The sequence below is a fragment of the Aeromicrobium panaciterrae genome, assembly GCF_031457275.1.
Classification (GTDB): Bacteria; Actinomycetota; Actinomycetes; order Propionibacteriales; family Nocardioidaceae; genus Aeromicrobium; species Aeromicrobium panaciterrae_A.
This window is the reverse complement of the sequence record NZ_JAVDWH010000001.1, coordinates 1,633,071-1,745,847: the sequence shown is the minus strand read 5'-3', so window position 1 is coordinate 1,745,847 and position 112,777 is coordinate 1,633,071. Positions and strand designations below refer to the sequence as shown.

113 protein-coding genes, 1 tRNA gene, 1 pseudogene and 1 riboswitch (2 of these 116 only partly in view) are annotated in these 112,777 nt (G+C 61.8%); of the genes and pseudogenes, 38 read left to right on the top strand and 77 right to left on the bottom strand.

The features are described from left to right. The 3 genes in view from J2X11_RS09025 to tatC are tightly spaced (at most 41 nt apart) and all read left to right on the top strand, a layout consistent with a single transcriptional unit that may run on beyond the window. A protein-coding gene (locus tag J2X11_RS09025) for a helix-turn-helix transcriptional regulator (RefSeq protein WP_309969696.1) crosses the window boundary here: on the top strand, positions 1-437 show its end. 523 nt of this gene lie to the left of the window's left edge; 437 of the gene's 960 nt are visible here — the last part of the coding sequence; its start codon lies off the left edge, out of view; the stop codon is at positions 435-437. Between the two features lie 18 nt (positions 438-455). Then, entirely contained in the window at positions 456-677 is a 222-nt protein-coding gene (gene tatA, locus J2X11_RS09020) for a twin-arginine translocase TatA/TatE family subunit (RefSeq protein ID WP_309969693.1), read from the top strand. Between the two features lie 41 nt (positions 678-718). Beyond that, positions 719-1,498 carry a twin-arginine translocase subunit TatC gene (gene tatC / locus J2X11_RS09015; RefSeq protein WP_309969691.1) on the top strand — a complete coding sequence of 260 codons (780 nt, stop codon included), beginning with the start codon at positions 719-721 and terminating at the stop codon, positions 1,496-1,498. On the opposite strand, the gene J2X11_RS09010 is transcribed toward tatC, so the two are convergent. Then, positions 1,495-2,682: a dipeptidase gene (locus J2X11_RS09010; protein WP_309969689.1), complete on the bottom strand. Its 1,188-nt coding sequence runs from the start codon at positions 2,680-2,682 to the stop codon at positions 1,495-1,497. The two genes, tatC and J2X11_RS09010, sit on opposite strands and share 4 nt — an antisense overlap. A gap of 70 nt (positions 2,683-2,752) precedes the next feature. Between J2X11_RS09010 and J2X11_RS09005 the strand changes: the two genes are divergently transcribed. Beyond that, positions 2,753-3,634, top strand: coding sequence for a diacylglycerol kinase (locus tag J2X11_RS09005; RefSeq protein WP_309969687.1), 882 nt, complete (start codon positions 2,753-2,755; stop codon positions 3,632-3,634). A 9-nt stretch (positions 3,635-3,643) separates the two neighbouring features. Beyond that, the gene (locus tag J2X11_RS09000; protein ID WP_309969686.1) at positions 3,644-6,361 is read left to right on the top strand and encodes a DEAD/DEAH box helicase; all 2,718 of its coding nucleotides are present in this window, start codon (positions 3,644-3,646) and stop codon (positions 6,359-6,361) included. Here the strand turns inward: J2X11_RS09000 and J2X11_RS08995 are convergent. The 3 genes from J2X11_RS08995 to J2X11_RS08985 form a co-directional block, all read right to left on the bottom strand. Next, positions 6,351-7,274, bottom strand: coding sequence for a 5'-3' exonuclease (locus J2X11_RS08995; RefSeq protein WP_309969682.1), 924 nt, complete (start codon positions 7,272-7,274; stop codon positions 6,351-6,353). The two genes, J2X11_RS09000 and J2X11_RS08995, sit on opposite strands and share 11 nt — an antisense overlap. A 13-nt stretch (positions 7,275-7,287) precedes the next feature. Further along, complete coding sequence (locus tag J2X11_RS08990) at positions 7,288-7,671, bottom strand: PLD nuclease N-terminal domain-containing protein (protein ID WP_309969679.1); 384 nt, start codon at positions 7,669-7,671, stop codon at positions 7,288-7,290. A gap of 116 nt (positions 7,672-7,787) precedes the next feature. Then, complete coding sequence (locus J2X11_RS08985; protein WP_309969675.1) at positions 7,788-9,341, bottom strand: M20/M25/M40 family metallo-hydrolase; 1,554 nt, start codon at positions 9,339-9,341, stop codon at positions 7,788-7,790. A 118-nt stretch (positions 9,342-9,459) separates the two neighbouring features. Here J2X11_RS08985 and J2X11_RS08980 point away from each other — a divergent pair, with 118 nt between their 5' ends. Genes J2X11_RS08980 through J2X11_RS08970 form a run of 3 tightly spaced genes read left to right on the top strand, consistent with a single transcriptional unit; the run spans position 9,460 to position 12,764 of the window. Beyond that, positions 9,460-10,539 (top strand): M24 family metallopeptidase, encoded by a 1,080-nt coding sequence (locus tag J2X11_RS08980; RefSeq protein WP_309969672.1) that lies wholly within the window; start codon positions 9,460-9,462, stop codon positions 10,537-10,539. A gap of 32 nt (positions 10,540-10,571) precedes the next feature. Further along, positions 10,572-12,032: an apolipoprotein N-acyltransferase gene (gene lnt, locus J2X11_RS08975; RefSeq protein WP_309969669.1), complete on the top strand. Its 1,461-nt coding sequence runs from the start codon at positions 10,572-10,574 to the stop codon at positions 12,030-12,032. 6 nt (positions 12,033-12,038) lie between these two features. Next, positions 12,039-12,764 carry a polyprenol monophosphomannose synthase gene (locus J2X11_RS08970; RefSeq protein WP_309969664.1) on the top strand — a complete coding sequence of 242 codons (726 nt, stop codon included), beginning with the start codon at positions 12,039-12,041 and terminating at the stop codon, positions 12,762-12,764. Positions 12,765-12,809: 45 nt separating this feature from the next. Here J2X11_RS08970 and J2X11_RS08965 read toward each other — a convergent pair whose 3' ends face one another. The 6 genes from J2X11_RS08965 to J2X11_RS08940 all read right to left on the bottom strand — a co-directional run bounded on the left by J2X11_RS08965 (position 12,810) and on the right by J2X11_RS08940 (position 18,929). Further along, positions 12,810-13,211 carry an RNA polymerase-binding protein RbpA gene (locus J2X11_RS08965; protein ID WP_309969662.1) on the bottom strand — a complete coding sequence of 134 codons (402 nt, stop codon included), beginning with the start codon at positions 13,209-13,211 and terminating at the stop codon, positions 12,810-12,812. An 89-nt stretch (positions 13,212-13,300) separates the two neighbouring features. After that, entirely contained in the window at positions 13,301-14,662 is a 1,362-nt protein-coding gene (locus J2X11_RS08960) for an MFS transporter (RefSeq protein WP_309969659.1), read from the bottom strand. After that, entirely contained in the window at positions 14,659-15,426 is a 768-nt protein-coding gene (locus J2X11_RS08955) for a glycerophosphodiester phosphodiesterase (protein WP_309969656.1), read from the bottom strand. The genes J2X11_RS08960 and J2X11_RS08955 overlap by 4 nt, the downstream gene beginning before the upstream one ends. Positions 15,427-15,464: 38 nt before the next feature. Further along, positions 15,465-17,000, bottom strand: a complete 1,536-nt coding sequence (locus J2X11_RS08950; RefSeq protein ID WP_309969653.1) for a UDP-N-acetylglucosamine 1-carboxyvinyltransferase — start codon at positions 16,998-17,000, stop codon at positions 15,465-15,467. Positions 17,001-17,035: 35 nt separating this feature from the next. Next, positions 17,036-17,689: an MBL fold metallo-hydrolase gene (locus J2X11_RS08945; RefSeq protein ID WP_309969650.1), complete on the bottom strand. Its 654-nt coding sequence runs from the start codon at positions 17,687-17,689 to the stop codon at positions 17,036-17,038. Positions 17,690-17,711: 22 nt separating this feature from the next. Beyond that, positions 17,712-18,929 carry an oxygenase MpaB family protein gene (locus J2X11_RS08940; protein ID WP_309969647.1) on the bottom strand — a complete coding sequence of 406 codons (1,218 nt, stop codon included), beginning with the start codon at positions 18,927-18,929 and terminating at the stop codon, positions 17,712-17,714. A gap of 43 nt (positions 18,930-18,972) precedes the next feature. Between J2X11_RS08940 and J2X11_RS08935 the strand changes: the two genes are divergently transcribed. Beyond that, entirely contained in the window at positions 18,973-19,596 is a 624-nt protein-coding gene (locus J2X11_RS08935; protein WP_309969644.1) for a TetR/AcrR family transcriptional regulator, read from the top strand. On the opposite strand, the gene J2X11_RS08930 is transcribed toward J2X11_RS08935, so the two are convergent. After that, positions 19,593-20,021 (bottom strand): hypothetical protein, encoded by a 429-nt coding sequence (locus tag J2X11_RS08930; RefSeq protein WP_309969642.1) that lies wholly within the window; start codon positions 20,019-20,021, stop codon positions 19,593-19,595. The two genes, J2X11_RS08935 and J2X11_RS08930, sit on opposite strands and share 4 nt — an antisense overlap. Positions 20,022-20,087: 66 nt before the next feature. Between J2X11_RS08930 and J2X11_RS08925 the strand changes: the two genes are divergently transcribed. After that, positions 20,088-20,687 (top strand): rhomboid family intramembrane serine protease, encoded by a 600-nt coding sequence (locus J2X11_RS08925; RefSeq protein ID WP_309969639.1) that lies wholly within the window; start codon positions 20,088-20,090, stop codon positions 20,685-20,687. Continuing rightward, the gene (locus J2X11_RS08920) at positions 20,684-21,112 is read left to right on the top strand and encodes an iron chaperone (protein WP_309969636.1); all 429 of its coding nucleotides are present in this window, start codon (positions 20,684-20,686) and stop codon (positions 21,110-21,112) included. The genes J2X11_RS08925 and J2X11_RS08920 overlap by 4 nt, the downstream gene beginning before the upstream one ends. Positions 21,113-21,221: 109 nt before the next feature. Here J2X11_RS08920 and J2X11_RS08915 read toward each other — a convergent pair whose 3' ends face one another. The 8 genes from J2X11_RS08915 to J2X11_RS08880 all read right to left on the bottom strand — a co-directional run bounded on the left by J2X11_RS08915 (position 21,222) and on the right by J2X11_RS08880 (position 28,136). Then, positions 21,222-22,460 carry an RNA polymerase sigma factor gene (locus J2X11_RS08915; protein WP_309969633.1) on the bottom strand — a complete coding sequence of 413 codons (1,239 nt, stop codon included), beginning with the start codon at positions 22,458-22,460 and terminating at the stop codon, positions 21,222-21,224. Continuing rightward, entirely contained in the window at positions 22,457-22,807 is a 351-nt protein-coding gene (locus J2X11_RS08910; RefSeq protein WP_309969629.1) for a YciI family protein, read from the bottom strand. The genes J2X11_RS08915 and J2X11_RS08910 overlap by 4 nt, the downstream gene beginning before the upstream one ends. A 103-nt stretch (positions 22,808-22,910) precedes the next feature. Further along, on the bottom strand, positions 22,911-23,282 hold the full coding sequence (locus tag J2X11_RS08905) for a VOC family protein (RefSeq protein WP_309969628.1): 372 nt from the start codon (positions 23,280-23,282) through the stop codon (positions 22,911-22,913). 17 nt (positions 23,283-23,299) lie between these two features. After that, the gene (locus J2X11_RS08900) at positions 23,300-23,971 is read right to left on the bottom strand and encodes an alpha/beta fold hydrolase (protein WP_309969625.1); all 672 of its coding nucleotides are present in this window, start codon (positions 23,969-23,971) and stop codon (positions 23,300-23,302) included. Continuing rightward, entirely contained in the window at positions 23,968-24,558 is a 591-nt protein-coding gene (locus J2X11_RS08895) for a TIGR03086 family metal-binding protein (protein ID WP_309969622.1), read from the bottom strand. Before J2X11_RS08895 ends, J2X11_RS08900 begins: the two co-directional genes overlap by 4 nt. Before the next feature lie 38 nt (positions 24,559-24,596). Further along, positions 24,597-25,214 (bottom strand): L-threonylcarbamoyladenylate synthase, encoded by a 618-nt coding sequence (locus J2X11_RS08890; RefSeq protein WP_309969619.1) that lies wholly within the window; start codon positions 25,212-25,214, stop codon positions 24,597-24,599. 51 nt (positions 25,215-25,265) lie between these two features. After that, positions 25,266-27,758, bottom strand: a complete 2,493-nt coding sequence (locus tag J2X11_RS08885) for a penicillin acylase family protein (RefSeq protein WP_309969614.1) — start codon at positions 27,756-27,758, stop codon at positions 25,266-25,268. Between the two features lie 150 nt (positions 27,759-27,908). After that, on the bottom strand, positions 27,909-28,136 hold the full coding sequence (locus J2X11_RS08880; protein ID WP_309969612.1) for a GPGG-motif small membrane protein: 228 nt from the start codon (positions 28,134-28,136) through the stop codon (positions 27,909-27,911). A 149-nt stretch (positions 28,137-28,285) separates the two neighbouring features. Here J2X11_RS08880 and J2X11_RS08875 point away from each other — a divergent pair, with 149 nt between their 5' ends. Genes J2X11_RS08875 through J2X11_RS08855 form a run of 5 tightly spaced genes read left to right on the top strand, consistent with a single transcriptional unit; the run spans position 28,286 to position 33,369 of the window. Further along, positions 28,286-29,083, top strand: coding sequence for a phosphoadenylyl-sulfate reductase (locus J2X11_RS08875; RefSeq protein WP_309969609.1), 798 nt, complete (start codon positions 28,286-28,288; stop codon positions 29,081-29,083). 27 nt (positions 29,084-29,110) lie between these two features. Beyond that, positions 29,111-30,019, top strand: coding sequence for a sulfate adenylyltransferase subunit CysD (gene cysD / locus J2X11_RS08870; RefSeq protein ID WP_309969607.1), 909 nt, complete (start codon positions 29,111-29,113; stop codon positions 30,017-30,019). Continuing rightward, positions 30,019-31,329: a sulfate adenylyltransferase subunit 1 gene (locus J2X11_RS08865; protein ID WP_309969605.1), complete on the top strand. Its 1,311-nt coding sequence runs from the start codon at positions 30,019-30,021 to the stop codon at positions 31,327-31,329. The genes cysD and J2X11_RS08865 overlap by 1 nt, the downstream gene beginning before the upstream one ends. Before the next feature lie 13 nt (positions 31,330-31,342). Continuing rightward, a complete protein-coding gene (cobA, locus tag J2X11_RS08860) occupies positions 31,343-32,539 on the top strand; it encodes a uroporphyrinogen-III C-methyltransferase (RefSeq protein WP_309969601.1) in 1,197 nt (398 codons plus the stop codon). Next, complete coding sequence (locus J2X11_RS08855; protein WP_309969598.1) at positions 32,536-33,369, top strand: hypothetical protein; 834 nt, start codon at positions 32,536-32,538, stop codon at positions 33,367-33,369. Before cobA ends, J2X11_RS08855 begins: the two co-directional genes overlap by 4 nt. Here the strand turns inward: J2X11_RS08855 and J2X11_RS08850 are convergent. From J2X11_RS08850 to J2X11_RS08830, 5 genes are all read right to left on the bottom strand, one after another. Then, positions 33,366-33,818: an SRPBCC family protein gene (locus J2X11_RS08850; protein WP_309969595.1), complete on the bottom strand. Its 453-nt coding sequence runs from the start codon at positions 33,816-33,818 to the stop codon at positions 33,366-33,368. The genes J2X11_RS08855 and J2X11_RS08850 overlap by 4 nt on opposite strands. A gap of 96 nt (positions 33,819-33,914) precedes the next feature. After that, entirely contained in the window at positions 33,915-34,301 is a 387-nt protein-coding gene (locus tag J2X11_RS08845) for a hypothetical protein (protein ID WP_309969592.1), read from the bottom strand. Then, entirely contained in the window at positions 34,294-34,659 is a 366-nt protein-coding gene (locus J2X11_RS08840) for a hypothetical protein (protein WP_309969589.1), read from the bottom strand. The genes J2X11_RS08845 and J2X11_RS08840 overlap by 8 nt, the downstream gene beginning before the upstream one ends. Positions 34,660-34,671: 12 nt before the next feature. Beyond that, positions 34,672-35,328: an alpha/beta fold hydrolase gene (locus tag J2X11_RS08835; protein WP_309969586.1), complete on the bottom strand. Its 657-nt coding sequence runs from the start codon at positions 35,326-35,328 to the stop codon at positions 34,672-34,674. A gap of 43 nt (positions 35,329-35,371) precedes the next feature. Beyond that, positions 35,372-36,556 (bottom strand): acyl-CoA dehydrogenase family protein, encoded by a 1,185-nt coding sequence (locus J2X11_RS08830; protein ID WP_309969583.1) that lies wholly within the window; start codon positions 36,554-36,556, stop codon positions 35,372-35,374. Positions 36,557-36,686: 130 nt separating this feature from the next. Here J2X11_RS08830 and sigK point away from each other — a divergent pair, with 130 nt between their 5' ends. Genes sigK through J2X11_RS08815 form a run of 3 tightly spaced genes read left to right on the top strand, consistent with a single transcriptional unit; the run spans position 36,687 to position 38,751 of the window. Beyond that, complete coding sequence (sigK, locus tag J2X11_RS08825) at positions 36,687-37,283, top strand: ECF RNA polymerase sigma factor SigK (RefSeq protein WP_309969580.1); 597 nt, start codon at positions 36,687-36,689, stop codon at positions 37,281-37,283. After that, positions 37,280-37,978, top strand: coding sequence for an anti-sigma factor (locus J2X11_RS08820; RefSeq protein WP_309969578.1), 699 nt, complete (start codon positions 37,280-37,282; stop codon positions 37,976-37,978). The genes sigK and J2X11_RS08820 overlap by 4 nt, the downstream gene beginning before the upstream one ends. 29 nt (positions 37,979-38,007) lie before the next feature. Beyond that, positions 38,008-38,751, top strand: coding sequence for an alpha/beta fold hydrolase (locus tag J2X11_RS08815; protein WP_309969574.1), 744 nt, complete (start codon positions 38,008-38,010; stop codon positions 38,749-38,751). Here J2X11_RS08815 and gcvP read toward each other — a convergent pair. The 10 genes from gcvP to J2X11_RS08765 form a co-directional block, all read right to left on the bottom strand. Continuing rightward, positions 38,748-41,600: an aminomethyl-transferring glycine dehydrogenase gene (gene gcvP, locus J2X11_RS08810; protein ID WP_309969572.1), complete on the bottom strand. Its 2,853-nt coding sequence runs from the start codon at positions 41,598-41,600 to the stop codon at positions 38,748-38,750. The genes J2X11_RS08815 and gcvP overlap by 4 nt on opposite strands. 40 nt (positions 41,601-41,640) lie before the next feature. Next, a riboswitch (glycine riboswitch) is annotated at positions 41,641-41,729 on the bottom strand. 32 nt (positions 41,730-41,761) lie between these two features. Continuing rightward, positions 41,762-42,340 (bottom strand): MerR family transcriptional regulator, encoded by a 579-nt coding sequence (locus J2X11_RS08805; protein ID WP_309969567.1) that lies wholly within the window; start codon positions 42,338-42,340, stop codon positions 41,762-41,764. Positions 42,341-42,500: 160 nt separating this feature from the next. Next, the gene (locus tag J2X11_RS08800; RefSeq protein WP_309969564.1) at positions 42,501-42,974 is read right to left on the bottom strand and encodes a bifunctional nuclease family protein; all 474 of its coding nucleotides are present in this window, start codon (positions 42,972-42,974) and stop codon (positions 42,501-42,503) included. Positions 42,975-42,976: 2 nt separating this feature from the next. Continuing rightward, complete coding sequence (gene ftsR, locus J2X11_RS08795; protein ID WP_309969562.1) at positions 42,977-43,693, bottom strand: transcriptional regulator FtsR; 717 nt, start codon at positions 43,691-43,693, stop codon at positions 42,977-42,979. A 76-nt stretch (positions 43,694-43,769) separates the two neighbouring features. After that, positions 43,770-44,234, bottom strand: a complete 465-nt coding sequence (locus J2X11_RS08790) for an FHA domain-containing protein (protein WP_396127852.1) — start codon at positions 44,232-44,234, stop codon at positions 43,770-43,772. A 91-nt stretch (positions 44,235-44,325) separates the two neighbouring features. Then, positions 44,326-44,703 (bottom strand): glycine cleavage system protein GcvH, encoded by a 378-nt coding sequence (gcvH, locus tag J2X11_RS08785; protein ID WP_309969559.1) that lies wholly within the window; start codon positions 44,701-44,703, stop codon positions 44,326-44,328. 18 nt (positions 44,704-44,721) lie between these two features. Then, entirely contained in the window at positions 44,722-45,438 is a 717-nt protein-coding gene (locus tag J2X11_RS08780) for a DUF881 domain-containing protein (protein WP_309969556.1), read from the bottom strand. Further along, complete coding sequence (locus J2X11_RS08775) at positions 45,431-45,763, bottom strand: small basic family protein (RefSeq protein ID WP_309969553.1); 333 nt, start codon at positions 45,761-45,763, stop codon at positions 45,431-45,433. The genes J2X11_RS08780 and J2X11_RS08775 overlap by 8 nt, the downstream gene beginning before the upstream one ends. Then, positions 45,760-46,557 (bottom strand): DUF881 domain-containing protein, encoded by a 798-nt coding sequence (locus J2X11_RS08770; RefSeq protein ID WP_309969550.1) that lies wholly within the window; start codon positions 46,555-46,557, stop codon positions 45,760-45,762. The genes J2X11_RS08775 and J2X11_RS08770 overlap by 4 nt, the downstream gene beginning before the upstream one ends. A gap of 2 nt (positions 46,558-46,559) precedes the next feature. Beyond that, positions 46,560-47,177, bottom strand: coding sequence for a CDP-alcohol phosphatidyltransferase family protein (locus J2X11_RS08765; RefSeq protein ID WP_309969546.1), 618 nt, complete (start codon positions 47,175-47,177; stop codon positions 46,560-46,562). A 164-nt stretch (positions 47,178-47,341) separates the two neighbouring features. Here J2X11_RS08765 and J2X11_RS08760 point away from each other — a divergent pair, with 164 nt between their 5' ends. Further along, positions 47,342-47,959: a superoxide dismutase gene (locus tag J2X11_RS08760; RefSeq protein ID WP_309969543.1), complete on the top strand. Its 618-nt coding sequence runs from the start codon at positions 47,342-47,344 to the stop codon at positions 47,957-47,959. 27 nt (positions 47,960-47,986) lie between these two features. Here J2X11_RS08760 and J2X11_RS08755 read toward each other — a convergent pair whose 3' ends face one another. Genes J2X11_RS08755 through J2X11_RS08735 form a run of 5 tightly spaced genes read right to left on the bottom strand, consistent with a single transcriptional unit; the run spans position 47,987 to position 52,195 of the window. Further along, positions 47,987-49,945: a bifunctional copper resistance protein CopD/cytochrome c oxidase assembly protein gene (locus J2X11_RS08755; protein WP_309969540.1), complete on the bottom strand. Its 1,959-nt coding sequence runs from the start codon at positions 49,943-49,945 to the stop codon at positions 47,987-47,989. Then, positions 49,926-50,471 carry a copper resistance CopC family protein gene (locus J2X11_RS08750; protein ID WP_309969537.1) on the bottom strand — a complete coding sequence of 182 codons (546 nt, stop codon included), beginning with the start codon at positions 50,469-50,471 and terminating at the stop codon, positions 49,926-49,928. Before J2X11_RS08750 ends, J2X11_RS08755 begins: the two co-directional genes overlap by 20 nt. Further along, positions 50,452-50,964, bottom strand: a complete 513-nt coding sequence (locus J2X11_RS08745; RefSeq protein ID WP_309969534.1) for a copper resistance CopC family protein — start codon at positions 50,962-50,964, stop codon at positions 50,452-50,454. Before J2X11_RS08745 ends, J2X11_RS08750 begins: the two co-directional genes overlap by 20 nt. Next, entirely contained in the window at positions 50,957-51,628 is a 672-nt protein-coding gene (locus J2X11_RS08740) for a YcnI family copper-binding membrane protein (protein WP_309969531.1), read from the bottom strand. The genes J2X11_RS08745 and J2X11_RS08740 overlap by 8 nt, the downstream gene beginning before the upstream one ends. Before the next feature lie 36 nt (positions 51,629-51,664). Then, on the bottom strand, positions 51,665-52,195 hold the full coding sequence (locus J2X11_RS08735) for a hypothetical protein (RefSeq protein WP_309969529.1): 531 nt from the start codon (positions 52,193-52,195) through the stop codon (positions 51,665-51,667). Between the two features lie 64 nt (positions 52,196-52,259). On the opposite strand from J2X11_RS08735, the gene rocD reads away from it, so the two are divergent. Both rocD and J2X11_RS08725 read left to right on the top strand, forming a co-directional pair. Continuing rightward, entirely contained in the window at positions 52,260-53,474 is a 1,215-nt protein-coding gene (rocD, locus tag J2X11_RS08730; RefSeq protein ID WP_309969525.1) for an ornithine--oxo-acid transaminase, read from the top strand. 2 nt (positions 53,475-53,476) lie between these two features. After that, positions 53,477-53,920, top strand: coding sequence for a hypothetical protein (locus J2X11_RS08725; RefSeq protein ID WP_309969522.1), 444 nt, complete (start codon positions 53,477-53,479; stop codon positions 53,918-53,920). Here the strand turns inward: J2X11_RS08725 and J2X11_RS08720 are convergent. Beyond that, positions 53,913-54,728 carry a spermidine synthase gene (locus J2X11_RS08720; protein WP_309969519.1) on the bottom strand — a complete coding sequence of 272 codons (816 nt, stop codon included), beginning with the start codon at positions 54,726-54,728 and terminating at the stop codon, positions 53,913-53,915. The two genes, J2X11_RS08725 and J2X11_RS08720, sit on opposite strands and share 8 nt — an antisense overlap. Before the next feature lie 4 nt (positions 54,729-54,732). Next, positions 54,733-54,966, bottom strand: coding sequence for an RNA-binding S4 domain-containing protein (locus tag J2X11_RS08715; protein ID WP_309969516.1), 234 nt, complete (start codon positions 54,964-54,966; stop codon positions 54,733-54,735). A 22-nt stretch (positions 54,967-54,988) separates the two neighbouring features. Here J2X11_RS08715 and J2X11_RS08710 point away from each other — a divergent pair, with 22 nt between their 5' ends. Then, entirely contained in the window at positions 54,989-55,354 is a 366-nt protein-coding gene (locus J2X11_RS08710) for an RNA-binding S4 domain-containing protein (protein ID WP_309969513.1), read from the top strand. On the opposite strand, the gene J2X11_RS08705 is transcribed toward J2X11_RS08710, so the two are convergent. Then, entirely contained in the window at positions 55,351-55,866 is a 516-nt protein-coding gene (locus J2X11_RS08705) for a nitroreductase family deazaflavin-dependent oxidoreductase (protein WP_309969510.1), read from the bottom strand. The two genes, J2X11_RS08710 and J2X11_RS08705, sit on opposite strands and share 4 nt — an antisense overlap. 1,275 nt (positions 55,867-57,141) lie before the next feature. Between J2X11_RS08705 and J2X11_RS08700 the strand changes: the two genes are divergently transcribed. Then, positions 57,142-58,389: a hypothetical protein gene (locus tag J2X11_RS08700; RefSeq protein ID WP_309969507.1), complete on the top strand. Its 1,248-nt coding sequence runs from the start codon at positions 57,142-57,144 to the stop codon at positions 58,387-58,389. A 171-nt stretch (positions 58,390-58,560) separates the two neighbouring features. Here J2X11_RS08700 and J2X11_RS08695 read toward each other — a convergent pair whose 3' ends face one another. The 6 genes from J2X11_RS08695 to J2X11_RS08670 form a co-directional block, all read right to left on the bottom strand. Beyond that, positions 58,561-59,316, bottom strand: coding sequence for a hypothetical protein (locus tag J2X11_RS08695; protein ID WP_309969504.1), 756 nt, complete (start codon positions 59,314-59,316; stop codon positions 58,561-58,563). Between the two features lie 285 nt (positions 59,317-59,601). After that, positions 59,602-61,518: an HNH endonuclease gene (locus J2X11_RS08690; protein WP_309969501.1), complete on the bottom strand. Its 1,917-nt coding sequence runs from the start codon at positions 61,516-61,518 to the stop codon at positions 59,602-59,604. Positions 61,519-62,273: 755 nt separating this feature from the next. Next, a complete protein-coding gene (locus tag J2X11_RS08685; protein ID WP_309969499.1) occupies positions 62,274-62,891 on the bottom strand; it encodes a hypothetical protein in 618 nt (205 codons plus the stop codon). Between the two features lie 268 nt (positions 62,892-63,159). Then, positions 63,160-64,692: a TM0106 family RecB-like putative nuclease gene (locus J2X11_RS08680; protein ID WP_309969496.1), complete on the bottom strand. Its 1,533-nt coding sequence runs from the start codon at positions 64,690-64,692 to the stop codon at positions 63,160-63,162. Positions 64,693-64,820: 128 nt separating this feature from the next. Continuing rightward, positions 64,821-65,744: an HNH endonuclease gene (locus J2X11_RS08675; protein ID WP_309969494.1), complete on the bottom strand. Its 924-nt coding sequence runs from the start codon at positions 65,742-65,744 to the stop codon at positions 64,821-64,823. Positions 65,745-65,898: 154 nt separating this feature from the next. After that, the gene (locus tag J2X11_RS08670) at positions 65,899-66,447 is read right to left on the bottom strand and encodes an RNA polymerase sigma factor (protein WP_309969491.1); all 549 of its coding nucleotides are present in this window, start codon (positions 66,445-66,447) and stop codon (positions 65,899-65,901) included. A 131-nt stretch (positions 66,448-66,578) separates the two neighbouring features. Between J2X11_RS08670 and J2X11_RS08665 the strand changes: the two genes are divergently transcribed. Continuing rightward, positions 66,579-67,214: a hypothetical protein gene (locus tag J2X11_RS08665; RefSeq protein WP_309969488.1), complete on the top strand. Its 636-nt coding sequence runs from the start codon at positions 66,579-66,581 to the stop codon at positions 67,212-67,214. Positions 67,215-67,244: 30 nt separating this feature from the next. Here the strand turns inward: J2X11_RS08665 and J2X11_RS08660 are convergent, their stop codons facing one another. From J2X11_RS08660 to J2X11_RS08650, 3 genes are all read right to left on the bottom strand, one after another. Beyond that, positions 67,245-67,937, bottom strand: coding sequence for a hypothetical protein (locus J2X11_RS08660; RefSeq protein ID WP_309969485.1), 693 nt, complete (start codon positions 67,935-67,937; stop codon positions 67,245-67,247). 61 nt (positions 67,938-67,998) lie between these two features. After that, on the bottom strand, positions 67,999-68,538 hold the full coding sequence (locus J2X11_RS08655) for a hypothetical protein (protein WP_309969482.1): 540 nt from the start codon (positions 68,536-68,538) through the stop codon (positions 67,999-68,001). A 161-nt stretch (positions 68,539-68,699) separates the two neighbouring features. Next, on the bottom strand, positions 68,700-69,566 hold the full coding sequence (locus J2X11_RS08650; RefSeq protein ID WP_309969480.1) for a PHP domain-containing protein: 867 nt from the start codon (positions 69,564-69,566) through the stop codon (positions 68,700-68,702). Between the two features lie 168 nt (positions 69,567-69,734). Between J2X11_RS08650 and J2X11_RS08645 the strand changes: the two genes are divergently transcribed. The 3 genes from J2X11_RS08645 (at position 69,735) to J2X11_RS08635 (ending at position 70,923) form a co-directional block, all read left to right on the top strand. Then, entirely contained in the window at positions 69,735-70,121 is a 387-nt protein-coding gene (locus tag J2X11_RS08645; RefSeq protein ID WP_309969477.1) for a hypothetical protein, read from the top strand. After that, a complete protein-coding gene (locus J2X11_RS08640; protein ID WP_309969474.1) occupies positions 70,118-70,393 on the top strand; it encodes a hypothetical protein in 276 nt (91 codons plus the stop codon). The genes J2X11_RS08645 and J2X11_RS08640 overlap by 4 nt, the downstream gene beginning before the upstream one ends. Before the next feature lie 107 nt (positions 70,394-70,500). After that, positions 70,501-70,923 (top strand): hypothetical protein, encoded by a 423-nt coding sequence (locus tag J2X11_RS08635; RefSeq protein ID WP_309969472.1) that lies wholly within the window; start codon positions 70,501-70,503, stop codon positions 70,921-70,923. Here J2X11_RS08635 and J2X11_RS14450 read toward each other — a convergent pair. From J2X11_RS14450 to J2X11_RS08620, 4 genes are all read right to left on the bottom strand, one after another. Continuing rightward, complete coding sequence (locus tag J2X11_RS14450) at positions 70,920-71,432, bottom strand: DUF6998 domain-containing protein (protein WP_396127851.1); 513 nt, start codon at positions 71,430-71,432, stop codon at positions 70,920-70,922. The two genes, J2X11_RS08635 and J2X11_RS14450, sit on opposite strands and share 4 nt — an antisense overlap. Before the next feature lie 71 nt (positions 71,433-71,503). Beyond that, positions 71,504-74,254, bottom strand: coding sequence for a helicase-related protein (locus tag J2X11_RS08630; RefSeq protein WP_309969467.1), 2,751 nt, complete (start codon positions 74,252-74,254; stop codon positions 71,504-71,506). Beyond that, positions 74,239-76,215 carry a phospholipase D-like domain-containing protein gene (locus tag J2X11_RS08625; RefSeq protein WP_309969463.1) on the bottom strand — a complete coding sequence of 659 codons (1,977 nt, stop codon included), beginning with the start codon at positions 76,213-76,215 and terminating at the stop codon, positions 74,239-74,241. The genes J2X11_RS08630 and J2X11_RS08625 overlap by 16 nt, the downstream gene beginning before the upstream one ends. Then, on the bottom strand, positions 76,212-77,534 hold the full coding sequence (locus J2X11_RS08620) for a hypothetical protein (RefSeq protein ID WP_309969460.1): 1,323 nt from the start codon (positions 77,532-77,534) through the stop codon (positions 76,212-76,214). The genes J2X11_RS08625 and J2X11_RS08620 overlap by 4 nt, the downstream gene beginning before the upstream one ends. A 511-nt stretch (positions 77,535-78,045) precedes the next feature. Between J2X11_RS08620 and J2X11_RS08615 the strand changes: the two genes are divergently transcribed. The 3 genes from J2X11_RS08615 to J2X11_RS08605 all read left to right on the top strand — a co-directional run bounded on the left by J2X11_RS08615 (position 78,046) and on the right by J2X11_RS08605 (position 80,391). Continuing rightward, the gene (locus tag J2X11_RS08615; protein WP_309969457.1) at positions 78,046-78,768 is read left to right on the top strand and encodes a hypothetical protein; all 723 of its coding nucleotides are present in this window, start codon (positions 78,046-78,048) and stop codon (positions 78,766-78,768) included. A 264-nt stretch (positions 78,769-79,032) separates the two neighbouring features. Further along, positions 79,033-79,353 (top strand): hypothetical protein, encoded by a 321-nt coding sequence (locus J2X11_RS08610; RefSeq protein ID WP_309969454.1) that lies wholly within the window; start codon positions 79,033-79,035, stop codon positions 79,351-79,353. 255 nt (positions 79,354-79,608) lie between these two features. Further along, positions 79,609-80,391, top strand: coding sequence for a hypothetical protein (locus J2X11_RS08605; RefSeq protein ID WP_309969451.1), 783 nt, complete (start codon positions 79,609-79,611; stop codon positions 80,389-80,391). A gap of 93 nt (positions 80,392-80,484) precedes the next feature. Here J2X11_RS08605 and J2X11_RS08600 read toward each other — a convergent pair whose 3' ends face one another. From J2X11_RS08600 to J2X11_RS08570, 7 genes are all read right to left on the bottom strand, one after another. After that, positions 80,485-80,673, bottom strand: coding sequence for a GIY-YIG nuclease family protein (locus J2X11_RS08600; protein WP_309969447.1), 189 nt, complete (start codon positions 80,671-80,673; stop codon positions 80,485-80,487). Further along, positions 80,670-83,882, bottom strand: coding sequence for a sacsin N-terminal ATP-binding-like domain-containing protein (locus J2X11_RS08595; RefSeq protein ID WP_309969444.1), 3,213 nt, complete (start codon positions 83,880-83,882; stop codon positions 80,670-80,672). Before J2X11_RS08595 ends, J2X11_RS08600 begins: the two co-directional genes overlap by 4 nt. After that, positions 83,875-87,369, bottom strand: coding sequence for a DEAD/DEAH box helicase (locus J2X11_RS08590; RefSeq protein ID WP_309969441.1), 3,495 nt, complete (start codon positions 87,367-87,369; stop codon positions 83,875-83,877). Before J2X11_RS08590 ends, J2X11_RS08595 begins: the two co-directional genes overlap by 8 nt. Before the next feature lie 139 nt (positions 87,370-87,508). Continuing rightward, positions 87,509-90,064 carry a GIY-YIG nuclease family protein gene (locus tag J2X11_RS08585; protein ID WP_309969439.1) on the bottom strand — a complete coding sequence of 852 codons (2,556 nt, stop codon included), beginning with the start codon at positions 90,062-90,064 and terminating at the stop codon, positions 87,509-87,511. Continuing rightward, a complete protein-coding gene (locus J2X11_RS08580) occupies positions 90,057-91,748 on the bottom strand; it encodes an Eco57I restriction-modification methylase domain-containing protein (protein WP_309969436.1) in 1,692 nt (563 codons plus the stop codon). Before J2X11_RS08580 ends, J2X11_RS08585 begins: the two co-directional genes overlap by 8 nt. After that, positions 91,745-92,404: an N-6 DNA methylase gene (locus tag J2X11_RS08575; RefSeq protein ID WP_309969432.1), complete on the bottom strand. Its 660-nt coding sequence runs from the start codon at positions 92,402-92,404 to the stop codon at positions 91,745-91,747. Before J2X11_RS08575 ends, J2X11_RS08580 begins: the two co-directional genes overlap by 4 nt. Beyond that, entirely contained in the window at positions 92,401-92,994 is a 594-nt protein-coding gene (locus tag J2X11_RS08570) for a recombinase family protein (protein WP_309969429.1), read from the bottom strand. Before J2X11_RS08570 ends, J2X11_RS08575 begins: the two co-directional genes overlap by 4 nt. Positions 92,995-93,322: 328 nt before the next feature. On the opposite strand from J2X11_RS08570, the gene J2X11_RS08565 reads away from it, so the two are divergent. Next, positions 93,323-94,528: a hypothetical protein gene (locus J2X11_RS08565; protein ID WP_309969426.1), complete on the top strand. Its 1,206-nt coding sequence runs from the start codon at positions 93,323-93,325 to the stop codon at positions 94,526-94,528. Positions 94,529-94,714: 186 nt separating this feature from the next. Here the strand turns inward: J2X11_RS08565 and J2X11_RS08560 are convergent, their stop codons facing one another. Next, complete coding sequence (locus J2X11_RS08560; protein WP_309969424.1) at positions 94,715-95,350, bottom strand: hypothetical protein; 636 nt, start codon at positions 95,348-95,350, stop codon at positions 94,715-94,717. Between the two features lie 178 nt (positions 95,351-95,528). Between J2X11_RS08560 and J2X11_RS08555 the strand changes: the two genes are divergently transcribed. Then, positions 95,529-97,049: a hypothetical protein gene (locus tag J2X11_RS08555; RefSeq protein WP_309969421.1), complete on the top strand. Its 1,521-nt coding sequence runs from the start codon at positions 95,529-95,531 to the stop codon at positions 97,047-97,049. A gap of 63 nt (positions 97,050-97,112) precedes the next feature. Here the strand turns inward: J2X11_RS08555 and J2X11_RS08550 are convergent, their stop codons facing one another. From J2X11_RS08550 to J2X11_RS08545, 3 genes and pseudogenes are all read right to left on the bottom strand, one after another. Next, positions 97,113-98,855 carry a hypothetical protein gene (locus tag J2X11_RS08550; RefSeq protein WP_309969418.1) on the bottom strand — a complete coding sequence of 581 codons (1,743 nt, stop codon included), beginning with the start codon at positions 98,853-98,855 and terminating at the stop codon, positions 97,113-97,115. A gap of 427 nt (positions 98,856-99,282) precedes the next feature. Beyond that, a pseudogene (locus J2X11_RS14445) lies at positions 99,283-99,858 on the bottom strand (DNA-processing protein DprA); the annotation flags it as partial. Positions 99,859-101,180: 1,322 nt separating this feature from the next. Further along, positions 101,181-101,819, bottom strand: coding sequence for a hypothetical protein (locus J2X11_RS08545; RefSeq protein WP_309969416.1), 639 nt, complete (start codon positions 101,817-101,819; stop codon positions 101,181-101,183). 63 nt (positions 101,820-101,882) lie between these two features. Here J2X11_RS08545 and J2X11_RS08540 point away from each other — a divergent pair, with 63 nt between their 5' ends. The 5 genes from J2X11_RS08540 (at position 101,883) to J2X11_RS08520 (ending at position 105,082) form a co-directional block, all read left to right on the top strand. Next, positions 101,883-102,608 (top strand): hypothetical protein, encoded by a 726-nt coding sequence (locus J2X11_RS08540; protein WP_309969414.1) that lies wholly within the window; start codon positions 101,883-101,885, stop codon positions 102,606-102,608. Between the two features lie 80 nt (positions 102,609-102,688). Beyond that, positions 102,689-102,937, top strand: a complete 249-nt coding sequence (locus J2X11_RS08535) for a helix-turn-helix transcriptional regulator (protein WP_309969411.1) — start codon at positions 102,689-102,691, stop codon at positions 102,935-102,937. A 61-nt stretch (positions 102,938-102,998) separates the two neighbouring features. Continuing rightward, complete coding sequence (locus J2X11_RS08530) at positions 102,999-103,814, top strand: tyrosine-type recombinase/integrase (RefSeq protein WP_309969408.1); 816 nt, start codon at positions 102,999-103,001, stop codon at positions 103,812-103,814. Next, positions 103,798-104,109 (top strand): tyrosine-type recombinase/integrase, encoded by a 312-nt coding sequence (locus J2X11_RS08525; protein ID WP_309969405.1) that lies wholly within the window; start codon positions 103,798-103,800, stop codon positions 104,107-104,109. The genes J2X11_RS08530 and J2X11_RS08525 overlap by 17 nt, the downstream gene beginning before the upstream one ends. Positions 104,110-104,245: 136 nt before the next feature. Continuing rightward, positions 104,246-105,082 (top strand): CFI-box-CTERM domain-containing protein, encoded by an 837-nt coding sequence (locus J2X11_RS08520; RefSeq protein ID WP_309969402.1) that lies wholly within the window; start codon positions 104,246-104,248, stop codon positions 105,080-105,082. A 216-nt stretch (positions 105,083-105,298) separates the two neighbouring features. On the opposite strand, the gene J2X11_RS08515 is transcribed toward J2X11_RS08520, so the two are convergent. The 11 genes from J2X11_RS08515 to xerD form a co-directional block, all read right to left on the bottom strand. Then, positions 105,299-105,372 (bottom strand) — tRNA-Pro (locus J2X11_RS08515). A 55-nt stretch (positions 105,373-105,427) separates the two neighbouring features. After that, a complete protein-coding gene (der, locus tag J2X11_RS08510; RefSeq protein ID WP_309969400.1) occupies positions 105,428-106,753 on the bottom strand; it encodes a ribosome biogenesis GTPase Der in 1,326 nt (441 codons plus the stop codon). Beyond that, positions 106,746-107,447: a lysophospholipid acyltransferase family protein gene (locus tag J2X11_RS08505; protein WP_309969398.1), complete on the bottom strand. Its 702-nt coding sequence runs from the start codon at positions 107,445-107,447 to the stop codon at positions 106,746-106,748. The genes der and J2X11_RS08505 overlap by 8 nt, the downstream gene beginning before the upstream one ends. Then, entirely contained in the window at positions 107,444-108,106 is a 663-nt protein-coding gene (cmk, locus tag J2X11_RS08500) for a (d)CMP kinase (protein ID WP_309969394.1), read from the bottom strand. Before cmk ends, J2X11_RS08505 begins: the two co-directional genes overlap by 4 nt. Positions 108,107-108,117: 11 nt before the next feature. Next, a complete protein-coding gene (locus J2X11_RS08495; protein WP_309969388.1) occupies positions 108,118-109,170 on the bottom strand; it encodes a prephenate dehydrogenase in 1,053 nt (350 codons plus the stop codon). Continuing rightward, positions 109,167-109,892, bottom strand: a complete 726-nt coding sequence (locus J2X11_RS08490) for a pseudouridine synthase (RefSeq protein WP_309969385.1) — start codon at positions 109,890-109,892, stop codon at positions 109,167-109,169. Before J2X11_RS08490 ends, J2X11_RS08495 begins: the two co-directional genes overlap by 4 nt. Further along, positions 109,885-110,526 carry an SMC-Scp complex subunit ScpB gene (gene scpB, locus J2X11_RS08485; RefSeq protein WP_309969382.1) on the bottom strand — a complete coding sequence of 214 codons (642 nt, stop codon included), beginning with the start codon at positions 110,524-110,526 and terminating at the stop codon, positions 109,885-109,887. The genes J2X11_RS08490 and scpB overlap by 8 nt, the downstream gene beginning before the upstream one ends. Continuing rightward, positions 110,519-111,412, bottom strand: a complete 894-nt coding sequence (locus tag J2X11_RS08480; RefSeq protein ID WP_396127874.1) for a segregation and condensation protein A — start codon at positions 111,410-111,412, stop codon at positions 110,519-110,521. The genes scpB and J2X11_RS08480 overlap by 8 nt, the downstream gene beginning before the upstream one ends. Positions 111,413-111,414: 2 nt before the next feature. Beyond that, the gene (locus J2X11_RS08475) at positions 111,415-111,705 is read right to left on the bottom strand and encodes a hypothetical protein (protein WP_309969375.1); all 291 of its coding nucleotides are present in this window, start codon (positions 111,703-111,705) and stop codon (positions 111,415-111,417) included. A 35-nt stretch (positions 111,706-111,740) separates the two neighbouring features. Further along, the gene (locus J2X11_RS08470) at positions 111,741-112,589 is read right to left on the bottom strand and encodes a ParA family protein (protein ID WP_309969372.1); all 849 of its coding nucleotides are present in this window, start codon (positions 112,587-112,589) and stop codon (positions 111,741-111,743) included. A 56-nt stretch (positions 112,590-112,645) separates the two neighbouring features. Next, on the bottom strand, positions 112,646-112,777 hold the end of the coding sequence (xerD, locus tag J2X11_RS08465; RefSeq protein ID WP_309969369.1) for a site-specific tyrosine recombinase XerD. It continues 789 nt past the right edge of the window; only the last 132 of its 921 coding nucleotides appear in the window; its start codon lies beyond the right edge, outside the window; it ends in the stop codon at positions 112,646-112,648.

Genomic DNA, 112,777 nt, shown 5'->3' with positions numbered 1-112,777 from the left:
TCGACCCGCGCCGGTTGTTCACCGAGCAGGGCAAGCTCTACCTCGAGGCTTGGTGCCTCAAGGCGGAGGACCTGCGGTTCTTCCGGCTCGATCGCATCGTTGCAGCTGAGGTGACGGCATTTGATGCCGAAGAGCACGACGTCACGCCTCGCGACCTCTCCGATGGGTTCTTCACCGTGGGGGAGGAGACCCCGTACGCGCTGGTCGACCTTCACCCGCGGGCCCACTGGCTGACCGAGTATTACCAGGTTGATCTCCTCGAGCAGGCCGACGACGGTACGTGGCGTGCACGGCTCTACGGCGCAGACTGGAGCTGGCTGCGAAGGCTGGTGCTCCGCAATGCCGGATCGGTCGCGGTCATCGAGCCCGCGGAACTCGCCGCAGACGTGGCCCGTCAGGCCGCTCTTGCGCTTCGCGCGTACGATGAAGTTGAGTAATCCACCGAAGGAGTAACCATGTTCAGCGGAATTGGCCCACCAGAGATCCTCTTGGTTCTTGGCGTTGTGCTGCTCCTCTTCGGCGGCAAGAAGCTTCCCGAGTTGGCGCGTGGATCCGGTCGTGCTCTGCGGATCTTCAAGTCCGAGGTCAAGGACCTCGGAGACGACACGAAGGACGAGTCGGCGAAGCCTGAGGCACTGGGATCAGCCGAGGCGGACAAGAAGCCCGAACAGAGCTGAAGTTGGCGCCTCGCCGCGGCACGCCTCCGCCCGGGGGCGCGATGCCGCTCGTCGAGCATCTTCGTGAGCTCCGACGCCGCCTCATCATCGCCGTCCTGGCGATCCTCATCGGAACGATCGTCGGCTGGATTCTCTATCCGTCGGCATTCGACTTCCTGAAACAGCCGTATGTCGACGGCATCGCGCCGCTCCTCGAGCGCAAGGGATTCGACGCAAAGCTCGTGCTCAGCGGCGGCGTTGGTAGTGCCTTCAGTTTCCGTCTGAAGTTTGCGCTCGTCATCGGCCTGGTGATCTCTGCACCTGTGTGGATCGGCCAGATTTGGGCATTCGTGCTTCCTGCCCTGCACCACAACGAGCGACGATGGGCCTACTTGCTCACGGCCATCGGGGCTCCACTGTTTGCAGGCGGCGTGGTCGTCGGGTACTTGGTTCTTCCAAAGGGCATCGAGGTGCTCATCGGCTTCGCACCCGAATCAATCGATTTGCTGCTGACGCTGGGGGACTACCTCAACTTTGTCGTACGAACAGTTCTGGTCTTTGGAATCGCGGCACAGATCCCCCTGGTCGTCATCCTTCTCAACCGACTAGGAGTTGTCAGCGGACGACAACTAGCGTCAGCTCGGCCCTGGACCGTGATTGGAATTTTCGTGTTTGCGGCCGTCGCCACGCCCAGTACGGACCCGCTGACCATGCTCTTCCTCGCCGTCCCCATGGTCCTGCTGTATCTCGTGTCCGAGGTGATTGCGCGAGTCACGGACCGCCGCAAGGCACAGACTGCACCAGAGGAATTGTCGGACGACGAAGCGTCACCGCTCGACTAGTTCGGAAGTACTTCTGACATGACGCGGAATGTATTGCCGCCCATGATCGCCGCGATGTCCTCATCGCTGTGCCCGCGGTCGCGCAACTCCTGGGTGATGACCGCGATGTCGCTGGTGTCCCAGGCAACTGTCGTCGCGCCGTCATAGTCGCTGCCGAGCGCTGCCGTCTCGAGTCCACCTACCTCGATCACGTGCTCAATCGCATCAACCACGGCTGCTGGAGTCAGGTCACATACGGCTGCGTCCCAGTAGCCGATGCCAATGACTCCGCCCGTGGCTGCGACTCCGCGGATCTCCTCGTCCGTGAGGTTGCGGTTGACGTCGCAGGTGGCCTGTACGCCGCCGTGGCTGGCGACCACCGGCTTGGTGGCCATCGCCAGCATCTCGGCGACCGCCGTGTGGCTGGCGTGAGCGATGTCGACGATGACGCCACGCTTCTCCATCTCGGCGAATACCTGGCGCCCGAGGTCCGTCAAGCCGCCCTTCTTGACGCCGTGCATCGATCCGGCGACTTCGTTGTCGAAGAAGTGGGTGAAGCCCGCCATTCGCATACCGGCGTCGTAGAGCTTCTCGAAACTCTCGAACTTGCCCTCGAGGTTGTGCAGACCTTCGACCGAGAACATGGCGCCGGTGACGTCCTTGCCTGCCTCACGGTCCTTCAGCAGGCTGGCGAGGTCGTCCTTGGTACGGACGAGTCGGAGCTGACCTTCGGATTCTTCGGCAGCATGTTCAAGCCGGTGTGCGTGATAGAGCGACCGTTCGAGCAGCGAGTTCCAGGTCTTGGGCGGCTGTAGTTGGACGAACGTGAGCAGCGTGATCGCGTCGGTCTCGTCGGTGTTTGACTCGTAGTTTTGACCCTTGGGCGACTTCGTGACCGATGAGAACACCTGCAGCGCGACATTGCCCTTCTGCAGGCGTGGAAGGTCCATGTGTCCACGATTGGCGCTCGCTAGGACGTCGCGGTTCCACATCAACGTGTCGGAGTGCATATCCGCGATCTGGATGCTGTTGTGCAGCTTTCGAGTGTCAGCGCTGACCGTCGGCAAGTCTCCGTCCACGACCTTGTTCATGCTCCGCTCAACGATGCCCGGGGCCAGCGTGAAGAACGCGACGACGGCAAACAAGACGAACACGAGCGAACCAAGCAGGACGCGCTTGGGCCAGGTACGAGTGGGTGAGGGCATCCCGCCATTCTTCCATTCAGAGGTGGCAGGAAGCCGGAGATGAGGGCCCCTCTGCCACTACGCTGGGCGCATGCGTTTCGCGATCGTCGTCAACCCCACGTCAGGCAAACGCCATGGCGAGACGATCTCCGCACAGGCGGCTGAACGCCTTGGCAATGCGGGCCATTCGACGATCATCGTTCAGGGTTCGGATGCAGCTTCCGCACGGGATCAGCTGAAGCTTGCGATCGATGCGGGCCTCGACGGTGTCCTGGTCGTCGGCGGTGACGGAGCGCTCCACGGCGTGCTCGACCATGTCGCCGACTCTGATCTCGTCTTTGGGCTCATCCCAGCCGGCACGGGCAACGACACGGCGCGCTCGCTCGGGATCCCAGTCAAGGACGTCGATGCCGCCGTCGATCTGATCATCGCCGGCAACGTACGTACGATCGATCTCGCCCGAGCCGACGAGGCGTACGTCGCAACTGTTGTGGCATCCGGTTTCGACTCGAAGGTCAACGAGCGTGCCAACGAGATGACCTGGCCGCGCGGCAACATGCGCTACAACATCGCAATGATTGCCGAGCTACGGGAGTTCGAGCCGCTGCCATTCACCCTCGTACTCGACGGCAAGACGATCGAGCGCGAAGCGATGCTCGTCGCAGTTGGCAATGGCCCATCGTTCGGCGGCGGACTTCGCATTTGCGAAGGCGCAAAGATGGATGACGGTCTGCTTGATGTCGTGGTGATCAACCCAGTGAGCAAACCCAAACTGCTTCGCGTGTTCCCCAAGCTCTACAAGGGCACCCACATCACGCTGCCGGAGTTCGAGCGTCACCTCGTCAAAGAAGTGACGCTGTCATCGCCCGGCATCGTGGCGTACGGCGACGGTGAGCGTCTCGGCCCGCTGCCGATGACAACACGCATCCAGCCCGGCGCGCTGCGAGTCTTCGCAGCACCTGTTGCCACGTAGGCTGGAGGCATGACAACGCCCGCTGAAAAGTACGCGAAATCCCGGGCGGATCAGCACCATCCACTCCTGGCCTCGTTCCGCGACCTGTATGAGTTCGGGCTCGATGACTTCCAGATCGAGGCCTGCAAGGTCGTCGAGGACGGCCACGGTGTTCTGGTCGCCGCGCCGACGGGCTCCGGCAAGACTCTGGTCGGCGAGTTCGCCGTACACATGGCGCTCACGACGGGCCGCAAATGCTTCTACACAACGCCCATCAAGGCGCTCTCGAACCAGAAGTTCTCGGACTTCGTTGAACGCTACGGCGCCGACAACGTTGGCCTGCTGACTGGCGACAACACCATCAACGGCGAAGCGCCGATCGTCGTCATGACGACCGAAGTGCTGCGCAACATGCTCTACGCGGGCTCGAGCACCCTCACAGGTCTCGGATTCGTGGTCATGGACGAGGTTCACTACCTTGCGGACCGCAACCGTGGCGCCGTCTGGGAAGAGGTCATCATCCACCTCCCGGAATCTGTCTCCGTGATCTCGCTGTCGGCGACGGTGTCGAACGCTGAAGAGTTTGGCGCCTGGCTCACCGAGGTACGCGGCGACGACACCGTGACGATCGTCGAGGAGCGCCGACCCGTCCCGCTCCACCAGCACGTACTGGTGGGCCGGAAGCTTTTCCCGCTGTTCGAGTCGGGTGGCACCGAGGTCAACCGAGCGCTGGAGCGCATTGCACGCGAGGATTGGCAGTACTCCCGTATGTCGAAGGGCCGCCCCAAGAAGGGCGGTCAGCGACCGAGGAGCCGTCACCGTACGCCTGGACGCATCGAGCTCGTCGAGCGCCTTGACGCCGAAGGACTGTTGCCCGCGATCACCTTTGTGTTCAGCCGGGCAGGATGCGCGGCCGCCGTCCAGCAATGTCTCGACGCCCGCCTCAATCTGACGTCGCCCGAGGAGCAGGCGGAGATCACGGCTCTCGTCGACGAGGCCTGCTCTCACTTACCCGAGGACGATCTCGAGGTGCTTGGCTACTACGAGTTCCGTGAGGCGCTCGTGCGGGGGATTGCAGCGCACCACGCGGGCATGCTGCCGACGTTCAAGGAAGTCGTCGAGGTGCTGTTCAGTCAGGGCCTGGTCAAGATGATCTTCGCGACGGAGACGCTCGCACTCGGCATCAACATGCCTGCCCGTTCCGTCGTCATCGAGCGACTCTCCAAGTGGAATGGCGAGACCCACGCCAACATCACGCCGGGGGAGTACACCCAGCTCACCGGCCGCGCTGGGCGACGTGGCATCGACGTCGAGGGGCACGGCGTCGTCCTGTGGCAGCCCGGTCTCGATCCCAAGCAGGTCGCGGGCCTGGCGTCAACGCGTACGTATCCGCTCAACTCGTCGTTTCACCCGTCGTACAACATGGCGGTCAACCTGGTCGGCCAAGTCGGACGTCTCACCGCGCGCGAACTGCTCGAGCAGTCCTTCGCCCAGTTCCAGGCCGATCGTGCGGTCGTTGGCATGGCGCGACAAATCCGCAAGGCCGATGACGCTCTCGACGGTTACCGGGAGTCCGCGCAGTGCCACCTCGGTGACTTCATGGAGTACGCCGCGCTACGCCGTGAAATCAGCGACATCGAGTCCTCGGGCGCCCGTGAGCGTCGCTCAGCAGACCGCGAAGTCGTCATCGAGTCGCTGGTGGGTCTCAAGCCCGGTGACATCATCAACGTCCCAGCAGGCCGCTGGGCCGGCATTGCTGTGGTGCTTGATCCCGGCACGCAAGCCGACCGCGAAGGACCGCGCCCGATGGTCCTCACGGCCAATCGTCACGCCCGACGGCTCGCCATGGTCGACTTCCCGACTCCCGTCAGCGTGATCACGACTATCCGCATTCCGAAGTCGTTCAACGCTCGCAACCCCCAGGCCCGCCGCGACCTGGCGTCCAGCCTGCGCAACCACGCCGAGGGCGTCGCATGGAAGCCCAAGGTGGCCTATCGCGAGCACGGTCCCCGCAAGGACCCACGTATCGAGGCGCTACGCGAAAAGATGCGTCAGCACCCGTGTCACGACTGCCCCGATCGCGAGTCACACGCGCGCTGGGCTGAGCGCTACCAAAAGCTCGAGCGCGACACCAAGAACCAGCGCTCGCGCATCGAGCAGCGCACCAATACGGTCGCCCGCCAGTTCGACCGCGTATGCGAAGTGCTCGACGTGCTCGGCTACCTGGACGGCGACGAAGTCACCGAGGACGGCAAGAAGCTGCAGCGTGTCTACAGCGAGCTCGACCTCCTCGTCAGCGAGTGCATTCGCGAAGGCGTATGGGACAACCTCGACGCTCCTGAGCTGGCTGCAGCGATCAGTGGGCTGACATACGAATCGCGAAACTCCGATGATGCGCCTGCACCGCGCTACCCAACGAAGAACGTACGAGATGTTGCGGATGCGATGAGCTCTCTAGGTGCCGAACTTGAACGCCTGGAGCGCGAGCACCGCGTGAAGTTCCTGCATCAACCGGACTTCGGCTTCGCTCAGGCCGTCTGGCAATGGTCCATGGGGGCATCACTCGACGATGTGCTCACCGACATGGAGCTTGCCGCAGGTGACTTTGTCCGCGCCATGAAGCAACTGATCGACGTCGTCGCCCAAGTCGCCGATGCGTCGGGCCCGGGTCCCTTGCGCAAAACTGCACGCGAGGCGCTCGACGGGCTGCGCCATGGTGTCGTGTCCTACACGTCGATCACGAGCTGACTGCGAGTCCTTCGAGCACTCGTTCTGCGGCTCCGCCGATTCCCCAGCGCTCGGCGAATGCCCTGAAGGTCGCTTGCTGATCCGCAGTCAGCGTCTCAAGCGTCCACGCGGATGCCTCACAGGCGTCACGCTTGACAGCAACAACCGTACGAGCGGCGGCAATGTAGTCGGCCGAGTCCTTCAGCGATTGACGTACGCGAGGCTTGATCGAGCTCGAGGGGTCCTCCGCAGCGGCAATGATCCCGTCAAGATCTCCGAATTCGTTCAGTAGAACGGCACCTGTCTTGTCGCCGATGCCCGGCACACCCGGAATGCCATCCGATGGGTCGCCGCGCATCACTGCGAAGTCGACGTACTGGGAGGAATCGATGCTGTAACGCTCGCGCATCCAAGCGTTGTCGACGAGATCGGGATTGCCCACGCCACCGCGTGACGTGTAGATCACCCGCACGGAGCGAGAGTCGTCGACGAGCTGGAACAGGTCGCGGTCGCCAGTGACGACGTCTACGGGCCCGTCCCACTGCCCGCTGAGGGTGCCGATGATGTCGTCGGCCTCAGCACCTGCGGCGCCAATCCGTGGGATACCCAATAGGGCAAGCGCTTCCGCAATCAGCGGCACCTGAGGGCCGAGGAGCCCGTCGGTCGTGTCACCTTCGCCGCCGTCTTCGCCGACGCGGTGTGTCTTGTAGGTATCCATGAGATCGACGCGCCATTGTGGGCGCCAGTCGTCGTCCCAGCACGCCACAATCGCGGTCGGCTTGAATTCGGTGCTGAGTGTCGCGATGAAGTCCAACATGCCCCGCAGGGCATTGACGACTGTGCCGTCAGGAGCCTTCAACGAATCGGGCACACCGAAGAACGCCCGAAAGTAGAGGCTCGCGCTGTCCAGGAGAAGTAGTCGTCCGTTGGGCATGTTCCGACCCTACTCAGGTGGGAGGCTGGTCGCCTTCTTCGATCTGGCGCTGTTGGCTTTCGCGGTACTTGCGACGCTGTTCCTCGGCGCGCTCACGGAACTTGCGCTGGAAGTCTTCGTCATCAACCGGATTCGAAGAAGGGTGCCGTATGGGGCGCTCCCGATCGGAGACGACCGGGCCGTAGTTGCCCTTGTAGGGCATGGAACGTGCGGCCTCTGGCCTGCCTGCGACGATCCAAGCGATCGATCCGACCAGTGGCAGAAAGACGATCAGGACGATCCACATCACCTTGCCGAGATTGCGAACGGATCCTTCATCGGTGGTGATCGCGTCGATCAGACAAAAGATCCACAGGCCGAGGATGACGAACCCCACGAATCCATCCAGGTACAGCACAGCGCGTCTCCTGTCGGTCACGAAGTTGCCAAAGCATGGCACTTCGTTGGGTCACCGCGCAGACAAATCGGCGCCACCACCCTGATGGGTGATGGCGCCGATTCTTTGGACAGTCGTCAGCGAGTTGCTTCAGAGCTGTACTGCTTGAGCTGCTTGGCAGAAACCTTCGCTGCCTTGCGGTTGGCGTCGCCGAACAATCCGGCCTTGGACATCGTGAGGGCGTACACCGCATGTGCCGCACCATCGCCCAACTCCTGAAGTGCAGTCGCACTCAGGTTGTTGATGGTGTCGCATGCCTGGTGGTAGCAGCTGTCGTACGGAGCACCTGCTGTGCCGCCGTACGCAACCGCTTCCTCATCGGTCTTGACGCCTTCGGCGCCACTGAAGAGACCGCCTGCAGGGATTCCTGCCGCGATGAACGGCCCGTAGTCCGAGCGTCCGTCGAAGTCAGTCGGCTCGGTCGCCAACCCCTTGGAATCGAAGTAGTCGTTGAAGACGCTTTCGATCGCCGCTGAACCGGGGGGACCACTGTCTCCTCCGTTGGAGCCGTCACCGTCGTAGACGAATCGCACGTAGTTGGGCGATCCGAGCATGTCGAAGTTGAGGTTGGCGTAGATCTTTGCCCGCCTCGCATCAGACAGCGTGGTGACGTAGTGCTCGGATCCGAGCAGACCGGCCTCTTCAGCTCCCCAGAAGGCGAAACGCACGGGGCGCTGAAGCTTCTTGGTCAGCTTGAGGTCTGACATCTCCTCGGCGATTTCGAGAATCGCTGCGGAACCGGAGCCGTTGTCGTTGATTCCGGGTCCAGCGGCGACGCTGTCGAGGTGGGCACCGACTACGACGACCTGGTCAGAGTTCTTGACCTTCTTGCCCTTGGTCGGCAGGTCAGCGATGACGTTCTCTGTCTCGCGGTTCATGTCGACTTCAGTCGAGGTGACGACCTGCGCAGTGACTGGACCGTCGCCGGCTTCGTCAGCCAGTGCCGCTCCGTCAGCGAAGGACACTCCGACAACCGGGATCGGAACCGGGTTGCCAAGCGTGCCTGTCAGCAGTTCATCGCGTCCGGGCTGGCCCTCGTTGAACACAATTGCGGCCTCGTAGCCGGCGGCGGCTGCGTTCACGGCCTTCGTCTCGAAGGTGCAGGTGCCTCGCTGGATCAGCGCGATTGCCGGCTCGTCGGGTGCGGGCTCGAAGTCCTCAGCTTCACAACCGGAATTGCTGCTCGGCTCGGGCGATGGCGGAAGGACGAGATCGTTGGTTGGTACGACCGTGCCGGTCACATCACCGGATCCGGAGTAGTCGAGAGTCGCAGTCTCAATCTCTTGCGCGGTCGGTGAAATCTCGGTCAGCGTGGCTGGCTCGAGCTCACGCGAGAACGCGAACGTGAACTTCTGTCGCGTCACCTTGTAGCCGGCTTTGCGCAACTTCTTGGCGACGTAGTCTGCCGATGCCGTGTGGCCCGGAAGGCCTGAGGCACGAGTGCCCTCGTTGCGATCGGCAATCGTCTGGAGTTGACGTAGGTGCTGCAAGATTCCGTTGACAGTCACGGCCTTGGTAAGGCTGGTGCTGTTGGACTTCTTGGAGCTGTTCTGATCAGCCACTGCTGGTGCAGTGATGGCCAAGCCGCTCGTCACGACGACGGCAGCAACTATTGCGAGCGTTCTGCGCATGCAAGATCCCCCGATCCTTTTGAGATGTTCAGATGTAGTCCTCACACTAAGCGCATGCGGGTCAGGCGCAACCGCATCGCGCTCGCGGCCACTTCTAGGCCGTCGGTATCGTCATACCGTGAACAGATGGCGCAAGGCTCAGGCACTCGCAGCTTCCGAGGGCATTGACGCCCTCCTCGTCACTCCTGGCGCTGATTTGCGCTATTTGACGGGCTACACGGCGCTTCCGTTGGAGCGCCTGACCTGCCTGGTTCTGCCGGCGCACGGCGATCCGACGCTGATCGTCCCCGCCCTCGAGGTAGCTGCCGCAAGGGCTTCCGGGATTGACGTCGCCCTTGCCTCGTGGACCGAGACCGAGGATCCGTTCGCTCTGGTCACTGACCTCGTGGGCAATGCCGCGACGATCGGACTCGACGACCATATGTGGGCGAGTCGCGTATTCGCCCTGAAGGACGCTCTCCCCAACGCGCGCCAGGTGCTCGCTGGACCGCTGGTGCAGCAGCTGCGCATCCGTAAGGAAGCGGACGAGATCGCTGCCCTACGCGAAGCCGGCCAGGCGATCGACCGCGTTCACGCCCGTATGGGGGAGTGGCTCCGTCCCGGACGTACCGAGCGCGAGGTCGGTGCCGATATCGCCCGCGCGATCATCGACGAAGGTCATGAGACGGTCGACTTCGTCATCGTCGGTTCCGGTCCCAACGGCGCTTCGCCCCACCACGAGCTGTCGGACCGTGTGATCGAAGAGGGCGACCCGGTCGTCATCGACATCGGCGGCACCAACCACGCGGGCTACTGCTCGGACTCGACGCGCAACTATCTCGCTGGAGGCGCTGTGCCCGCCGAGTACGCCGAGTTCTACGGCGTCCTGCAGGCTGCTCAGCAGGCACAGCTCGACCACGCCAAGCCAGGAGTCACGGCCGAGTCTGTGGACGCCGTCGGCCGAGCGATCATCGCCGAGGCAGGCTTTGGCGATCGCTTCATCCACCGCACCGGTCACGGCATCGGCCAGGAGACTCACGAGGAGCCTTACATCGTTGAGGGCAGCTCTCTGGTTCTTGAAGAGGGCATGGCGTTCTCGATCGAGCCCGGCATCTACCTCGAGGGACGTTTCGGTGCCCGTATCGAGGACATCGTGGTGTGCACAGCAGACGGGCTAGAGGTGCTCAACAACCAACCGCGCGAACTCATCGCGCTGTGACGCCCCGCTGGGCGCGCCCTCGGAATGCGTGGGTGCTTGCGCTGGTGCTCGGAGTTGTCGCTTCGCAGGGCTTCGATCCGGTCGAGATCCCGTACGCGATGGTCTTCGCGCTGGCAGGCCTCATCTGGCTCGCCCGCCAACTAATGGACGCTCGCAAGCGAACTGTGGTCATCACTGGGCTCATCTTCGGACTCGCCTTCATGGCTCCGCTGATTTGGTGGATGAACGCCGTGAGCGGCGCCGCCTACATCGGACTGGTGCTGCTGGAGGCGGTCTTCTTTGCCCCGATCATGCTGGCCCTGCGCGCGGCGGCTCGGCTTGCCGCCTGGCCGCTCTGGGGTGCGGCCGTATGGGTCGCGGGGGAGTTTGCTCGCTCGGTCTTCCCGTTCACGGGCTTCCCATGGGGTCGCCTTGCGCACACATCGATCGACAGCCCGTTCAAGTCGTACGCACGCCTGGTGGCAATGCCGGGCACCAGCGCAGTCCTCTTTGTGGTCGCGGCGCTTCTGCTCATCGTTGTGACAGGCACTTCTGTGCGACGAAGGATCACAGCTGGAGCGACGATCGTCGGGCTCCTGCTTGTTGGCCTGATCTTGCCCACCGGCATCGCCGGCGCCGCGGGAACCAAGCAGGTATCCCTGGTGCAAGGCGATGTACCGGGCGTCTTCCTCACCTGGCCGATTGGCGAGATCTTCGAGCTGCACGCTGCCGAGACGGACAAACTGGCTCAGGCAGTCGAGGCGGGCACTGTCCCCAAGCCCGACATGGTGCTCTGGCCCGAGAACGCCACTGACGTCGACCCGTTCCACAACCAGGGTGTCCGCGCACGGATCGAGGGGCTGTCTGCCCGCATCGGCGCCCCGATCCTGGTCGGCGGCTTGTTTGACGGTCCAACGACCACAACGTCCTACAACCAGGGCGTCGTCTGGGATGAGAACGGCCCGGGGGATCGGTACGTCAAGCTCAAGCCTGTCCCGTTCGGCGAATACGTGCCCTGGCGGGACAAGGCTGGTGCGATCTTCGGCCGACTCGCTCGAGACATCCCGCGCGACATGCTTGCCGGCACGGAGTCCGGCGCGATCCAGATCGCCGGCACGACTATCGGCGACACGATCTGTTACGACATCGCGTACGACTCTGTGACTCGCCGCGCCCTCGACGGCGGCGCACAGTTGCTCGTCGTCCAGACCAGCAACGCAGCCTTCACCGGCACCTCTCAGCCCGAGCAGCAGTGGGACATCTCGCGCCTTCGTGCCGTCGAGACCGGCCGCTGGGTCGTGGTCCCGTCGACGAACGGGATCAGCGGCGTTGTTGATCCGGACGGCGATGTCGTACAGCGCGCGCCGATGCACCAGCCGGCCCTCGTCAACCAAGAGGTCGAACTGGCCGACGGCACGACGCCAGCGCTGCGAATTGGAGCTCCGCTGGAATACCTCCTGGTGACCCTCGGTCTGGGAGCATGGTTCCTCGGCACACGACGGAAGGACCAGTGAACGCCCGTGAGCGGCACGCTTGTCATCATTCCGACGTACAACGAGTCCGAAAACATCGCCTGGATCACGGAAGAGGTCCTCGCTCACCAGCCTGACGTCAACATCCTTGTCGCCGACGACGGATCCCCGGACGGCACCGGCGAGATCGCCGACAAGTTGGCCGCCGCCGATGACCGCATTAGCGTGATGCATCGCGAGGGCAAGCAGGGACTCGGATCGGCGTACCGCGCCGGCTTCGCTTGGGGCATTGAACGTGGTTACGACGTCCTGTGCGAGATGGACGCGGACGGATCGCATCGTCCCGAAGACCTTGAACGACTCCTCGAGGCGAGCGATCAGGGCGCAGACCTCGTCCTCGGATCTCGCTGGGTCCCAGGCGGGGGAGTCGTCAACTGGCCTTGGTACCGCAAGTTCATCTCTCGCGGCGGCACCTTCTACGCGCAGCTCATGCTCGGCATTCCGATCAAGGATGCGACGGGCGGCTACCGCGCTTTCCGGCGCGAGACTCTCGAACGGCTGCCTCTCGACGAGGTCGCCTCACAGGGATACTGCTTCCAGATCGACATGGCTCGACGCGTACTCGATCAAGGCATGACGATCGTCGAGGTACCGATCACCTTCGTCGAGCGCGTACGCGGCGAGTCCAAGATGAGCGGTGACATCGTCCGCGAAGCCCTGTGGCGCGTCACCGTGTGGGGCCTCCAGCGACTCATACCCAAACGCTGGCGCTAGGAAGTAGAAGACCCCGACCGAATTGGTCGGGGTCTTGCAGTTGACTCAGGCAGATTTCTTGGCCGGAGCCTTCTTGGCCGCCTTTTTGACGGGACGATGCAGGTGAGGAGGCCCGATCTCGCCACCACGGAGCAGCTCAAGCCGCTCAGTGAGGATTTCTTCGAGTTCCTTGACCGATCGACGTTCAAGCAACATGTCCCAGTGCGTGCGAACTGCCTTCTCGTTCTTGACGAGCGGTTCGCCGCCTTCGACACGAGTACCGATCTGACCGGTCTTGGGGTCTTCCCATTCGTACGGGATGTCGGCCTCATCAGCCATCGTCACCGAAAAGGTGTGCCCATCAGCGCAGATGTATTCGACCTGCTGACGGGGAGCCATTTCTACGCCGCGCTCGTCCTCAAAGCTCTGAGTCCCGAGTCGAGCGCCTCGCAATGCACGTTCTGCCATGGCAGTCCCCTTTCGTGTGCCTTACCTCTTCCAACGTAGGGGATGCACATGAGATTCCCCTAAGCGCGAGGTTTTGGTCACACGTCGGGCTAGACCAGGGCAGGTGGTTGGTTGCCAGCCTCGATGATTCCCTTCTTGGGATCGAGCTTCCAGAGCAGGAGTCCGCCGATGACGAAGAACGCGATCAGCGCAAGGATCGCTGGCCTGTACGAGTCAGTGAGTTGGTGGACCAGGCCGAAGACAAGCGTGCCGAGCCAACTCGTACCGCGCTCACAGGCTTGGTAGAGGCTGAAGTACTCGGCCTCCCGACCGCGCGGGATGAGGTTGGAGAAGAACGAACGTGACAATGCCTGCGTACCGCCGAGGACAAGTCCGATGGCGACAGCGAGCAACAGGAACGGCAGGATCTGCTTCTCCGGGAGGAAGAAGCCGAAGCAGACGACAAAGATCCAGACCACGAGCCCGCCGAGAATCGTCTTGTGGCTGCCGATGCGTGCGGCAAGCCGACCGAAGATGAGGGCTCCTCCGAAGGCAACGAACTGCACGATGAGGATCGTGGCAATCAGGATGCTCGTGCCAAACCCGAGCTGCTTGTCGCCGTAGACCGACGCGGAGTAGATCACGGTCTGGATGCCGTCGTTGTAGAACAAGTAGGCGACGAGGAACAGCAGCGTCTGCGGGTAGTTCTTGAGCTCCTTGAGCGTGCGGAACAACTGCCCGAAGCTGCGCTGCATCAGCGTCACGCCCTCTTCGGGCGGGATGCCTCGCGGCTCACGATCCTTGATGCCTCTGTACGGAATGAACGTGAAGTAGGCCCACCAAATTGCGGCCGACAACAGACTGATCCGCACTGCCATTTCAGTCGAAAGTCCGAACGGCTTCACTGTGACAATCGCCAGGTTCACTGCGAGCAGCAGACCACCGCCGAGATAGCCGAACGCCCAGCCCTGTGAGGAGATCCGATCGCGCTCGTCAGGCTCAGCGACTTCGACGAGGATCGCGTCGTACACAACGATTGACGCCGCATAGAACAAGTTGGCCACGACCAGCAGGCCCGCGCCGAGCTGCCAGTTGGTGCCGGTGACAAAGAACATCAGCGCTGCAACTGCCGCGCCACTCCAGGCGAGACGCGCCATGAGCGTCTTCTTCGACTGCACACGGTCAGCGATGGCTCCGACGATCGGCAGGATGAACGCCGAGATCACCGTCGCCAGAGTGACGACGTAGAACACCAGCGAACCGGCGCTGACTGACAAGCCGAGCACCGAGAGATGTTCGGTGCATTTGCGGTCCTCGTCTCCGACGAAGCCACAGGCGGCGCGCTCAGCGACGCTCGTCAGATACGGCGCATACAGAACCGTCGCGATGGTCGTGATGTAAGCCGAGTTGGCCCAGTCGTAGAAGAACCACGACTTCTGCTCCTCGTTGGCTTTGAACCGTGGCAACTTCATTGGCGTTCCCTCCACATGCCTCGGGCAACGAGCACATCCTTGAGGATGTCCGTTCGGTCAGTCATGAGGCCGTCGACCCCGAGATCGAGCAGGCGATTCATGGAGTCTGCATCGTCGATCGTCCACACGTGCACCTGGATTCCCAGAGCGTGGGCACGCTTCACAAACCGGCGAGTCACGACGCGAATACCGTGTCGGGTCTCTGGCATCTGCAGGGCAACAGCAGGAATGCCCATACGGCGAAGAATCACGGCTGGCAGGAACTTCACCAGCACTGCTTCACGCCTCGAAGCCGATGTAGCAACACCTGGAAGTCGATGACGTATGCGGCCAAGGCGCTCGTGCTCGAATGACGCGAGGCAGACGCGATCGACCGCGTTGAAGTCCTCGATGACGGCGCAGGTCTCCTCGACCGCCTCGTCTGACTTCAGGTCGATGTTGAAGCGTGCGTCAGGGAACGTCTTGATGAGCTCTTCGAGCATCGGAATGCGCTCGCGGCCACCGAGCAACTCGGCGGAGAGGACTTCCGAATCCAGAGACGCGATGGATGCGGTGTTGCCGGTCATCCGCTCAAGCGTGTCGTCGTGGAACACGAAGACACGGCCGTCGCCAGAGACGTGCACGTCAGTCTCGAGGTAGCGATAGCCCATCTCGTACGCGTGAGTGAACGAGGCCATCGAGTTCTCGATGCCGAGGTTCGCCTCTACGAGCGAGCCACCACGATGCGCGAATGCAATGGGTGTGGGGGAGTCGAGGTAGGACACATTCACACGCTAAGCCCTCATGGGTTCAGCGAGGCAGCCTAAATATCCCGGAAGGTCTCGATCTGGGCGCCGAGAGCGTTGAGGCGCTCGGCGAGGTCCTCGTAGCCACGGTTGATGACGTAGACGCTGCGAAGCACTGACGTGCCCTTGGCAGCCAACATGGCCAGCAGGATGACGACTGCCGGACGAAGTGCCGGCGGGCATACGAGCTCAGTGCCGCTCCAGTGCGTCGGTCCGTCGATCAGCACGCGGTGCGGGTCAAGCAGCTTGACCGAGGCGCCGAGCTTGTTGAGCTCAGTGAGGTAGATGGCCCGGTTCTCGTAGACCCAGTCGTGCAGCATCGTTTGACCTTCGGCTGTCGCTGCAATGACAGCGAAAAACGGGAGGTTGTCGATGTTGAGTCCGGGGAACGGCATCGGGTGGATCTTGTCGATCGGAGCATGCAGAGCCGACGGATGCGTCGTGATGTCGACGAGGCGGGTTTCACCGTTCTCGGCGGGATATTCAGCGCTGCGGTCGTACTGGAAGCCCATTTCTTCGAGCAGTGCGAGCTCAATCTCCATGAACTCGATCGGTACGCGACGCACTGTGATGCTCGACTTGGTGACGATTGCAGCAGCGATCAGGCTCATGGCCTCGATCGGGTCTTCGCTCGGTGCGTAGTCGACATCGGCGTTGATCACCGGCTTGCCCGTGACACGAAGTGTTGTGGTGCCGATGCCGTCGATGCCGACGCCCAGCTTGACCAGGAAGAAGCACAGGTCCTGGACCATGTAGTTGGGGCTGGCATTGCGGATGATCGTGACGCCGTCGTATTTCGCGGCTGCAAGAAGTGCGTTCTCAGTGACTGTGTCGCCACGCTCGGTGAGGACGATGGGGCGCTCCGGACCGACACCTGCCGCGGTGGTCGCGTGATAGCTGCCCTCGGTGGCGACGACCTTGAGACCGAACGGGCGCAGTGCCGTCATGTGCGGTTCAACGGTGCGCGTACCGAGATCGCAGCCGCCTGCGTACGGGAGCTCGAAGTCGTCATAGCGGTGCATCAGCGGGCCGAGGAACATGATGATGCTCCGCGTACGGCGGGCCGCATCGGCATCCATGGCCGCAAGGTTGAGCTCGGCCGGGACCACGAGCTTGAGGTCGTTCTCCTCATTCAGCCAGGTGAACTTCACGCCGATCGACTCGAGCACCTCGAGAAGTCGGTTGACCTCTTCGATGCGGGCGACCTTGCGGAGCACAGTGGTGCCGGAGTTGAGCAATGCGGCGCACAGCAGGGCGACGCCAGCATTCTTGCTCGATTTCACGTCGATTGAGCCCGACAGGGTCGTACCGCCAACCACACGCAGGTGGCTGGGGCCCGATGTGCCGACGGTGACCAACTCGGAATCAAGCGCAGCGCCGATCCGGGCAAGCGTGTCGAGGGTCAGGTTTTGCTGACCCTTCTCGATCCGGCTGACCACGTTCTGACTCGTCTTGAGCTCGGTTGCAAGCTCAGACTGGGTCATTCCGCTGTGTTGGCGGGCATCACGAATGAGTACGCCGATGCGGGCCAGGTAGTCGTCGCGCACAGTCATGTCAACCACCATATCTCAGATATGAGATAACTCAATCAGGCTGATTCGAACGTGTCGGAGTCTGTTTGACCCAGTTTTCTGGAGTCTTCAACGCCCCCGAAATTCATGGTGTGCTGCCAGTAGATCCCGTACGCGAGCTCGGAAATCGTCTTGTCGTGCACCGGGAACAGCGAACCGGGGGAGACCCGCTGGACGAAGTCCACCGTCTCGCTGATCTTGGCCCACGGCGCAGACAAGGGGAGTGCCAATACGTCAACACCCTCGGGTGCGTACTCGTACGTATCGCCCGGGTGGAACAACGTCGGCTCGCCAGCCGCACTCAACACGACACCGACGTTGGCGACCCGGGGGAGTGCGGACAGGATCACGGCATGTTGTGACCCCACGCCACGAACGGTCACGTCACCGACCACCGTCACGAGCCCGTCGGCATTGGGTGTCCAGTCGCCAAACGCGAGAGTGCCTGCGCTTTCCGGGTCAGCGATCAGCACCGCGTTGGGGTTGCGCTCCAGCAGGCCGGGACTGCGAGTGACGTCGATGTGATCCGGATGCTGATGGGTCACGACGATCGCGTCCAGACCTTCGAGCGCGAAAGCTTCTTCAGCGCTGAAGACTCCGGGGTCAATCAGGACGCGGGTGCCGGCTGCCTCAACGAGTACGGCCGCATGACCGAAGCGCGTGATCTGCATACGGCCCATCCTGCACCGTGCATCAAGCCGCGATGTGACCGATCTCAGGAGTGTCCGGCCCGAAGTGTCGATACATGATCGTGTCGCGGTTCTTGGCCGACTGCTTGTGAAGCCGTCGATCTCCCCAGGAGGTGCGCCCGAGGATCTGGTGGTTGACAAGGTTGCGTCCGAAAACACCCACAGATGCCCACGGCAGGCGAACGGGGAGCTTGAGGTCCCGCATGCCTTCTTTGGTCAGGAAAGGACGCAGCATGCTCAACAGCCTGGCTCGCGTGTATGCCCGCCCCAGACGCGGAAATCGCCTAAAATGCAGGCTGTTCTGGGCCTCCATGATGCCCTGTGCGAGTTGTGGTCCAGCTTCGGTGATGTCACCCTGCGCAAGCAGCACGTGGTAGTTGAATGCGTGCTGCTCCCGCTCGTGGTCGAACAACCAGTCGTCGTTGACGCCAATGAGCCAACCGACGTACTTCCAGAGGTGCATGACCGCCAGTGAGTCCGCGGTCGTGACGCGGACTCCGAGTGATCGCACGCCGAGCAGGAGTGTTGCGCTGAACAGACCGAGCGTTGCGGCCTGGTCGGACTGGTTGATCGGAAGGCCGAACCTTGAGGTGTCCCAGCGGTCTCCGCCCTCGAAGCGCTGATTGACCATCGCATGCATAAGGCGGACGTGGACCGTCAACTGGAAGCCCTCGCCCTCGCGCCGCATGGCGTCATGGTCTGAGACTGCAACCGCCCACTTCTGCGTCTCTCCGAGTCGGCGCATGGTCATGTCGCCGGTCATTCCGCCGGTGGCCACGAGCAAATCTGTCGGACCCCCGAATCGATATCCGCCGATCAGGGACAGCTGCAGCAGTACGTCAGCAGCACTCTTGCCAAAGCGGCGGTATGCCTCAGCGCCCCGATTGAGCAGGTCGAAGTCGACCCACTCAGGCACGGCATCGACGGTGGCAAAGAAGTCGCGGAGCGCTGGGGGAGCAGATTCGACAGACTCGATGCCACGTACCAACGCCTGGTTGAACTGAGCCATCGAAACCTTGTCGTCGCCGGGCGACCGCATCGCCCGGGCCAGAGCAGCCCCAACCTCGTCGCGCTCCATGAATCGCTGACCAATCAGGGCCAGCTGGCTCTCGTCGACCGCACGAACGCGAGCCACGGACTTCAGGACGCGGCCGATCCTGGCGCCTCGCTCTTCTGCTGCACGGAAGCGAGATGGAGGTGCAACAACGGTCTCAGTCGTCATGGCAAAAGTATGACGCGAGCAATTACTCGCATACAATTCGCGTATGGCACATCTGCTCCCGGCGAAGGAACTGCGCAAGACTCCGCGTCAGGAACGCTCTCGTGCGATGGTCGAACGCATCATCGCCGCAGGTCAGACAGTGTTGCTGCGAGATGGCTACGAAAAGGCGTCCACCAACCGGGTCGCGGACGAAGCGGGCATAAGTCCCGGGTCGCTCTATCAGTACTTCCCGGACAAGGAAGCGATCCTCGCAGCGGTCATCGACCGATACGCAGCGGAGTTCTCGACGCAGTTGACAGCAGTCCTTGCCGATCGCCTGGACGAACCCGGCCCAGCGCTCGTACGCGCGTCATTCGAGGGACTATTGGACGTCCTGACCGAGAACATCGAGTTCCTCCGACTGGTTGTCGAGGTGCTCCCACGCAGCCAGTCGGGTAGCTGGGCTGGAGCGTTGGAACAACGAATCAGCGACTTGGTGACGGCGTATTTGTCGATCAACAAGTCCCAGACCTCCATCACCGATCCCGCGGCGTCAGCCTGGATTCTTGTCCGCATGGTCGAGCACCTGAGCGTGCAATACGTGCTCGAGCAGCCGCCGATATCTCGGACGAAGCTCATCGACGAGATGGTCGACCTGACGCTCGCCTACCTCGGCCCGACATCCTAAACGTTCGGTACTCGCGTAGCGCTCGTTTCTCGCGGCGGAATCAGCAACAGCGCAGCCAACAGAATGGACCCGCCGAGCGCGGTCATGTTGAGGATCGAGTCGACTGAGTCGTACACGTCGAGATGGTGCACGTGATACGAAAAGTGGAGCACGCCGAACGTCAACGTCGTTGCCGCTGCGACGAGAACAGCGATGCGCTCCATGCTCACTGCCGCGAGGAGCGCAAGAACCATCAGCGCCAAGTAGGTCGCACCGACATCACGTACGAGGTGCTCGTTGTAGGGCCCGTCGACATTCACCCAGTGCCGTCCAAAGCCGGGGAAGTTGTCGTAGAACGATTGTGGCGCAAAGGCCGCCCAAGGCCCGGTGAAGGCACCCGTGGCCGCCAGAATCGCCAGAATCACGCGCTGCGTCCTTATTGTCATGTCCTGAGAATGGCCCAGCCTCGCGAATTCACACAACGGTATGGAGATGCTCGTAGCATCAGGCGCATGAGTGAGACGGAGTCCATACGCAACCCACTCTCGACGGCAGCTCGTGCCGGCGTCGTGTCCGGCGGCTTTGTAGCCCTGCTCTGGTTGATCGAAGCGCTGGACCGCATCCTTCCCGGCAACTTCGAATCCCGAGGAGTTCGCCCACGCTCCGACGAAGGACTGCTGGGCATCGCTTTCGCGCCACTACTGCACGGCGGGTGGGATCACCTGATCTCCAACAGCTTTCCGCTGCTGATTCTCGGATTCCTTCTGGGGATGTCAGGGATGCGCACGTTCACCATCACCACGGCCATCATCTGGACCGTCGGGGGAGTCGGAGTGTGGCTGATCGCCGGCTCGAACGAGATTCACATAGGCGCGTCGGGGATCGTCTTTGGTTGGTTGGTATTCCTGATGATTCGGGGAGTGTTCGCACGCAGCCTGAGCCAGATTCTCCTTGGTATTGCAGTCTTTTTAGCGTACGGAACCGTTCTGCTGGGAGTTTTGCCGGGGGACCCGGGCATCTCCTGGGAAGGGCACCTTTTCGGTGCGATTGGCGGCGCGATCGCGGCCTGGTTTGCCCGTGATGACAACGACGTAGCAGAGGTCACCGCATGACAGAGCCCAAGAAGTCAGCCGAGTCGTTCACCGCTGAAGAACGTGCTGCCATCAAGGATCGCGCGAAGGAACTCAAATCGAGCAGCTCCAAGGCTGCCAAGGAGGCTGAAGTCCTCGCCAACATCGCCGAGATGCCCACAGCCGACCGAGTCATCGCCGAGCGCCTCCACGCCGTCATACGCGAAAACGCACCCGATCTGGAGCCAAAGCTTTGGTACGGGAGCCCTGCGTACGCGAGAGGCAAGGAAATCGTCTGCTTCTTCCAGGCAGCCTCAAAATACGACACTCGGTACTTAACGTTCGGTTTCAACGATTCTGCGAATCTTGACGATGGTTCTTTGTGGCCCACGGCGTTCGCCATCGCCAAACTCACCGCAGCAGACGAGAAGACGATCGGTGCACTGGTCAAAAGGGCCGTGAACTGACCTCAGAAGGGGTTCTTCCCCGTAGAGGCCCGTTTATGCGTGTTTGTCCGATAATGCACATTATGTCAACTTAGGCATATTCCGGCTCCTACAGGGCAAAAGAAGGCCCCTACCCCGCAACTTGGGACCTACGCCGTGAGAGATAGACGGTTTCTGCGGGATTGTCAGTCGCAGCAATGGCCGCGTCGTACGCATCACGTGATTCATCGCTGCGTCCAAGTCGCCGTAGCAACTCGGCACGTGCGACGTGCCACGCGTGATATCCACTGAGGTCCAGCTGATCCACGATCGCCAGGGCAACGTCTGGACCATCAAGCTCCGCGAGCGCTACAGCGCGGTTCAATTCAACGACCGGTGTCGGCGCCACAACCATCAACTGGTCGTACAGAGCGACGATCTGGCCCCAATCGGTCGACCGAGCTTCATTGGCGTCCGTGTGAACCGCGTTGATCGCAGCCATGATTTGGTACGCGCCGGGTACTCCATTGGTCTGTTCGACCCGTGCCAGGCATTCGCGTACGAGGGTGTGTCCTTCCGCGATCAAAACACGGTCCCACCTGCTGCGATCCTGCTCATCGAGCGTGACGAGCTCTCCCCCGGCGACTCGAGTCTCCTGGCGTGCGTCTGTCAGGAGCATGAGGGCCAACAAACCCGCGACCTCGCCCTCATCGGGCAAGAGCTGGCGCAGGATCCGTCCCAATCGGATCGCCTCAGCCGTCAGGTCCGCCCTGATCGAGTCGTCGCCGGAACTGGCGAGGTAGCCCTCGTTGAACACGAGGTAGACGACCGCCAGAACTGCTGAGAGTCGATCGCTCAGATCTCCGCGCTCTGGCACACGGAAAGGAATGTTGGCGCCCTTGATCTTGGCTTTGGCGCGGGTGATGCGTTGCGCCATCGTCGTCTCGGCAACAAGGAACGCGCGCGCGATCTCGTCCACTGTCAGTCCGCCGAGAAGGCGAAGAGTCAACGCCACGCGCGCCTCGGGGGCAAGAGCTGGGTGACAGCACGTGAACACCAGCCGCAGCCGGTCGTCCTCGACCGGTCCGGTCGGTTCGTGGGGTGTGTCGTCTTGGATCATCATCGCTGCCTGGTGCTTCGTGTCGCGGATCTTCTCGCGGCGGATCTTGTCGATGGCACGGTTGGCGGCGGTCGTCGTGAGCCACCCACCCGGATTGGGCGGTATGCCGTCGACCGGCCAACGCTCAATTGCGGTGAGTAGCGCCTCCCCTGCCATGTCCTCGGCGATATCGAGATCACCGAAACGGCGGGCTAGCGAAGCGACTACTCGGCCGTATTCCTCGCGGTAGATCCGATCGATCTCCGCTCGGATATCGGCGGCTTGGGTCACTCGCCGTCTTCGAACGGACGCACTTCGACCTTGCCGCCGCAGGCCTTCGAACCCTCAGCTGCGATCTTGAGCGCTGCATCGAGATCTGGTGCCTCAATCACCCAGAAGCCGCCGAGGTATTCCTTCGTCTCCAGATAGGGACCGTCAGTGACAACGACATCAGAACCAGTGCCGTCGACGACCGACGCAGTGTTGATGCGCTTCAGTCCCCCACCGAAAACCCAGATGCCGTCGGCCATGATTCGCTCGTTGAACGCCGCAGTCGCGTCATACATGGGCTGCGCTTCTTCGATCGGAGTGTCATAGACGGCGTCGTCGCCATGCACCGCGAGCAGGTATTGAGCCATGGTGAATCCCCTTCGTATGTGGCACCCCGGTCGGCTGCCTCTGACCTGTCCACGAACTGATCACGCCGAATACGACAACCCTCGCCGAATTCGTCGGAACTTTCTATGCGGAAATCACCGAGATCACGTTGCCGGCGGGGTGGGTGAACCACGCGATGTCGGGGCCCTGACCCTTCATGACGCCGTCTTCGTCCTGTGGCATTCCGTCGTAGCGAGCGAACTCCACTCCCCTACTAGCCAGTTCACGTACGGCGGCCGTCACGTCATCTACGGGCAGGTTGAGCACCGTGAATGACGCGGGCTCGTGCGCGTCTCCCTTGGGATAGACGATGACGAAATGGTCGTCGCCGAGGTCGATCCGCAGCATGCCATCAGACTCGTTGACCGTTAAACCAACGACATCTACGTAGAACGACCTGGCTTTGGCGGTGTCGTCCACCGAGAAACCACTGAAAGGACGGCGAAATTCGGGCATTGCAACCTCCTGGATGGTCAAAACTCTCGTACGAGCGCCTCGGTCAGCTCGGTGGGACGGCTCAACGCCGGAAGATGCCCGCCGGGGACACCTTCCACCTCAAGGCCCAATCGCTCGCGCGCCACGCGCTGCTGGAACACGAAAGGGAACAGCCTGTCGTCGACGCCGGCCAGAACTCTCGTTTGAACGTGAGGCCAAGCTGTCAGACCCCACGGTGTCGCAAAGATGGTTTCGGTCTCGTCCCGTTCTTCCTCGTCTTTGAGGTTCTCCGCTGGAACGTCGTGGAGGAAAACCTCGTCGTCGAACGGTGCATCAGGATCGCGGCCTTGCTCAAGGTCGTAGGCCCGCTTGGCTTCTGCAGAGCCAGTATTGGACCACCACTCCCCTGCGGTCTCGCCAGGATTGGGGATCATCGCGTTGAGCAGGATCAGCTGACGAACCGGGACCAGGCCCGCCGCCCACGACGCCGAGAACCCGCCGATCGATTGCCCAACAATCACTGCGTCGTCGACATCGGAAGCCGCCTGGGCGACCAACTCCACGTATTCGGGCAGGCCCGCGTTCGGGTCGTCTCCGGGCAGGTCAACTGCGAGATTCGCAAAGCCACGGTCGGTCAGCTCCTGCTGCACGAGGTGCCAATACGAAGCCATGCCACCAGCACCTGGAACCAGCACGAACGTCGGACTCATGGCGCGACCCAGTGAGGATCGCGCCCGAGCAAGCCCAGAAGCTGGTCCTGTGCTGACGCATCGCTCGGCACCGCGACTTTGGGTCCCAGCACCACGATGTCGGGCCCATACGCCCCAGGAATGTAGACCTCGTCCGGAAGCGACGCCACTACGGGCAGGAGCTCCTCGACATCACCAGGGTGCATCGTGGCGTCCTGCCCGGTAGCCATGGCGAGGTCCCAACCGTGATGGACGAGATCCTGACTGATGACCTGATCGACCATCTCGGACACGGACAACTCCCCCGCAGGACTCGACGTCATACGAGTGGCAATGTCGGAGTCCGTCAGCAACGCCTCCACGTCAGCGCGGGCCCTGCGGAAAGCGCGCAGTGGATCTTCGGCGACGGACGGTCCCGCCGAGGGCGAAAGGCCGACAGGGCGCAACATCACGTCATGCATCACGACGATGTGGTCCACCACTCCCCTGGCATCCCAGTCATCACATGGCGACTGTGCCGACCACAGGTTGTCGGGAGTCGCCACGACAAGTGATTCGAAGGCGTCCGCCCGACGTCGATAGCGCGCGAGGCTCTCGGCTGGCTCCATGTTGCGATCCTAGGCCGCTCGTACGACGAAACGGCAGGCTAGAAGCGATCCGGATCGCCGGCACCGACACGTACGACCTCGGCATATCCCTCGGAGTAGTCGACGACTGTCGTTGGCTCGGCAATGACCTCGACACCAGAGTCGACCACGGCATCGACGCGGCCGTCGAGCTCTTCCGAGATCTCCCATGCCGACGTCATCGATGCGTCACTTCCGGGCAGGATCAGCGTTGACGACACCATCGGCTCGCCAAGTGCCTCGAGCAGCGCCTGAACCACACGGTGATTGGGAATCCGCACGCCGACAGTCTTCTTCTTGGGATGAAGAAGCCGCTTGGGGACTTCCGACGTCGCCGGAAGGATGAACGTGTACGGGCCTGGCGTGGCCGACTTGATCGCCCGAAAGATCGCGTTGTCGACGTGCACGAACTGGCCCAGCTGGGCGAAATCGCGACACATCAGGGTGAAGTGATGCTTCGCGTCGAGGTCCCGAATCGTACGAATGCGGTCCAACGCATCCCTGTTGCCGATCTGCGCACCGAGGGCATAACCGGAGTCAGTCGGATAGGCAATCAAATCGCCGGCGACAAGCATCGCGGCAGCTTGATCCACATTGCGTTGCTGCGGGTTGTCCGGATGGATGTCGATGAATCGCACGCTGTGAGCGTACGACCCATCCGACCATCCACCTACCGTGAGGCCCGAGTGTCAGCGCTTGACCACCAGGTGCTTCGAGCTGATCTTCTGCGACGAGATCTGCGACGCGGTGAACGGGAACGACACCCACTGCTTCTTGCCGAACATGCGCGTCTGGTCAGAACTCCACGCCGAGTTGGTGTTCAGCGACTGGCCGTAGGTCAGGATTGTCGACGCCACGATGCCCGAGGCTGTGAACGAGACGGCCTGGATGTGCGACGAGCCATAGGTGACCCGGTAGAGCCCGTCCGTCCTCGTGAACGGTCCGCGAGCGACGACCACATTGGCGTTGCCTACTGCGGCGCCACCTCCGCCCAGGCCGATCGCCGCACCTGGCTTGTCCGCAATCTGGAGCGTCCCCCAAGGAGCGTCAAGCGCCACACCCTTGCCCTGGAGGTAGGCGATCGCGTCCGCCATGGCCTTGATCGTCTTGCTGTCGGTCTCCTTGAGGTCGCGAGGCGTACCCATTGGGTCGGCCGCGTCGAAGGGAACGGCCCACGGGTCGGATGCCCGCGCCATGAACTCCTCAAAAATGTGCGCACCCACGCTGGTGGTGTTGGACTTTCCGTCCCACGCCTTCAGTACGTCGCACGCCTGGCCTCCGCCGGCACTCTGGCACAACGTGTCCAGATCGCCGTTTTCACGTGCCAACTCCACGCCGAACACCCGGTTCTGGTGCTCAAATCCACGGAGCATCGTCTGCGTGATCTTGCTCTTCGTCAGTGCATCGATCACGTACCGATAGACCATGCGCGTACGCAGCGTGCGCTCCGACTTCTCCGAACCGATGATTCCGGCATACCCCTCAAGCCTCTGCTTCGGGTTGGGCAGCCAGTACGAGTCGTTGGCGTTCGCCACCCAGTCACGGCGGACCGTGGACGGGAGATTCTTCGGTCCGAAAATGCCAGGGCGCGAGGCGTCCGGATCAGTCCGCCACGCACAGCTCGAGCGAGCACGGGTGCCGTCGAGCACGGGCAGGCCGGCGAGCGAGCGCGTCAGAATTCCGACTGGCGTGATGCACTGGTTGACCAGGTCGTTCGGCACGTTCGGCACCACCGAGTGGTCGGCGTACAACGCGTTGCCGGCGCGGTCAGCCGCGATCGTGTTGACCCACGGGATTCCGCCAGCCTTGTCCTGTGCGGCGAGCAGGCCCTGGACGTTCGATGCCTTGCTCATGTTGAGGAACGAGTCGATCGTCCGCAGCTGCTCACCGTTGGCGTCGCGCATCGCGAAGAGGCTGATCGGCGACCAGCCCATGAGCGTCGCCGGGTTGTCCATGACGTAGCCGTCTTCGGTGCGGTACAGCGTCTTGACGACATTCGAAAGCTTGCCGTCCTTGCCCTTGACCGTGACGTTTACTGCCCGCTTCTCAAGCTTGAGCAAGCCGTGGTCAGTCAGGTAGAGCATCGGGAGTCCGGGAATCGTCCGGTACTCGTATGGCGTGAACCTGAATGCGGTGGAGACGGTGTGGCTCCACGCAACGTTCTTGTTGAAACCGATGTTGATGACCGGCGAGCCGAGGAGACTCGCGCCCGCGGCGTCATAGGCCCCGGGGATCGTGAGGTGCACCTGCTCGAAGCGGTAGCGCCCGTTCCACGGGAAGTGCGGGTTACCCAGCAACATGCCTCGACCGTTGTCAGTCGAGTCGCCACCGAGTGCCGTCGCGTTGGACCCGAACGGAGACTTCGGATCCTTGCCCAGTCCGGCCTTCAGCGAAGAAGCCGACGGCGCATCGGTCGGAGGGGCCGAGAACGGCAAGAGGTCACTGAGATCTGGGATCGGCAGGTCTGGAAGGTCTGGGATGTCGACGCCTAGAGGCAGTTCGATTCCGAGCTCCTTGAGCTTCGGAATGCCGAGATCGCCGACGGAGGGAGGATCTGCATCCGCGATCGCCGGGAAGAACACGCCAGCCGAGGCCAGCAAGTTCGCGGCGTAGACGCCATACCAAAGATCGAGGTCGGTTGCGGTCGTGTCGATGTAGCCCGCGTTCTTGCACGCAGGGTCCTTGATGCCACTACGTCCACCGACACTCTTGATGTATTGGTTGACGCCTGCTGAATAGCCACGCACCAGCGCACGTGCTTCCTTGCCCGGTCCACGCTGCGGATCCGCAAGGAGCTTCTCAACTACCTTGCGCGCACGGATGTCGACGAAGAAGGCGTCGCTCTGCAGATTTGTGGCATTGACTGACACACGGTCGTTGTAGCGCGCATCTGGGCCGAGCCATCGCGAGCGCTGTCCCTGGCCAGTGAGCAGCGTGTCGGCAAGGCTGCAGATGGAGGTCTCGCCGGTCGCAAAGCCGTGACCGAACCCCAGAGACTCCCAGTCCTTGGCCACCACGTGCGGAATGCCATGTTCGGTACGCGTGATGGTCACGTCGTACTTGCCGTTCGCGGGGGTCAGCGGAATGGTGGCCGCCGAGGCTCCCGTGCTGCCCAGAGGCGCGAGTAGACCTGCACAAAGTGCAGCGGTGGCAATGAGAGCAGTGCGACGGAGCCGTGACATGCGCATCCCTTGACGTCGAGTGGGGGTCTTGTGTGACCCGTGTCACCGGATGAAACGTCGTTTGGGCGGCAGAAGTTACGCGTACGTACGAGTTTGGGGACAAGGAAGGGCCGCACCCACGGCGTACGGGGTGCGGCCCTCGGCTGGAGATCAGGTGAAGATGCTGACGCCCGCCGGTCCGACGAGCAATGCGACGATGATCAGCACGGCTCCGTAGACAAAGTCCCGCTGGACGATCCGCAGCACACCGAAAATTCCGATGACCACGGCCGCAATCCACAAAATGGTGTCCCACATGGTTGTTTTGACCTCCATTGGCGATGTGGCTTCTGCCACGCCTCGGATGTACCCCGTATGCACTCGGTCAATCGCCTTCACGCTCAAAGTGTCGATCCACGCGGTTGAGTAACGTGACGTGGCTCACACAAATACGTTCCGCAATGCGGACGTGAGTTCCGCTCACGGGGGCGACGCCGCGGACCGACCTATTCTGGAGCGCAGTACCCGAGCGGAATGAGGTGATGGACGTGGCTGATGCAGCACTGAGCCTTGCCGAACGCCGCCAGATCCAGCTCGATCACGACAGCGAGCGGGTCGCGCACCTCGCGGACCGCGAGCATCTCTTGGCCCCTCGTCGTAGCAACGATGAGCTCCGCGCCATCGCCGACGCTGCGGAGGCTCGCTTTGCCGCTTCTGACGGCGCGGGACTGCTCGAATGGGTCGCCGACGAGTTTGGTTACAGCACCGCAGTTGCCTGCTCCATGGCTGACGCCGTACTTCCGGCCGTCGTCGCCGAGCATCTCCCCTGGGTCGACACACTCTTCCTCGAGACCGGCTATCACTTTGCTGAGACGATCGGCACCCGCGACGCTGTGGAGTCCTCCATGAAGCTTTCGATCGTCGACGTCACACCGAAGCGCACGGTCGCTGAGCAGGATGCCGAGTTTGGCGAGCGCCTCTACGAGCGCGATCCCGCCCTGTGCTGCCAGATGCGCAAGGTGGATCCGCTCCACGCAACCCTTCAGGGCTACGAAGCATGGATCACCGGCGTGCGTCGCGACGAGTCAGAGACTCGCGCCAACACCCCGTACGTGACGTGGGACGACAAGAACGGCCTCGTCAAGATCAACCCGATGGCAGCATGGTCGTTTGATGACCTCCTCGACTACGCCGACAAGAACGACATCATCGTCAATCCCCTTGTCAACGACGGATACCCGTCGATCGGCTGCGCGACCTGCACCCGTCGCGTGGCTCCCGGCGAAGATCCCCGCGCAGGACGTTGGGCCGGACTCGACAAGACCGAGTGCGGGCTTCACGCCTGAGCTGACCCACCCACCCGACAGGCAACGATGACGCTGAACGACTACCGCCTCACCCAGCTCCAATGGCTGGAGTCCGAGGCGATCCACATCATCCGCGAGGTCATCGCCGAGTTCGAGCGCCCGGTGCTGCTGTTCTCTGGCGGCAAGGACTCGATCGTCATGCTGCATCTCGCAGTCAAGGCGTTCTGGCCTTCGCCGGTCCCGTTCCCTGTGCTGCACGTCGATACGGGACACAACTTCCCTGAAGTCCTCGCCTACCGCGATGCGACCGTCGAGCGCCTCGGTCTGCGCCTTGAGGTCTCGAGCGTCCAGGACTACATCGATGATGGTCGACTGCGCGAGCGCAGCGATGGTATGCGGAACACGCTCCAGACCCAGCCGCTGCTCGACGGGATCACTGAGGGCAAGTTCGACGCCGTCTTCGGTGGTGGCCGCCGCGATGAGGAGAAGGCCCGCGCCAAGGAGCGCGTCTTCTCCCTCCGCGATGAGTTCGGACAGTGGGATCCGCGCAACCAGCGACCCGAGCTGTGGAACCTCTACAACGGCCGGCACACCCCGGGCCAGCACGTACGCGTGTTCCCGCTGAGCAACTGGACCGAGCTCGATGTTTGGCAGTACATCGGCCAAGAGGGCATCGCACTGCCTGAGCTCTACTACGCGCACCAGCGCGAGGTGTACGAGCGCGACGGAATGCTGCTCGCCGTTGGACCTGTCTCCATGCCGCGCGATGGCGAGACGGTCGAGAAGCGCCAGGTGCGCTACCGAACTGTCGGCGACATGTCCTGCACCGGAGCCGTCGAGAGCGACGCGCTCACTGTTGACGATGTCATCGCCGAAGTGGCGGCCACCCGCATCACCGAGCGGGGTGCCACGCGAGCAGATGACCGTACGTCTGAAGCCGCGATGGAAGACCGCAAGAAGGAAGGCTACTTCTGATGGCCACTCTCCTGCGCCTTGCAACAGCTGGCTCGGTCGACGATGGCAAGTCCACGCTCGTCGGTCGTCTGCTCTATGACTCGAAGTCGGTTCTCGCTGACCAGATGGAGGCTGTCGAGCGCGTCTCCACAGATCGCGGTCTCGGCACTGCCGACCTCGCACTCCTGACTGACGGACTGCGCTCCGAGCGCGAGCAGGGCATCACCATCGATGTCGCCTACCGCTACTTCGCCACCCCCAAGCGGTCGTTCATCCTGGCCGACTGCCCCGGGCACGTTCAGTACACGCGCAACACGGTGACCGGTGCGAGCACCGCCGACTGCGTCGTCCTCCTCGTCGACGTACGTCATGGCCTCCAGGAGCAGACCCAGCGTCACCTCGCCGTCGCCTCGCTTCTGCGAGTCCCGCATGTGGTCGTCGTGGTCAACAAGATCGACCTGGTCGACTTCGACGAAGAGACATACGAACGCGTTTCGGCCGCCGTACTCGAATCCGCGCGCAGCCTCGGCCTGTACGACGTCGCGACGATCCCGGTTTCGGCACTCGAGGGCGACAACGTCGTCGAGCGCTCCAGCCGTACTCCTTGGTACGACGGACAGAGCCTGCTCGAACATCTGGAGAAGCTCTCCCCCATTGGCGAACCGCACTCCGAGCCACTGCGCTTCCCCGTGCAGCTCGTCATCCGCCCGCAGCAGGCTGCCGGCGACGAGTTCCGTGACTATCGCGGATACGCCGGTCAGGTTGCCTCCGGTCTCGTACGAGTTGGCGATCCGATCACTGTTCAGCCCAGCGGACGTACGAGCACTGTTGTCGGGATCGACACCGCTGACGGACCGCTCGATGCAGCGTTCGCACCGCAGTCCGTGACCTTGCGCCTCGCTGACGACATCGACATCTCTCGCGGCGACCTGATCGTGACGTCACGCAGTGTCCCGCCTGTCACCCAGGACATTGACGGCACGATCGCCTGGCTCGCCGAACGACCGCTCGTCCCCGGTGCAAAGGTCTTGCTCAAGCACGGCACCAAGACCGTTCAGGCCATGGTCAAGGCGATCAGCGGCAAGCTCGATCTCGATGACGCTCGCCTGCTTCCCGCAGAGTCGCTCGCGCTCAACGACATCGGTCACGTCAACCTGCGACTCGCTTCGCCGATCCCTGCCGAGGAGTACCTCCACTCGCGCAGCACCGGAGCCTTCCTGCTGATCGATCCGCAGGAAGGCAGCACCCTTGCTGCTGGCATGGTCGGCGACGCTTTGCTCGACACCAAGGCAGCCGTTGAAGCGGTCGCCGAGGCTACAGTTCTTGCATGACTCGGGTCACGACATGAGCGGCAATTTTCCGCTCACTCTCCGCGTTGCGGACCGCCTTGTGGTCGTTGTCGGCGGCGGTCACGTCGCCACGCGACGAACCCTGACATTGGTCACCGCCGGAGCCAGGGTAGTGGTCGTCTCCCCCACTGTCACGGACTCCTTGGCGTCCTCGATCAGCCGGGGCGACGTCGAATGGCGAGAGCGCGCGTACGAGTCCAGCGACCTTGATGGTGCTTGGCTGGTGCAGACCGCGACAGGCGATCCCGCCGTCGACGGCCGCGTCGCTGACGATGCAGAGGCGCGCCAGGTCTGGTGCCTCAAGGGCGGCGATCCCGATCACGCAACTGCGTGGATGCCGGCCGTCGCCAGCGTCGACGATGTCACTGTGGCGGTCAGCGGCGGCGGCGATGCCCGCCGAGCGACCTCATTGCGAGACGCCGTCGCAGCAGCTCTGCAATCCGGCGATCTTCCGCTCCGCCACGGCACCCACCATCCAGGCGGATTCGTGGCTCTGGTCGGCGGCGGACCTGGAGATCCGGGACTGCTGACAGCCCGTGGACGCAGACTCCTTGCCGAGGCTGATGTCGTGGTGTTCGACCGCCTCGCTCCACAGAGTGTTCTGGCCGAATTGGCGCCTGATGTCGAGGTGATCGATGTCGGAAAGATGCCCGACAATCACCCGATCCCCCAGGAAGAGATCAACGCGATCCTGATCGACCGCGCCAAGCAGGGCAAGATCGTCGTACGGCTCAAGGGCGGCGATCCGTACGTCTTCGGTCGTGGCGGCGAGGAGCTGATCGCGTGCCGCGACGCTGGCATCGAGGTCGAGGTCGTACCTGGTGTGACCAGTGCAGTTGCCGTGGCAGCAGCGGCAGGCATCCCCGTCACCCATCGTGGAGTGGCAAACGGCTTCAGTGTCGTCACCGGGCACACCGAGCTCATTGAGCTGCCGACCGAACGCTCGCACACCCTCATTCTTCTGATGGGCGTCGGAAGGCTTCGCGAGGCTGCAGAGCAGCTGACCGGCGCCGGCCACGATCCCGAAACGCCAGTTGCGATTGTCGAGAACGGATACGCCGACAATCAACGCGTCACCGTCGGCACGCTCAACACAATCGCCGGACGAGCCGAAGCGGTCGGGGTCAAACCGCCAGCAGTGACGATCATTGGCGACGTCGTGAGCCTGTCCCCTGCGTGGCCACCTGCATGAGGCGCCTCCTCGCCCTCGTGTGCTCAGTCCCCCTCGTACTGGGACTGACCGCGTGCGGCGAGTCGGCCAAGAAGGTGCCGATGCCCGACGGCGTCTCGCTGCTGTCGGACCAGTCGCGTCTGCACCGCAAAGACCGCGAGATCTACGTACGCATCCAGAACACGTCCGACAAGAACATCCATGTCGAGTCCTTCACGCTGACCTCTGAACGCATGAGCACAGTCGAGTGGGCTGGGGACGAGGACATCGCCGCCGGCACCGAGGCAGACCTCGAATACGACATGCCCAAGGGCCGGTGCGGCACCGGATTCACCCCGACCGTGCGACTGACCTACCGCATTGGCGACAGCGGGCCGCGGATCTCGTCGGTCCGCGCTGACGACCGCTACGGGAACATCTCGCTCGCGCTGGATCGTGATTGCGCCGAGAACGCTCTGAAGGAAGCAGCGAAACTCACGGTCGGCGATCCGACCGTCACCGGTGTTGGCCGTGAGTCCGTGCTCAACCTTCCCGTCACGATGACACCGACGGGCAAGCGCGACGACGTGCGTTTCGGCGGCTTCGGGTCGACCGTGCTGTTCAATCAGGCCGAGGGCTCACCAGCCGACGTGGACATCCCGCTCACAAATGAGCCGGTCGAGCTCAACATGTTGGTGACTCCGGCGCGCTGCGACGGTCATGCTCTCGCCGACGACAAGGTTGGCCGCCTGTTCGACGTCAACGTGCTCGGCGACGGTATAGGTGAAGGCGCATCGTTCTATCTACCGCTCACCACACCCCAGCGAGTCGCCTTCTTCGACTTCTACCGCTCTCACTGCGGTCTGGACTAGCGCGCTTCAAGCCAGGCGTTCAGGTTCTTCTCGCCCTGCCGCATGATCAGGTGATGCCCGGCCACGAACACGGGGCGAAGAACCCAGCCGGTCCACCGCATCCATCGGCGATCGGTGGCAACGCGCCAATCGATCTCCATCGTCGACGAGCGCCCATTGGTCCCGTCTATGAAGGTCACCGCACCCTCACCACGAAGGTCGCCAGCTGATTCGAAGGTCAGCCGATCGGGGCGAGTCAGCTGCAAGTTCTTGAGTTCGAAGGCCAACCGATAGCCGAAATGGCTGGCAGCGCGCACAGAGAGATTGGTGCCGTCGTACTCGACAACCTCCACTGGACCCCACCACACCATCGGGTCGTCACTCGCGAGCAACGCCTCGAGTTCGTCCCACAGCGCCTCGCGGCTGCGCACGACCTGCCACCGCGAGTGGAACTCGTAGTTCGAATTCATCAAGGCTTCTCCGTGTCGCTACCCGGTTGGGACGTCTGTTCGGGTTGTAATTGAGATGGCCCCGCGCGGTATGAGCGCGCTGGGCCCCTTCGCAGGTCAGGCCTGCTCTCGGGTTTTGTTCAACCACCACAGACCGATGAGCGGCAGCACGAGCGGGATGAAGCCGTAGCCCTCGCCAAATCCTGACCACACCGTCTGATCCGGGAACAGATCGTCGTCGATGATCGACAGCAGACCCACCGTCAGCACTCCAGCGAGCTCAATCGTGATCGCGACCAAGGCAAGGCGGCGAGCGTTGCGAGCCAACGCGACGGTCGCCACGACGTACACGATTCCGGCGAAGGCAGAGAGCGCATAGGCGACAGGTGCGTCGTCAGCCTTCGTGACCAGCTGGAAGATCGAGCGAGCCGACGCGGCCAGGGCGAATACGGCGTACACGGCGACGAGCGTTCGGCCGAATCCGCGTGACGTGTTCTCAGGCATACGTGCCCTTCCAGATGTCGAGGAGCCGGATGCAGAGCACGGCGACCGTCAGCAGTGCCACGACGACCACGCCGGTCCCCCAGCGAGACTTCTCGGCGATCCCCCACAACACTGCTGCGGGCGGAATCACCGCAACGGTCACGAGGTAAGAGACGAACAACGTGCCATCGACATCACGGCTGGTCGAGTTGAGTGCCACGATGCCGCCGATCAGCAATGCGATCAGCGCAAGCTCAAGAGCTGCCACCGCGTAGAACAGCGGATTGCCAACAGGCTGCTGACGAAACATGTGCCAGCCAGCCCAGGCAGCGACGAGAGTCGCCGCGGCGGCGATGCCGTAGGCGACGGTCTCGGTCACTCGTGTCCTTTGTTAGGCGCGGTCTTCCTGGGCGGCTCGCCCCTGCGAGCTGCCGACACCAACGATGTCAGTGACCGAGTCTTTCACGAAGCGTTTCCACGCCTCGGACTGGCGGAACATGAAGTGCCCTCCGCCTGGAAGGGACGTCCATGTTGCACTCGCAGCAGTGCCCAGGCTGCGCTCTACGTATTCACGGCTGAGGGCCGGTGATGTCCACGAATCCTGGGTTCCGTGCAGGATCCTGAGGTGTTTGCCGGAGATGCTGGCATTCGGCTCGCCCTCGGGCAGCCACGGCGCAAGACCTACGACACCGATGACACTGGGATCGTCTGCTGCGCGGCATGCGGTACGCCCTCCCATCGAATGACCAACCAGCACGACGGGCACTCCCTGCCACCGATCAGTCAGCTCGCTGATCGCGGCGCGTGTGTCCTTCACAGGCGACGGATCGATCGGGTCGTTCCACCCGCGCTGCCCGTACTGCAGCAGGCTCAGCGCGAAGTCATGCTCGGTGGCGTGGCGACGCAGCGAACGCGCCAGCGCCGCCATCCGCCACCAGCTCGCATGACGGTTCTTGACCGGCTCGACGTTGTGCTGCTGACCGCCGTGCAAAAGCAGGACGACAGCCCGCGGTTCTGTGGGTGCAACGTAGTGATCGAGTCTGGACACAGGATCGATCGTGACACGCGACTACAAGCCGCGCACGACGAAATCAGCGGCCGCCGAAGGCGTTCTCGCCGGTCAGAGCCTGGCCAATGACCAGCGTGTGCATCTCGGTCGTGCCTTCGTACGTCAGCACCGACTCAAGGTTGTTCATGTGCCGAATGACCGGGTATTCGAGCGAGATGCCGTTGGCGCCCAGGATCGTACGAGCATTGCGGCAGATGTCGAGCGCCTCACGTACGTTGTTGAGCTTGCCGAAGCTCACCTGCTCGGGGGTGAGCCCGACGTCGTCCTTGCGCCGACCGAGGTGCAGCGCCAGGAGCAGACCCTTGTGGAGCTCCAGACACATGTTGGCGAGCTTCTCCTGCGTGAGCTGGAAGCCGCCGATCGGTCGACCGAACTGCTCGCGGGTCTTGGAGTACTCAAGCGCCGACTCGAATGACGAGCGCGCTGCACCCATCGCGCCCCAGACGATGCCGTAGCGAGCCTCCGTGAGGCACGACAGCGGGCCTCGGAGGCCCTTGACGTCGGGGAACATGGCTTCGGCAGGCAGCCGTACGCCCTCGAGGACGAGCTCGGCGGTCGCGGAGGCGCGCAGGGAAAGCTTGTGGTGGATCAACTTGGCGCTGAAGCCAGGCGTGTCGGTCGGCACGGCGAAGCCGCGGATGCCTTCGTCGGTCTGCGCCCATACGACGGCCACGTCGGCGAACGTTCCGTTGCTGATCCACATCTTGCTGCCATCGAGGATCCAGTCATCACCGTCACGCTTGGCGCGGGTGCGCATGCTGCCGGGATCAGAACCGTGATCGGGTTCGGTCAGACCGAAACAGCCGACGAGTTCACCCGTTCCCATACCGGGCAACCAGCGCTGCTTGGTCTCCTCGTTGCCGAACTTCCAGATCGCGTACATCGCCAGCGAACCCTGGACCGACACCATCGAGCGGATGCCTGAGTCACACGCCTCGAGCTCGACGCATGCAAGCCCGTACTCAACCGAGGACATTCCCGGGAGTCCGTAGCCGTCGAGGTGCATTCCGAGGAGGCCGAGCTTGCCGAACTCCTTGAACAGTTCACGAGGCTCCTCGACGCCGCCGTCTTCGAACCACTGGGCGATATGAGGTTGGACGCGCTTGTCGAGCATCGTGCGCACTGTCTCGCGTACTGCGATCTCCTCAGTCGACAGCAGAGCGTCAATCGAGAGTGGATCAGCAGGGTCGAAGACGAGTTTGGGCATGACCCAACGCTATCAACCTAGAGTGGCAACTAGGAGTCGCCTCAATTTGGGTGCCACCCGACCAATCCATCCCGGCTACGGCGCCGAATTGCAGTGAGGAAAGACCATTCGAACGAGGAAGGACAAGGCCGTGGCTCAGAGCGCATCGCACCTGCGAATCGCTGGTTCCGCCGAGCCTGCGCCTGCACCTGACCTCAACGACCTCCTCACGCGCGTCAGCCGCGGCGACGAGGCAGCTTTTGGCGCCATCTACGACGCCTTGGGCGCCTCGGTCTACGGCATGGCGAAGCGAGTCATCCGTGATCCCGCCCGGGCCGAGGAAGTCTCCCAGGAGGTCTTCATCCAGGTGTGGCAGTCGGCGGCACGCTTTGATGCGGCTCGCGGCAACGCCAAGAGTTGGGTGCTGACCCTCGCGCACCGTCGGGCGGTCGACGCCGTACGTCACGATCAGGCGGCCACCAACCGCGAGAACAAGTACGACTGGTCGAGCGGACCCGACTTCGATGAAGTCGCCGAGACCGTCACGGTCAGCCTCGAGCACGAGCAGGTGCGCCGCTGTCTCGACAGCCTGACCGGCCTCCAGCGTGAGGCCGTCGATCTGGCCTACTACAAGGGCTACACCTATGCCGAGGTCGCCGAGACCCTCGATGCCAATCCAGCCACCGTCAAGACCCGTATGCGCGACGGTCTGGTCCGTCTGCGCGATTGCCTGGGAGTAGAAGCATGACCGAAGATTTGCACTCCCTCATTGCCCCGTACTCGCTGGATGCACTCGATCCAGCCGAGCGGGCCCGCTTCGAGGCACACCTCACCCAGTGCACCAGCTGCCAATCCGAGCTGAGCGGCTTCGTCGCGACGGCTGCGCGCCTCGGAGACGTTGAAAGCATGGCGCCGCCCGCAGGTCTGCGCGATCGCCTGATGAGCGAGGTCTCGACGACTCGCCAGGAACGGCCGACAGTCGTTGCTCTCAACCAGAGCAGGCTTCGCCGTACGCTCCCCCGTCTCGCGATGGCTGCAGCCTTCCTCGTCGGCGCCGTGGGCGTCGGTGGCTTCCTGAACGAGCGCGACAACGCCCACGACCTTCGTGCACAGAGCGAGACCATCACGTCCATCGTGTCCGCCGATGACGCCGAGACGATCGACAAGACATTTGACGGCGGTGGCCACGTACGCATGATCTCCTCCGCCGAGACCGACGCCGCCTTCATCACGGCCAAGGACCTGCCCGGTCTCGAGGACGGCAAGGTCTACCAGGTCTGGGTCGTCACTGACGACTCCCCCGCGTCACAGGGCTACTTCGCGACGTCGGGCGAGATGGTCATGGAAGACCTCGACGGTGCCGATCGCATCGCCATCACGGTCGAGCCCAAGGGCGGCTCCAAGCAGCCCACCACCGCACCAATCGCCACTCTCGCCGTCTGAGCTGACAGCGGCACTGTCATCATTGGTGCATGCCTGCGCCCCTGGTCCTGATCTCCTCGGCGATGGCTGTGCCGTCGGCGTTCTACCGGCCCGTTGTCGCCGCATTCGAACAGCGTGGCTGGGACGCGATCGCTCTCCCCCACACCGGATTCGAACGTGGCGAGCCCGAAGCGTCACGTGACAATGACTGGAGCTACGGCGACGAGATGCAACGGATCGCCGATGCCGTCGCCAAGGCTCGCGCCGAAGTGCCGGATCGTCCGGTGATCCTCATCGGGCACAGCTTGGGTTCGCAGATCTGCGTGGGTCACCAGCTGCATTACCCACCGGCCGAAGGATTTGTCGCCATCGGCGCCAGCGTCCCGTTCTTTCGCAACTACCGTCTCGGTGGCCTGCCGGTGCTGCTCGTCGGTGTGACCGTTCCTGTCGTTGCCCGGATTCGCGGGTACGTTCCCAAGCCGATGTTTGGCGGCCCAGGCGCTCGTACGCTGATGCGCGAATGGGCACGCTTCGTACGTACGGGCCGGCCGCCGTTCAAGGTGCCGCACCCGATCGCAACGCCGACCTTGGTGATCAACCTGCAGGGCGACACCTACTCGGTCGAGGACGCCAACAAGCTCTTCATCAAGAAGTTCCTCGAGCCGTCCAAGACCACGAAGTGGCTCTACACGAAGGACGACGTGCCGGAGGGCGGCAACACCCACCACGTGCTGTGGGGCAAGACGCCAGGTCCGGTCGTCGACAAGATCGTCGCCTGGTGGGCGACGGTCTAGACCTCGGCGAACGCCTCAAGCGGCGGGCAGGAGCACGCCAGATTGCGGTCTCCGTACGCCTGGTCGATGCGCCCGACCGGTGGCCAGTACTTGTCGTCGGTCGTCCCTGACGGGAACGCGCCCTCCGAGATCGGGTAGGCGTGCGTCCAGTCAGCGATCTCCCGCATCGTGTGCGGCGAGTGGACCAACGGGTTGTCACCGTCGGCGTACTTGCCAGCCACGACAGCATCGATCTCAGCACGGATCGACAGCATTGCCTCGCAGAAGCGATCGAGCTCGGCGAGGTCCTCCGACTCCGTCGGCTCAATCATCAGCGTGCCGGCAACCGGGAAGCTCATGGTCGGCGCGTGGAATCCGTAGTCAATGAGTCGCTTCGCGACATCGTCGATGCTCAGGCCAGAGTCCTTCGTGAGCGGTCGCAGGTCGAGGATGCACTCATGCGCCACCAGACCGTGGTCGCCGCTGTAGAGCACCGGGTAGGCGCCCTCAAGCCGCTTGGCGATGTAGTTGGCCGACAGGACGGCGACTGACGTCGCGTTGGTGAGGCCCTCGGCACCCATCATGGCGATGTACGCGTACGGGATCGGCAGGATGCCGGCGGAACCGTACGGCGCAGCGCTGATGGCGCCAATGCCCTCGCGCTTGCTCTCGACCGGGTGCATCGGGTGCGTCGGCAGGAACGGTACGAGGTGCTCAGCGACTGCAACCGGCCCGACGCCGGGTCCACCGCCACCGTGCGGGATGCAGAAAGTCTTGTGCAGGTTGAGGTGCGAAACATCGCCGCCGAAAGCACCGGGCTGGGCATGCCCCAGCAGCGCGTTGAGGTTGGCACCGTCGACGTACACCTGGCCGCCGTGGCTGTGCACGATCTCGCACAGTTCGGTGATGCCGTGCTCGTAGACGCCGTGCGTCGACGGGTAGGTCACCATGATCGCGGCGAGATCGTCGGCGTGCTTGTCACACTGCGCCTTCAGATCATCCAGATCGACTTCGCCCTGATCGGTCGACTTCACGATGACAACGCGCATTCCGGCCATGACCGCTGATGCGGCGTTGGTGCCGTGAGCCGAGCTCGGGATCAGGCAGACGTCGCGGTGGTCGTCACCGCGGCTCAGGTGGTACGCCCGAATTGCGAGCAGACCAGCGAACTCACCCTGCGAACCGGCGTTCGGCTGGATCGACACACCCGCGTAGCCGGTGACTTCAGCGAGCCAAGACTCGAGCGTCTCGATCATCTCGATGAATCCCGCCGCGTCCTCGGCAGGTACGAAGGGGTGCAACTCGGCGAAGCCGGGCCAGCTGATCGGCTCCATCTCCGACGTAGCGTTGAGCTTCATCGTGCACGAACCGAGCGGGATCATGCCGCGGTCGAGCGCGTAGTCGCGATCGCTGAGCTTCTTCAGGTATCGCAGCATCTGGGTCTCGCTGTGGTGCTCGTGGAACACCGGGTGCGTCAGGATCTCGTCCGTACGCAGCAGGTTCTCGGGAACCGCTGAAGATGTCGCACCAGCGTCAGAGTCGATCCCGAACGCTTCCCACACCAGCTTCAGGTGGCTGTCGGTCGTTGCCTCGTTCGTTGAGATGCCAACGCGGTCATCGTCGACCTGGTGAAGGTGGACACCCAAATCGCGAGCCTTCGCGACGATCTTCTCTGCCTGACCGGGCACCTGAGCCACGACGGTGTCGAAGTACGAGGTTCCAGTGAGCTCGATTCCACCAGCCTGGAGGCCAGTGGCCAACTGCGCCGCCTTCGAAGCCACCTGCTGCGCGATCTCCCTCAGCCCATCAGGACCGTGGTAGACGGCGTACATCGATGCGGTGACGGCCAGAAGCACCTGCGCAGTGCAGATGTTGGACGTCGCCTTCTCGCGACGGATGTGCTGCTCGCGCGTCTGCAGGGCCAGTCGGTACGCAGGGCGTCCTGCGCTGTCGATCGACACACCGACGAGGCGGCCCGGCAGGTGACGCTCCAGACCATCGCGGACAGCCATGAAGCCGGCGTGCGGTCCGCCGTAGAACATCGGTACGCCGAAGCGCTGGCTGGAACCAACAACAACGTCAGCACCAAGCGAGCCGGGCGACTTGAGAAGTACGAGTGCGAGCGGATCGGCGACGACCACAGCAAGTCCGCCTGTGGCGTGAGCCGCTTCGATCGCGGCCGTGGGGTCGATGATCTGTCCGTCAGCGCGCGGGTAGGCGATGATCGTGCCAGCTGCCTCGACGTCCGGGATCCCGGCGCTCAGGTCAGCCTCGACGAGCTCAATGCCGAGCGCTTCAGCACGCGTACCGACCACAGCGAGTGTCTGCGGCAGCAGGCCCGAATCGACAACGATCGGCAGCGCATCCTTGCCCTTGGTCGCCCGGCGGATCAGCGTCATCGCCTCGGCGACAGCCGTACCTTCATCCAGCAACGACGAGTTGGCTGTCGGGAGGCCGGAGAGATCGGCGATCAGGGTCTGGAAGTTGAGTAGCGCCTCAAGGCGTCCCTGCGAGATCTCGGGCTGGTAGGGCGTGTACGCGGTGTACCAGGACGGGTCTTCGAGCACATTGCGACGGATCACGGCGGGCGTGATGGTCGGGTGGTAGCCGAGGCCGATCATGGCAACGCCCGGGTTGTTGCGCTCAGACAGTCCGCGCAGCACAGCGAGCGACTCGGTCTCACTCAATGCCTCAGGAAGGCCAAGAGCCGATGCGCTGCGGATACCGGAGGGCACTGCAGCGGCCATGAGGGCGTCGAGCGAGTCGTAGCCGACCTTGCGCACCATGGCGTCCTGATCGGCGGGACTTGGGCCGATGTGGCGGCTGGCGAAGTCTGACACGGGAGTCTCCTGGGTAGAGGCGTCGTACATACGCCTCCCCTTCTGTCACCCGTGAGAGCTCCAGAATTGCCTAGGTCGCGTGGTCCTTTGTGCCTGAGAGGTTCCGGGGAGGAATTGCCCCTTCGGCGCCGCCTGGGCGAACTCTCCCACGCGCGATCGAAAGCAGTGCCAGCCTACCAAGTCACCCAGCGTCAGGAGGACAGACGGGCCCTACGACGAGCAGCAAGCTCGTCAGCCGCAGTGTCCGAGTCGGAGATGGCGCGTTCGCTCGGGAGCGAGTGCAGCGAGCCCTCGATCTCCTTCCACACACCACCGATGGCGATGCCGAACACGCCTTGACCGCCCTGGAGGAGGTCGATGACCTCATCGGCCGACCGGCATTCGTAGACACTCGCGCCGTCACTCATCAGCGTCACCTGCGTCAGATCGTCGGTGCCACGCTCACGCAGGTGATCGATGGCCACGCGGATCTGCTGAAGCGAGACACCAGCATCAAGCAAGCGCTTGATGATCTTGAGCAGAAGGATGTCTTTGAATGAGTAGAGGCGCTGGGTGCCGGAGCCAGTGGCGGACCGGACGGTCGGATCAACCAGGCCGGTACGGGCCCAGTAGTCGAGCTGGCGGTAGGTGATGCCGGCCGCGCTGCACGCGGTGGGGCCGCGGAAGCCGAAATCCTCCGGCAGCGGTGAAACGTCGTCGGTGAACAGCAGACCTTGGTTGCGTGCCTTGGCTGCCGCTTCTGTTGGGGCGGCGTCGCGTGGCTCGATCATCCGAAAAGCCTTCCAATGCGGGTTATGGGGAAGACTACCGCTACGAAACTACATCCGTGTATGACCGGCAGTTCTCTCAAGGTAAGGGTGAGACTTTGCCGGGTCAACGACCGAGCGTGGCCCTCGGCGTGTCGCAGAACCTTCAAGCGGTGGTTGAAGGTCACTCCCCCGGCTGTACGAAGTCCTCTGGACCCACTTCATCGAGGAATTCCCTGAAACGCTCGACTTCTTCGTCTTCTTCGCGGGTCGACTGGATGCCGGCCTCGTCCAGAACGTCCTCCGTACACACGATCCGAGCGCCTGCACGCAGTGCCAATGCGATCGAGTCCGAGGGTCGCGCCTCGACCTCAGCACCCGAGGCAAAGACGAGGGAAGCGAAGAACACTCCATCGCGTACGTCGACGATCCGTACCTCTTCGAGCTCATCCCCCAGGGCGACCACCATCTGCTGCATCAACTCGTGCGTGAGCGGCCGTGCGGTTTCGGCGCCTTCTTGCGCGTATGCGATTGCCGACGCCTCCACAGCGCCGACCCAGATCGGAAGGTAGCGGGTGCCTTCGGTCTCGCGAAGCAGGACCAGCGGCTGGTTGGTCGGCATCTCGACGCGCACGCCGACGACTTCGACCTCGCGCATGGCTAGCCGCGCAATCCGCTTCGAACCAGCACGGTCTGCAGGCGAACGGAAAGCGCCGCAAGGGACGCGATCGTCTTGTCGGTCGCTTCCTTGTCGAGCGAACGAGCCCGCGGACTCACGACTTGCTCGAACAAGGCAATCTCGCGATCGGCGGCGGCGCGGAACATACGCAGGTGCCGGGGTTCGAGACCCAGCTCAGCAAGCTCGCCGACGATCGAGGCGATCGACAGCGCTTCGCCGTCGTAGTAGGTCTGCGACGGGCGGCGCTTGATCAGTCCAAACTCCTCGATCGCGTCGAGAGTCTTGTCGTCGATGCCCGCAGAGTCCAACAGTTCTGCACGGGACAGCCGCACGTGACTTGCGGGAGAAACGAAGGTGTCAGCACTCGGAAGACCGTCCTCGGCCAGGCTGAGGTAGGGCACCTTGGCTGTGCTGCTGAGGTTCGTGTCGGGAACCGCTCCCCTGTCCATGTCGTCGAGCACCTGACGAATGTGGCTCAACGGCCAGAAGAGTTGCTCCTGCGCGTGCAGGATGAATCGGAGTCGCTCAACGTCGCTGTAGGCGTACTTGCGGTAGCCGGCAGGCGTACGTTCGGGATCGAGGAGACCCTGCTCTTCGAGGTAGCGGATCTTGCTCTGAGACAGCGCCGGGAACTCCGCGCTCAACTCGTCAATCACCTTGCCGATGCCGAGCCTCAGCTCTGACAACGGCTCAGTCACGCCACGACCTCCGACAAGAGCCAACGATATGTCGGCCGTGTCGTGACAGCCTTTCGGTGACTTCGCTGGCGCTCAGTCACGACTGAGCCTTCGAAGCCCCGGCGAAGTAGATGAGCCGGTACTTGCCGATCTGCACCTCGTCGCCGCCTGCCAGTGGGATCTCGCTGTCGATGCGATCACGGTTGACGTAGGAGCCGTTGAGGCTGCCCAGGTCAGCAATCACGTAGCCCGCACCGCTGCGGGTGAAAGTCGCGTGCCGACGCGAGACGCTGATGTCGTCGAGGAAGATGTCGCTGTCTGGGTGTCGACCGACCGAAACGGTGTCGCTGTCGAGCAGGAATCGCGCACCCGCATCGGGACCGCGCTGCACCAGAAGCATTGCGCTTCCCGCAGGCAGGTTCTCGACCGCTGTTACGTCATCCGACGACATCTCCTCGGTATCTGCATCGAGGATCGGGATGTGCGTCGTGTGGTCCGACATGCCAGCAGACTGACCGGCGACGCCGGCAGTGACGTCGGGCTCGTGGTCCGGCGATGGCATCGGGTTCACTCCTGTGGGCGGTCTAGAGTCGAGGTTGAGACTTCACTGTCAAACCTAGCACCAGCACGGTCGCAGAACTGACCTTGTCGGCTCAGTCGGCGGTGAGTGCCGCGTACGCTTCGGCCTCGAGCAGGCCCGAGGTCGGATCGTCGTCCAAGGGGCGAAGCTTGATGAGCCATCCTTCGCCGTAGGGATCGGAGTTGATGACCTCAGGTCCACCGTCGAGAGACTCATTGCGGGCGACGATTTCACCGGACAGTGGCGAGAAGATGTCGCTCACTGACTTGGTCGACTCGAGCTCACCGATGACTGCTCCAGCCTCGACTCGATCCCCGACAGCCGGAAGCTCGACGTAGACGATGTCGCCAAGCTGGCCTTGTGCGAAGTCGGTGATGCCGACCGTCGCGATCTCGTCATCGAGGCGCACCCACTCGTGCTCTTCGCTGTAAAACAGGTCCTCAGGGATCACCGTGTTGCTCCTTGCAGGTCAGGATGTGGGACGAGCGTACTCTGGCGACTTCACGTCAGCCAACGCCGTGATTGTGATCTTCTCCACCTTCAGGACAGTGGCCGTTCCGCCGCGGTTTGAAATGCGGTCGACAAGGCCGCCGCGGATGTTGGCAGCCTCGGCCATCGTGGCCGGATCGCCGATCGCTTCGATGGTGAAAGGACGCTTCACCTCGAGGCCTCCGATGCGGATTGTGTCGTCATCGTCGAGGAAGTATGTCTGCGCTACGACGCGTGCCACACCGTTGATCACGATGGCCTCAGCACCCGCGTCACGTAGCTCCTGCACGGCGTCCAACAACTGTGGTGCGTCGATCGCACGGTCAGGATCCGTGATCAGCAGGCGTACGCCAGGGCCGGTCGCACCAGACGTGCCGGCGAGGATGCCGAGCTGATCGGCACGTTCCTTGGCCTGACGCTCTGCTTCCTCGGAACGCTTGGTGCTGCTCAGCAAGTCGTTGCGCGTGGCCGTCAGGTCGTTGATCTGGGTGTCGAGTCGTTCGTTGGCCGAGTCGAGCGACTTGAGCAGCTCCACGAGCTCATCGCCGCGAACGCCTGAGTAGTCGGTCGTGTCGCTTTGCTTGATCTGCAGGGTGATGGCGAATGCGAGCCCACCCAGAAGGATCGCCACCACAACCTGTGACACCGACGGCTTGCGGAGCAGGTTCTTGGAGGGCTCTGCGGGCGCCTCAGGCATGGAAGATCCGACGACGTATGGCCGCGGCGTTGGCGAAGATGCGGATTCCGAGCACGACCACGACTCCGGTCGACAGCTGCGAACCAACACCGAGCTGATCGCCGAGGTAGACCATGAACGCGGCAATGATGACGTTCGAGACGAATGACACGACGAACACGCGGTCGTCGAATCGACGTTCGCCCAGCGCTCGAAGAGCGCCGATCACGGCATCGAGGGCCGCAACGATCGCGATCGGGAGATAAGGCTGGAGCGACGTCGGCACCGACGGTTGGAGGATCAGACCGGCAACGATGCCGATCGCCAGTCCAAGTACGGGGATCATCGCGGGTCCTCGATCGCTTTCGCGTGAATGGGAGTCAGGCGCTGAGCCGTCACGGCTGGCACGGTCAGCTGATCCGATGATGTCACTTCGTTGCGTACGCGGAGCGCCTGGACACGCCCCAACCAATGGCGACCGGACGGGTTGTCGTTGAAACGGGACTCCAACGTGTCTTCGTTGCCGAGGGCGACGATGACATACGGCGGCCCGATCGGGTCGTAATTGACCGTGATGCCGCCGCCCGCGGTGCGGATGGCGCTCATCGTGCCGATGCGTCGACCGTTGACTGAAATGGCTTCGGCGCCGGCGTACCAAAGACCGTTGACCAAGATCTGTAGATCGTTGTCGGTGAGATGGTTGGTGTTTCGACGATCGTCATTGCTGGTCGGGGTAGCCGTGAGCGTGATGCCAGGTCCCCGTGCCGCACGATCGCCGGTCTCGACCCGCAGCATCTCGTACGCGGGATCGCTGCGATTGGTGGAAGCGCGCAGCTCGGCGACCGCGGCACGGAGACTGGCCGCGGTGTTCTCCCTGCTGGTCAAAACCTTCTTGCGGGCATCGACATTGGCGATCAGCGACGCACGCTCGCGTTCGGTCGCCGGGCGGTCGCTGCGGGTCTGGATCACGGCCATCGTCACGAGCAATGCGAAAAGCCCGAGGACCACACCCGTCAACGCGGTGTTGAACTCTCGGGACTGCGAGTAGCGTCCCGCTCGTACGACGTAGTAGTCGTCGTCGAGGGCTGTGTCGGCGATCTGTTCGAGCAGACCGGTTCGGCGGTCTGGTTCGTCAGCCATGCTCAGCTCCGCTGGACACGCGTCGTCGTGGCCATCAGCCGTCGGACCTGGAATGCGTACAAGATGCCGCCCCACCAGTAGAGCGCCACTCCCCAGACCGTGAATGCCCAGCCAAACACATTGGCCAGATCAGCAACCGTGCCCGTCGCATCGCCCAGCAGCAGTAGCGGGAACGCGTACAGCAGGCTCGCCGTCGCAGCCTTGCCGAGGAAATGCACCGGCAGTGAGCTGTAGCCACGCGTGCGAAGGAACGGCACCAGACTGAACAGGAATACGTCGCGCAACGGCAGGATCACTGCGAGCCACCACGGGATGATGTCTCGGTAGCCCAGCCCGATCACCACCGCCAGGATGAAGAAACGGTCGGCCACGGGGTCGAGAATCGCGCCGATCTTGGACGTCTGGTTGAGCGACCGGGCGAGCTTGCCATCGAGGTAGTCGGTGATGCCGGAGACCATCAGGACGATCAGTGCGAGCTCGTCCCACTTGGGTCCCATGACGAGCCACAGGAAAACCGGCACGAGAAGCAAACGCACAAAACTCAGGGCATTGGGAATCGTGAGGATGCGCTCCTCCACGGATTTCGCCGTCCTCGCTGATGCGCGCGATGTCCTGGTCATGTCCCGAACAGACTAGACGAGGGCACCAGCGTGGCCGCGCTCGGACACGACACGATGTTCCAGCCTTCGGGCACCTCTTGCATGCTTGAGACGGACTGACACACTGTGAGTGAAACCGACAACTTAAGAACAGGGCATCGCCCTGACCGTCCCGAGGAGGATGCGTGGCCGACTACACACTTCCCGAGCTCCCGTACGACTACGGCGCTCTCGATCCGCACATTTCCGGCAAGATCATGGAGCTTCACCACTCCAAGCACCACCAGGCCTACGTGACTGGCATCAACCAGGCTCTCGAGCAGCTCGAAGAGGCTCGTGACAAGCAGGCCTTCGGCAACATCAACCTGCTTGAGAAGAACCTCGCGTTCCACCTCGGCGGTCACATCAACCACTCGATCTTCTGGAAGAACCTCTCCCCCGAAGGTGGCGACAAGCCGACGGGCGAGCTGGCAGCAGCGATCGATGACAACTTTGGTTCGTTCGATGCCTTCCGCGCACAGTTCGAGGCCGTTGCTCTGGGCCTGCAGGGTTCAGGCTGGGCCATCGTGGCCTGGGACTCGCTGGGTCAGAAGCTCGTCATCGTGCAGCTGTACGACCAGCAGAACAACATCCCGGCAACGCTGATCCCCATCACCCAGCTCGACATGTGGGAGCACGCGTTCTACCTCGACTACCTCAACGTCAAGGGCGACTACGTCAAGGCGTGGTGGAACATCGTCAACTGGGCAGATGCGCAGGAGCGTTTCACCGCTGCGACCAGCGGCGGCCAGATCCTGTTCTGAGTTTGTCTGTGAGAACGGCGAGATCCCTTAGGGGTCTCGCCGTTTTCCATGTTCGGCCAAGTCGCGAAGCCGGGCGTTGTACGCCTCCAGCGCCGCATCGTCGGTGCGGTCCTCTGACCGGTCGAACCGCTTGGCCTCACGCGCATCGCTGCGGAACCACTGCCACAGCAGCGCACCCATCACCAGAATCAGCGGAATCTCTCCCATCGCCCACGCCATACCTCCGCCGAGGTACTGGTCAGCGAGCAGATCGGTGCGGTACGGCCGATCGAGCGCTCGCCAGTAGTCGCCGGCGAACACCGAGTTGGACGACATCACGGCGATCGCGAAGAACGCGTGGAACGGAATCGTCACGATCAGCATGCCGAAGCGCGCGATCGACGGCAGCGGGCGTGGAGACGGGTCGATTCCGATGAGGACGTAGTAGTAGAGCAGCCCGACGCCGAGGAAATGCAGCTCCATGACCGTGTGACCCCAGTGGTTGCCCATCAGGCTCTCGAAGGCGCCACTGAAGTAGAGGCCGTACAGACTGCCGACGAACAGCAGCGGACCCACCAGCGGATGCGTCAGGAAGCGCATGAACCTTGAGTGGAGGAACGACTGCAGCATCGCGCGCGGCGACACCTCGCCTGGCTGGCGAGGGCCAGGCAGCGTACGGAGCGCGAGAGTCATCGGCGCGCCAAGCACGAGGAAGATCGGCGCGACCATCGACAACATCATGTGCGAGGCCATGTGCGCGCTGAACAGAACGTGCGAATACGCGCCGAGTCCGCCGAACGTGGCCCACGCGATGATGACCATGCCAGCGAGCCACGAGATCGTACGGCCGAGCGGCCAGGCGTCTCCACGCTTGCGGAGAGTCCACACGCCGGTCAGGTATAGCGCCGAGCCGAGCCCGACGATCGCGAGGCCGACGCCGTTGCCAGTCCAGCCCCAGAGCAGACGCCCGATCGTCGGCGCTGCCGGAAGTGGCCCACCGAGCAGTTCCTCGAGCGGTGTCTTGAGTACGTCATCACCGACGGGCGTTGGGGTGCGCGACAGGGCGACAGCCAGGCCAATCGTCGCCGCCATGAGGAAGAGTTCGGTCAACGCCAGCCGAAAGAAGCTCGCGCTCTGGGCCACGATGCGGCGGCGCTGGGCATAGCCGAAGGCACCGAGAGCGATGAGCGCGGTGACCTTGAGCAGGACGAGTCGCCCATACGTGGAGCCGAACAGCTCGCCGAACGATCCGAGCCGTACGGAGGCGTTGACGACACCCGAGACGCCAACGATGACGAACGCCCAGATCGCCAGCGCGGAGAACCGCTCGATGGCCGGCGTGAGGCGTTTGCTGCCGCGAATAGCCACCCAGCCCAACGACACGAGGCCACCAACCCACAGCGTCACACCGACGACGTGCAGGAGAAGGCTGGTCGTCGCGAGATCGTGAGAACCAGACGATGCGGCGTGGCCGGTCAGCGTGATCGGCGCCAGCGTTGCCAGAGCCAGTCCAAGAATCCTGGCGAGCGCCTTGGTTCCGAGAGTCCAGCGAGCAGCGATAGCAACGACACCGGCGCCCAGAGCCTGAAGAAGGACTGCACGGCCTGCCGAGGTATCTGCATAGCCCGTGACGAACGGGCTTGAAAGATCGGTGAGCGGCTTGGCAAAGATGTCAGAGACGTTGAGGAAGAACAGGGCGATCGTGGTCGCGCTCCACATGGCGGCCCACCACGAAGCGCGACGTACAGCCTGGACTGACAGTCCCTGCACTTCGTCCTCAGACGACGGCAGCAGGAATACGGCGGTCAGCAGGAATCCGATGACCATCACGGCGCTGATGTCAGTCACCAGCTTGGCGAACGGCACGGCCCAGCCGACGAACTCGCCCGGGCTCGGGATGTCACCGACAGCCGGCTTGGGCGCTCCTCCCCCGGCTTCCAGGACCAGAACCATCACGAACGCGCTGAACATGAACGCCAGGACGGTGTCACGCGTTGCCTTTGTCATCTCGCCCCCTCAAAGCAGCCAGACGCAACCCAGCAATCAGCAGTGCGACGGGAACGAGGGCGGCGAGGAAGCCCCAGTAGAAGTTCGAACCACTTGGCTGGTCGAGATCCACGTCGTTGTGTGCGACTTGCTTCACCTGGCGCCCTGTCGCTGTCGTCCAGTGGATTGAACCTTCAAGGGGAAGTCCGTCGGTCGACTCAACGCGGTAGTCAGCTGCGTAGCGGCCGCGCTGATCGGTCGGATCAACCGTGACGGTGACTGTGTTGCGAACTACGGCGGTCGTCAGCACCTTCACGGCAGAGCCATTCGGTGACCACACAGCCACCTTCGCCTGTTCACCCAAGTAGTCGTGAAAAGTCAACGAGATCGACGTCGGCGATGTGTTGATCAGTGAGTCGTCTTCAGGAGTCGAAGAGATGAGCAACCCATGCGCCGACGCCGGTCCAACTCCGAGAAACAGGCCGATCATGGTCACGAGTGCGACGCGAGTCGCGAGCCTGCTCGGGTCACGGTTTGCTCTGGTCATCTCGCCCCCTCAGCGGTGCCAGGATCAGGCCCACAGCGACAGCGGCCGCAAGGATGCCCCAGAAGAAGTGGGAGCGGTGGCGGTGCACAAAGCTCTTTTCCTTGGGCTGGTCGACTTGCTTCACCGTCTCGCCAGTCGTCGTCGTCCAGTTGATCGTGCCCTCGACGGGATGCCCGTCGGCCGAGACGACTCGGTACGTCGCGGTGTAGCGACCCTTTTGATTGCTCGGTGCGACGATCGCCGTCACGGTTGCGTCGGTGGCAGAGACGTCTGAAACCGCGACCTTGGCACCGTCCGGCGCCCGGACTGCGACAAACGCGGGGTTGCCGATGTTCTCGTTGAACGTGAACGTGATCATGCGTGGTGCAGTCGCGATGGATGACCCGTCCCCCGGGTCGGAACCGACGAGCGACGCATGCGCCGACGCCGGTCCCGCCCCGAGGGCAAGGCAAAGCAGAGCCAACAGGCTCACGCGAAGAACGACGTTACGCACGACGTCGATTCTGTCGCAGAACGACAAGCAACGTTGCCACGGCAACAGCCAGAGCAGATCCACCGAGCCAACGACCAGTGTTGTCGCGGTCATACGCGATCGACATTTCGCTCGAGTACGCCTTGCTGTCCTCTTCTGTGGGCTCTGACAGCTTCAGCGTCGGGGCCGGGTGCTCCGGCTCCGTGTCACCTTCAGCAACCTGGTCCCAGTTCACGACCTCGCCATCGCTGTAGGTCTGCTTCGCCGTGAACGAGATGGACTCGTCGTCGGGGAACGGACCACCGGAAATGGCGAACTCGTCGAACTGTGAGGGTGCGATGCCCTTGCCGGTCGTGGTCCACGTGACCGTACGTACGGCCTCGGTCAGCTCGAAGTCGCCAACCTTGGTCGGTGCGGCCAGCTTCTCCTTTCTGAGGACCACCTTCCAACCTGGCTTTGCCTGCGCCGTGACGAAGGCAAATGGTGCGTCCTTCGGCAACGTGACGACCAGCTTGGTGGTCGACGCGGTGTCCGATTCGGTCGGCACTCGGAAGACAGCCTTGCCGAATCCGCCTTGGGCGGCGTCCGTCGACGAGACCGAAACGTGTGCCGAGGCAGCACCGGCAAAGCCGACGAGGGCAACCGTGATGAGCGCAGCACAGAGCCGCGCGGGTGTTCTGTTCATGTGTGTTCCTTCTTGGAGAGATTGAGTCGTACGGGGTCAGCTGCACCCGTACGGCGGACCTCTCAGCGCGCGTGAGTGCGCGAGTCGTACGTCGTGCCGCGATCGCGTCACTGTGACGGGTACGAGCTCGACGCGTGAAGGCACCGGCACAAAGCCAAGGACGTGCGGTCGGAGGCGCAGGCCGAGACGCGCGGCAACCCGCCACACGAATGCCTCGCCGCGCGCCAGCGCCAACGCGCTCACCGCGGTCGCGGCGATGTGGGTCGTCGCCATCAAAGCCGACATGTTCATCGAACCCATCGAGCATCCGAGGTGCACGCAGATCTGGCAGAGCACGAGGAGCCCGACCATCTGGCCTGTCGTCACCCGGCGCGAGGAGACAACCCAGGAGACTGCCCCGGCGCCCAAGAACAACGTCACGACGGCAAATCCGGGGACAATGCCACCCGCCGACAGGTGTGCGATAGCTGCGGTGGCGGTGCACAAAAGTGCGATGACGAGCGATCGTACGAGCCTCAGAGAACCCACTGCCGGACGCATCGCGTCGAAGGCAACGGGTCCAGGCACCGGCTCAGGATATCTGCGTCCATCCCGGCTGAATCATGGCCTCGGCACTATGTACCGTGGCCTCATGGCATCAACCGAACTCGACACCGCATCCTTCATCAAGCTCGACGAGGCGTGGGGCGCTCACAACTATCACCCGCTCCCTGTTGTCATCGCAGAAGCCGAAGGTGCATGGGTCACCGATGTCGAAGGCAATCGCTACCTCGACTTCCTATCGGGCTACTCGGCGCTCAACTTTGGCCACCGTCATCCCGCTCTGATCGCCGCCGCACGCGAACAGCTTGATCGCCTGACGCTGACCTCGCGCGCCTTCCACAACGACCAGTTCGGCGCCTTCTGTCAGGAGCTCGCCGAGCTCACTGGGACCGAAATGGTGCTCACCATGAACACCGGCGCCGAGGCCGTGGAGTCCGCAATAAAGGTCGCGCGCAAATGGGCGTACGAGGTCAAGGGAGTCGCCTTCGACAGTGCCGAGATCATCGTCGCCGCTGGCAACTTCCACGGCCGTACGACCACGATCGTGTCGTTCTCCGACGATCCCGCTGCGCATGACAACTACGGCCCGTTCACGCCTGGTTTCATCACCGTCCCCTACGGCGATGCTCAGGCGATCCGCGACGCGATCGGACCCAACACCGCCGCCGTTCTGATGGAGTCGATCCAGGGCGAATCGGGGGTCATCGTTCCGCCGGAGGGATTCTTCGCCGAGGTGCGAAAGATGTGCACCGACAACAATGTGCTTCTGGTTGCCGACGAGATCCAGTCAGGACTCGCGCGAACAGGCAAGCTCTTCGCACTCGATCACGACAACGTACGAGCCGACCTCTACACGCTCGGCAAGGCGCTTGGCGGGGGCATCATTCCCGTCTCCGCTGTGGTCGGCCGCGCTGACGTGCTCGGCGTTCTCAAGCCCGGACAGCACGGCTCAACGTTCGGTGGCTACCCCGTTGCCTGCGCAGTCGGCCGTGCGGTTGTCGCCCTCCTGCAGACAGGCGAGTTCCAGGAACGCTCCGAAGAGCTTGGCAAGCACTTGCACAGCCGACTCGATGATCTGATCGGCCACGGCATCAGCGCAGTACGTGGCCGTGGCCTCTGGGCAGGCGTAGACATCGATCCCGCTGCCAAGACTGGTCGCGAGGTATCGATGGCACTGCGCGATCGTGGCGTGCTCTGCAAGGAGACGCACGAGCGCACTCTTCGCATCGCTCCCCCGCTTGTCATCACCCGCGAAGAGATCGATCACGCGATCGATTCGCTGGTCGAGGCACTCGAAGCCTGACCATGAGCGTGCTCGGCATTATCGGCCTGATTCTTGCGGCCATCGTCGGGTTCTTCGCGATCCTGGTGATCGTCGGCGCATCCCGGATTCGTCGTATGCGCAACGCATACCGTGCGCGGGTCGACGCCGTGGGAGCGGTCGAGCTCTCTGGTCAGGCCAACTTCTTCGGCCAGGCATCCGAGGGCAAGGCACAGGTACGCGGTCTCGGCACGTTGCTGCTCAGCGAGTCAGAGGTTGTCTTCGTGCAGCTCATGCCGGCGCGCGAGCTTCGCATCAGCCGCGACTCGATCACGTCCTGCCGCGTCACTCGCCATTTCCTCGGCAAGACCCAGGGCCGCGATCTGCTCGTTGTGATGTGGGAGACGAACGGAATGGGCGATGCAGCCGCGTTCGACACGCCCAACATCTCCGACTGGACTTCACGGCTGGATCCGTCGGTCAGCTAAAGAACGCCGCTCCGCCGGGCGGCGGTGGCGACTGCTCGGTGTCTGCGTCCGTGAACGGTGCTTGACCGGCGAATCGATCGACCACCTCGCGGTAGGGCACGACTCGGTACGGCAACGGCGAGCTGGCCGCACGGCGAGCCAATGACTCCCACGGGATCGGTCCGCGTGACCCGACCACCAGCAGATTGCCGAAACGGCGACCCTTGAGCGTTGCTGGCTCGGCACTGATCATGACGTTCGGGAACTGCGCGCACACTCCGGCGATCACCCGACGCGCGTACGCGAATGGTGCGCGATCGGCGAGGTTGAGCAGCAGCAATCCCCCATCAGTCAGCACTGTCGACACCTGCTCGAAGAACTCCGCTGTGACGAGATCCGCCGGGATGCGCGCACCGTCGAACGCATCCAGCACGATGACGTCTGCAAAATCCGGGCGCATGGCCGTGATGCCGGAGCGTCCGTCGACCGGCCGAACTTTGATCCCGCTGTTGCGCGGGAGTGGCAACTGATCGCGTACGAGGGCGGTGACCCGCTCATCGGGCTCAAGGACGATCTGCGCCGACGTAGGGCGCGTGCTGGCGACGTAGCGAGGTACCGACATACCGGCGCCGCCGATATGAACGAACCTGAGCGGTGAGCCCGGCTCGCCGTGCGCGTCAATCACGTCGACGATGCGTTGTACGTAGTCGAATTCGAGGCGAAGCGGGTCGTCGAGGTCGACGTACGACTGGTCGGTGCCGTCGATCTGCAGGATGAATGCCCCGGGGCGGTCGCGATCGGCAATGATCTCGATCGCGCGATCCGTCACCGCATCATCCAACACGTGCGGCGAGCGTGTGGCCAGGCAGTTGAACCTCGATGAGCATGCCTTTGCCGAGCTGGCGGCCACGACGGGTCTCAATCTCACCGTCGACCTTCACGTCGCCACCCTGAATCATCGCGCCTGCCTGCGCACCCGACTCAGCGAAGTTGGCGAACTTGAGGAACTGGCCGAGACGGATCATGTCTCCAGTGATCTCAACGGTCTCGATGTCGTCGGCTGCCATGGGTCCAGCCTAGGCTGCTCATATGACCACCGGTACGCGCGCAGACGTATGGACCTCGTCCGTACGTCTCTACCGAACCCGCTCGTTGGCATCAGCCGCCTGCCGCGCCGGTCACGTCAAGGTCAATGGTGCGAAGGCGAAGCCCGCGCAAACCGTATGCGTTGGCGATCGTGTCGAGGCGCTTACCGATGGCGGGCTTCGGATCCTGGTCGTCAGCCGCATCATCGTGAAGCGCGTCGGCGCCGCGATAGCGGTGACCTGCTACGAGGACCACACTCCCCCGCCACCACCCAAGGAGGAGCGACCGCTGATGCCGCGACGCGATCGCGGTGCCGGCCGTCCGACCAAGCGAGATCGTCGCGCCCTCGATCGGTTGCGCGGCCGCTAGATGGGCGTGCAGACAACGACAGGGATCTGTCGGTTGCTCGCCCGTTCCTTGTAACCGTCGTACCCACTGTTGAGTGTCGTAGCGAGCGTCCAGAGCTTGTCGCGTTCGGCTCCCTCGGCCTCGCGGGCGCGGTACTTGCCACCTGCCTTGCCGACATACAGCTCGATCTCCGGATTGGCGCGCAGGTTGTGGAGCCAAGCTGGGTGTTCCGGAGCTCCACCCTTTGAGGCGATCAAGATGACGTCGTCTCCGTGAGTGAAGTAGACCAGTGGGGTCTGGCGCTCCTCGCCGGTTTTCCGCCCGACATGCTTGAGAACCACCACAGCGTTGGTGCCTGTGGTGTTGATTCGCCCGCCACTCATCTTCATCAGGATCGGATCAACACGGCCACCAATGTGGATCAGATACCACGTCACAGCGCGGCGTTTGGCCAACTTTTCGATCGACCTCTTGAAAGCACCCTTCGGCGCAGTCGGATCAAGCTCAGGCACTCTGCTGCTCTTGCTCACCATCTGCACACCATAGGAGCGACCAGTAGATACAGGAAGAGGGCGGCTCACAGTCGTGTGCCGTCCTCTTCACAAACGTCGGGCTGACAGGACCCGTCGGCCGCGGGCGGCCTCCTCCCAAATCCTGCGCCACACTGTGACGTTTGCGAAGAGGACGGCACAGAACGCAGAGGAGGGCGACTCATCGATGATGAGCCGCCCTCCTCACAAACGTCGGGCTGACAGGATTTGAACCTGCGACCCCCTGAAGAGAGGCCGCACGATCTGGAGAAAACGGGTTCGGTACATCTCGCCCTCTTTCTGACTGTCGTTGTAGCCAATACGGGGTGCGAGCTCGTTTGAAGATGCGGGTTCGGCACCCACCAAGTACGTCAGATCCCATTTGAAAACTGTTGCAATCCTGTTGCAAACCGTGTGGAGGGTCAGTTCACGAGCTGAACACCCCGGGTAACAGCTTCGCAAGATCGAATACTGAAACGCCAGAGGTCGGCATGAGGTCTGCGACCGTCATTGGGTCGTTACCCAACGCGGCGAATGCCTGCCGCGTCCGGTGTGAGCTGTTCTTTCCGAGGACTTCCGCGCTCAACCGCCGGCTTGTCTGTAGAAACCTGGCTGGACGAGTTTGTGTGACATACAGGGATGGCGAATCCTGGTGTCGAAGACGCCCATCCAACTGAATTGGTCGCGAATCGCATTCGTGCGGGCTGCTCATGTCATCATGTGGCATGCGCCGTGCGGGGATATGGGTATGACCTACCCGGGATCACATGTCCTTCCAAAAGGGTCTATGCCCAGCGGGGGAATGAAGGAAAACCTGAGCAAATCGCACATCCAAATGATCGCGAGTGCGGCTGGGCTGGATCTCGGAGAATGGTGCCAGGACTACGACGGATTCGATGTCACCTTGAGCTCGAGCGTGGACTACTCCCCCGCGCGGTATGGGCCGAAGATCGACGTTCAACTGAAATGCACCGGTCAGGAAGCAGTCGATCGGGACTAAACGATTGCGTGGAGCCTCGAGACCCGAACACTGGAATTGCTCGCGAAGCCCAATCGACAGACTCCCGCCCTGTTTTGCGTACTAGTAACGTCAGCCGACTACTGGGACTGGTTGAACTTGGACGAGGCGGGACTATTGGCTAAGGGGCATATGTATTGGCTTCGTGGTCAGGATTTGCCCCCGCTCAAGGCGATGCAGGATACCCAGACGGTTCACCTTCCCAAGTCGAACGTTCTGACGCCCGCCACGATTCTGGATCTTATGGAGGAGGCGAGCCAATGGAAACCCGAAGGATTGTGAAACACGAGGTCAACTCCTACTCGGAGATCCTGACGGACCACAACATCGCGCAGTTCCTTGCGACCCGAAACTGGACTTGCCAACAGGATCTTGGATACGCCCAGACTTGGATTCATCCCGAGTTGATCGATGGCCGCGCGTGGGCGGTACAACTGCCGAGAAGCAGAGATTTGGCCGACTACCAGCGACGCCTTGAAGAGGCAGTGTCGGACCTGGGCAGGGTCTACGACTGGCGAGTCTCCGAAGTGGCCGAACAAGTGGCCTCGATACACGCGGATCTCTTCTTTCTCCGACTGGCGCAGTCGTCGAAAGACGGCACGATTCCCTTACAGCAGGCGTCTAGCCTCCTTGATGGAATCACCCAGATGATCCGGTCTGCTGCTCTCACCGCGCACAGCCCTACGCATCCTGGGCGTGGACGATTGCCGGGCTCTGTCTCGGAGTTTCTTGAAGAAGACGTGCGAATGGGTCATACAAAGAAGGGCAGCTTCATCATCACGGTCGCTGCTCGGCTTGATACTCAGTCGCAGAGCGCGGAGGGCTCAAGTAGGGAAACAGGTGAGCACGTTGCGCCGATGTCGCCTGCGTCGAGCGTCCCGATGAGCTACACGCGTCAGGTGATGACAACCTTCGCCCGAAGTCTCGATGCAACCCAGCGGACGATTGTCGATGCTGTCGACGCGCCTACGTTTGAAGATGCGGTCGAATCCGGTATGAAACTGCCACTAGTTCACGCCCTACAAGAGATCGGGAGCGCGGAGGGGCTGCAGAAGTTGGACATGAAGTTCGAATGGTCCGCACTCGAGCCGATGCAAGAGCAGGTTAAAAGCCACATCGAGATTGACCATGCAAGTTTCGGTGCACTCGAGTCGATCGAACTCAAGCTACGTAAGCGAGTAGTTCCGACCATGCAGGAGATCGTCGGGCCAGTAATTGAACTGAAGAGGGCAGAAGAACCGACGGGCGCAGACGACGAGGGAGAGATCGTCATTAGGGCGGATGTGCTGGGACGGCTCGTCAAAGTGACTGTTCCACTCGCCGGTGAAGAGTACGACTGGGCGATACGAGCGCATCGGGCGAAGCTGCCGTTCACCGTCACCGGAGAACTCGGTAAGAAGGGGAACAGTTGGCGCTTAGTGTCTGATATCGCAGTCGACACGGAGTTTCTAATTCATCGGCTCGGCAGACCGGCGACACCCCAAAAACCGGCAGATTCAGCCGAGTAGCCAGTCTCGGGTTCATTGCCGAACGAAAAGTACACCCGAGTAGTTCGAGCCGTCAACGAGTTGTGTTGCAGTATCAAGTCAAGGGCGCACCCGTCGGTGCGCCTACCGCTTCAGCTCGGCCGTGACTGGCGGAGCATGCAGACGGGACACTTGCAGTTCTCTCTTTTCGCCCTACTGCCAGAACTGCCAATTCTGCACAGATACCCCGAGTCCTTGCGCGGACCTGTACGCCGCGGAATACACCTCACGGTCTGGGTCGGTGTTGAGCTTCTTGAGCGTCTCCACCGGTGTAGACCAGTTGGAGGCGACGCTACAACGCACTTCGGCGCTGGGGTCGGCGCTGAGCCTCACCAACAAGTCCTCTTCTTCTCGCCTCAAGCACGACGCGACCTGCGAACGCACTTTGGCGCTGGGGTCGGCGCTTAACCTCGTCAGCCAGCTCCGTCGTGGGGTGTTCCGCACGACAGCGCAACGCACCTTGTCGTCTCGGTCGGTCCTGAGCCTTTCGAGCGTCTCCACCGGTGTCGACCAGTTCGCGGCAACATAGAGACGCACCCGGTCGTCTGGGTCGGTGCAGAGCTCCCGCAAAGTGCTAGCTGATGCCGACCCGTTCCCGGCGACTCCCTGACGCACGTCGGCGTCGGCATCGGCGCTGAGCTTGTGAAGCGCATCCACGGGTGTTGATAAGTTTCGGGCGACCGCCCAACGCACATTTAGATCGCCGTCGGTACTGAGCTCGCTAAGCCTCCTCGCCGGCGTCGATGGGTTCGCGGCGACTCGCATACGCACGCCGTGGTCTGGGTCGGAGCTGAGCTCGTCGAGCGTCTCCAATGGCGTCGACTTGTTCGTGGCGAGCTGCTCACGCACCCTGAGTTCGACGGGGTCGGGCTCGGGGCCGGGGTTGCGCGCTCCGAACTTCCACGCCATGCACGAAACCTATCAGTTTGAGGCTGCGGTGACGGGAGACGCAACGCACGCAACAGCGAGGATGCTGCCGCCTACCTTGAAGTCGCGCTCGATAAAGCTGGCGACGATCCTGCGTTCATCTCTCGTCCGGTGGCAACCGAGTTTCGCGACCATCGCACCTCTGCCTCGTCGTTGGCGAGTTCACGTGGCCGATCGAATTCACCAGTCAAGAGCCGCACGCTCCACTAGGTGTATTGGGAGTGTGCGGGCTTGCAAGTCGGCCGAAGCTGTCTCGAGTTGTCTGCTCTAGCTGATTGAGACATCGAACGAAGCACTAAGCGCTGCTTGATGAGCGGCAGCGGCGACCGCTAGGAGCTGCTTGCGCCGACCAACGGCGTTCGTTCCTCGCGTTTTCACCGCGTGGCAGTTCGGGCAGAGCGCCACCATGTTGCGCGGCAGATCCTCGCCACCTGCGGCGAGATCCTTGATGTGGTCAACGTCGAGAATCGGTTCTCCTTGGCGGTTCAGCTCGCCAGGTGCACCGGTGCACCAGGGACTTTCGCACTTGCCGCCGCAACGGACAAGCACAGCACGTCGCGCCGCGACACTTCTCGGATAGTTGGTCTTGACGACGCCGGAAGGTCCCTTGCTCTGGCCGGCAGCGTCTACTCGGTCCACGAGCTCTTCGTACGTAGGGGCGCTCTTCGCTTCAGGTGGATCCGACGATTCTTCGGTGGTTGCCGCTGCCTCGGCCTGCGGCTCAGTGATGTGCGGTGGCCAAGTCGCGGAATCCGTACCAGGAACAACCTGGAGCATCCACTGGATCTCTGGGCGAGGAAACGAATCCTGGCCTTTACCACTGACCCACGCCCTACCGAGCACCGTTACCCAGGATTGACACGTGAATACTCCGCCTGGCGCGCGATACCAAAACCGAGCGGCTTCGCGCCTCGTTCTAACCCCTTCGAGCGCCGCGTTACCTCGCGTAGCTAGTTTCTGGGGCCCGGACAGGCCGGCACCCCGATACCCGAATGGTTCAGTCAATGAAGGCGGATCATCCGCGTAGGGGCTTTCCGCATCAGAAAAGACGTTCACGACTTGCTCACCAGGGAAGGTGATTACCCCTCCCACCTTGTCCCCGCCGAAATGCTCAGCAATTTCAGTCCGGTTCGCGAAGGTGTCCCCAAGCTCGGGCGGCGAGATCTGCGCAGTCGTGACGACTTCAAACCCGAGCTTTTCGAGAACTCGGACGGCGCCTGACAAACCTCCGCTGAAGTCTCCTGCCTTAAGCGGGGGCAGATCCGGTCGCTCAATTGCGAGAGCCGCCGCGACGATTGGCTTTGTGTCGAAGAGCTGGTCGTCAAGACTCATGAAGTAGACGCGGCTTACCGCAAATCCGTACTTATCAAGGAAAGTGTTCCGCCCCAGCGACCGGAACTCCTCGACAGCTTCGAGAACCGCCTCAGCTTTCGTTAGGCTCCCTGGGGTGGACCTGGAGGTCGCAGGACTGATGTCACTCACGACTCCGCCGCAGTAGCAATCCCACAGCTCTTTCAAGGGACCGCTCGGCGCACCCAATGCCTCCAGCGCGGCCATGGAGGCGGCCAACTGTGGACCGGTGGGCTCCCCCGGCGCGTAGCACTCGGCCGGGAGGTCACCCGCCGCAACGGCCCGTGCCGAGCTGTTGCTGGCAATGCTGTTGGTGGCACGGCACGGCACCTCGCCTCCTCTGGCCCACCCATGGTGGGTCAGCGCACTCACGACTGCGAGTGCTGCTGTGTTGCCCGTCGCCCAAGCCCGCAACTCGCCGAGCGGGACCTTGTATGCGTCTGGCGTCGGACCGCGATATCGGAGCTGCACACCCTCTACGTCCAAGGCCGCCGGGTCGAATCCCGACTCGACGGTGTTTGGCCGACCGGGCCATGTCTCCGCGAGGAAGCCCGTCAGCTCATCGGACAGGCGAGAGAACCCGTGCTCGGTCGACCAGGTAGTTGCCCGAGCGATGACCTCGTAGATCGGCACTCCGGTCGGACCCAGTTCCGGGAACCCAATCTCTGAGAAGGCGTTTCGGCCAGTTGGATTCGTCTGCTTGTGGATCGACAGCAATCCGTCTGGCTTGTTCCATCCGACATGCGTCAAAAGTGTCACCATGGTGTCGGCGCCATCATTCTTGGCCGCATCGATGAGTTTGAGATAGGCATGCATGTCTCGCAGTTGGTCCACAGCCACACGCTAGCGGCGGTCCCCGACACTATGGGTGTGTTCGGAGTTTGTGGGCCTGCCCTTCTCAGGGCTGTCAAACCACCCCGTGAGCGGGCCGAACGATGCGGGACGAGGGCCGAGACGTCTCGTCAGCGACTCTCGTCTCACAGACAATTGGGCAACGATCGATTGCGAGTTGTCGCACAATGTATCTCGGTGTCTCGCGCTCCAGTGTGTGTGCTCAAGCCGCCGGTCTGGGCCGATGCGAACGCTCGATCTTTCGAAGTTTTCGCCGTAGAGCACATCAGCACCAGCCGTCGATAGACCGTCGCGCGTCGGCACTTTCAAAGCCGCGTATGTCGGCCGTATAGGGGTCCTTTAAATAGGGCCAGGTGTTCGCTCTGGCTGGGGGGTCGTGCTGTTTTCGGCTTGATTTCTTGTTGCCTTGGGCGGTCCGTGCGTGGTGGGTTTGGTGCGTTCAGTGCGGCTAGTTGAGTGAGACGTCCAGGTGCCAAATTGTTGTTCATTCAGGCGACGAGAAGTTGACAGGACGAGACACAAGCAGCGGCAGGAAACTCCTAGTTATCTGGCTCGCCTAGCGGCGTGCACTGAGACGTCGCATTCATAGTCAGGTTCACCGTCTCGGTCCGGGCCGATCGTGGCGGTCAATGTGTGCCGTAGCGAGGCGCTTCAACAGCCGCGCGCACCTCGTCAGCATGCGCGACGATCTGATCGGGATCCGCCCCACGTCGTGGATCCACACTCCGACTAGACGGTCACGAGGCGTCTGACTCGAACGCGCTCAGTTCCTTGATCTGGCGATCAAACGCAAACAGCGAGTCCATCTCGTTCAGGTCGTCTGTTGAAGGCCAGTAGTCCGGATCAGGCGTGTTGAGCGGGTGTCGTGCACGCATGTCTTTTAGTGCCTCAATCATCCAGGCGCGGCCTTCCGGAGAGCCGACGCTAATCAGGAGCTGTCGAGCGGTGGTGTATTTCTCGCGGAGGCGAGCTGCTAGGTCAGGGTCAATCTGTGCCAAGTCGTCGAGGCCGGCAAGGTTGTGGGCGTTGTCAGCTAGCTTGACGAGCCGGCCGAGTGGGTCGAGTGCCGCCCGCCGAATGAGCTGCTCATACGGTTCACCCGGCCGCTTAGAGACGGAACAGACCGCCCGAATGGCTTGGGATGGCACTCCAGCGGCGTGTAGGTGGTGCTCTTCGGTGGGCGTGTCTTCGAGGATGTCGTGAAGGTATCCGGCCATTTCTGCGTGGTGCCCGTAGACCGCCAGACTGTGGGCGATGGGTTCCAGGTGAGCGGTGAAATAGTCACGCCCCTGCTTGTCGACCTGCCCGTGGTGCGCCTTCTGAGCTAGCTCTCGAATCTGGTCCATGGTTGCCATCGGTGACCTCCATCTCTACAACTACAGATCGAGCAGCCACCGCCGACGGCCGCGAAAACGGAGTCTAGCGTCGACTTCGTGAATCGACGATGCAATCCGTTTATCGCGGAGTCCATAGATCTAAGTCGCGCCATGTCAGCCGGGTATTGCAGGACTTTCTACTTGCAGATCTTGGCGGCAACGTGACGCGCGTCGGATCCGTACCGTCTCGAAGCGCCGATCGAGATGACTTCGTTCAAACAGATATCGACGGCGTCGTCGGGGCTAGTCAAATGCCGTTGCGAATCGCTGCCGTTGCTCGCACGTCGTCTTCGTTGTAGCGAAGGATTCGTTGTTGGGCTGCGAGTCGCGTCGGGTCGTCTTTCGCACCCCGAGCGTCCAGCAACCACAATTGTGACTGAAGGCCGCCGGGGTCCTCATCGCACCAGTTGAATCCGAAGGCTGGCGCAACCTTCTTGATTCCAAGTCCATGGAGGCCAAAGAAGTTCTTTCGGACAATCGGCAGCAGATCAACGAAATGGCTCAGGAGATCAGTCACCGCCGGCTCCCCGAGGATCCGCTTCAGATACCCGGGCTCGGGCGACGAATAGTGATAGACCAGCAACGATTGACCGGCGGCTTCGGCAGACCGAATCTCCCCGCGCAACCATGTCGCGAACTGGGTCGCCAATTCGACGGCAGCAGCGTCGTCAATCGCGTTCCAAGTCACCACAGGGTGATAGGTCTCCACCCCGTCTAGCCGCCTCACGAGTGCGCCCCAGAGGTACACCTGGTCACTCGGATCCCATTCGATGTCGAAGTCGATCTCGATATCGGCACGAGGCACGCGGATTGCCCCAGATGTCGTCCTCTCGAGTATGACGCCGTCTCGGAGCATGCGCGCACGACGAACAGCCGTGTCGAGCCTCGGGAGGGCATCTCGAAGGTGGGTGACCTCGGGAAGGTAAGAGCCTTGGAACTCCGGATCAGCCGTGTCGAGGCTTGCCAACTGTTCGACAGACGTGACGCCCCCTGAAGCAAGGGCGTCCCATTCCCGCACGCTCAGTCGACCGGACCTTATCTGGTCGCTTGCGACATCTGGACCAACCAGTTCGTGGCAGTAGTCCGTCCAGGGGCACGAGTCGCACTCGGTGGTAAAGATCGGTCCTACTAACGGCTCTGCGCCGTCCACAGCTGCGCGGGCGACTTTGAGTCGGAATGTCTGCTCGTGGTCGTACCGCTCTAGAGCGGATCGCTTGGCAGTTCCTTGTGATCTTGAGTAGGTCGTGAACAAGGGGGTGTCCAGGTCGACCCATGTGAGCACTCGACCTGTTCTCGTCAACACAGGATGCTGATCGCTGCCAATGATGAAACCGTGCGCTTGCGCACCTGCTCGGCCAATCGCTTCGAGCATTCGGCGGTAATGCGCGAGTTGCAGATAATCGTCTATGCGCGTGGTCGTCTCGGCGGCATACCCGGGACTCGTTAGCCGGATGCCTGGATCGTGGATGGTCGAGTAGGTCAGTTCACCTTTGATTCGTTGTCCGATGACTTTGTGGCCTTTGACGTCGCCTGGCACGTACTCTCCCGGTGCGGTGCGGAGCAGCAAGTCCGGACGCCCGGTTCTTCCACCCTCTGTGTCGTCTGGGAGCCAACCACCGAGGATTAGCTCGATGTCATCTGCAATCGCGCTGACCGTGGCATCGATCGCCGCCGACTTGCCACGAACATCCGACAGATCAACAGAGCGAACTTCGCCGAGCTCAGTTCGAATCTCCGCGAAGACCACCTTCTCGAAATCTTTCCCCGCATCGAAGCGCATCTGGAGGTCTGCCGGAGGCTCCCATTCAACTTTTGGAATCGACGCGTCCCACTCGTTGTGCACTCTGCGCGCGCACCGCTTAGCGTCATACCCGGTAAGCAGGATTGGAGTTGGACCCATTGGCATCTTCACCCGACCTTGGCGGGGCCGACGGTCGTCTGCGCTCCAACTCCAACGGACATCGCGTCCGTCTCGCCCGCGAAGGAGTTGAGCAGGAGGAGATACCGCTGAGCCAGGTCCCCAACCTCGGTGTAAGCCGTCTTGAGGAAGAGTCGGATCTGCTCGTTGTCACCGAGCGGTTTGTATCCACGGCTGTCCATGTACGCCTCGATCCTCGAGATGACCGCTTCGTTATCGCCGCTGAACTCACGAAAATCTGTGTTCTTCTTCTTGCTGTTACACGGATCGCAGGAAGGCACCAAGTTGCCGAGGCGATGTTCGCCAAGGCTCTCTCTGTTGATGGGAACGGCGTGGTCCACAACAAGCTTCGCCTCGACACCGCAGTAGGCACAACGGTGATCGAAGTACGCGATGGTCGCGTTCCAGTCGTGTTGGGTAAATGACTCCTGCCCCAGATTGCTGAGCATCGTGCGGACGAACGAATTCTGGGCATTCCCAATCGCATGCCCCTTGTAACGTCCCTTTGACCGCACGGCCGCCTTCGACGCCGTGTTGGTTACTTTGACCGCCCTCGCTGCCAACTCAACGGCGCCAGTCTCACTGACGATGCCCTTGCCAGCGAGGTAGGCGATGAACCTCGGCGCACTCTTTTCGAACCACATGCTCGTGACGCGGATACGGGACGGGCCGACAGTAAAGACCGGCTTCCAGTAGCGAGCATTCTCGGCACTCCCAACGGCGATGTCGTCGGCGAGTTTGCAGAAGGGAAAGTTCAGCCCGAACGTTTCATTCGAGTAAGCGGGGTCGAGGAGACGCAGGATCTCGCCTTCGTCCTCGGTTTCACAGAAGGCGATGACTGAGTCGAGGTTTGCCTTTACGAGCGCCCCCACCTTGACCGTTGGCGCGTGGGTTTCCGACGGATCGATTGGCATAGCGTTTCCTCCAGGGCTGCGGTTTAGTGCGTGGAATGACGGCTTCCGAACGTATTGTTCGGATGTAGCTCGTTCGTCTCATCTCGGGCCGACACCAACAAGGACGACTGTCGTTGTGAAAACGTGACATCGACCGATGCGTCGACTACAGAATTCACTCCGAGTACCACCTCGACATAGTCGTTCGGAGGTCAGATTGAATCTCCGGATCGCCGTCGACGACCACGCGAAGCGACGCGAGGGCTCGGCTGACCGATTTCCGAGCAGCTGCCGAAGATTGCCCGGTCTGTCGGCCGATCCAGTCTGCTGATCGCCCATCGATGTACTTCCATCGGATCATTTGAGCCTCTGCCACGTCGAGACGGTCCAAGATCGAGCTGAGGAATTCGAACGTGACTACTTGATATGAAGGGCCAACTGCCTTCAATGTGAGGACGTCCAAGAGCAAATCGCCATCTTCGGCCACCGGCGGAAGAAGTACTGGCTGCTCCCGGGCACGGCTGATGTCTGCCGCGGTCGTGCGGATCACGACGCGAAGCCACGCTTGGGGTTCATCCGGGGACGAATGTGGGCCGAAATGCCTCGCGTACTTGGCCAGGGCATCTTGCGCCAGGTCCTTCTGGTCCTCGGGTCGCCAGCTTCTCGCCTCGACCCGCGCGAGCTTGTGCGCGATTGACACGATGTCGTCAACACCTTCGTCCATCGCGCGCAGCTCCTTACGGATTCGCCGCAAACATACTGCAGGGGCAGCGTCCGCCGTCACATTTCTCGACCAGGCATCGTCCGTGCTCGTACGGCGTCTCTTCGACGCGAACAACTGGATTGAGGTGGATCGTGAACAACGCTGCTCGCTGCTGTGATTCACAGGAATCGTTCTGTCCGAACTGCGCTCACCCCGGCGCGGGATACAAATTGATGCAGTCGACGCTGCTTGAAGCAGGTTTGACGATGCCGCCAGTTCCGGACGAACTCAGGACACGCCTTCGCCAAGACGAACCTTGGCTGTGGACGACAGAAGAATTTGACCGACCCACTCGCATCGACGACTACTTGATGTCCTCCTATTCCTACATCACCGGGCCTGTCGTTGATCACGCCACTTTGAGTCACGGAGGTCACGGCATAACGAGCTACGCGATCACGTGGCGTATGGCCTGGGGGCCTCTCGCTTTCGTAGTTCAGAGCGGCTTTGGTGGACTCTATTCGGACTCATCGGCACCTGAGCGAATTGCCGAACTCTTCGAGAAGATCAGAGCAGTTACAGCCATACTGGGCTCCCGCACGGAGGAATCCCAGGCCTCCGATGGCGAAAAGTGGGTGCGCCCGATTCGTCTCGGCGTTTCCCCTATGCGACGGATGTTTGAATGCGAAATCTGGAACCCACAGACTCGACTACACGAAAAACTTGAGGTTGGCACTGAACCGTGGGTCGCGCTTTTCGCGGCTCTCGAAGACCTTCCCGCGCGCTGAGCCACCCGAGTACCAACTGCGACGTAGCCATCACCCAATCCGCACGGAGACGTTTGAACCGTCAGTTGGAGCCTCGTTGCGGAACACACTCACAACTCCCGGCGCCGCTGAAAGTTCGAGTACCGGCTCAAGGCCGCCTTCCTCGAGGTTGGCGTCAAGATAGACAAAATGCCGGCCAGCAGCGGCCGCTGCAAAAACGACCTCCCGAGCGAGGTAGCGACCCTCGGCGATCCAGAAGGCCAATCCCTCCACCGCAGGCGTCTCGCCGACGGACCCGCCATCCACCTTCGCGAGGTGCGCCGCTGAGTGCTGCGGGCATGCGTAAACGAGCCCGGCGGCCGTGAACACATAGGGGAAGATGTGGAGCGGTCGGGTCAGATCCTCGTACAAGTTGTCGATCACATACTGCAGGTGACGACCACGATCAGCTGCGACGCCAAGGAAGGATCCGAACACGGCGCCGATGTAAAGGTCTGCTTCTTCAGACCACGCGGCAGCGTTGCTGATCGTCTTGTAGAGGTCGTCAACGACCGAGACGGCGATCATGTCGAAACGATCAGCCGGAAGTGCATGCGCGAGATCTCGGACATGCTCGGCCACGTGAGCCAACGCGACCTCCGCCTCGGCCCGGTCTAGGGCCTGAAGTCTCGTCGCAGCTTGCTCGACGACCGGCATCCGGGCGTCGTAGTAGGCGACGAGAGTTGGCTGCTGCAGCGGATTCAAGGCGCATCTCCTGTCCTGGGCTCGACCGGACACGGATGATCCTCGCAGACTGCCCCGATTGTTAGGGGTATATCTCGTAGGTAAATGGGCCAGCACCGGCAACGAAAGTGAGTTCTTCGACAAGAAAGTCGATGAGCGCAGCATGACTGGCCCACATGAACTTGGACTCTGCTGGCTCCCAAATGTCGATGTCTTCCAGCCCCGGTTTCAGGCGATAGCCCCGGTCAACTAGATCGCGTCGCGACGCCGAGTCGATTGGAGGCTTCATCTCGACCACATCGAACTCGTGCCCTCGGGCAGTCGCCAATGCCCACTGCAGAAACGAATCGACAGCTGGAACTAAGATCCCGACTCCGTAGCCAGGCGAATGGGTGGCCTGTTTCTCAAGCGCGCGCTCTATCGCGTCTGCGGGGGTGCCCTCGTAGATTCCGCTCATCCCTTCCTCCAAGACCCGATCATTGCTGCTATCGCGTCGCGTCTCCGTGTCCTTCAGGAGCTTGAGGTGCTGCTCATCGGCGTATGCAGCCATCTGGCGCCACATCAATTGGTCGACCGCGTCGTACTGAGAGCTGATTTCATGGACCTCGCCGTCGTCCGTCACTACCAATGCGCCTCCGAGGAGCATCTCGTCGGGGTCTAGGGGGTCGACGTATGAGACGACCCAGACCGCCCAGCGGGCATCGCGGCTGGCTGGTCCCGCGACGCACGACGAGTCTCGAGCGCGGAGGTGCTGGTCGGCGTACCGCTTCGCTTTTTGATGGCTCAGCATTTTGGATCGATATCGGTGATCTTGCCCGGAGTGCCACAGTCGAAGAGTTGGTAGTACTGCTCTACGTCGGTCTTACACGCCCCCAACGCGAACTTCGGGAGTTGCTTTCCAGATCCGTGGTAGTCACTTCCGCCAGTCACTGCGAGGTCCAACTCCTTTGCCATGGCGGTGAGTTCAGCACGATCGGGCAGCTCGTGATCAGGATGATTCACCTCGAGCCCAGCCAAGCCGACCTCCTTGAGCTGCGACAGGACTGCTGGTGTGATCACATCTCGGCCTCTTCGCGCCCACGGATGTGCGACCACAGCTTTTCCGTCGGCTTCAGTGATCATCCTGACGGCATCGGCGAGGTCGACGGAGTAGGTGCGCTTGACGTACGCCTGGCCACCTTTCAGTAACTCTTTGTAGGTCGTGCCTTCGGGAATCGTCAGGCCGTTGGCTACCAACGCTCGGTTGAAATGCGGCTTGCCTATTGGTGCGCCTGCGGCGGCGGCTTCAACATCGGCTCGTGAGATCTTGTGCCCGAGCAGCCTTAGTTCGTTGAGGATCTTGTCGACCCGTTCCTCACGCATATCTCGCGCCCGTGCGAATTCAGCCACCAACGTGGGGTCTTCAGGATCGAACTCGTACCCCAACAGGTGAACCGTGCTCCCAGCACAATTCGTGGTCATTTCGACGCCCTTGACTAGTCGAATGCCCTTCGTCAACGCGGCCTCGGCGGCCTCGGCCCACCCTTCGGTGTTGTCGTGATCCGTGATCGCCACGACGTCGAGGCGTGCCTTTCCCGCGGCTTCGACGAGTTCAGATGGAGTATCAGTGCCGTCGCTGCGCCGGGAATGCGCGTGTAGATCGATTCGCATATCGAAGAGGCTAGGGGATGCGTGCGGCGATCACTGTCTTTCGCTCGCCCGCGGACGCGCTCTGGCCGGACGACGACGAAAGGTCAATGTCGAAGACGCTTTCAAAGAAGGGCTCGAGGTCCGTTCGGAGAGCACGAAGTGTCAGACCCTACGGGCAGCATGGTTCTTATGACCCAACTGTTTGCAGTCACGAACAACCCGTCCTGCCTCAGTTGGTGCACTGTCGAGCACGATCCCCTCGACTCCACCCTCAACGCGGAAGTCTTCTCCTGCCGCCGCGTATTCGTCGACAACGACTGGTTTTATGTCGCCCTCACGCAAGATGCGGAGGCTGGGCACCCACACACCACCGGAACGGTGCGTGTCCAGGTGTTCAAGGACAACTTCCCCGCGGATCAGGCTGCTCGACTCGCCGACATATTGGCGGGCGCTGCGGAGATGCTAGCTCTCGACCGCTGGGACACCCATGGAATCGGAACCCCAGGCATAGAACGGCCAGTCTCGACAAGGATCCTGATCGAACGCGACGTCGACACGAATCTGAGTAGCGTATGACCCGCGAGTTCAACCCCCACGAGGACGCCGAGAGCATCGAGTTCCTGCTGGCAGAGGAAGCAGAAGCTGCGGCGTACCGAGCCGCGCACCCCGAGAAGTTCCCCGAGCCCGACTGGAGCCGTTGGAGCGGCGGCACGTGGACCCTCGAAGAAGCGAGGCGTAAAGCCGCCGACCCCGAAACCGAGTGGTCGAAGGAGCCGCCGCACTCGCACCCGCGATGGCATGAGAACGGGTTCGAACTCGTCAAGGACCACGGCGAAGAAAAGCCGTGAGCCCCGTGCCTCGGAGGACCCGGTGGAACGACTACGGCTTTGAGCCGAGCGAGGACTACGAGGACGATGCGATCTCTCCTACCCGGTCCCGCTTTCTAGCTCGGGTCGTGAACTCCGACGTACTCCCCCGCCCCTTCATGTGGCGGCTTCGTCTCGCCGTCGCTGAGGCCCACGGGATAGCCGCGCGCATGAGTCCGGAGGACGCGGACCTCCTCGCACTAGCGACGGTCTACCTCACCGACGCACCGTTCCCGATCATCGGCGTGCGGGCGGATGCTACGCACTACTCCCCCGACTACGAGCCACTTCCTGAGGGCGTCCTTTATGTCGGAGGTAACCCGTTCTTCGTCGACCGGCGGACAACTGAAGTCTCGTCACTCGTCTCGTACGACTGCGCGATGAAGCGTTCAGAGATGACTCCAACTGAGCCACTCCCGCAAGCGAACAACCGATGGAATGACATTAGATTCCAATTGGGAGCGGATGACGAACCAGTCACGCACTCCATGGACGACGCGCTCGACACCTAGGCGCTGCGGAATGGGACGCGATCTGCCTGTGGGACGGCCGCGTTTAACGATCGGAGACGGCTCAAGCTCACCCGAGCTTGACCGTTGCTTTGCATCTTGCCGGCGACGTCCGATGCGATCCGAAAGGGTCCGTTGAAGACGATCTCGTGACCGATTCGCGGGTCCCGCGACAATCGGAGAACCACCAGAGCATCCGCGTGTTGCTCCGAAGTGCTGCGGATCCCAACACCCTGCGTCCCGTATGTCGCCTTGATTTCCACACGGCGCCCGTCGGTCGCGATTGCATCATGGCCAGACGTAGAAGCTGGCAGAAGTTCGAGATCGAAAAGTGTTTCTGCCGCCGCCTCGCCAATCGACCCGACAAGGTGTCCGTCCAAGGGAAATTTCCTTCCCGGATGCATACTCTCTAACTCGGACACGATCGAATGCAGTTTGTCGACAAGTTCAGCTGTCCGGGCAGTTCTCGATTGATGACCCCCGGAGTTGTCTCGATTAGACAGGTGAGTCATGGAGACATCATGCCGTTCGGAGGTGGCCGACTCGATTTGCGTGGGCGCCTTGGGCGATCGCGGGATTCCGCCTACCTGCTCTCAAGATCCATCGTCAGCGCGTCGACGATCGCCGCAGGAAGCGGTACACGGCTTTCCTCAGCGTCGGTGTGCGCTTCGTCGTGGGCGACGGGTCGCCCCATCACGACGTCGAACCAGCCGGCGCGATCTTTGACGACTCGGAACATCTTCTCGTCGTGTGTGCCTGCCAGATACGGCTCATAGACGTCGATGTTGCAGCCGTCATGCTCGGCAAGAGCACCGATGCGGTCAAGCCTTCCGGTCCGTTGCTCCAGGACACTCGGGTTCCAGTCGAGATCATGGTGAATCAGGTGTCGACACTCGTGATGAAGGTCAATGCCCTCCCCCATAACCGAACTCGCCACGAGCACGTCGGGGGCAAAGGGAGTGTTGAAGACCGCCGTCAGACGTTCCCGGTCCTCCCGTCGAGTCCCACCGTGAGCTCGTCGTACCGGGTCAAGGCGAGCTCCCAGTCCACCGGACAAGTCGCTATCCCCGGATCCGTGCGCCTCCGCATCTGTCGTACCTTGGTCGCCCAGGAGCGCATCCATGACCCGCTTGCGTTCCTTCTCACCCGATTCAGCCATCCGCTCCCCGAACCGTTGCCACCGTGGCAACAGGGAGATGCCCTGCGAGTTCGATCCCGATATGCCTGCCCACAGCTGTTCAGCAGTCAGCTCTGTATGCAGGTCCGTGAACCTGACGAGGACCTCGCGCCTTCTCAGGTAGCGCACCGTGGCCTCGACCAACTTGCCGATCAGTGCTTCGCGTTCCCTCGGAACCGCGCCGGCGACATGCTCCCCGTAGAACGCCCGAAGGTGTCCGGTCACCAACTCGTAGCCGGGCGAGTCGCCTCGAAGGAGTCTGTCCGAGATCCTCCGGAATCCTGCGAGTACGACGTCACTGTCGGCGCCGGCCAGCCCGAGACGCTTGCGACCACTCTCGAGAACGAACTCTTCAATCCGCTGTGCCAAAGCCTTTTCAAGGGCACCTCCGGTCGCGACGTACCAGGCGAAGATCACGCACTTCTCGCCTTGTAACCAGAGCTGGGTCGCGCGGTCGACGGTTGCCTTGATTTTGGGATGCAACGATCGATCTAGACCGCCGTCGACCAGGAGAGCATCGATCTCACGGCGATACCAGTCCGCAGCACTGCCGCCGCGTTGGTGCCGAACCCCTACCATCCCCGAATCACGGTCCTCGTCGTCGGCCCGGGTATCCGAATCGAGGTCCGGTTCTGAGGAGCCAAGACGCCTGAACGCCTCGAACGAGGATGCGATGCCGTAGGCGAACAGTGGGCGGGAAGCGCCATCCTCGGCAGCCACCGACTGCGCTCGCGCAGCGAGCAGGAATGGGAGGACGACTTCGTCCGACACGGTGAGCCCATGCCTGCTGTCAGCATCGCTGGCGACAAGGATCGCGCCTCCGGGGAGATGAGTTCGACGTGAAGGCCGTTGGTGCCTGATCACCCAGGGCGCCAGGGCCTTGTTCATCGCCTTCCGGCTGGCGATCGAGTTCGTCGCGGAGCGCCACGCAGTGACGATTTGTGCGCTGGCCTCGGTCGGCGGGGGTGAGTTCTTGCTCCACTGATCAAACAAGTGGGCGTCTGCCGCATCGATCTCTCCCCAGTCGTGGTCGAACGTGACCGCGGCAGCCTGGGCGTTCTGGAGAGCTTCACTCAGAGCGTCGAGGCGATTTTCCAACGGCTCTGTCCCCTTCGGCATCGGTCGCACTGCCGAGAGTCGGGAGAGCACGCTGATGAGTTCCCGATGGCCGAGTTCAAAGGGTGTCGCCGTCATCAGGACGATCCGCTCGAAGATGTCGGACAGAGCGCCACTGGTCTCGGACTCGGCCCGCGGCGCGAAGAGCTGGGAGATCCGGGTCTGTTCGTTCTTGAGTCGATGCGCCTCGTCGACGATCAGAAGCGGACGCTTGAGGTTCGTCGACGACAGCACCAACCGCCACAGACTCTGCGTCACGATCTCAAGACTGGCTCTCGCCGTCTTCAGTTTGTAGGTGATCCCCGCCGATCTTCTAATCGGGAGGTCGTCGATCACGGCTCGAAGGTCGCTCAGATCGAGGCCACTCAGTGCCTCTTGCACCGCCAACGGAACAGGGTCATCAGGCAGGTCCTGGCCGGTGATATCGCTCCACACCTGGCGCCATTCAGCCGCAGAATGTGCCAGAAGAAGTGACACCCGGTCGGTGGTGAGACGCGAGTCACGCAGAAGCCCGTCTCGGCGGACGCACCATTTGGCGATGCGATCTCGCTGGGCCTGCACACCCGGCCTACCCTTGGTGGCGGCCTGGAGCAACGCCAGCTGGATGAAACTGTCCTTGAGCGACGCGGTCAGGGCGGTGTGGGTCACCACCAACAGGTGGCTTCTGGTTTCCTGAGGGTCGTCGAGCGCAGCCAGCAGCCCCTCTCCGCTTCGAATCGGTTCAGCAACACATCGAATTTCGACGTCGGGATCGAGCAACGCTCCGGAAAACTTGGCCCAATCATCGACCCACTTCTGGGCCACCGCAGGTGGGACGAGAACCACGACTTGTTGCTGTTTCTTCTTCTCAAGGATCTTCGAAACCGCCACGGCGAGTGCGACGTACGTCTTTCCCATGCCGACCTGGTCGGCCAGGATCACGCCCTCTTGCTCGTCCAACCGATTCAAGATGTCGCGAGCCGTGCGCCGCTGACGTTTCCAGTCGTCCTCAAAACCCTTCGCCGCATGAGTCTTTAGCTGCGAGCTCAGTTCGGTAGGCATCGGCGGGCCTCCTGCACACATCGCGTCGCGTAGCCCATCAGCGCGGTCTCGTCAGAACCGAGCGAAGCGACGTGGGCCTTCACTTGGTCGATCGCCCCACCCACGAGCGCATACGCCTCGGCGGTGTCCTCCAGCGCCTTGAACGTGGCCGCCCAGTTGACTCGCCCCAACTCCAGGGCGAGCTCGCCGAGAGTGAACAATCCTTCGGGCAGGTCCTGCTCGCCCTCAAGAACCGACTGTGCTGTCTTGGCGGCCAAGAAGTCCGGTGCCAACGGCGAGGCAAGTCGGGCCGCGAGCGCGTCGACCGATAACACAGGACGTTCCAGGCGACGTCGCAACGCCTCAAGTGCCGCCGAGAGGGCGCGTCCGCGGCGCAGCAACGTGGTCTGACTGTCGTATCGCTTGAGGGGGTCGAGCTCGAGTGCTCCGCCGAGGTTCTGTTGTCGAGTCGCCTCGTCACGCATTGCTTCGGTGATGGATTTACCGGAGCTCAGGGCCGCAAAGAGCTGGTGAGCCTTGAATGCACCGATCCCGGGACCAGGTGGCAGAACGTGGCGGTCGTCCGCCAACACTGTCCAACTCGCCGCGCCACCTTCCCAGGTAACCGTTAGGAAGGTGGGCAGGTGCTCGACGGAGACGTCTTCAACGAATTCGCTGGGGCGACCTAGCGTTTCCCAACGTGTGGCGTCGAGCACGACGCCGAGTTCCGTCCTGACCGTCCACTTCTCCGGCAGTTCCCGGGGATCAAGCGACAACGTGAGGTGCCATCTCTCGTCCGAGCAGTGCAGCCGGCAGAGTTGAAAACCCAGCGGGAGCACCGGCGGTTCCACCTCGTCCTCATCGGTCGCTTCGTCATTCGAATCCACGTCGGCCGGAACAGCCTTGCCCTGTGGAATTAGGTTGCGCAGCGCCTTGCCCTCGGCCGAGCCAGACGACGCTCCCAGCCACACATTTAGTTCTCGATGGCTGCGACCGCCCAGCCCGAGGCCCGCCTTGGTGTGGTTCGAGGATCCGACTAGTGCGGCAACCCACGTGTCGCTCTCAAGCAGCAAGCACTTCGCGTGGAGAAGCCGAGATGACTCCTGGTCGATAGGCCCGAGTTCGACGACCTTGTCCACCTGAGCTCGGTGGATCGGAGTGACCGGAATCGTGCCGTACGGCGAGATCACCGTGGCAATGGAATGACTTCGCGGTTGGCCGCGTCCCGTGAGTAGAGCCCGCACCTCCTTCACCGCGGTCGCGTCTGTCGAGTCCCAGAACGGCGACAGTTGGACGGCCCGTACAGGCTGAGAGCCCTTCCAGACGAGCGAGCTTCCCTGGAGAGGGCTCGCCCCTGGTTTGGTCGGGGCGAGACTCACCAGCACCTTCGAAGATCCCGCGCCCGAGGAGGCGATCCGATCACGGAAGATGCTCAGCGTCCTCTGCGCCTGGTCGTAGGCCGGAATACCCGGGCGCAGCCCTTGCACCAGCCCCAGCAACTCAGCCAATTCGTTCGCCAACTGTTCGAGGACAGGTTGTGGGAACAAGCAACCCGGTCCGAGGTCCGCCGCCAACGCCATTTCGATCTGGCGCCTATACCCAGCCGAAGTCAGGTTGGCCGACCCCAAAACGACACGAGTGGCGTTCTCCCAGATCAGAATCGCGACCTTCGCATGAAGTAGGCCGCCGCGGTGAAAGCAATGCAGGAGATTCCAACGCAAAGAACCGCGCTCCGCTGACGTGCTGCGGTCGGCAAGAACCGTGATCGACGGCTCGGTCAGCTTCTCCTCGAGCTCGATGCGAGCGATCGTGTCGTCAGCCGATCCGGTTTCCTCATCGACGGCTTGAAGGGCGAGGAAGCGCGCCAGGCAGTCGCGTTCGAAGAAGTCCGGATCCAACACGAATGTGGTCGCGAAAATTGCCACCGGTGATCCGGCGTCGGCAGGGGCAGACCAGTGGTCAAGGAGCGGTTGGAGCTTCATGACGTCTCCCGGAGGAACTGAACCAGTGTTCTCAGCCGCATCGGATGACTCCATCCACCTTCTGAGGCGAACGGCTGAGTCTGATACGGCCCGCGGACGAGCCAGTCGTCGGCGTACGGGTCGAGCCAAGACCGCTTGGCCTTGGCAGCCTGAACCTTCTCGTGCCGGTCCATCAGGGCATCGAACATCTCGTTTGGTCGCCGAACGCTCTCGAACGTCGATAGCGACTCGACCACACTCGTCGCGATCCCCGCATCGAGGTTTTCGGCGGCCGCGATTGCGGTCGAGACCAATGGTGCAACGCGCGGCGACGTCAGGGTCAGCACCTCAAGGCGAGGCGCGTCACTGGAGCGGAGAAGTCCGGAGTGCTGACCGGCGTGATTGAGGATTTGACGGAACGTGGTGTCGATGAGTGTCGCGCAATTCTCGTACGCGATCGCGGCTCGTAGCCGTGCCTGGGTCTCGCCGCTGGCACGGCGTACGAGGCCGGCGGCGATCTCCGGGTCGATGGCCGTGGCCTCGGGTAGATCACCGGCAAGCAGCGTGCCCAGCTCGTATCGGGCACCGCCGTTTAGAGGCTCGAGGATCAACGCGCGCAGCGCGGCCCGCTCGCGACCCTTGGCTCCCTGGGCAGTGACGTGGCCCGCGAGATCATTCAGGAACTGACCTTCGATCGGGGCTGTCGACTGGCCATGCTTGAGAGACCTGAGTACTTGTTCACGGATCTCGCGACGCAGGCTGTTGCCGGTGGTACCGGGCGTGCCGTCCACGAAGCCGGGCAACCCGGCTCCCTTCTCCCACGCACGGAGAAGTGGCTCGGCCGCCGCTGTCGGCAGCCCGTCTTGGTCCACCACACCGGCCGCGATCGCGAAAGGCCGGTACACGCCGGTGAATCCGAACACCCGCGGGCCGCTCAGATAGCTTTTCGCGCTAAGCCTTGCTCGTCCAGCGCGGGCCCGCTTCGCTTTGGTGCCTCCCGGGACACCGGCAAGTTGGTCGGGCCGGTTCACTACCAACGCCTCGACCACGAGCCACTCGAATGCGACGTCGAAGCGGGTCGACCCGTCGATCGACACCACGTCGGTCAGGTCCTGGCACGCAAGCGCCCCGGCAAGCGCGAGGCTGACGAACCGGGGCTGCGACATGCGGGCACGCAGACCGGGCACGATCGCGTCCGCCAATCGATCGGCAGCGGCTGAAAGGCCGAGGGGGTCTAGACCGCCCTCTGGCATATCCGCCTCGTCCAACTGCGAGAGCTTGGGCAGTTGAGCCAGCAGGCTCATCGTTGGTGGCCGCTCGTAGGCGCTTCGGAAGCCCATGCTTTAGCCGCCATCAGGGCGCTGCCGTGCGGGTCAGTATCGATCGTCGGGGGCACGTGACGATCTTGTCGTACTGCGGGCACGGCGGGGTCGAGTCTTCAGAAGTTTCGGAGATCAAACTCGTCACCTTGTCGGCCCGAGCGACAGCGTCATTCGCCTAGAACGCGAGAGAAAATGTCGGTGCCGCCAACTATGATGGAGGTAGCTCAGAAAGAGATGCAGACAAAGAAATCCTGGTAGTTGCACAGCAACCCGTTCGTGGATGGGTGCCCCAGGCGGTGATCGAGCTGGTCGCGGAACCTGTCCGCGACAACACGAAAGGTGGACGTCAATGACCCATGGTCCAGCAGCTGTACTTCTGTGGAGTCCCAGCCGGATCGACGCAGACGGAGTCTCGACCCAAGGTGTCGTCGAATGGAGTGTCGGCCGCCGCACGACCCTTGAGGTCGAAACCCCCGCCTGGCTCTTTCTCCAAGGCCGAGGTGCACGAGGTCTTCTAGGGCGAGGCACCGTGAAATCGACGCCGGCGTGGGACGAAGAAACTGAGTGCAACTGGGTTGACGTCGTGTTCGACGAAGTCTTGCCTCTGGAACAGATGTTGCCGGTCGAATCATTGCTCGCGAAGGCCCCCGGCGGGAGTTGGAACAACCGCTATCAGTCTGGGCAGTCGATTCCGGCCGAAGCGCACGATGTTGTCACTCAGCTCTGGCAAAGGTGGCTCTGTTCGAGTGACGGTCGAGGTCACAATGTCGCGGACGCTGTTGCACAGCGGACCATCGCCAACGGACGAGCCGAATCGGGCATGTTTCGGCGGCGCGAAGACAATGTCGTCGATATCGAGGTTGACGGTCAATGGCGACGTTTTTGGACCCACAACGCACTCGAGCTAGAACGCGCTGTGACGTTGTTGGGTCCGCCTCCAGTCTTCACCGACACGTTCGAGTCGCCGGTGCAGATTTGGAAGGACGAGCTTCTCGCCGTTGACGGACCCGATGGAAAACGCGTCCTGTTCTCGGTTGCGCCTATCGGCGAGGCGCGAGCTTGTGATCGCGCGCATCGGATTGGTGCGTGTCCCAACTGTGGTGGTCATGAAATCCAAGACCTTTTGATGGGAATGCCACCCGTTTCGTTGGTGGACGATCCGAACTACCAGCTCGGCGGATGCGTTGTCAGCGGTCACGAACCGGTGTACGTCTGCGCCACCTGTGAACATGGCTGGGGGTCGCTCGTATGAAGCTCCTCGACGTATCCCCCGAGGCCCTCGCCCAACTGGTGGACCATGGCGACATCGACTGCGAATGCATGCTCTGCCACCTACCGTTCGGGGAACCCCACCCGCCGATTGAATGGCGTTACACCGTTCGATTCCCCGGTCCCTACCCCACGCCCGGCGTAGAAACGATGTTGCTGTGCGACCCGTGCAAAGTCGATTGGGAGGAGAGCCAAGGCACGCTACAGGGCCATGCCGAGCGCGTTCACAGAGTCTGAGGACTTCGACATGGATACCTTCGCCGAAGATCGGTCGTTCGATGAAGTGCAGAGCCTGCTCCACTATGCGCACTTCATTCCACGAACAAGAGGATTTACAACTCAACACGTCGACACCCACTGGCCCGGCCACACGTTCAACGGGCTTGTCGAATTGTTCACGTCAGCCGGCCTTCTCACGTTGGTCTCGCCGCTGGGAGCCCTCATCCATGAATCCGGCGGAGTTCAGGAGGGGAACGACCTGACGAACTTTCGCCGCATTCTCTTCAACGACATGATCGAGTGGGCCGTTGAGTGGCCCGATGGTTCGTGGACCAAACCACCGTTGTGAGTGATCCAGTGTTTTTGCGGCCTCGCCCGCTGCGCTGGCCCGTTCAGCACTCGAGCAGGTGGCGACGCCTGACTCGACCATCTCCCGGAGACTCGAATGCCGTGGTCGAGGAGCAATCAGCGAATCGGAGATCAATCCGATTCATCAGCCGCCCTACCGCGACTGTCTTGTCGTTGTGTCACGACTCTGTCGTGGTTGTGGCTTGCGATTGTTCAAACGCGATGGCACTCCAACGGTTGCCGTTAGGTTTCTCGTATGTCCATCACACCGCCCGACACCGCAGGATCACAGTTCGACCGACAAGCCGAAGTCGATCGGATTCTCGCTGAGGATGAGACCCTTCTAGGTCGACTCTGGGCATACGACCGCGAGGACCTCACGGCAGAGGAGATCGGCGCACGGGAGGGCACGCCCAGCTTCGGTTGGGTATACAACTATCGGTCACTGGTTCGAGTGCTGCGCGACGGAGAAATACCGAACAGCCCCGGTCTCTCGATCCAGGCAGCACGAAGAGTGCGCGCATGGCTCAAGAAGATAGACATGAGCCCGGAGTTGCGTGCAGCGTTGGTGCAGCAGGAGTCGCTTCTGATGTCGCGTGCGGAGGATCGGCAAGCCCAATCGGAAGAGGTAGAGGGTGCTGTCGAGGCTACGAAGGCGGCAGAAGCGGCAGGAACACCAGGCATTTACGTGTATACCTTGCCCCACTACCTGCGATACCCCTACGACACTGAAACGGGACGCACCCTGCTGAAGGTCGGTCATTCCAGCGTGGATGCTCACTACCGAGCAGGGTCACAAGGTCGGCTCACAGCCCTTCCGGAGGATCCGATTCTTCTGCGAATCTATCCAGTCGAGGAGTCGGCACTGGCTGAGCGCGACTTTCACACTTGGCTGAAGGATGCTGATCATTCTGCGAGCCGAACTCGTCGAGGTGGGTCAGAGTGGTACCTAACCTCGTTGAGATTCCTCGATCGGATCGCCCGCTCAAAAGGTCTCGATATCCAGGTCATAACGGAGTTCGAAGCCGGTGACGAGTAGGGAATGGCCTCCTAACTCCTTCCTGGTCAGAGTGAGAGACGGGCTGAAATAGCGGCGTGGATTTCGCTGGAACAGAACGAATGCGCATACCTTTCAGACTCGGGCCGTCTGGCCAGCCCCGTTCATACCGCGTATGACGCTGTCGAGGGCGTATTTGAAGTGGCACTCCGCAGCGTTGGTCTTGCTGATCGGCGTCGCCGGATCGAACACACGCAGCAGGCTGAAGCGGAACGTGCTCGGATCTCGAGGGAGAAGCCGGATGTTGCCGCCGTGCCCGTTCATTTGGACCGTTGCTCCCCGGCGGCGCGCAACGCTGACTGAAGGTCGATCGCGTGCTTGCCGGTCAGCCGGATTCGCACTCGCTTGTCGTTGATGAGTACGGGAATCTCCACAGAACCTTGGCCCCGCTCGATCTTGATGTCGAGCAGCGAAGCGACCAGGTCAGTCGGCTTCGTCTCGCTCTTGTGCTGATACAGCGCCGCGCATAGCGGACATAGGGCAATCGCGTTGGCTACGTGAACGTACTTGCGATCTCTCGCAAACGGAATGGCTTCGAAGTACCACCGCCCACTGACCTTGAACGGAAGGAGCCGCCAACACGCCTGGCAGGACATGTCGCCAGCAGCGGTCGTGTAGTGCTCGCGCAGGTAATTCTTCGAATCAGCTCTCGCCGTGTCAGCTCCAACAACCACGCTTCGGAGCTTCTGCTCGGTGCGGTGCTGGGTGGCGTTGACCGCATCAGCAGTTGCGATCTCCGCGCGCCGAACTGGGTCGAGAGAACTAGCTTCGGCCAGCCGAGCATGATCCCGTTGCTCCGCAAGGAATGCCATGAGGTCCTCTCTCGGGATCTCTTCGAGATCTCGATAGATATCGAGGTTCTTGCTTGAGATTCCCAGCCGCTCGACCGCCTCGAGGTCTTGCTCGTACCGCGCCTCAGCTTGAGTCTCCCGCTCTCGGATTGCATGAGCTTCTGCCCCAAAGTTCAGTTCGATGGCCAAAGAGCCTGGTCTCGGTTCGACCCAGTTCGAGGGGAGATGTTGGCGCTCGATCTGACTTGGTCGGACCAAATCACCGTTCGGACTCGGGATCCAGGGCGCACTTTCGAGCCGCTGCTTCGCCCTGGAGTCGAACCTGTGGATCGGGTTGCTGGCGTTGGCCCGATAGGTCGCGGTCGCGTGGTCAGCACCGACAGTCGCGACTGCCTCCCAAAGGCTCTTGAACAACCGAGTGTCATTGGCGGCCACAATCGCATCGAAATGCTCGATGTCCCAATCGCGCTTGACTGTCTTAGCACTCTCTCGCGTCCCGCGAGCCCAGGACCACTCGAACATTGGATTGGAACGCGCCGACGCATTCACGAATCGAACCCTGTCGATGGCGCCGGCCTTGACGAGGAACTCAGCTATCCCCTCGATCTCGAGATAGATTCCCGGGAGCGCCCAGCGGGTCTGCTGGTAGATAGCGGCGAGACCGGTGTCGTGGAATGGTTCGTCAAGGTATATCGACTCCGGGCTGACCCAATCCCACTCTGCGCCGTCATCGGCGGCCAGAACGAACTCGACTCCTGTGAACATTTTCCGCGTGACCTCGGAGTCGGCACTACAGTGCTTCACAAACGCGGCCATATCCTCCAAATGCTTCGCAGGATGGTCGCCGACCTCTACAGCATCGAGGGCCCCGTCGCGATACGGCTGAAGACGAGTGTCAACCCGAGCATCGGCGTTCCAACGCTCGACTCCGACGGACTTGTAGAACGTACGCAGTCCTGGATCGTCCTGAACGTCGCTGTCGAAGTAGGCGAGCTCCACGGGCACACGTGCTTGGACCTTGTCGCTCCTGCTCTCCGGAAGGAAAGTCTCCGTCCCGCGGACATGGACGACCTCTCCTTTACGGCGCAGACGAACGATCGGAATGGTCTCGAGAGCATTCGAATCGAGTTCACCTGAATACACGCCGTGCCCGATCAGGCGGTAGAGGTCGAGGAGTTTGGCGTCACTCTTCTCGCCCAGCCATGCGGTCCACTTGTCGACCTGAGCTGGGGTAGGTGCCTGGTCTAAACGGATGTACCTTCCGTTCATCCATACATAATTCGTCGAGACCTCCATCGCCTCGAGCGCCGAGTTTAAGCCGTCCCAACCGAATTCTGCAGTGGCGAGCTGACTTAGGAATCGCTCAGCGCGCCCACGACGCGGCGCGATCCACCTCGGTTCGGTCGGGTGGTCCACCTCAGCTAGTTCGAGAAGCAGCGGGAGGTCCTTCATCTCGAGACCAGACCGCACTTCCTCCGGCGTACTCACCAGCTGTGTAGCCGGCGCGAATCCGCCACCGTAGATCGGTGCCAGCGCCTGCGTATCGAATGCTTCGACCACTGCGTCGCGGATCGCCGAATAGGGCCATTCGAGGGCGTCACCTGCGTTGGGAAGCGCCTCTAGGAGGCCATCGTCTATGAGGTCGAGGTCGCGGAACCCCGCCAGGTGCGACGCGATCAGGGCACCGATGTCCTCGACCAGCTGCTGATTCTCTGGCGTTGCACGCACGCTGTCACGAGCCACAGTCGATGCGAACGGTGCGTGTATGTGAAATCGGAGTCCGGCCTCCTCCTTGACAGCTGGGAAGTAGATCGAAACCTCACCCTCACGTTCGGCGAGGGGAACAATGCCCCGTGAACGCGGCGGGTTGGACCCGCTGGATTTACCCCCCTTCCTGAGCGGCCGCTTCTCCGAGAGGCTGAAGGCCGCCGCCACCGTCAGGGCGCCCGCCGCGGTTGGTTGCACGCTTGCCGGACCGATCAGACGCAGCCAGTGGGACTCTACGAAGTTTGCACCCTCAGACTTCTGGATCACGATTGTGAGGTCGTCGTTCTCCTTCCGGTCAAGAATCCCGATGGTGCCATCCGCGAGCGTGTAACTGATCGAGGAGATGTTGGTGAGGAATAGCAACGTCTTCTCGTCAAGGGCTCGTAGCGCCTTCTCGATCTCTTGGTAAGCGAGCCCGGCTGGCTTCTCGGCGCGATCGAAAGGAAAGGCGAAGGTCGTCTTGAGTCCGTCTATGACCGCGTCGACTTTTTCAGGGACGAAGAGGTCCACAATCGCGAACGCGTGTTCTCCGGAACGCACTTCAGGCCGGTCGGTGTAGGCGAACACTGCCTTGAAGCCCACTCCAAACTTGCCGATGAGCGTTTCATCGTCCTTCTTTGTCGAGTTCCCAATACTCGTGATGGCTTCGATGTCGGCGAGCCTGAACTGGCGTCGGCCGTTGTGAGTCGCCGTGAGGGCGGCGTCCGTTAGGTCGAACTCAATTGCGCTCGCCTGAGCGTCCTCCGCGTTCTGCAACAGCTCGTATATGAAGTGCGCCTCGTCCGGGTACAGCTCGGCAAGGAGTGTGCGTAGCCCCTTCTCGAACCCGTTTTCGCGCGCTGCCGTGACGTAACTCAATCGCTTTTCTCGAAGCTGAGTAAACGACCCCTCTTCGGGAACGGCCGACTCAGCCATGAATCACCTCAATCAGCCCGCGACACAGGAGTTCGCTCGTCAACTCGCTACGTTCGACGTCCTGGGCGAGTCGATGCGAGCGTGCGTCGAAGTCTGCCTCGACTGTGGCCAACTCAGACTCACGCATTCGTCGGATTCGGTCGTCGTTAGCCTTGGACAACTGGTCCTCAATCAACTGAACTCGCGCACCGTGGGTTGTCCGTAGCGAAGCCGACTGGCTTTCGATATGGACCCGAGTTCGTTCGACGTGTGCACCTCGCGCGTCTGACCACCGTATGTAGTGGAGTTCATCAAGTTCTGGCGTCGCGTCTTGCTGGCCGGGCACAGCGGCGTCGGACCCGTTCAGAAGCATCTTGGTGCTTTGCTCCGGATCTAGATTGGTAGCTGTAGTGAGGACAAGTTCGAAGTCCTCGCGAGACCCTAGATACGTCCACCCATGAATGCTGACCGGGTGGACGCCGGCTGGCAGATCGTTCGACTCGACCACCATCGAGAATGTGCTGTGGGCGGGGAATCCCGCGTTGTGCACGGCTGCGGCGCGAACCAGATCGTGAACTGGCGAGAGAAGCTCGATCTCCGAACTGGTTGCGCTCTTGGGATCAAATGTCAGTCGGCGCGACTGCTCAGAGGGCGTAGCGAGCCACCGTTCCCACGATGACGTCTCGCGACTGCTGCTTTTCAGATCAACTAGGAGGGCCGACCGAACTTCCTTGTCAGGGCGGAAGACGGCGACCTGACGATCAAACAGTGTGTCAGCGCGCTCATAGCCCTGGTCACGCAAATAGCCAACCACGAGACGTGCAAGTTGATCGGGCGCTAGCCACGGGCTGGCCGCCTGCTCGACTCCGTCGTCGTCGAGGTGCTTTAACGACAGGCCGAATAGTGACGACTCGCGCTCCTCAAGCTCTTGCTGCTCTTGGATCTTGGCGATCTTATTGTCCGCGAGCTGGCGAAGGCGCAGATCACGTTCATCTGGCGTGAGCTGGAGGTCGTCACCAATCGTGCGAATCTCTCGCGTGAGTTCCCCGAGGATCACTTCGCTTCCGCCGAGCGCGCGCTGGAACACGCCGATTCGCTCCAAGCATCTATGAAAGATCACGGCATCGACGGTGTTCGAGACAACAAGGTTCTTGATCGCGACAGTCTCGCTGACTTGGCCCCGGCGATCGATACGTCCAATGCGCTGTTCGATGCGCATCGGGTTCCAAGGGATGTCGTAGTTCACGAGGTAATCGCAGAACTGATAGTCCAGACCTTCAGTTCCCACCTCGGACGACAAAAGGACGTCGATTGCCTCCGGATCTTCCTTCGGCTTGGCGAATCGCGCGCGAAGTTCGCGACGGACATCATCAGGAACCATGCCGTGAACGAGGCCCACGCGCACAGGCGTGCTTTCGAGGTGCGCATTCAAGTACCCGAGTGTGTGGCGGAAGGTGCTGAAGACCAGCAGCTTGTTATTCGGCAGCTCCTGCTTGTCGCCGACGAGCCCAAGGAAGGTATCCAGTTTGGGGTCGTCGTCTAATTTCGCCGCTCTGGCCGCAAGATCGGTGATCTCACGAACGAATCCCTCGATTTCGGTCGTATCAAGCTTCTCAAGGTCGACATCTGCTTCGCTCAGCTCCTCAAGGGAAAGTTTGCGCGTGAGGAGATCGTCCACGAACGGTGCAAGACCGTTGAGACAACTCGCTGCCTGGCGCTTGAGCGTCGAAAGTATGAAGTCAAGGGATTGACCAGCGCCGCTCTCCCTCGTAATGCGCCCGGCAAGCTCAAGAAGGTCGTCATATACGGCTTCCTGCTCCGACGTGAAGTCGACCTCAAGTGTTTCCGGCTTGCGAGTTGTGAAGGATCCGATGTCCCGGCGGCGCGTCCGATTAATGAGTCCAGAGAATGTGTTGAGCGACTGGGTGAGACGCAATGCCTGGACACGTTCACGATCGTCGATCTCATGGTCTTCGAGAAGGTCGTGGAGTTCCTGCGCGCGGGGGTCTGCGAGCAGAACTTTCGCGCCCCATGTTGTGGCGAGCGCCTCTTCTAGATTCAGGAGCGCATCCAATTGCCATTCTTCGTCCGCGCCTCGTATCGCTTGCTCGACACTGGCCAGGTGGCTATTTGGTTGACGCATCAGCTCGAACGCAGATGTCTCGCCGAACAAGTCGGGACGCAGGAGACGCAGTAGCGTCTTTAGGTCATCGCTGCCGGTCTGGATGGGTGTCGCCGAGATGAGGACGGCGGCCTCGGCAGCGTCCAGGAAATGCTTGACGACGCGGTGGCTCCAGGTATCGCTGTTTCGGACGTGATGCGCCTCGTCGACGATAACCAGATCGAACTTTGCTGGCGGCATAAGCGAGGCAAGTCCGGTCCGCGGCCGGTGCCCAGACTCATCACCCAGGAGCAGCCGCTCGTCGAGCAAGGAGTACGGAACGATCGCCTTGCGATAACGGGCGGGCCAATGACCTTCCGATCGTGTCTCCTCGATGCAATGCCTGAGAGTTGCGCTGTCGAGTTGGGCAAAATCCTCGTCGAATCTTCTCAGTTCGTCGCGCCATTTGTGCTCGACAACCAATGGCTTGGGGCAGATGACCAAGATGGAGTCCAGCTTCTGACGTGCCTGAAGTTCCTTGATGATGAGGCCGGCCTCGATTGTCTTGCCCACCCCGACATCGTCCGCGATCAATAGGCGGGGCCTATCGGCGCTGATGAGCTTCATGACCGGCCGGTACTGGTATGGCTCGTAATCGATCCGGCCACTGTTAAGGGAGTAGAGGCGGGTAACTGCTGGATGGAGCACGTACGCAGCTGTCAGGCGCGCCTTCAACTCGTCTGCCGTGAGCTGATCACCGGTTGGCTCCTCGACGAGTTCGAGCTGAGACTCAAAGTATGTCTGCGTGACCTGCCCGTGGAACACCCCCACTCGTCGCTCGCCGGGGGAATCGCTGATGCTTAGGACGGCACCGATGACGTCGGGCCTGGCCTTTAAGCGCACCTTGGAGCCGGGTGCGAGGCCATGCGGCTGAACATACTCCGGCGGTTGAGCAGTTGTAGTGTCTGACGGCGCCAAGTCCTTCGAGGCGCTTACACGGGCCTCCGACAGCGCCTGCGTTCCCGCGGCATCGGCATGAAGCTCTGTCGCCAGGAGCGCCAACGTGTCGATGTCGCGGTAGACCAAACTTGGAGCGGGCTCGTGACCGGGTGCTTGGTGGGCCCACCGGTTGCGAATACTCGAGGCTTCCTTAACCCAGTTTCGGGCATCGTAGGACACGAATTTCCGTCCTCGAAAGAACTCCCAGTTCTGATCAAGAACCCGCAGGAGTGCAGCAAAATCAAGGTCGGCAAGGCTTGCCCAATCCCGATCGCGAGCTGTGGAGCGTTGTGGAAATGAGAGGGCACCAATGACCCCCCGGTCCCACCAGTCCGGCCCCATCTTTGGCAGATTCTCGGCGAGAAAGTCCCGGATCACAGTCCCTAGATTGACGAGATTCTCGTGCACATTTCCCCCGAGTCGACGAAGTAGGACCTCGTCAGCCTATCGAGTCGGATGATCGTACATTCGCGATCAGAAATATCCCTCATGAGGACGCGAATCTCCACGATCTCTTGCTCTCGGAGCTGTTCCTGCCGGTCACTGACTACCCCTCTGATTCGACGACTTCACGAGCGACGACTGTGTCGTAGAGCCCGAGGTGACGGAGATCTTCGTGCGAGTCGATTCCCGTGTAGGAAAGCGACGCGTCCTCGTAGCGTCGGAAGGCAAAGACTGCCTGATTCATGTGCCCTGAGTTGAAGACGTTGAGCGAGACGAGCAGGTTGAAGTCCTCGACGGACAGTCCAGTCACGGTACGGAACAGGTCCGGCTCGAGCTTGGTGATGACGTCTTGAAGCGTGTTCTCGCGGAAGTCAGTGAGGTACATGAAGGCAGGGATCCGAGTCGCAAACTTGATCAGTTTCTCTTGAATCTGCTTGCGTTTGGACTTGTATTCCTTCTCTTCCTCAGTGAGCTTCCTCTTGTCGATCGGATTGAGGTTGTCGCCCTTGTCCTTCTTGGTCTCCTTGACCTTCTCGCTCTTATTGATGACCGTCTCGATGATGTTTTCACCGAGGGCGCGGAACCCCTCGATGTTCATCACCGCCGCATATGCTTTCGGGTCGTTCAGGATGCGCTTCAGAGTGTCGTTGTCCACGTTGACGAGAAGGGCAGACTCCCACTTCCGCGCGAGCAGAGTCGCGCTTGTGCCGGCCATCGCAATGTCGAGGATGCCTCCGGCGTCGACTTGCGTCATATGAGAGCCGTCGTAGGCCAACACAGGCAAGAAGGAGACGAGATCCTCGACCGATTTCTCAGGGTTGGGTTCGGTTGGGTTTAGGCCGATGCCATAGTCCGCGAGTTGGCGAAGGGCGCGAGTGGGTGCGAAGTCGAAAACGAAGCAGACCGGCTTGTAGATCTCTTCTTCGCTCGGGTTGTCACCGTTGGGGTTCTTCTGGCTCCACGGAGTCTGCACTCGGAACGCGGCCTGGAAGTACGTTTCGGGTGACTTCAGGTTTCGCAACATGAGAATCGAAGTCCACTGGGGCACGCTCACGCCAGTCGTCAGCTTTCCGCAGGACAGGGTGATCGACCCCGCGTCGTGACCGCTCCCGATCGCCTCTCGGACAGGGGGAAGGGCATCCAGCCCGATACCAGCCTTGCTGCCTGCGACCGTGAGCACCTTGTACTTGTGGAAGTAGGTGTTCTGCTTTTCCGCCAGGAGGTTCGCCATGGCGTTGCATGCCGCGACACTGGGCAGGAACCAGAATGAGTGCTGAAGGTGTGGCAACAGGCGGGCGTCTGAGTACGGAAACGGCGGGCGTTCCTTCAGGTTGTCCACCTGACTGGGCGCATAGCCGCCCCGAATGATCTCCAGCCACTTCTGCACATCGTCCTTGTGCTTGAACTCCGCCGAAGCACCGGTTCCGGCGGCCGCAAAGAAGGCGTTGAGATCGAACTCGTCGAACTCACCGCTGCTGGCAATCGCCAACAGCTCGTCAGGCATCTGGTAGGTCAGGAGTCTCATCTGCGGAAGCGACCCATACGGGTTCCACTTCTCGGGGTTGGCCTCTGCGAAGTCGGCCTTCGCTCGCTGCTCGTCGGTGTAGGTCCAGTTGAAGATCTGCTCTTCGATGAATTCGCCCGTTGCAAGCGCCTTGAACGGTGTGCCTGAGAGGTACAGGTAAGCCCGAGTAGTGATTGGTAGGAACTCAATCTCGTGTTCAGAGAGCTCGCCGAGGTCCTCGTTGACCACCTCGAGGTCACCAGAGAACTCGGTCTGCAACTCCTTCTTGGCGACAGCTTCGTCCTCACCCTCGAAGAGCTCTTTCGCCGTGTCACGCCACGCACCGAAGTGGTACTCGTCGAAGATCACCAAGTCCCAGTTGATCTCGTGCAGCCATTTGTTCTTGGGCTTGATGTTGCCCGACTTATCGCGGCCCAACAGGTCTTGAAACGAACCGAAGTAGACGAGCGGCTTCCCCTTCTCCACAGAGGTGGGGTCTGACCCGGACTGCTTGCTCATGTATTGCCAGCCATCGAAGTCCGAATGGTTCTCAAGATCGGTCTGCCAAGCGTCCTCGACAGCGGGCTTGAAGGTAACCACCAGCACACGGGTCGCACCCAGCTTCTTGGCGAGCTGATACGAGGTGAACGTCTTGCCGTAGCGCATCTTGGCGTTCCAAAGGAAGCGAGGAACGCCGTGCATGTCTTCGCTCCAGACCGAGTTGTAGTAGTCGTGCGTCTTCTTAACCGCCGCGGCCTGCTCCATCCGCATGGGAAAGGTCTCGTGATGGGTGCCTGTCAGTCTCCTGCCAGCTCGCAGTTCCGTGATGGCGGTCTGAACGTCTGCAAGGCTGCACCGCATCCATTCCGTGCCCACGGCTGTCACGTTCTCGAAGCCCTTTTGAATCAGCCGTGCGCGCACCTGGTGGTCGGTGAGCGGTGAGCCGTCGTCGCGCTCGCCTGGTTCGTCGAGCAGGATCGTCGTCTTGATTCCAGCCGTCTTGGTCTGCTCTTCGATTCGCTTCTTGACGTCTCTGGTCGTCTGGCCGACCTTGATGAGTCCGTCGTGGTTGGTTCCGTCGATCACGTAGCAGTACAAACGCAGTCGTGCGTCTGGCTTGGCGGCGAAGATCTCGTCCTCGGTGACTCTAGGCATCCGCGATGCCACCCAGCAGGTCGAGGTCCATTGGACGCACTACCTTCTCGATGAACGCTTTCTCTTCCTCGTTGATGCCGTACTTGTCGTACAGCGCCTCATCGGTCCACTGCTGTGTCCAGTCCTGCGTGGGGACGAAGGTGTAGACCTTGCGCGTAGTGTCCTGCGACGGCTTGTGAAGCAGAACCAATAGACGCGTGAGTCGACAGGTGAGATAGGACAAGGCGCTCTCGACCTCGTCCTTCGAATCGAAGGGACCGATAGCTATGTAGGTCTCCGACGAGATGCTGCCTGGTTCACCGATAAATGGCGTACTGAGAATCCGGTGCGGGTACGTGTCTCTATTGCCCGTTCCTGGTGCCGCTCGTCCCGTGAAGATCTTCCATTTGTCCACGAGGTGCTCGCCCTGAGCGATGACACCCCGAGGCGTGTAGCCGGTGCCACCGTTCTGGTAGATCAGGACATCGCCATCGGCTTTCGTCGGCTTGCCCTTAAAGGTCGTCTCCAGCCCGAACGGCTTACGAGAGGAGACCAGTTGATCAAACCGCTTCTCCTTAGGTAGCGCAACTGAATGTGACTGACCTGTCTCTACGGCGACGACCTTCTTGAGGATGGACAGGCCCTCGTTGAAGCGGATGAAAACATCCGCCCCCTTCTCGAGAAGCTGGCGGGTAGTCGTCGAGGGTTCCTCGTTGTTGAGGTAGGTGGTGACCCGGCAGGGACCAGCGTTATCGCGATCCCACAGGAAGTAGCAAATGCCGCCCTTGAGGCCAACGCCAGGAAACACATCCGCGGCGCTGAGGTAGTCATCAATTGACCGAACTCGGTCGTCCGTAAGCATCGACTCCCGGAAGTCATCTAGACCCTTGCCCCCTGCGAACCAACGCGCAGGAATGACCATCGTCAGCAAGCGAGGATCGAGTAACTTCGCCTGCTCCACGAACTTCTGATAGATGGGTGCGGCACTCGTGCCGAATCCCCCATCGTTGAGCTGGTACGGAGGATTTCCAATGATGACGTCGAACTGCATGTCTTCTCCGAACAGCTCGCCCATGCGAACTCGTATGTCTTCAGTGTGGATAAAGGCGTAGGCGTGGGTCTCAAACGCTTCGCCACGGTCGAGGGCGAGCTGACCTGCACCGCAGTATTTACATTTGCCGTTGGTGGACTTTTCGATGCTGTTGCCGTCTTTGTCGGCAGTGACCACCGAGTCATTTCCGCCCACCCAGGTGTGTTCAGTGCGCTCGAACCAGATGTTGCCTTGCTCGGCGCCAAACGACTTCGCAATCGAGTGTGGACCGTTGGCCCTCTTCGAGCAGTAAAGACTGCGGCGAGCGAGCATGCTGGTCAGGTCCGTGATTCCGATGCCGAAAACCTGCTGAGTGAGGATGTGCTCGACTCGCTCATCGAGGTCGGGGATGGCTTCTTCGAGACCCTTGGTGAGTCGTGTCGTTATTTCTCGGAGGAACACTCCTGACTTTGTGAAGGGGTCGAGGAAAGTCACGTCAGACCTAGACCACAAGTCCTCTCCACCATGGCCCTCGGCCCACATCGTCGCCACGTTGTTGAGCATGCTGTTAGCGAAGTCCGGGGGCGTGAAGACCTCATCGTTCGAGAGATTGGCGATGCAGGTAAGAACGTCGGGGTTTCGTCCACGCAACGCGAAACTCGCCTTCTCACTCATGCGCTCAACTCTCTGACTGTCATCGGCGTGTAGTTCTTCGAGGGCGTGAATACTTCATGCCGGCCGAGGTCCGCAAACAACGTGTCTTCCTCTCCAAAGGCGCTCATCTGCGTCAACGTGTCGAACCGGAAGTCGCGGCGTTGAAACTTGCCGCGCCCGAGGTAGCCCCATTCCGCGAACGTGATGGCGCTGCCTTTGTCATTGAGCATCGTGAGGGCGTCGCCGAGGACGATGTTCTTGCTGAGCACGTAGGCGCCGGCGATCAACAGATCGTCGCCCTCCGTCAGCTTGAGGAAGTCCACGAAGATCGCCAGCATGTTCGCCCGGCACTCGTCCAGATTGTCCGGCAACAACTCGATGCCGTAGATGCACATGAGGCCAAGCAACGAGAAGTGCCGCTTCTCGAACTCGCTCTGTCCGTACTTAATCTGTACAGCGGCGAGCTTTCGCTCGAGGACCTTCATCAGGAAGTTGCCCTCCCCGCAGGCTGGTTCGAGAAACCGCGAGTCGATGCGTTGCGACTCTTCACGAACCAGATCCAGCATGGTTTCGACCAGCCAGTCGGGCGTAAAGACCTCTCCGTGGTCGGAGACCCGTTGGCGAGACTTGATGAGTGCCTTCGCCACGATCACCTCGGGCGGGCTGACTTCGATCATGCTGCGTGCCCCTCGCGTGCCTTGGCGACAAGTCGGTACACGGTCTGGCGGCTCACCCCGAAAAGCTCACCGATCTCTGTTGGGGTCTGTTCGCCTTCGTCCATCAAACGAATGACCTGCCTCTGCTGCGCCTGGCTCAGCTTCGGCTGGCGCCCCTTTAGCCGGCCCCGAGCTCGAGCAACGGCCATCCCCTCGCGGGTGCGAGCGCGAATGAGGTCTCGTTCGAACTCGGCGACCATCGAGAGCACGTTGAACAGGAGTTTTCCGACGGGGTCCGCTGGATCGTGGATCGAGCCGGCGATCGAGAGCCGGGCGCCAGACTCTGTGAGCTCCTCTACGAGCTCGGCGGCGTCCTTCACGGAGCGAGCCAGGCGATCCAGCTTGGTAACAACCAAGGTGTCGCCGTCCCGCACGGCAGCCATCGCCTCGCGCAGTCCTGGGCGGTCTCGATTGGATCCGGTGCGGCCGTGGTCCATGTAGATGCGGTCAGCCGGGACGCCGAGACGGATCAGTCCGTCACGTTGTGCTTGGAGGTCTTGTTCGTCCGTCGAGCAGCGTGCGTACCCGATCAGCAATCCGTCTTGTCCCACTTGCCCCACCTCATCTGAGAATCCCTTTGGACAACCTAATTGAGACAACCGACAAGGCGGGGTTGCTTGACCAAGTCCGTTGTCTCAATTGGTCCGCAGAGGGAACCCTATGTGGACACCCATGTTTTGGTTGGCATCCGCAATCGCTACCTCGTGCAAACGCGGCGGTAAGACGCAGGTCGCGTCGTGGCAAAAGCGTTCCTAGTCGGCGCGTGGGTCTTGTCACGCCGTCGGACAGTCGTTGGGATCCGTCTGCGATTCTGCGTCTGGACACGTATGCACTCTGCAGCCGGATACGCTGGCCGCCACACGTGAAGGGTGGCTCGGCATGGGCGATGTGGCGCTGGTTAGCGACGGAGACGGTGTGGTGGTCGCAGGGGAACGTTCGGACATCGAACGATTCCTCGAGCACGCCGATCTTCTCCCAGCCGCGGAGAGGTTTTCGCTAAGCAAACTCAGCTCTGTCATCAAGACAGGTTCGGAGCTAGCCAAGACGGCTTCCGGTGCCGCCGAGCAGTCGGCCTACTACTTGAAGGTGACCCCGGAAACGGCAAAACGGATCAAGGACGCCGGCGGGCTGATGAAGACGAAGACCAAGGGGATCAGCTTCGCTATGCTCGGCGATCCTGGAAGTATCGGAGGGTGGCTCCAGGTCGAAGACGGCCCGCTGTCCCTGCTCACGAACCCGGCGGTGCTTTCCGGGATCGGAGGGTTGATGAGTCAGGTCGCGCACCAGACAGAGGCTCAGGCGCTGAAAGCACTCCTCGTGACAATGGACGGCAAACTCGACGACGTCCGGCGCACGCAGCGCGACGCACTGCTGGCCAAGATGCACAGATCGGCCGAGGCGATAGAAGACGCCATGACGTTGCGTGAGCACGGCGGCGATGCCGCCACGTTGTGGTCGAAGGTGAGTGGCGAGTCCTCGATGATCTCCGAGGTGCAGAACGCCGCGCTGCTCAGACTCGGAGCTCTGGCCGACAAGGTCGACGGGACGACCAAGGTAGGCGAACTCAAACGCACCAGTCGCGAGGTCGAGCGCGAAACATCGGTGCAGCTCGCGATCCTCGCAAGGTGCTTTGAGCTCCAGGACGAGTTCGCGGTCGTCGAGCTCGACCACGTGCTCGCGACAGCGCCGCTCACCCTCGACGGCCATCGAGCCGGGCTGGCAGCTGCGCGTGAAATGCGAAGAGCGCGGGTGCTGGAGCGCACGAAGCGGCTGATGGAGCGGATGGACGCCGTCGGAGGAGTGGCGAACGCGAACATCCTGGTCCACGCTCGTGCCGCCCGGGCCGTCATCGGTTCACTCAATTCCACGGCGGCACTCGTGGACGACTTCCACGCCCCGCTCGGAATCGAATCGAGCCGCGAAGCCGTAACCGCTGTGCGCTGGCGAGACGCAGTGCGCGATGTGGAGCACCTTAAGACGGCCGGCGCCGAGGTCGGGCAGAAGGCGGCAGCGGTCGGACTCGTGGCGACGGTGATCGCGGCGGGGACCAACGCCGTCAAGAACCCGCCGAAGGATGGCGCCTGACTGCATTTAGGGCGATATGACGCGGCCTCGCAGGTCGATGTCCTGACAGCTCTAGACTCCCGACGAAACTGTCCATCAACATCCAGCCAGGTCTAGTTGGACAGGCTGACGGCTTGGGGCGCTTGTCCAGTTCGGGTGTACTCCATTTGGGCACCCGTAGATCAACAAGGGCGAACACGAACGATTTCAGTTCCAAATCCAACTTGACCCAATCTCGGCAAGAAGTTCAAAACTGCTCGATACGAGAATCAGGTCGATTGCTGCGGTCGCGTGCTCAGTCACTCCGAATGAAAAGTAAGGAACTTTGAGTTCCGAACCTTGTATACCCAGACCTCTGATGATCGGCACCCAGCCAGACCCATCTACCCAAGCGGAGTCCCATTCATGGCTCAGCCTCACACCTGCATTCTCGCCTAGATGTATCTGGGTGCCCATGAAACCGGGACTGTTTGGCGGGGCCAAATCGGTCAGGGAACCGCGTCGTATCTGGTCGTCAACGATTGAACGCAGGCCGTACTCAGACCTTGGCGCCCATGAGATTTCTATGAACTCTAGAGGCCCATCATTCGCACTCGACTTCTGCAATATTGCAGACTGTGTAGGCCTTAGTGGTGTGTGTGGACCTTGATTTGGCTGCTCTGTTCCGAATACTCGATTTGCCACACTGCCGACACCGTCGTCGGAGAGCCATGAGTATCTAAAATCTTGAGGGATTCTGAAGTTGAAGCACCAGCCATGAAACCGTCCATCTTTCGTGCCAATCGCTGGCGCAAAGTAGTGAAAGCCGTTTGGCTGGAGTTCCCAGTGCTGATCGAAATGCATGCAGCAACGCTACTGGTCCTAGTGGCGCGGCGTGATCCCTTTAAGCCCGCCTAACCCCTCGCCCATGGGGGCGGCTACGAACGACCGACCGGATCGTCGGCTCCTCAGAGTTCAATCTGCAACATCGAGGTACACCCAAAACGGCCGGTGGCGCGGAACGCGGTACTAGTTTGATGCAATGCCTGACTCCCCGTTCGGACCGCCCCCCACGCTCCCCGCATCGAATGTCCCCGGTCACCTCCTCGCGTCGTTGTTGTCGGCGGGCTCCTTGGTGCAACCCGAGCCTGTACTCACGCGAGCCGTCCGATTTCTGCTGGGGCTACCCGGAGCGAGCAGCGCACTCGATGAGTTGGTTCGGAAAGCGGGCTTGGAGCCAGGGCAGGACGGCTACTGGCTTACCGAGGTTGGGCACGATGATGGCGGCCGCACGGACTTGGAGTACTGGTGGGGCGAGAAAGCGCGCGTAATCGTTGAGGCGAAAATCGGGCACACCCTCGAAGCCAGCCAGCTGGACGGGTACCGATCGAGGCTTCCTTCTGCAGGCGGCCTCCTCGTAGTACTCGTTCCGACGACCAGAACCCGAGAGAGTTCGGTGATAGTGGAGTCTCTCCGCGCGCGGTATTCCGACGAGGGTGACACGGTTGGGGTCGCGCTATGGACTTGGGACGACGTGGCACGCCAATTGGAATCGGCCCTCGGCGACAGCTCGGACGTTGCGCAACTTCGCGGCCTCATCGCGGCTGCTGGCGCCCTAGATGTCATGCCGTTCACCACGTCTCAACTGGATGTGGCCGATTCCTCGCGGGTTCATGATCTCTGGCGCGTCCTTGATCGAGCTTCATTCGGTCTCTTCGATCACGTTCTGCCAATGCAACATCGCGGCCCATTTGAACGATGGCGCTTCGTCTCGGTCGGAGGCTACGACGCATCGTTCAAGGTAGGACTCGGCAGGCGGAATCGCGGCAGCAACGAGTCTTGGATCTGGGCAAGCGTCGACGAGGTCAGTCGTTTCGGACGAGCCGCACAGGAAGCATTGCTGGCAAGGTTCGATGACGCGATTCGAGACGGTCGTGAGATTGCCATTCCAATACCCCTCACGGCGGGGCTCTCAGGTGTTGAGCTCGAAGAAGACATACGGGAAAAACTGTTCGAAATCGCAGCGACCATCAGAGAGGGAATCGCAAGTGGTCTCGCGGAACTTGCCGAACACGAAGCGGGCGCACCGGCCGAGGTCCCGCACAACCTGGTCGGCATTCCTCCGTTCACAAAGGCAGACCTCCTTGACACCTCCGACCGGCGCGCTGACCTCGAACTAGTAACAAGAGCGGCATTGCGTCACGTGTTCGATGGAAAGCCAGTTCGTCTACCGCGGAGCGAACCCTTCGCGAAGCGGTGCTGGATCGGGATCGCCCCGTTCGGCACCCATATTTCGATTGGGATCGAACGTACCGACGGTAGCCACGCACAAGATTGGGTTTGGATATCTGTGCACGAGGCCACACCGTCGAGTGCGCTGGCGTATCGGGTCCTTGACGAACTGTTTCCAGGTGAGACAGTAGACATTCCTCGTGGGCGTGGACTCCCCGCCAAGATCCCCGAGGGCTCCAACGGCGTAGAGGCGTTCCTATCCTTGGTGGCGCAGATTGAACAGACCAAGCGAGCTGTTCTTGAAGCTCTCGTCGCCGCTTCACCGGCCTAACTAAGAGCTTCTGGCCAAGTAGCGCACGCAACTAAGCAGCAACGGCAAGGCGCGTAGAAGGCTCTAACGGGTCCCCCAAGGCCACCACCACCGCCGGTGACTCCTGCGCACGGCGACGCTCACTCGTCCCGAACCTCCACAGAGGAAACAGACGCCTTCTGCAACGTGGTTGTAGTGGGGCAAGTGGCCAGAGCCAGCGCACCTCGGACAGATTGATGGGTCGCCGCCAAGCCCAGTGGACGTCGAATCCTTTTGAGCTGCTGATGGAACTTTTTGAACGTCGGTGCTTGTTGCGTCGGGAGTTGGTGCGGGTCGATTCGCCGCAGGTTTTGGAGATGGCTTTGACTCCTCCATGCGCTTCTGCAGAGCCTCCAGTTCTGCTTGCTCACGTGCCTGAGCTTCGAGAGCTCTGAGCTCAGCTAAGTGCACCTTCATCTCAAGTTCTTCAGCCACCGCTCGCGGTCCTGCAGCTTTGCGCTCCTTCGCTCGGTCAGTCTTTTGAGCCTCGAGCCAAACTGAAAATTCCTGCTCGACAAAGTTCGAGACAAATTCGTCCAGCTCGGAGTCTGGAACTCCGCGCCCGATCGCAAGGTTGCGGGCTTGGTGGCCCAGTTGCCGGCGCGTGTGCTCGTCCTCGTCCCTGAACTCGCGGTCGACCCTGTCTATGGCTTGCTGAATAAGCGCGTTGCCGTCGGACACTTCCTCCTGGTCTGTTTCGTCCTCTTTCGCGCCAGCGGGTTCGAGGCGACCGCTCGCCTTGAACCTCGCGGCCACCTCAGCCTCGCGCGCCTTGTACTTGGGTAGATCCGCTTGCCTGACTTCGGCACCTCTGGCCTTTTCAGCTGCGAGTCTGGCGTAGCGGACGAGTTCTGGCTCGCCGTCCACGATCGGCTTCGATCTTGTCGCCGAGACAGTTCCCCCGGGTACAGCTGCAACGATGGCTCGACATTCCCGCAGCCAATCAGACAACTTCAATTGATAGGTCGGATGTTTGTTCATCGCCCGATTGGCGCCTGTATTTAGGGTCCGCGGATCAAAAGCTGCAAGGTCTTCGGACTCTTCGGTCGCCTTAAGTTGCAGAGCCAGGTCACTAGCCAGGGTGATCCCTGCGAGCTCCTGCCAAAGCACCTCAATCGAAACCGGTTCACCGGCATTGCGTAAGAACGGGTCGTTCTTCGTCTTGAGTTCAGGCTGCGAGTGTGTGATGGCCCATCCACGCGGCAGGCTCGCTCTCCCGACGGTTTCGGCAATCTCGTGGTGCACGCAGTCGTCCATGACGAACGGGCGCGCATGAGCTCTTTCACTGAACTCGGCGGTCTCGGCGCTGTAAGTGGGGTCGAAATGTCGTCCGATCACGGCGACCGCAACCGCTCTGGGAGATCCGCCCTGAATCGCGGCGACTGCTGACATGACGTTCGAGCTCGTGGTCCACGTGTCATCAACAATGAGGACTGAAAGTCCCGCCACGTCTGTTGCCGAGAATCTCCCTGAATCAGGCTGGTGAGGCGTGCCGGCCCGAACAGTTTTCAGGATGTCTGCTCTAAACCGCCCCGAGGCCCAATCTGAGTACGCAAGCAACTCGCTGAGCGGATGGATTCCTGTGCGTCCCTTCGAACTCGGGATCGGGCAGATCACGTCAAACCCTTCGACCCCAGTCGCATTCGCAAGGCACCGCTCGTGATTCACCAAGTAGGACTCGAAAAGATCCCTCAAACGTGCGGCCGCTGCGTGCCGCTCACCATCATCTATGTCCCGATCCTTGTATTTCCACAAGGCAGTAGCCAACGCATGAGTCTTCTCAGCCAAGGCGATCGGCAACACAGTCGGCTTCCCAATTCCTAGCTGATCCAACGAGTGCTGACAGGAACGACATGTGTCGCTCCAAGTTGACGGCTGAAAGCAGACGTCACAAAGAGAATCGTCATGGCGGAGCATCGGCACAAGCTCTGAGAGTTTGAAACGATACTTCGGCGTTGCGTGGCCCATGCCCCTCCTTCCCTCTCTCCGCGTCAGGGATGCGATCCGTCGACTATCCCTCAATTGCGGTGTCCAAATCCCAGTTTCGTTAGGGCTGGCTCACGTCATCCACTGCGAGAGCATGGGCGTCTTGTCAGGAAGCCGCGGATCGAAGGAGTTCATGGAGATCCTCACGGGATCGGAGTCGTTCAGCAGCGACATTGCCCACCCCGATGTCTAGCAAGCTTCGGCTTCCGGCGTTCATCTCGGATTCATCGTGCGCTTCGGGCGATGGCACGCATAGTCGGCGCCCCTGCTCGACGGCAAACTTTGCGGTCTGCATAGTGCCAGATTTCAGCCCGCACTCGACAACGATCGTCGCGAACGACAAGCCGCTCTGAATTCGGTTGCGAGCCACAAGCGTTCTCGGGTTCGGCGCACTGCCAAGGGGAACTTCCGAAATCAACGCTCCCCCGGTTTCGAGAATGCGCTCAGCATCGGCCAGGTGCTCACGAGGTGTCGGAACGTCGACTCCGCTCCCAAGCACAGCGATCGTTCGGCCACCAGATGTCAACGCTGACCGGTGAGCTGCAATGTCGATTCCAAATGCAAGGCCGGATACCACCGCGACACCGAGTTCGGACGCATCTGCGGCAATGGACCCAGCCATTTGGATCGCCCAGTCACTGGCCTCACGTGCGCCAACTACGGCGACTGATGGGGTCGATCGAGCGATTTCTCCCCGGACCCAGAGTGCCACCGGTGGATTCTTTATCGCCCTGAGCGCATCCGGGTAGTCGTCATCGAAATAGCCGCAGAGCTGAACGCCTTCGGGAACGCGCGGGACAGGCATGGCCGGAACGTAATCGATCTCGGCGCCAGCCACCTGCCTACGAGCCGCTGGGGACGCGTCAACGAGTTCATCCCAAGACGCGAAGCCGCTGGAAAGGCGAAGAGCGCGAGCGTTTCCGATTCCCGGCAGTTGCGTCAATGCCCAAAGCTCCGCTGCTGCTTTCAGTTCATTCGCGGACGACTCGTCTCCGTCGAAGAGGCTCGGCTGCTCGCTCGTCACATCAGTACTCTCCCACGCGTCAATGGGACCCACGTGCAAGCCGCACAGAATCCGAGGCTAAGGACGCTCTGCTCGTGATCAGTTCCCTGTTCGCCGACAGCTGGGCAAGTCCAAGCGCAGCAGGCAGCAGCGGAACTTTCTTGAATTTTCAAACGGGGTCTGGCCCCCGACAAGTTTGGATTGCACCAGACGACCTTCTTGTGTTGAGAAATCAACTGCGTTTCCGAATTTGGCCTTCTCGCCCTCATCGGTTGAATTGTTCCCGGTTTCGACCGGGGTGAGTCTTATGGCGACTTCGCCTGCGGTTCCGAATTTGGAGTCCTTGCCCTCATCGGTTGATTTCAGATTAGTTGTCAACGCCCATCGAAGCGCGTTGCACTTCTTGGGCTGTTTGATGTTCAGACCGGTTGGGCGAGATCCGCGTTCCTGGAGCCTGGAGCGTAGCCGTGATTGCTTGAGCTCGTTTCTCCGCGAGCGGATGCTCACGATTGGTCGTTATGTGCCCTATGCGTTCAGAGACCAATTCAGCCGGGGAACCAGGTTCTCAAATCTGTCCCGCGGGTCATTTGCCTGCGGTTTCAGGGAAAACGTCCAAATGCGGTCCTCGGATAGGTGATGCTGCGGGACAAAACCGCCTTCTGCGGGACAGTGCGGGACAGTCTGCGGGACACATCAGCCATTGCAATGGCAGGGAAAAGGGCCCTTTACTACTACTTTTCTGACCTGTCCCGTGAGATATATGTATAGGTCGCGTGTTACAGCAGCAGTGTGCTGTTTCGCAGTTGAGCTCGATCCCCTAATACATACCCACTTCTTGCAGTAAGGGCATAGGGGTATTTCCTGCGGGACACGCCCCTTTTGGTCGATTTGGTCTGCAATGACGGTCTTTTAGGTGTCCCGCAGAGTGTCCCGCACGTTCGGGACACGAAAATAATTGCCTGCAATTGCAGGGGCTGAAAACGGATGTGTCCCGCAGAGGGGTGTTTTCGAGGGTGTTCGCTGCGGGACAGATTCGCCCAATTTGGGCCAAATTCATCCCAGCCGCCGGGTTCAGGCCTTCCTGAAGGACGCGGAAGACGACGAACCCCTCGGGTCCAGTACGACTATGTGACAGCGGGAACTGGAAAAGCCAGCAAATGCACATCCGGCCTGATGTCAGCCTCGGCAATTCGGTGCTTCAGTAACTCAAAGTCGAAGCGTCTCGTGGGGTGGTTGTCGAAGACCCCAACGAATGCATCCGGCAGCGGCGCATCCTGATAGTGCCTGGATGCCGTGGACAGAATGGCCGACAACTTTCGGAAGTCTCGCAACACCTCGCCTTGATCAAGACCTCCTCCCTGAGTCGCGGAGACCTTCAGCTCGGTGATGACCGAGAAGTCTCGCAGCCGCTCAAGTCCTGACCGTGGGTTCGGGAGCTCGTCGATCGGCTTTCTCGGCCCGAGCCACGATCGGCGCGGCAAGTCGACCACAAGGTCACGAGGGAAGGCCGGCTCCCTGAGAATCAACAGATCGACCATCAAGTTGTTGCCAGGGAAGTGCGTGGCCGCCTCGGCACCGAGATACCGAGCACCGAAATCCACCTCCCGCACCACTCGTAACAGTCCGAGCTTCTGGATGGCGAAGTGTGCCAGCCAGGCCTGATAGGTCGCTTCGGGCGCAACCGTCGCTTCGCATTCAGCCGCAAATTGGGCCCATGCATCTTCGAAAAGGACACCGTCTACGCCAATGCTCTCGACTGCCATACCTGACATCCTCGCTGATTGCCATCGCGCGCCGATGTCAGCACGAAGCGTCACACTCGTGTCATGGATGACCAAGCCAACGAATCAGTGATCGGTCGACTCCTAGAGGAGATCTCGTGGCAGAAAGCCGCGAAATACCGACAGGGCGGACGAGGCATTGAAGACGTACTGACTGCTGAGGTGTTCATGCCGCTCGACTACCTGCCACGAGACCTGTTCTTAGGTGAAGTCTTCCGGCGGGGCCACGGCGCGAACCATGCACGTGCGGCAATTGTCTCGGAGATTGAGGACGCTCAGTTCACCCTTCTCCCCGACGAAGTGCTCGTAGGGCCTAAGTCCATCAAGGTGCAGCCTGATGGATGCTTGGCGACGCCATCAACGCTCGTGCTGATCGAAGCCAAGAGGATCCGGAGGTCTTCGTTTCAGACAAAGCAGCTGGCGCGCGAGCTCGTGGCGCTGCACCAACAATCGGATGGCCGCACTCCGCTTCTATTTCTCGTCCTCAGCGCACCCCCGCCCGTCCTCGTCGACAACCTCGGACGCATCGATCTGGTCCAAGCCATTTCACTCACCATTGACGAGGTACTTGCGGAAACAGGTTTGATTGAATTCGACGCGAGCGGACTGCTTCACGACCTCGAGGACACTCTTGCGTGGATCACGTGGTCCGAGATTCGACAGCTCGTGGAGGATCAAGTCGCCAACCTTCCCGACCTGTCGCCTGGGCTAGCCGGGACAATTCGCAGGCTCGCCGCTGCAGTCACGGGGGCAGTGGACTGGCACACCTGATGCCTTCTGCCATGAATGGGAAACACGGAGTGAGGCGGTTAAGTCACGCCTGGTTCGGTCGCTCAACGCATAGAGGGGGTATGACTACTGATCAGGCAACACAGCTGACCATCACGCCCGTCGACGAGACGGAGCAACTCATGACGATCGACGACGTGTCCACCTACCTTCAGATCCCCAAGCGCACCTTGCACGACTGGCGTACCAACGAGCGTCCTGAGGACCAGGGCCCGCCGGCTTACCGCCTCGGTCGCTTCCTTCGCTACCGTCGCGCAGACGTCGACGCTTGGATCGACCAGCAGATCGCGGGGTCGAGTCGTGCCGCGTGACAGGCTAAAACCGGGAGCCTGGGGAACGATCAGCACCAGGGCACTTCCTGACGGCCGGTACGTGGCGAGGGCTGCGTATCGGACCCACGCTGGGGCCTACCGCAACAGCGAGGCCAGGGGTCCGTCGAAGAGCGCCGCTGTCTTGGCGCTGACGCTCAAACTCAGGGATGGCGACCTCGACCATCGTGGGCACAAGGAGGACCAGATCACGTCGGCCTCGACCCTCGACCAGCTCGCAACCCGCTGGTTCGAGGAGGCCAGGGCGGACGGCCGGCGCACGGAGCAGACCATCAGTGACTACGAGGCGATGTACGCGAGGCACATCCAGCCCTCCCTCGGTCAGCTGCGGCTGCGGGAGATCAGGCCGAGGACGATCGACAGGTTCCTGCGTGAGTTGCGCGAGCTTGGCAAGCCGTCGGTGTTCCGCCACTCAAAGACCGTCCTGTCGCTGATGTTCCCCATGGCGGTGCAGCTGGAGGCCGTCAACATCAACCCGATGGTGGACTCGACCACGATGGCTAAGGAGAAGAAGGAGGTCCGAGCCATCGACTCCGACACCTTGAAGGCACTCCGTCACGCCGTTTTCCTCTATGACCGCAGGAAGCGACCAGGTCCTGTGTCGGTTCTGATGGGCGACCTGGTCGACATCATGCTCGCCACCGGATGTCGTATCGGCGAAGCTCTGGCTGTGCGGTGGAGCGACATCGACCTCGAGAGCGAGAGGCCGACCCTCACGATCAACGGTTCAGTGTTGGAGGGCAAGCGCTCCGGCATGGGCATCACGCGTTCGACCACCAAGACCCCAGCCGGAATCAGGACGGTTTTACCTGCCGCTCTTCGCTGTCGAGACGCTGACCAGGATGAAGGCTCGCAGTGAACCCAACCCGCACAACGCAGTCTTCGCCACTGGCAGCGGGACGTGGGTGTCTCCCAACAATGTGCGCCGCACCTGGCGCAAGATCAGGGAAGGCACGGTCTTCGGGGAAGTCACTCCTCACGACTTCCGCAGGACGGTGGCAACACTCATCGCACGCGAGCATGGATCTGAGGGTTCGGCTGAGCAGCTGGGTCATACCAGCGACAAGGTCACCAAGGACCACTACATCCAGCGTCCACCGGCGCCGGACTTCAGGGAGACGCTGGAACAGTTCCGAAGCGACGACGCACCTTGATGGAACGAGAAGAACGCCCCGACCTGGACGACTGGGTCGGTCGCCGATCTTGCACTACTTGCATCAGGAACTGGATACGATCCTGTGAAGTTCGACCTGAGAAGACACTCAGGCGTGGAAGCAGGCGGGCACCCAGATGACAAAACACGACCGGCACTTCTCTGACAATCTGTTTGAGATCGGCTTCAACCACATGGAAAATGGCCGATACGAAGAAGGCCTTAAGTCGTTACTGGTTGCGGCTGGCGCCGAGCAACTTGAGGTGTCAGGTTTGTCAGAGACCTACAATCCAGCAAACGGGATCTCGCCTGTATGTGAAGTTGCCATGGCCGCGAAAGGACATCTCGATGAGCACGGCAAGTATTCACCTCACCTAGTTCGTAACCCGAGGTCCGATCCCTCCGCCATTGTCTTTATGGGCGCCGAAACAGAGTTCAAAGGGTTCATCGAGCGCCGGACCGGGAAGAGTCCCGACTACCGCGCATCTGGATTCGTAAATCATCTAGGCCACGCGATTTCTCAGTACCGTCGTGCAGAAGCATTAGGTTCTGAAGTCGCGACATGGCGTTTGGAAGCACTCCAACTGAAGCTCGGAAGCCAAGACTTTCAGTACGTGGAGCAGTCCTACAAGGACTCCACAGGAAGAGCGATGGCTCACTCCAACCAAGTGCGTGACGATATCCTCCGCCAACTGGGTGGGCAGCAGCAACCAAAAGTTCAAGCAAAGCAAGGCGGGTGCTACATCGCCACCGCCGTTTACGGCTCCTACGATGCACCACCCGTGATGACACTTCGCCGATTCCGAGATGACCATTTGGCCTACTCCCCGATCGGTCGCGGCTTCATACGCTTCTACTACTTCGTGAGCCCTGGGCTCGCAAAGCGGTTGACTCCCGAGAACCCCCTAACCGTGTTCGTTCGCAACTGCCTCGACGAGGTCGTAAAGCTCTTGGAACGCACCAGACGACGCTAGTGCAATAGGTACTCCAAATGCCCAACACAAAGTGAACCTTTCAGAAGCCGCCGACAAAGCTCCGCAAGAACGGGCGAACGTCATTACATGCGTCGGTACTCCTCAGATACGCCGAATCCCGTTCGAAAACTGTTGCAAACCCGTTGGAAAGCCGGGTGCGGGTCAAAACGACGAAGGCTGGGACTCCATTTTTACCCGGAATCCCAGCCTTTTCTGTCGGGCTGACAGGATTTGAACCTGCGACCCCCTGACCCCCAGTCAGGTGCGCTACCAAGCTGCGCTACAGCCCGTTTGTACCGAAGAGGAACTTTACCGCAGCACGGTCACCGTTCCGCCAGCGGTCGATCAGCGGCGTTCGCGCTTCTTGCGCGGACGCTGCTGCAGGTGGATCGGCGTACCGACGAAGCCGAACGTCTCACGCAGGCGGCGCTCGATATAGCGCATGTAGGACGCCTCGAGCTTGCCTGACGTGAACAGGATGAACGTCGGCGGCGACGTGGTGGCCTGGGTACCGAACATGATCTTGGACTGCTTGCCACCGCGTACGGGGTGCGGGTGCTCGGCGACGAGACGACCCAGGAAGGCGTTGAGAGCGCCGGTGGTTACGCGCGTCTCCCAACCCTCCAGTGCGGCGTCGAGAGCGCGTACGAGGCGATCAATGTGCCAACCCGTGCGAGCCGTGATGTTGATCGTGGGCGCCCAGGGAACCTGTACGAACTCGCGCTCCATCTCGCGCTCGAGGTAGTAGCGGCGCTCTTCGTCAACGAGGTCCCATTTGTTGAACGCGATGATCAGCGCGCGGCCAGCATCGGCGACGGAGCTGATGATGCGGGTGTCCTGCTCGGTGATCGGCTGGCTGGCATCGATGATGACGACGGCAACTTCGGCCCGATCGATGGCCGAGCTCGTACGGAGGCTGGCGTAGTACTCGTGGCCCGACGCGTCACGAACGCGACGACGGATGCCTGCCGTGTCGATGAAGTTCCACGTGCGATCGCCCAGGACGACAAGCTCATCGACCGGGTCGACGGTCGTACCGGAGGCATCGTCGACGACAACGCGTTCTTCGCCCGCCAGGCGGTTGAGTAGGCTGGACTTGCCGACGTTGGGCTTGCCGACGATCGCGACACGACGCGGACCCTCGGGAGCGTCGAAGTCTTCTGGGGGTGTCTCCGGCAGCGCCTCGAGGATTGCGTCGAGCATGTCTCCGGAACCGCGCCCATGCAGGGCGGAGACGGGGTACGGCTCGCCAAGACCGAGATTCCACAGTCCGGCAGCTTCGGCTTCGGCGCGCTGGTCATCAACCTTGTTGGCTGCCAGTACGACGGGCTTCTTGGCGGCTCGAAGAATCTTGACGACCTTCTCGTCGACATCCGTGATGCCAACGGTCGCGTCAACGACAAACAGCACAGCGTCTGCGACCTGGATCGCGATCTCAGCCTGAGCAGCGATGCGTTCGGCGAGTCCACGAGCGTCGGGATCCCAGCCGCCAGTGTCGACGACGGTGAACGCGCGACCGTTCCATACGGCGTCGTAGTAGACGCGGTCGCGGGTAACTCCGGGGACGTCCTCAACGACTGCTTCGCGCCGGCCGATGATGCGGTTGACGAGCGTGGATTTTCCTACGTTGGGTCGACCGATCACAGCCAGGACAGGTACGGCCTCAGCCATCGGATGAGCCTCTCGGCAAGGGGCCGGGCAGCTCGCGTTTCAGCACGTTCTGTGACCAAGTGACATGGGATCGCAGGTGCTCGTGAATCTGCTCGCCCGCGTCTTCCAGTATCTCACGATCTCGTGGCCAAACCTGCATCGGGAATTGCAGCGGCTTGCCATACACGATGTCCAGGCGCGCGCCCTTGGGCGCTTTGGTCTCAGAAGGCTCCCCCGCCTGGCGGGTGCCGAAGATGGCGACCGGGACGATCGGCGCACCGCTGACGAGAGCCAGCCAGGTGACACCACCCTTGAAGTTCTCGAAGTCGCCACCTCCGCGCTTGCCCTCGGGATAGATCAGGACCGTCTGGCTGACCGAGAGAGCCTGTGCTGCACGGCGCAGAGCGCCGCTGTCTGTACGCGTACGGCTGACCTTGATCTGGCCGAGAAACTTCAGCAGAGCACCGGTCTTGCCGACGAACTCTTCTTCCTTGACCAGCGCGTGGGCCGGACGCGGAGACTTCACGAACATCAGTGGCCCATCGAGCCAGCCGATGTGGTTGCTGGCCAGGATGACAGGGCCGTCTTCGGGCACGTTGCCGTGGCCGCGCTCGTGGATGTCCCAACGCCGGTTGAAATAGGGCTCCGCGATGCTGCGCATGAACTTGAGGCCGCCCTCGGGCAACCCGCGAGGCGGTGCGTCGATGAGGCTCACGGCTGCTCCACCATGTCTACGATGGTCGCGATCACTTCTTCGAGAGTCATGTACGTGCTGTCGACCAGCACGGCATCATCGGCCATCGCCAAGGGAGAAGCAGCACGGTTCGAGTCGATTTCATCGCGCTTCGCGAGCGCCTGCTCGGTGGCGAGGGCGTCCGCGGATCCGTCTTCGGCAGCCCGACGAGCGGCCCGTGCTGCAGGATCGGCAACCAGGTAGATCTTGAAGTCCGCGTCCGGAGCAACTGTCGAACCGATGTCGCGCCCCTCGACGACAATGCGATCGCCGTTGTCGGCAATCGACTGACGCTGCATGGCCACGAGCTGCTCGCGTACGGATGGCACAGCCGCGACATAACTCACGGCGGCGGTGACGTTCTCGCCGCGGATTGCCTCGGCCACGTCAACACCATCGGCATAGATCGTGGGATCGAGCGGATCGACTCCCGATTCGAGATGTATGCCCCTGGCCGCAGCTGCAATCGCATCCGGATCGCTGAGATCAGTGCCAGCCCGGAGGAGCGCCCAGGTCATCGCGCGATACATCGCACCCGTGTCGAGGTATGCGAGGCCGAGCCGATCGGCAACTCCGCGCGCCGTGCTCGACTTGCCCGAACCAGACGGACCGTCGACGGCAACGACCAGGGACGTGCTCACAGGAATGCTCCTCAGCTGTAGGCGGACCAACCACGTGCAGTCAGGGCTTCGACCAGCCTCGCGGCTTGCGCTGCGACCACGGCGATCTCGACCTGACCCACGCGTCGACCGAGTTCGTGATCGATGCGGATGTCCTCGATGTTGACACCTGATTCTCCCGTATGTGCCATGAGTCGCGACAACTCGCCCGGCTCATCCGGTACGGATACAAACACGGTGGCGAGCGCGGCGACTTCTTCGCCGTGCTTTCCAGGTATGAGCTTCGTGCCGTCCTGACCTGACTGCAGCACGTCTCCCAGACGATCCGTGTCGGTGCCGATGGAGTCGATGACTCGATCGAGGTCGCCGCGAACCTGTTCGAGCACGGCACGCACTTCTGTGGCGTTGGCACCGAGAATCTCCTGCCACAGGGCGATGTCGCTGCCTGCGATGCGGGTGACGTCGCGCAGACCGGGGCCAGACAGTGCGAGGTGATCCTGCGGCGCACCGTGGAGGCGAGCTGCTGTCAGGACCGCGAGCACGTGCGGCACATGGGACACGACGGCCACGGCGCGGTCATGCGCCTCAGCATCCATCTCGAGCGGCACAGCACCGACCAACTCAGCAATCTCGACGACCCGCGCGATCGAGGCGGCGTCCGCTCCTGCGCGCGAGGTGACAGCCCACGGGCGCCCCTCGAAGAGGCGTGCATACGCCGCCATGGGTCCGGAACGCTCGCTGCCCGCCATCGGGTGACTTCCGACGTACCGCTCGTTGCCTGGAAGCGCGGCAATCTTGTTCTGCAGAGTTGCCTTGACGCTCGCGACATCAGTGACTGTCGCGTCGGGCCAGGTCTCAAGGGCGAGGGCGACGCAGGCCGCGACCTCGGTCGGCGGGACCGCGACGACTACGACTGCGGGGGCATCAACGGGATCTGCAGTCCCCGCGCCACGTGCAACGGCAAGCTCGACATTCGACTCGAGGATGTCGTCGAGGTGGACTTCAACACCTGCCTCGGTCAGCGCAAGAGCGAGAGAAGTACCAATAAGTCCACAGCCCAGGACGAGGACGGGACTGGGGCTCATGCCTCCACGCTATCGAAGAGTGCGCCGAGCTCCTCGCGTGACAGGTTCCGCATGGCGCCGGCTGCGAGTCCGCGCAGGTCCAGCGGTCCGAATGCCGACCGGTTGAGCTCGATCACCGGGTGGCCCACCGCGTCCAACATGCGCCGCACGATGCGATTGCGTCCCATATGGATATCGAGTTCGACGATCGACTTTCCGCGCGACCGGTCCTTGACCAGGAACCGGTCAACGATTGCAGGACCGTCGTCAAGCTCAATACCGGCCTTGAGCGTTGCCGCCACGGTGTCGGCGACGTTCCCGTCGACCAGTGCGACGTACGTCTTGGTGATCTCGAACGACGGATGCGCAAGCTTGTGGGCGAGATCGCCGTCATTGGTCAGCAGCAACAGGCCTGACGTGTCAGTGTCGAGGCGCCCCACGTGAAACAGGCGATCCTCGCGACCCTTGAGGAGCGACGAGAGGTCGGGGCGACCGTGCTCGTCGGCCATCGACGTCACGATGCCGCGCGGCTTGTTGAGCAGTACATACGCGTGGTCGTTGGGCGGCGGAATGCGCTTGCCATCGACGCGAATGACGTCTGTCAGCGGATCGACGCGCGATCCCATCTGGTCGATGATCTCGCCGTTCACCTCAACTCGACCGTGAGCGATCATGTCGTCGCAGCGTCGACGACTTCCAAGCCCGGCTTGCGCCAGCGCCTTTTGCAGGCGGATTTCAGCCACGATCGTCGGCAGCCTCGGCACTAGCCTCAACCGAGAGGGCATCAGCAAGGGGCGTCTCGTCATCCATGTCGCCGATCTCCGGCAGCAGCGGTGCGATGTCGGGAAGTTCGCTGATGCTGCCCATGCCCATGCGCTCGAGGAAGTAGCTCGTCGTGCGGTAGAGAATTGCTCCGCTCTCACCGTCGACGTCGGACTCTTCAATCAGTCCACGGGTGACGAGTGTTCGTACGACGCTGTCGACGTTGACTCCACGAATCGCGGAGATCCGCGTACGACTGATGGGCTGGCGGTACGCCACGACAGCCATGGTCTCCAGAGCTGCCTGCGTGAGTCGGGCCTGCTGACCGTCGAGGATGAACCGCTCGACCGCACTCGCGTACTCCTCACGCGTGAAAAAGCGCCAGCCACCTGCGACGTTGCGCAGCTCGAAGCCTCTCCCCTGTTCGGTGTACTGCGCGGCCAAGGACTTGAGCGCTGTGTCCACGTCAATCGGTGGGTGTCCCACGGCCTGGGCGAGCGTCAGGTGATCCAGAGGCTGGTCCGCCACCATCAGTACCGCTTCAAGAGCTGGCAAGAGGTCGAGCATCTCCAGTTCGAGCTCGTGTGGTCCGGTGGGCAGGTCGTGCTCAGTCATCTGTGCCTTCAAGTTCGGTGCTCTCTGGGTCATCGCTTGGGGAGTCTTCGGCAATGTGCAGGTCAGGGGCGGGCTCGTCGTCTGGTGAGCCCATCGGCTTGTCGAACTCGTCGCCGACGTCAATGTCGCCTTCGTCAGTTCCGGTCCATCGCAAGTGCAGGTCGCCGAGCGGTGTTGCCTGTTCGAAGGCGATGACGCCTTCCTTGAACAACTCGAGCAGAGCGAGGAATCGAGCGACCTTCGTGATCAGGTCGGGGGCGTCTGCCGTGAGCGCACGGAACGTCAGGCCTCGCTCCCTGCGCAGGCGGTCGACGATGAGGTGACCCTGCTCGCGCACGCTGACCGAAGGAGCGTGCAGGTGAGCCAAGGACAGGATCGGCACGGCCTTCGGCTGCAGCGCCGCCGCGGCGAGTGCCGCGAGTTCCTCAGGCCCAACCGAGATGAGCACTTCCGGCAGGAGCTCGGCGAATCTCGGCTCGAGGCCGACGACGCGCGGGAACCGACGAGACTCGTCGGCCAACTTCTCGGCCATCACGCCAGCCATCAGCTTGTAGGCGCGGTACTGCATCAACCGCGCGAACAGCAGGTCGCGTGCCTCGAGCAGCGCAAGGTCTTCCTCGTCCTCAACCTCTGCCTGCGGCAGAAGCCGCGCCGTCTTGAGGTCAAGCAAGGTGGAGGCGACCAGCAGGAAGTTGGTCGTTTGGTCGAGATCGTCACCCAACGCCTTGATGTACGCGATGAACTCAGTCGTCACGGTCGAGAGCGCAACTTCGGTGATGTCGAGCTGATGTTTGGAGATCAGCTGGAGCAACAGGTCGAACGGACCCTCGAAATTTGCCAGGTTGACCGAGAAACCAGCAGGGGCGGCGACATCTGAGTCGGCCAGTGTCACGTCTCGCTCAATCGTCTGGCGACATCGCTGTCGGTGCCGCGTGCCTCAAGATCGGCTAGCGCGAGGGCTAGTGCGGCGCGTACGAACCGTCCGCGATCGACCGTCCGGCCGAGCTCACTGCGCAACTTGAGTCGCGCCTGCTCGACGGCAAGCAGCTCGGCTGCGGTGACGTACACCGTCATCTTCTCGTCGTGCTTGACCCGACCGCTCGCGGTCGCGGCCTCGTCATCGGCCGCCGCGATGCCATCGTTCGCGGTTGCACGGAAGAGTTCATCGGCGCCGGGCATCGCCGGACGCTTGCCGGTCCCTCCCGAGTTTCCAGTCACGCCCCGGGGCATCGCACCAAGACCTCTCGCGCGAGTTGACGGTAGGACGCCGAGCCGGGTGAGTTCGTGGCGTACTCGGTGATCGGTTCGCCCGCGACCGTCGAATCGGAGAACTTCACCGTGCGTCGGATGACGGTGTGGAACACGAGATCGCCCCAGCCTTCGACGAGCGTCTGCAGAACTTCCTTGCCGTGCAGCGTGCGACTGTCGTACATCGTGCCCAGGAGGCCGATGATCTGGAGATCGTCGTTGGTGCGGTCGCGCACCTTTTCAATCGTGTCCTTGAGCAGAGCCACGCCACGCAACGCGAAGTATTCGCACTCGAGCGGGACGACGACGCCGTCGGCTGCGGTCAGGGCGTTGACGGTGAGCAAGCCGAGCGACGGCTGGCAGTCGATGAGGATGACGTCGTAGTCATGCAGGATCGGCTTCAGCACCCGTGAGAGCACCTGCTCGCGACCGACTTCGGTGACCAATCGCATTTCGGCCGCGGAGAGGTCAATGTTCGAAGGCGCCAGGTCGAGGCCCTCGATCGACGTCGGCATGATGATGTCCTTGATGCCGATCTCGCGGTCCATCAGCACGTGATAGATGCTCTGCTCGAGCTCGTACGCATTGACGCCCATACCGACGGTCATCGATCCCTGCGGATCGAAGTCAACGAGCAGCACCCTGCGACCGGTCTCGACCAGTGCGGCACCGAGGTTGATGGCCGTCGTGGTCTTGCCAACGCCGCCCTTTTGGTTGCACATCGCGATCACAGTCGCGGGCAGGCCGGGCTTGCGCTTCTTGGGCTCCGGAAAGTTCGGCAGAGGACGGCCGGTCGGTCCAAGTTCCTTGCTCATCTGGTTCCCTTGCAGCTCGACCGTCGGACGAGCGTCACTCTACCGCCCAGATTCCGTCACTGTGTTGCCCTCGGGTGGGCAGATGCATAAATCTCCCGCAGTTTCTCGACTGTGACCAGTGTGTAGATCTGCGTCGTCGTCACCGAGGCGTGTCCGAGGAGCTCCTGAACGACTCGTACATCGGCTCC

What these genes read in the sequence shown, in the direction of transcription:
- tatA (WP_309969693.1), top strand. Translation starts at nt 456, where the DNA reads ATGTTCAGCGGAATTGGCCCACCAGAGATCCTCTTGGTTCTTGGCGTT.
- tatC (WP_309969691.1), top strand. Translation starts at nt 719, where the DNA reads ATGCCGCTCGTCGAGCATCTTCGTGAGCTCCGACGCCGCCTCATCATC.
- J2X11_RS09010 (WP_309969689.1), bottom strand. Translation starts at nt 2,682, where the DNA reads ATGCCCTCACCCACTCGTACCTGGCCCAAGCGCGTCCTGCTTGGTTCG.
- J2X11_RS09005 (WP_309969687.1), top strand. Translation starts at nt 2,753, where the DNA reads ATGCGTTTCGCGATCGTCGTCAACCCCACGTCAGGCAAACGCCATGGC.
- J2X11_RS09000 (WP_309969686.1), top strand. Translation starts at nt 3,644, where the DNA reads ATGACAACGCCCGCTGAAAAGTACGCGAAATCCCGGGCGGATCAGCAC.
- J2X11_RS08995 (WP_309969682.1), bottom strand. Translation starts at nt 7,274, where the DNA reads ATGCCCAACGGACGACTACTTCTCCTGGACAGCGCGAGCCTCTACTTT.
- J2X11_RS08985 (WP_309969675.1), bottom strand. Translation starts at nt 9,341, where the DNA reads ATGCGCAGAACGCTCGCAATAGTTGCTGCCGTCGTCGTGACGAGCGGC.
- J2X11_RS08965 (WP_309969662.1), bottom strand. Translation starts at nt 13,211, where the DNA reads ATGGCAGAACGTGCATTGCGAGGCGCTCGACTCGGGACTCAGAGCTTT.
- J2X11_RS08960 (WP_309969659.1), bottom strand. Translation starts at nt 14,662, where the DNA reads ATGAAGTTGCCACGGTTCAAAGCCAACGAGGAGCAGAAGTCGTGGTTC.
- J2X11_RS08950 (WP_309969653.1), bottom strand. Translation starts at nt 17,000, where the DNA reads ATGACTGTGCGCGACGACTACCTGGCCCGCATCGGCGTACTCATTCGT.
- J2X11_RS08945 (WP_309969650.1), bottom strand. Translation starts at nt 17,689, where the DNA reads ATGCAGATCACGCGCTTCGGTCATGCGGCCGTACTCGTTGAGGCAGCC.
- J2X11_RS08940 (WP_309969647.1), bottom strand. Translation starts at nt 18,929, where the DNA reads ATGACGACTGAGACCGTTGTTGCACCTCCATCTCGCTTCCGTGCAGCA.
- J2X11_RS08935 (WP_309969644.1), top strand. Translation starts at nt 18,973, where the DNA reads ATGGCACATCTGCTCCCGGCGAAGGAACTGCGCAAGACTCCGCGTCAG.
- J2X11_RS08930 (WP_309969642.1), bottom strand. Translation starts at nt 20,021, where the DNA reads ATGACAATAAGGACGCAGCGCGTGATTCTGGCGATTCTGGCGGCCACG.
- J2X11_RS08925 (WP_309969639.1), top strand. Translation starts at nt 20,088, where the DNA reads ATGAGTGAGACGGAGTCCATACGCAACCCACTCTCGACGGCAGCTCGT.
- J2X11_RS08920 (WP_309969636.1), top strand. Translation starts at nt 20,684, where the DNA reads ATGACAGAGCCCAAGAAGTCAGCCGAGTCGTTCACCGCTGAAGAACGT.
- J2X11_RS08910 (WP_309969629.1), bottom strand. Translation starts at nt 22,807, where the DNA reads ATGGCTCAATACCTGCTCGCGGTGCATGGCGACGACGCCGTCTATGAC.
- J2X11_RS08905 (WP_309969628.1), bottom strand. Translation starts at nt 23,282, where the DNA reads ATGCCCGAATTTCGCCGTCCTTTCAGTGGTTTCTCGGTGGACGACACC.
- J2X11_RS08900 (WP_309969625.1), bottom strand. Translation starts at nt 23,971, where the DNA reads ATGAGTCCGACGTTCGTGCTGGTTCCAGGTGCTGGTGGCATGGCTTCG.
- J2X11_RS08895 (WP_309969622.1), bottom strand. Translation starts at nt 24,558, where the DNA reads ATGGAGCCAGCCGAGAGCCTCGCGCGCTATCGACGTCGGGCGGACGCC.
- J2X11_RS08885 (WP_309969614.1), bottom strand. Translation starts at nt 27,758, where the DNA reads ATGTCACGGCTCCGTCGCACTGCTCTCATTGCCACCGCTGCACTTTGT.
- cysD (WP_309969607.1), top strand. Translation starts at nt 29,111, where the DNA reads ATGACGCTGAACGACTACCGCCTCACCCAGCTCCAATGGCTGGAGTCC.
- J2X11_RS08865 (WP_309969605.1), top strand. Translation starts at nt 30,019, where the DNA reads ATGGCCACTCTCCTGCGCCTTGCAACAGCTGGCTCGGTCGACGATGGC.
- cobA (WP_309969601.1), top strand. Translation starts at nt 31,343, where the DNA reads ATGAGCGGCAATTTTCCGCTCACTCTCCGCGTTGCGGACCGCCTTGTG.
- J2X11_RS08855 (WP_309969598.1), top strand. Translation starts at nt 32,536, where the DNA reads ATGAGGCGCCTCCTCGCCCTCGTGTGCTCAGTCCCCCTCGTACTGGGA.
- J2X11_RS08850 (WP_309969595.1), bottom strand. Translation starts at nt 33,818, where the DNA reads ATGAATTCGAACTACGAGTTCCACTCGCGGTGGCAGGTCGTGCGCAGC.
- J2X11_RS08845 (WP_309969592.1), bottom strand. Translation starts at nt 34,301, where the DNA reads ATGCCTGAGAACACGTCACGCGGATTCGGCCGAACGCTCGTCGCCGTG.
- J2X11_RS08830 (WP_309969583.1), bottom strand. Translation starts at nt 36,556, where the DNA reads ATGCCCAAACTCGTCTTCGACCCTGCTGATCCACTCTCGATTGACGCT.
- J2X11_RS08820 (WP_309969578.1), top strand. Translation starts at nt 37,280, where the DNA reads ATGACCGAAGATTTGCACTCCCTCATTGCCCCGTACTCGCTGGATGCA.
- J2X11_RS08815 (WP_309969574.1), top strand. Translation starts at nt 38,008, where the DNA reads ATGCCTGCGCCCCTGGTCCTGATCTCCTCGGCGATGGCTGTGCCGTCG.
- gcvP (WP_309969572.1), bottom strand. Translation starts at nt 41,600, where the DNA reads ATGTACGACGCCTCTACCCAGGAGACTCCCGTGTCAGACTTCGCCAGC.
- J2X11_RS08805 (WP_309969567.1), bottom strand. Translation starts at nt 42,340, where the DNA reads ATGATCGAGCCACGCGACGCCGCCCCAACAGAAGCGGCAGCCAAGGCA.
- J2X11_RS08800 (WP_309969564.1), bottom strand. Translation starts at nt 42,974, where the DNA reads ATGCGCGAGGTCGAAGTCGTCGGCGTGCGCGTCGAGATGCCGACCAAC.
- J2X11_RS08790 (WP_396127852.1), bottom strand. Translation starts at nt 44,234, where the DNA reads ATGCCATCGCCGGACCACGAGCCCGACGTCACTGCCGGCGTCGCCGGT.
- J2X11_RS08780 (WP_309969556.1), bottom strand. Translation starts at nt 45,438, where the DNA reads ATGCCTGAGGCGCCCGCAGAGCCCTCCAAGAACCTGCTCCGCAAGCCG.
- J2X11_RS08775 (WP_309969553.1), bottom strand. Translation starts at nt 45,763, where the DNA reads ATGATCCCCGTACTTGGACTGGCGATCGGCATCGTTGCCGGTCTGATC.
- J2X11_RS08770 (WP_309969550.1), bottom strand. Translation starts at nt 46,557, where the DNA reads ATGGCTGACGAACCAGACCGCCGAACCGGTCTGCTCGAACAGATCGCC.
- J2X11_RS08765 (WP_309969546.1), bottom strand. Translation starts at nt 47,177, where the DNA reads ATGACCAGGACATCGCGCGCATCAGCGAGGACGGCGAAATCCGTGGAG.
- J2X11_RS08755 (WP_309969540.1), bottom strand. Translation starts at nt 49,945, where the DNA reads ATGACAAAGGCAACGCGTGACACCGTCCTGGCGTTCATGTTCAGCGCG.
- J2X11_RS08750 (WP_309969537.1), bottom strand. Translation starts at nt 50,471, where the DNA reads ATGACCAGAGCAAACCGTGACCCGAGCAGGCTCGCGACTCGCGTCGCA.
- J2X11_RS08740 (WP_309969531.1), bottom strand. Translation starts at nt 51,628, where the DNA reads ATGAACAGAACACCCGCGCGGCTCTGTGCTGCGCTCATCACGGTTGCC.
- rocD (WP_309969525.1), top strand. Translation starts at nt 52,260, where the DNA reads ATGGCATCAACCGAACTCGACACCGCATCCTTCATCAAGCTCGACGAG.
- J2X11_RS08725 (WP_309969522.1), top strand. Translation starts at nt 53,477, where the DNA reads ATGAGCGTGCTCGGCATTATCGGCCTGATTCTTGCGGCCATCGTCGGG.
- J2X11_RS08715 (WP_309969516.1), bottom strand. Translation starts at nt 54,966, where the DNA reads ATGGCAGCCGACGACATCGAGACCGTTGAGATCACTGGAGACATGATC.
- J2X11_RS08710 (WP_309969513.1), top strand. Translation starts at nt 54,989, where the DNA reads ATGACCACCGGTACGCGCGCAGACGTATGGACCTCGTCCGTACGTCTC.
- J2X11_RS08705 (WP_309969510.1), bottom strand. Translation starts at nt 55,866, where the DNA reads ATGGTGAGCAAGAGCAGCAGAGTGCCTGAGCTTGATCCGACTGCGCCG.
- J2X11_RS08700 (WP_309969507.1), top strand. Translation starts at nt 57,142, where the DNA reads ATGGAAACCCGAAGGATTGTGAAACACGAGGTCAACTCCTACTCGGAG.
- J2X11_RS08695 (WP_309969504.1), bottom strand. Translation starts at nt 59,316, where the DNA reads ATGGCGTGGAAGTTCGGAGCGCGCAACCCCGGCCCCGAGCCCGACCCC.
- J2X11_RS08685 (WP_309969499.1), bottom strand. Translation starts at nt 62,891, where the DNA reads ATGGCAACCATGGACCAGATTCGAGAGCTAGCTCAGAAGGCGCACCAC.
- J2X11_RS08680 (WP_309969496.1), bottom strand. Translation starts at nt 64,692, where the DNA reads ATGCGCTTCGATGCGGGGAAAGATTTCGAGAAGGTGGTCTTCGCGGAG.
- J2X11_RS08675 (WP_309969494.1), bottom strand. Translation starts at nt 65,744, where the DNA reads ATGCCAATCGATCCGTCGGAAACCCACGCGCCAACGGTCAAGGTGGGG.
- J2X11_RS08670 (WP_309969491.1), bottom strand. Translation starts at nt 66,447, where the DNA reads ATGGACGAAGGTGTTGACGACATCGTGTCAATCGCGCACAAGCTCGCG.
- J2X11_RS08650 (WP_309969480.1), bottom strand. Translation starts at nt 69,566, where the DNA reads ATGCGAATCGATCTACACGCGCATTCCCGGCGCAGCGACGGCACTGAT.
- J2X11_RS08645 (WP_309969477.1), top strand. Translation starts at nt 69,735, where the DNA reads ATGACCCAACTGTTTGCAGTCACGAACAACCCGTCCTGCCTCAGTTGG.
- J2X11_RS08640 (WP_309969474.1), top strand. Translation starts at nt 70,118, where the DNA reads ATGACCCGCGAGTTCAACCCCCACGAGGACGCCGAGAGCATCGAGTTC.
- J2X11_RS14450 (WP_396127851.1), bottom strand. Translation starts at nt 71,432, where the DNA reads ATGACTCACCTGTCTAATCGAGACAACTCCGGGGGTCATCAATCGAGA.
- J2X11_RS08630 (WP_309969467.1), bottom strand. Translation starts at nt 74,254, where the DNA reads ATGCCTACCGAACTGAGCTCGCAGCTAAAGACTCATGCGGCGAAGGGT.
- J2X11_RS08625 (WP_309969463.1), bottom strand. Translation starts at nt 76,215, where the DNA reads ATGAAGCTCCAACCGCTCCTTGACCACTGGTCTGCCCCTGCCGACGCC.
- J2X11_RS08620 (WP_309969460.1), bottom strand. Translation starts at nt 77,534, where the DNA reads ATGGGCTTCCGAAGCGCCTACGAGCGGCCACCAACGATGAGCCTGCTG.
- J2X11_RS08610 (WP_309969454.1), top strand. Translation starts at nt 79,033, where the DNA reads ATGGATACCTTCGCCGAAGATCGGTCGTTCGATGAAGTGCAGAGCCTG.
- J2X11_RS08605 (WP_309969451.1), top strand. Translation starts at nt 79,609, where the DNA reads ATGTCCATCACACCGCCCGACACCGCAGGATCACAGTTCGACCGACAA.
- J2X11_RS08600 (WP_309969447.1), bottom strand. Translation starts at nt 80,673, where the DNA reads ATGAACGGGCACGGCGGCAACATCCGGCTTCTCCCTCGAGATCCGAGC.
- J2X11_RS08595 (WP_309969444.1), bottom strand. Translation starts at nt 83,882, where the DNA reads ATGGCTGAGTCGGCCGTTCCCGAAGAGGGGTCGTTTACTCAGCTTCGA.
- J2X11_RS08585 (WP_309969439.1), bottom strand. Translation starts at nt 90,064, where the DNA reads ATGCCTAGAGTCACCGAGGACGAGATCTTCGCCGCCAAGCCAGACGCA.
- J2X11_RS08580 (WP_309969436.1), bottom strand. Translation starts at nt 91,748, where the DNA reads ATGAGTGAGAAGGCGAGTTTCGCGTTGCGTGGACGAAACCCCGACGTT.
- J2X11_RS08575 (WP_309969432.1), bottom strand. Translation starts at nt 92,404, where the DNA reads ATGATCGAAGTCAGCCCGCCCGAGGTGATCGTGGCGAAGGCACTCATC.
- J2X11_RS08565 (WP_309969426.1), top strand. Translation starts at nt 93,323, where the DNA reads ATGGGCGATGTGGCGCTGGTTAGCGACGGAGACGGTGTGGTGGTCGCA.
- J2X11_RS08560 (WP_309969424.1), bottom strand. Translation starts at nt 95,350, where the DNA reads ATGCATTTCGATCAGCACTGGGAACTCCAGCCAAACGGCTTTCACTAC.
- J2X11_RS08555 (WP_309969421.1), top strand. Translation starts at nt 95,529, where the DNA reads ATGCCTGACTCCCCGTTCGGACCGCCCCCCACGCTCCCCGCATCGAAT.
- J2X11_RS08545 (WP_309969416.1), bottom strand. Translation starts at nt 101,819, where the DNA reads ATGGCAGTCGAGAGCATTGGCGTAGACGGTGTCCTTTTCGAAGATGCA.
- J2X11_RS08540 (WP_309969414.1), top strand. Translation starts at nt 101,883, where the DNA reads ATGGATGACCAAGCCAACGAATCAGTGATCGGTCGACTCCTAGAGGAG.
- J2X11_RS08535 (WP_309969411.1), top strand. Translation starts at nt 102,689, where the DNA reads ATGACTACTGATCAGGCAACACAGCTGACCATCACGCCCGTCGACGAG.
- J2X11_RS08525 (WP_309969405.1), top strand. Translation starts at nt 103,798, where the DNA reads ATGAAGGCTCGCAGTGAACCCAACCCGCACAACGCAGTCTTCGCCACT.
- J2X11_RS08520 (WP_309969402.1), top strand. Translation starts at nt 104,246, where the DNA reads ATGACAAAACACGACCGGCACTTCTCTGACAATCTGTTTGAGATCGGC.
- der (WP_309969400.1), bottom strand. Translation starts at nt 106,753, where the DNA reads ATGGCTGAGGCCGTACCTGTCCTGGCTGTGATCGGTCGACCCAACGTA.
- J2X11_RS08495 (WP_309969388.1), bottom strand. Translation starts at nt 109,170, where the DNA reads ATGAGCCCCAGTCCCGTCCTCGTCCTGGGCTGTGGACTTATTGGTACT.
- scpB (WP_309969382.1), bottom strand. Translation starts at nt 110,526, where the DNA reads ATGACTGAGCACGACCTGCCCACCGGACCACACGAGCTCGAACTGGAG.
- J2X11_RS08475 (WP_309969375.1), bottom strand. Translation starts at nt 111,705, where the DNA reads ATGCCCGGCGCCGATGAACTCTTCCGTGCAACCGCGAACGATGGCATC.
- J2X11_RS08470 (WP_309969372.1), bottom strand. Translation starts at nt 112,589, where the DNA reads ATGAGCAAGGAACTTGGACCGACCGGCCGTCCTCTGCCGAACTTTCCG.